Genomic DNA, 92,500 nt, shown 5'->3' on the forward strand with positions numbered 1-92,500 from the left:
CTGAGTTCACTTTGGCGTGAGTAGCTTACCAAGCCAAACAGGGCTAGAAATCTCGGTAAGTGTCCGCATAATGCGGCTCGACTCACGACGAAGAAAGTGTCCGCGTATGTGCAGAAACAGCTGGAGGCGCCGGTTTCCATGGCTTGTAGCGATGCGTACGCCAGTGCTGCAGTGGTCACGAATGTCCAGATAGCGAAGGAATTGGATAAAGCGGTTCAAACCATCGTATCAACGTGCGCCCCAATAAAATCAGTGGATTACGGAAATCGTTTGGCAGCAAAAGTGTCCGTATTTCGTCGGAATGGAGGCGCATGTGAGCAATGCAGAATCGCTGGAAGCCAAGTGAGTAGAGGGCTCTAGGGGTTGATGGGTTAAAAGTGTCCGCAATTCGCGACGGTGACACCGATCATTAGGAAACGCTGACACGCTGCTTGGCAGTCGTGATTATGAGATTTAACATAATATGCATTATGCGCACATTCAGATATTCCACACGGGCCACACCCAGGGTACATTCAACCCCACGCGATCCCTCCAGGATGGCCACTTTCCATTCAAGGACGTCACCGATGCCTGACCACCCATTTGCCGATCAGATCATCGATCTCTATAACCGCAACGCCTCGACCTGGGATCGCCTGCGCGGCAATCGCCTGACTGAACGCAAATGGATCGAACGCTTCCGTTCGCGGCTGCGGTCTTCGGCCACCGTCCTTGATCTGGGCTGCGGATCCGGCCAGCCCGTTGCGCGTCATCTGATCGAAGCCGGTTTGTCAGTCGTTGGTGTGGATGCTTCAGCGCACATGATCGCGCTGTGCACCGCACGTTTCCCGAATCAGCAATGGATCGAGGCTGACATGCGCATACTGGGCCTGGATCAAACGTTCGCCGGGATCCTGGCCTGGAACAGTTTTTTCCATCTCAAGCCTGACGACCAACGCCGCATGTTTGCAATTTTCCAGCGCCATGCGGCACCTGGCGCATGGCTGATGTTTACCAGCGGCACGGCGCTTGGCGAGGCCCTCGGTGAGTTCCAGGGCGAAACGCTTTATCACGCCAGCCTGGACCCGCACGAATATACGGAACAACTACAGGATCATGGCTTCGAAGTGCTGGATCACTGCGTGGAAGACCCGGATTGCGGTGGCCTGAGGGTGTGGATGGCGCGGCGCCTCCCCTGACTTATATATAAGATTAAATTATAGCTATACTAAATATTCATTTAGTTTAGTTATATTATTGGTCCGTGTTAACCAGCTCCCTGCTCCGCCGGCGAACTAATGCTCACCAGTCGAAACGCCTTCAATCCACTGTGACAATGCGCCAACCGGGCGAGTTGGCGGTATCCTGAAACCACTCTCACTCGGGACACAGATCATGCTCAGGTCGATGCTGTTGCTGGCAATCACGGCAGTTGCTGGTTGTCAGGCGCCTATGCCAACCGCCAACACACGAATGGCCTGGGTCGATCTCTCGGTGCCATTCCCCAACGACAGGGTATTGATGGCCGAACGCCTGGATAACGAGCGTTTGCGCGACGGGCGTTTTTTCCAGGTCAGCCCAGGTAGCCATGTGTTGCTCGTGCGCTTCGACTATGAAGTGGGCGGTGGCGGTGGCATGAGTGTGATGGGTGGGACCACTGTTCGGGAGTGCTACCTGACCATTCCATACGCGCATTTCAAAGCGGGCGAGCGTTACTTGCTGGAGGCTCGCTCGATGGCGCTGACGCCGGAGGCACGCTTGTACGATGCCAAACGCGAGGTGGTGGCAGAGGTCAGCGAATTCTATTGCCTGTGATCCTCGCTGCCGACGCGTTTATTGACCCAGATTAACCCTGGCACTGCTCACCTCCCCCAGACTATGCACTCCTCACCCTCCCTGGGGGACCAGGCATGACCATCATCGTGACCGGCGCCGCCGGTTTCATCGGCAGTAATCTGGTAAAAGCGCTCAACCTGCGTAGCGAAACCCGGATCATCGCCGTCGACGACATGACCGACGGCGACAAGTTTCGCAACCTGGCCGACTGCGACATCGCCGACTACCTGGACAAGGACGATTTCCTCGAGCGCTTGCGCCAGGGCCAGTTCGGCAAGGTACGCGCCGTGCTCCATCAAGGCGCCTGCTCCAGCACCGTCGAAGGCGACGGGCGCTTCATGATGGCGAACAACTACCGCTACAGCTGCGATCTGCTCGCGGCCGCTCAGGACCAGCAGATCCCTCTGCTCTACGCCTCCTCGGCGGCCGTATATGGTGCGGGAGAAGTCTTTCGCGAGGACCGCGAACACGAGCAGCCGCTGAACGTATACGGCTACTCCAAGTTTCTCTTCGACCAGTATGTCCGCCGGCTGCTGCCAACTGTGCGCAGTCAGGTCGTCGGGCTGCGCTACTTCAATGTCTACGGGCCTCGCGAGCAGCACAAGGGCGCGATGGCGTCCGTCGCCCTGCACTGCTTCAACCAGTACCAGGCCCATGGCAAGGTGAGCCTGTTCGGCCGTTACGGCGACTACCCCAGCGGCGGTCATCTACGCGACTTCGTCTCGGTGGATGACGTGGTGAAGGTGAACCTGCACTTCCTCGATCACCCGCACCTGAGCGGCATCTTCAATGTCGGCAGCGGCCGCGCCCAGCCGTTCAACGATGTGGCGCTGGCAGTCATCAATCGCTTGCGTGGCCAGCAAGGCCGCACCCCGTTGTCGCTGCAGGCTGCCTTGCGCAAAGGGGTGCTGGAATACACGGCGTTTCCCGAGCACTTGCGTGGCAAGTACCAGTGCTACACCTGCGCCGACCTGCAAGGCCTGCGCAGTGCCGGCTTCACGGATGCTACTTCGACCGTCGAGCAAGGCGTTGCACGGTACTGCGACTGGCTGCTGGCCCGGCAACGCCCGATGCGCATGCCATTTACCCAGGCAGGCGCTGCCTAGACCAGGCCGCCGAAGCGTTTGTAGAAACTCTCGTTCACATCCGGCAGCGGGCCGTCTGCGGTTTCCAGGGCGGCGTTGAGCAGCTCTTCGCTCTTGGCGAAGATCAGCCGATACAGGTTGCGGCACAGCTGCCGCGCGGCCCGGCCTTCCCAGTCCCCTGGCAGCAACTCGTCGGGGAGCTGCGGGTCGCGCAGCAGCAACCGGCGGTACTCGTGGATGAGCAAGGTACGCGCCAGGAAGCAATCCTGGGCATTGAGCTCGGCCTGCTCTTTGAGGCTTTGCCACAAGGGCCGGAACAGCTGGATGAATTCGCTGTATTGCAGCCCCAGCTCGTCGATCCGCCAGCTTTCCCGCACCTGCGCGCGCATGGCCTTGGATGCCAGCACTTCCTGGGTGTGGGTTTCGAAGACGATGCTGTCGTCGCTCGCCTCCAGCTCACGAAGGGTCGCGGCCAGGTCGTTGCGGTCTGCCCGGGGGCAGCCCAGCACGTTCGGTGCCATCACGCCAAAGCCCTGCCATTCCAGCTCTTCACGCACGGCCTTGCGCTTGCTGGCGTCGAGCTGCGACAGCAGCACCAGGGTCCAGGCGCCGTCCCAGGCGGGCTGGCTCGGGCTGTAGACCCGCTTGAAGGCTTTTTCGAAGCGCCGCCGACCGGTGCCGGTCAGGCTGTAGTAACTGCGTCTGCCAACCTTTTCAGCGGTCAGCCAACCTTCCTTGGTCAGGCGGAAGATCGAGGTGCGGATCAGCCGTTCATTGATGCCGATCGGCTCCAGCAGGTTGATCAGGCTGCCAAGCCAGACCGTGCCACCGTGGGGTTCGATGGCATCACCGTAGAGGGTGATGATCAGCGAACTGGCGCGGATCGGGGTCTGCTCCTGGAAGCGGGTGATCAAGGTATTCAGCGGGGCGAGGTTGCTCATGGAGGAACTGTGCGCGGATAAAGCACCGACTATACCTGTGCCGCGGCCTGCCTGGCCATGGCGCGTGGCAGGAAGGTTCATGCGCCCTCCTCGCCCTTGGGCCGGTGGCCGTTGTCACCCATGCGTGGGCGATGCAACTCGGCCTCGGTCAGCGGCGAGCATTCGACCATGCTGGCCATGCAGCGCTCGCTCAGCCGCTGGTACTCGGCGGTGCCGCGCTGCTTCCAGGCCAGTTCCTGCTCGGTCAGCGGACGCTTGACCTGCGCCGGCGAGCCCATCACCAGGCTCTGTTCGCTGCAGGTGAAGCCAGCCTTGACGAAAGCCGTGGCGCCGACGATGCAGCGCGGCGCGATGTGAGCGCCGTCCATCACCACGGCATTCATGCCGATCAACGCGTCCTCGCCCACCCGGCAGCCGTGCAGCACCGCGCCATGGCCGACGTGGCCGTTGCGCTCGATCACCGTGTCGCCACCCGGAAAACCGTGCATCACGCAGGTGTCCTGCAGGTTGGCGCCCTCTTCCAGGACGATGCGGCCGAAATCGCCCCGCAAGGAGGCCAGCGGGCCGACGTAGCAACGCGGGCCGACGATCACATCACCGATCAGTACGGCACTGGGGTGCACATAGGCGGTCGGGTCGACCACCGGGGTCAAGCCATCGAGGCGGTAGCAAGGCATGGGGTTTATCCTTAAATGATTCGCAACGTATGACGATCTTGTATCGTAAACAGGTTTTTCGTCAAACCTTATCAACCCGCTGAAGCCATGGGTTTTCGAGCAATGAGGCAACGACGATCATTTGATCATAAGATACACAAACGACAGCCTGCTATTGCTTTCATGTATCACATGGTGCTTATACTTGCTGCACCTGGGCACGGGTACCCGTGGACCCCGCAAACAATTCCAAGAAACGCCGGCCACTCGATGCGCCGTGCGAGCAGCCTGAGGACCCTCACATGCCGCGTTATCTCCACGTGCAAGCACCGGAACACGGTGTTCGCCTGGTCACCCTGCAACGGCCGGAAGCACTCAATGCCTTGTGCACCGAACTGCTGGCGGAGCTTGCCAGCGAACTGGACAGCGCCGACCGCGACGAGCAGACCCGCGCCGTGGTCATCACAGGCAGCCGCAAGGCGTTCGCCGCCGGCGCCGACATCGGCGAAATGGCAGAGCGCGACCTGGTGGGCATCTTCAACGACCCGCGCGTTGGCCACTGGCAACGTATCGCCGCCTTTTCCAAGCCACTGATCGCGGCCGTCAACGGCTACGCGCTCGGCGGTGGCTGCGAACTGGCGATGTGTGCCGACATCGTCATTGCCGGCTTCGATGCCCGCTTCGGCCAACCTGAAATCAACCTGGGCATCATCCCCGGCGCAGGTGGCACCCAACGCCTGCTGCGCGCCGTCGGCAAGCCGCTGGCGATGCAGATGGTACTGACCGGCGAAACCATTGCCGCCCATCACGCGTTGCAGGCCGGCCTGGTCAGCGAAATCACCCAACCTGAACTGACCGTCGAACGGGCCATGCACATTGCCCGCAGCATTGCCGCCAAGGCCCCGCTGGCCGTACGTCTGGCCAAGGAAGCGCTGCTCAAGGCCGGCGACACCGACCTTGCCAGTGGCCTGCGCTTCGAGCGCCACGCCTTCACCCTGCTGGCCGGCACCGCCGACCGCAACGAGGGCATACGCGCCTTCCAGGAAAAACGCCCGGCCCAGTTCAAAGGCCGTTGACCTGCCCTTTCCACCGCCTGACGGAGCGAGTCCGATGACTTTCGAGCACATCCTGTTTTCCATCGAGGACGGCGTTGCCTTCCTCTCGCTGAACCGGCCCGAGCAGTTGAACAGCTTCAATACGCAGATGCACCAGGAGGTGCGCGAAGCCCTCATGCAAGTACGCCAGAGTGACCAGGCCCGGGTGCTGCTGCTGACCGGCGAAGGCCGTGGCTTCTGCGCAGGCCAGGACCTGTCCGACCGCAATGTCGCGCCGGGGGCCGCCATGCCGGACCTCGGCGAGTCCATCGAGCGTTTCTACAACCCGCTGGTGCGCACCCTGCGCGACCTGCCTATGCCGGTGATCTGCGCCGTCAATGGCGTGGCTGCCGGTGCCGGGGCAAACCTGCCACTGGCCTGCGACCTGGTACTGGCGGCGCGTTCGGCCAGCTTCATCCAGGCCTTCTGCAAGATCGGCCTGGTGCCGGACTCCGGGGGCACCTGGCTGCTGCCGCGTCTGGTCGGCATGGCCCGGGCCAAGGCGCTGGCCATGCTGGGCGATCGCCTGAGCGCAGAGCAAGCCGAACGCTGGGGCCTGATCCACCGCGTGGTCGAGGATGCCGACCTGCGCGACGAAGCCCTGACCCTGGCGCGCCACCTGGCCAGCCAGCCGACCTATGGCCTGGCCCTGATCAAACGCAGCCTCAATGCCAGCTTCGACAACAGCTTCGACCAGCAGCTGGAGATGGAGCGCGACCTGCAACGCCTGGCCGGACGCAGCGAGGACTATCGTGAGGGCGTCAGCGCCTTCATGAACAAGCGCAAACCTGAATTCAAGGGTCGCTGAACATGACTGCACTCGACACGAACGCTCTGGTGGCGGTGATCGGTGCCGGTGCCATGGGCGCCGGCATCGCCCAGGTCGCGGCCCAGGCCGGGCACCCGGTGAAACTCTATGACAACCGCCCAGGTGCCTCGGCCCAGGCGATTGCCGGGATCGACCAGCAACTCGGGCGCCTGGTGGAAAAAGGCAAGTTGCAGGCAGATGCCCGGCAGGCGATCGTCGCCCGCCTGCAACCTGTCGATGCGATCGAGACCCTGGCCGATGCCCGCCTGGTGATCGAGGCCATCGTCGAGAACCTGCAAGTCAAACAAGGCCTGCTGCGGCAGCTCGAAGCCCTGTGCGCGCCCGACTGCATCCTCGCCAGCAACACCTCGTCGCTGTCGATCACCAGCCTGGCCGCCGGCCTTCAGCGGCCGCAGCAAGTGATTGGCATGCACTTCTTCAATCCTGCGCCACTGATGGCCCTGGTCGAGGTCGTCTCGGGCCTGGCCACCGAGCCGGCCATCGCCGCATGCCTTTACCAGACGGCCAAAGCCTGGGGCAAGCAGCCGGTACATGCGCGCTCCACCCCGGGCTTCATCGTCAACCGCGTGGCCCGGCCCTTTTATGCCGAAAGCCTGCGCCTGCTCCAGGAAGGCGCGGCCGATTGCGCCACCCTGGATGCGCTGCTGCGCGACGCCGGCGGTTTCCGCATGGGTGCGTTCGAGCTGACCGACCTGATCGGCCATGACGTCAACTACGCCGTGACCTGCTCGGTGTTCGATGCGTTCTATGGCGACTTCCGTTTCCAGCCCTCGCTGGTGCAGAAGGAACTGGTCGATGCCGGCCGCCTGGGACGCAAGAGCGGCCACGGCTTCTATAGCTACGCCGAAGGCGCGCAACGCCCTCAAGCCGCCGTGCTGGAAAGCCCGCTGACGGTCGAGCGCTGCGTGGTCGAGGGTGACCTGGGCGCACTGCAGCCGTTGGTCGAACGTTTGCGCGACCGCGGGCTGGGCGTTACCCAGCGCGACGGTCGCGGCCTGATTCTGGTCGGCGATGCAACCCTGGCGCTGTCCGATGGCCGTCTGGCCAGCCAGCGTGCCCGTGAAGAGGGCCTGCGCAACCTGGTGCTGGTCGACCTGGCTCTGGATTACCGCAGTGCCTCGCGCATCGCCATCAGCTGGTCCGCCGATACCACCAGCGACGCCCGCGACCAGGCCGTGGCGCTGTTGCAGCGAGCCGGCCTTCAGGTAGCGGCCGTGGCCGACCTGCCCGGCCTGGTGGTGCTGCGCACCGTGGCCATGCTCGCCAACGAGGCTGCCGACGCTGTCTTGCAAGGCGTCGGCAGCGCTGCCGACATCGACCTGGCCATGCGCGCCGGGGTCAATTACCCACGTGGCCCGCTGGCCTGGGCCGAGCAGATCGGCATCGGCTACACCTTGCGCGTGCTGGACAACCTGCAGCGCAGCTATGGCGAAAGCCGCTACCGCCCTTCCCTGCTGCTGCGCCGCATCGATGCCCAAGGAGTTCGCCTGCATGACTGACCTGCAACGCACCCCCGACGAACTGGCCCGGGCCTGCGCCGACGCCATGTACTCCCGCGACCAGGCGACCCAGGCGCTGGGCATCCAGCTGCTCGACGCCGGCGCTGGGCGTGCCTGCCTGCGCATGCCGGTACGCGCCGACATGATCCAGGGCCACGGCACCTGCCATGGCGGCTTCCTCTTTGCCCTGGCCGACTCGGCCTTTGCCTTCGCCTGCAACAGCTATGACGAAGCCACCGTCGCCCTGGGCTGCAGCATCGACTATGTCGCCCCGGCGCTGTGCGGCGACCTGCTTACCGCCAGCGCCAGCGAGCAGAGCCGCAAGGGGCGCACCGGCCTGTATGACGTGCGCATCGAAAACCAGCGCGGCGAGCTGATCGCCCTGTTCCATGGCAAATCCTACAAAGTGCGCGGCACTGTGCTCGCGCAGGAGAAGCAAGATGACTGAACACACCCTTTCCGAGGCGCTGATCATCGACGCCGTGCGCACGCCGATCGGCCGCTACGGCGGTGCCTTGAGCAGCGTGCGTGCGGACGACCTGGCCGCGGTACCGATCAAGGCGCTGGTCGCGCGCCACCCGGAACTGGACTGGCAGGCCATCGACGATGTGATCCTCGGCTGCGCCAACCAGGCCGGCGAAGACAACCGCAACGTTGCCCGCATGGCCACGCTGCTGGCGGGCTTGCCGATCGACGTACCGGGCACCACAATCAACCGCCTGTGCGGCTCGGGCATGGACGCTATCGGCAATGCCGCCCGCGCACTGCGCTGCGGCGAGGCCGGGCTGATGCTGGCTGGCGGGGTCGAGTCGATGTCGCGCGCGCCGTTCGTCATGGGCAAGTCCGAGCAGGCCTTTGGCCGCAGCGCGGAGCTGTTCGACACCACCATCGGCTGGCGTTTCGTCAACAAGCTGATGAAGGCCGAGTACGGCATCGACTCGATGCCGGAAACCGCAGAGAACGTGGCTGAGCAGTTCGGCATTTCCCGTGCCGACCAGGACGCCTTCGCCCTGCGCAGCCAGCACAAGGCGGCTGCCGCCCAGGCGCGTGGCCGACTGGCCCGCGAGATCGTGCCGGTGGAGATTGCCCAGCGCAAAGGCCCGGCCCTGCGCGTCGAGCATGACGAACACCCGCGCGCCGATACCAGCCTCGAACAACTGGCCAAGCTCGGCACGCCGTTCCGCCAGGGCGGCAGCGTCACCGCCGGCAACGCCTCGGGGGTCAACGATGGCGCCTGCGCAGTGCTGCTGGCCAGCAGTGAAGCCGCCCGTCGCCATGGCCTCAAGGCCCGTGGACGAATCGTCGGCATGGCTGTGGCAGGCGTCGGGCCACGCATCATGGGCATCGGCCCGGTGCCGGCGACCCGCAAGGTGCTGGCCCTGACCGGCCTGTCGCTGGACGACATGGATGTGATCGAACTCAACGAGGCGTTCGCCGCCCAGGGCCTGGCCGTGTTGCGCGAGCTTGGCCTGCAGGACGACGACCCGCGGGTCAACCCCAACGGCGGCGCCATTGCCCTCGGCCACCCGCTGGGCATGAGCGGTGCCCGCCTGGTCACCACCGCCCTGCACCAACTGGAAGAAACCGCCGGACGCTACGCCCTGTGCACCATGTGCATCGGCGTCGGCCAAGGCATCGCCATGGTCATCGAGCGCCTCTGACCAATGGCTTGTTACTGAACGCGACGCCGCCGGTTATGCTGCGTCAATGACACTCACGGCCTTGCTGCTCGCACGGCAGGGCCGGTCTACAAGAACAATTCGAGTGATGACATGAATATGTACCATAAAGCCGATCGTGCCCTGCTGGACCCGATGGAAACTGCCTCGATCGACGCCCTGCGTCAGCATCAGCTGGAACGTTTGCGCTGGAGCCTGAAGCACGCCTACGACAACGTGCCGCTGTACCGCAAGCGCTTCGACGAATGCGGCGCTCACCCCGATGACCTGAAATCACTCGACGATCTGGCCAAGTTCCCCTTCACCGGCAAGAACGACCTGCGCGACAACTACCCCTACGGCATGTTCGCCGTCCCCCAAGAGGAAGTGGTGCGTCTGCACGCATCCAGCGGCACCACCGGCAAGCCGACGGTGGTCGGCTACACGCAGAACGACATCGACACCTGGGCCAACGTGGTTGCCCGCTCGATCCGCGCTGCCGGTGGCCGCAAGGGCGACAAGGTGCATGTGTCCTACGGCTACGGCCTGTTCACTGGCGGCCTGGGCGCCCACTACGGCGCCGAACGCCTGGGTTGCACGGTGATCCCGATGTCCGGCGGCCAGACCGAGAAGCAGGTGCAGCTGATCCGTGACTTTCAGCCCGACATCATCATGGTCACGCCGTCCTACATGCTCAACCTGGCCGACGAGATCGAGCGCCAGGGTATCGACCCGAACGACCTCAAGCTGCGCCTGGGCATCTTCGGTGCCGAGCCCTGGACGGATGAGCTGCGCCGCTCCATCGAGCAGCGCCTGGGCATCGATGCCCTGGACATCTACGGTCTGTCGGAAATCATGGGCCCGGGCGTGGCCATGGAGTGCATCGAGACCAAGGATGGCCCGACCATCTGGGAAGATCACTTCTACCCCGAGATCATCGACCCGGTGACCGGCGCGGTGCTGCCTGACGGCCAACTTGGCGAACTGGTGTTCACCTCGCTGAGCAAGGAGGCGCTGCCGATGGTGCGCTACCGCACCCGCGACCTGACCCGTCTGCTGCCGGGCACGGCGCGGCCGATGCGGCGTATCGGCAAGATCACCGGGCGCAGCGATGACATGCTGATCATCCGCGGGGTCAATGTGTTCCCGACCCAGATCGAGGAACAGGTACTGAAAATAAAACAGCTTTCAGAGCTTTATGAGATTCATCTGTATCGAAATGGCAACCTGGACAGTGTCGAAGTGCATGTGGAGCTGCGTGCCGAATGCCAAAACCTTGACGAGGGCCAGCGCAAGCTGATCACGGGTGAATTGACCAAGCAGATCAAGACGTACATCGGCATCAGCACCCTGGTGCGGCTGCAGCCCTGCGGCACGCTCAAGCGCTCCGAAGGCAAGGCGTGCCACGTGTTCGACAAACGGTTGGCCGGCTGATTCATCAGCTGCCTTTTGCGCCCCGGCCTGGTCCGGGGCTTTTTTTGCCCGCCGCTAGGGATTTGCCGCCTGCGAGATCGAGCGCCGCCCGCGCGGCGCATCGCGAGCTCTGCTCGCTCCTACGTTTGTTTCGGGCCAGTGAGGCCTGTGGCAGACGCGCGCGACCGGCTTGCCTGTACGACGCGATATCGCGCATTGCGCCAAGGCGTTCGCGCGCAAATCCCACAGGGAAATTGGCCCGAAACAAACGTAGGAGCGAGCAGAGCTCGCGATGCGCCGCGCGGGCGGCGCTTGTTTTACGCGCCAAAGCAAAACCCGAGCCGACCAATCCGACACATAAATCTTATCTGATACACATAAAACTGTTTGACGTTGTGTTTTGTATCGCTTACAAATGACTCATGCCTTCGCAGGAGTCGGAACATGTACGCACAGCTAGTGGAAACCGGAGTCAAACGCGTCAAGTCGCTGGAAGAGATGTCGCCCGAAGAGCGCAACTTCCAGGAGAAGATCGACGCCGAAATCAAGATCGAAGCCAAGAACTGGATGCCTGAGGCCTACCGCCAGACCCTGATCCGGCAGATCTCCCAGCACGCCCATTCGGAAATCGTCGGCATGCTGCCCGAAGGCAACTGGGTCACCCGTGCCCCGAGCCTCAAGCGCAAGCTGCAACTGATGGCCAAGATCCAGGACGAAGCCGGCCACGGCCTGTACCTGTACAGCGCCATGGAAACCCTCGGTGCCGACCGCGACGAGGAAGTCGCCAAGCTGCACAGCGGCAAGGCCAAGTATTCGAGCATCTTCAACTACCCGACCCTGAGCTGGGCCGACATGGGCGCGGTGGGCTGGCTGGTCGATGGCGCCGCCATCGTCAACCAGGTGGTGCTGCAGCGCACCTCCTACGGCCCCTACTCCCGCGCGATGATCCGTATCTGCAAGGAAGAGAGCTTCCACCAGCGCCAGGGCTACGAGCTGCTGCTGACCATGATGCGCGAGGGTACCCAGGCGCAGAAGGACATGGTCCAGGACGCCATCAACCGCCTGTGGTGGCCGGCTCTGATGATGTTCGGCCCCAGCGACGAACACTCGCCCAACAGCGCCCAGTCGATGGCCTGGAAGATCAAGCGCCAGACCAACGATGAACTGCGCCAGCGCTTCATCGACCAGACCGTGCCGCAGCTCGAGCTGCTCGGCTGCACTGCGCCGGACCCGGACCTGAAGTGGAACGAGGCCCGCGGCCACTACGACTTCGGCGAAATCCAGTGGGAAGAGTTCTACGAAGTGATCAAGGGCAACGGCCCCTGCAACCAGGAGCGCGTCGCCACCCGGCGCAAGGCCATCGAGGATGGCGCCTGGGTTCGCGAAGCGGCCGTGGCCTATGCACGCAAGCAACAGAACAAGAACGCCGCCTGACGGCGATTGATGCGGAGATTGAACATGTCTGTCTGGACCCTCTACGAAGTGTTCGTGCGCAGCAAGCACGGCCTGAACCACAAGCATGTCGGCAGCGTGCATGCTGCCGACGCCGCCATGGCCATCGAGAATGCCCGTGAGCTGTACACCCGTCGCAGCGAAGGCGTGAGCCTGTGGGTAGTGCCTTCGGCGCTGATCACCGCCTCCTCGCCCGACGAGAAAGACCCGCTGTTCGCACCGTCGGACGACAAGGTCTACCGCCACGCCAGCTTCTACGAACTGCCCGACGAAGTCGGGCACATGTGAGGTTGGCCATGCACAAGCAAGCACTCATCCCCTACCTGTTGCTGCTCGGCGACAGCGCCCTGGTCCAGGGCCAGCGCCTGTGCCAATGGTGCGGTCACGCACCGGCACTGGAAGAAGAACTGGCCCTGATGAACGTCGGCCTGGACCTGGTCGGCCAGGCCCGCAACTGGCTGGAATATGCCGCCGAACTGCTGGATGACGGCCGCGACGCCGATGCCCTGGCGTTTCGCCGCGACGAGCGGGCGTACCGCAACCTGCTGCTGGTCGAGCAGCCCAACGGCGATTTCGCCGTGACCATGGCCAAGCAGTTCTTCTATGACGCCTGGCACCACGCCGTACTGCAGCGCCTGGCCGACTCCAGCGACGGACGTGTCGCTGGCATCGCCGCCAAGGCCCTGAAGGAAGTCACCTATCACCTGCGCCGCTCCAGCGAGTGGGTGCAGCGCCTGGGCGGCGGTACCGACGAGAGCCGTCGGCGCATGCTCGGAGCGATTCCTGCCTTGTGGCGCTTCACCGTGGAACTCACGGCGGGTAGCGACAGCGAAGTGGCACTGGCCGAAGCCGGTATCGCTGCCGACCCCGCCCAGGTGGGCGCGGCGTGGCTGCAACAGGTGAGCCACGTGTTCGCCTCGGTCGACCTGCCGCTGCCCAAGGCGGCCAACCACTTCTACCTGAGTGGCCGCCAAGGCCTGCACACCGAGCACCTGGGCCTGTTGCTGGCCGAGATGCAGTTCCTGCCAAGGGCCTACCCCGATGCAACCTGGTGAGCTGATCGTCGGTGACCGTGGCGCCCGTGCGCCACGCGGCGATGACCTGGCCCGCGCCTGGGAGGTGCTGGGCCAGGTCATGGACCCGGAAGTGCCGGTGGTCAGCGTGGTCGACCTCGGCATTGTCCGCGACCTCGACTGGCGCGCCGGGCATCTGCACCTGGTGGTCACCCCGACCTACTCTGGTTGCCCTGCCACCGAAGTGATCGAGGGCGATATTCGTCAGGCGCTGGAGCACGCCGGATTCACCGCGCCGGACCTCGAGCGCCGGCTGACCCCGGCCTGGAGCACCGACTGGATCAGCGACCTGGGCCGCGAACGCCTGCGCGCCTATGGCATCGCCCCGCCCCAGGGCAGCGCCAGCAAGCGCAGCCTGCTTGGCGAGGCGCCGCAGGTGTGCTGCCCGCAGTGCGCCAGCGACAACACCGAACTGCTCAGCCAGTTCGGCTCCACGGCCTGCAAGGCGCTGTATCGCTGCCGCGAGTGCCTGGAGCCGTTCGACTATTTCAAATGCATTTGAGCCGTGGAGAACCCCATGAGCCAGTTTCACAGCCTGACCATCAAGCAAGTGCGTCCTGAAACCCGCGATGCGGTATCGATTGCCTTCGACGTGCCGGCGCACCTGGAGGACGCCTTCCGCTTCACCCAGGGCCAGTACCTGGTGATGCGCACCCAGCTGAACAACGAAGAAGTCCGCCGCTCCTACTCCATCTGCAGCGCGGTCAATGACGGCGAACTGCGCGTGGCGGTGAAGCGCGTGCCCGGTGGGCGTTTCTCGGCCTTTGCCAACGAAGTGCTCAAGGCCGGCCAGCAACTGGAAGTGATGCCACCGTCCGGCAGCTTCTTCGTGCCCCTGGACCCGGCGCGCGAGGGTAACTACCTGGGCGTGGCCGCCGGCAGCGGCATTACCCCGATCCTGTCGATCATCGCCACCACCTTGGCCCGCGAGCCGAACAGCCGCTTCACCTTGTTGTACGGCAACCGCTCGAGTTCCGGCGCGCTGTTTCGCGACAAGCTCGAAGACCTGAAGAACCTCTACCTCGACCGCTTGAACCTGATCTTCGTGTTCAGCCGCGAGCAGCAGGATGTCGACCTGTACAACGGCCGCATCGACGCCGACAAGTGCGGTCAGCTGTTCTCCCGCTGGATGGATGTGGCCAACCTGGACGCTGCGTTCATCTGCGGCCCACAGGCGATGACCGAGACCGTGCGTGACAGCCTGCAGGCCAACGGCATGGCCAAGGAGCGCATCCACTTCGAGCTGTTCGCCGCCGCCGGCAGCGAAGCCCGTCGCGAAGCCCGCGAGGCAGCGCGCCAGGTGGACTCGGCGCTGAGCCACATCACCGTGATCAGCGATGGCCGGGCACTGAGCTTCGACCTGCCGCGCAACACCCAGAACGTGCTGGATGCCGGCAATGCCATCGGCGCCGAGCTGCCCTATTCGTGCAAGGCCGGCGTGTGCTCGACCTGCAAGTGCCGGGTGATCGAAGGCGAGGTGGAAATGGACAGCAACCATGCGCTGGAGGACTACGAGGTGGCGGCTGGCTATGTGCTGTCGTGCCAGACCTACCCGGTGAGCGACAAGGTGGTACTCGATTTCGACCAGCTCTGACTTCATCGCCGGCAAGCCGGCTCCCACAAGGATTTGCGCTGACCCTATGGGAGCCAGCTTGCTGGCGAGGGGGCCCTGTGCAACCCCGCAACACCCGCGTGACCTCAAAAAACAATTACAAGACCCAGAGATCGCTTGCATGACTCCAGAACACATCGAAAGCATCAGCAATCACCCCGACTTCCAGCACCTGGTGCGGCGCAAGCGCCGCCTCAACGGCAGCCTGACCCTGGCCATGCTGGTGATCTACTACGGCTTCGTCCTGCTGGTGGCGTTCTCGCCCAGCACCCTGGGCCAATCCCTGAGCGGCGGCGTGACCACCGTCGGCATGCTGGTCGGGGTGCTCATGGTGCTGCTGTCCTTCGCCCTCACCGGCATCTACGTGCACCGCGCCAACAATGTGCTCGACCCGCTCAACGACAAGGTCAAGCAGGAGTGCGCGCAATGAACTGGACCGCCATCTCGATGTTCATGGTGTTCGTCTGCTTCACCTTGCTGGTGACCCGCTGGGCAGCAATGCGCACCCGTTCGGCCAGCGACTTCTACACCGCTGGGGGCGGCCTGACCGGCATGCAGAACGGCCTGGCGATCGCCGGCGACATGATCAGCGCTGCGTCCTTCCTGGGCATTTCCGCGATGATGTTCATGAACGGCTACGACGGCCTGCTGTATGCCCTGGGCGTGCTGGCCGGCTGGCCGATCATCCTGTTCCTGATCGCCGAGCGCCTGCGCAACCTGGGCAAGTACACCTTCGCCGATGTGGTCTCGTACCGCCTGGCGCAGACCCCGGTGCGCCTGAGCTCGGCGTTCGGCACCCTGGCCGTGGCGCTGATGTACCTGGTGGCGCAGATGGTCGGCGCCGGCAAGCTGATCGAGCTGCTGTTCGGCATCGACTACCTGTACGCGGTGATGCTGGTCGGTGTGCTGATGGTCGCCTACGTCACCTTCGGCGGCATGCTGGCCACCACCTGGGTGCAGATCATCAAGGCGGTGATGCTGCTGTCGGGCACCACTTTCATGGCCTTCATGGTGCTCAAGCACTTCGGTTTCAGCACCGAGACAATGTTCGCCAGCGCCGTGGCGGTGCATGCCAAGGGCCAGGCGATCATGGCGCCTGGGGGGTTGCTGTCGAACCCCGTGGATGCGATCTCGCTGGGCCTGGGCATGATGTTCGGCACCGCGGGCCTGCCGCATATCCTGATGCGCTTCTTCACCGTCAGCGACGCCAAGGAAGCACGCAAGAGCGTGTTCTACGCCACCGGCTTCATCGGTTACTTCTACCTGTTGCTGATCGTCATCGGCTTCGGCGCCATCGTCATGGTCGGCACCGAGCCCGCCTACCGCGATGCCGCCGGCGCGATCATCGGCGGCGGCAACATGGTCGCCGTGCACCTGGCGCAAGCCGTGGGTGGCAACCTGTTCCTCGGTTTCATCTCCGCCGTGGCCTTCGCCACCATCCTCGCCGTGGTCGCGGGCCTGGCGCTTTCCGGTGCGTCTGCGGTGTCCCATGACCTGTACGCCTGCGTCGTGCGCAAGGGCCAGGCCAGCGAGCAGGAAGAAATGCGCGTTTCGCGCATCGCCACCCTGGTGATCGGCATGCTCGCGGTGGTGCTGGGCCTGGTGTTCGAGTCGCAGAACATTGCTTTCCTGTCCGGACTGGTGCTGGCCGTGGCGGCGTCGGTCAACTTCCCGGTGCTGCTGCTCTCGATGTTCTGGAAAGGCCTGACCACCCGCGGTGCGGTGGCCGGCAGCATGACCGGCCTGGTCTCGGCGATCGTCCTGGTGGTGCTGGGCCCGGCGGTGTGGGTCAACGTGCTGCACAACCAGCAGCCGCTGTTCCCCTACAGCAACCCGGCGCTGTTCTCCATGAGCGTGGCGTTCTTCGGCGCCTGGGTGTTCTCGGTCACAGACGGATCCGAGCGCGCGGTGCAAGAGCGTGGCCGCTACCTGGCCCAGTTCATCCGCTCCATGACCGGTATCGGCGCTGCCGGCGCCAGCAAGCACTGACCTTCGAATATGTCGGGTATAACAACAATGAACCGCATGCACCTCAAGTCCGCCGCCTGGCTGGCCACGCTCGCCCTGCCCTTGCCGGCCATGGCCGACTTCATCGGCGACAGCCACGCGCGGCTGGACCTGCGCAACCACTACATCAACCGTGACTTCCGCCAGCACAATGCGCCCCAGGCCAAAGCCGAAGAATGGGGTCAGGGCTTCACCGCGCGGGTCGAGTCCGGTTTCACCGACGGCCCGGTGGGTGTCGGTCTGGATGCCATGGGCCAGCTCGGCATCAAGCTCGATTCCAGCCCGGACCGCCGCAACACCGGCCTGCTGCCGTTCGGCCCGAACAGCCATGAGCCGGTCGACGACTACAGCGAGCTGGGCCTGACCGGCAAGCTGCGGGTGTCCAAGAGCACCCTGCGCATGGGCACCCTGCAGCCCATGCTGCCGGTGGTGATGTACAACGACACCCGCCTGCTGTCCTCGACCTTCCAGGGCGGCCAGCTGACCAGCCAGGACATCGGCAACCTGACGCTCAACGCCGGGCGCCTGGACAAGGTCAACCTGCGCGATTCGTCCGGCCGCGACGACATGGGCCTGGGCGCGGCCACCAGCGACCACCTGGACTTTGCCGGCGGCAGCTACGCCATCACCCCGCAGACCAGCGTCAGCTACTACTACGGCAAGCTCGAAGACATCTACCGCCAGCAGTTCGTCGGCCTGGTCGACACCCGCCCACTGGGCGAAGGCCTGAGCCTGCGCAGCGACCTGCGCTACTTCGACAGCCGCAACGACGGCGCCGAACGCGCCGGCAACATCGACAACCGCAACTTCAACGCCATGTTCACCCTGGGCGTGAAGGCCCACAAGTTCACTGCCACCTGGCAGCAGATGTCCGGTGACAGCGCCTTCCCGTTCGTCAATGGCGGCGACCCGTTCACCGTCAACCTGGTGACCTTCAACACCTTCACCCGCGCCGGGCTCGACTCTTGGCAGGTGCGCTACGACTACGACTTCGTCGGCCTGGGCATTCCCGGCCTGAGCTTCATGACCCGCTACACCGACGGCCGCCACGCCGAAACCGCGACGGTCAGCAATGGCCGCGAGCGCGAGCGTGACAGCGACCTGACCTATGTGATCCAGAGCGGCCCGTTCAAGGACGTGAGCCTGCGCTGGCGCAACGTCACCTTCCGTTCCGGCAATGGCCTGACCAACGCCGTGGATGAAAACCGCCTGATCATCGGCTACACCCTGGCGCTGTGGTAACAGCGCCCCCCTTTTCGAGAAAAGTACGGAGAACAGCATGTCTGACGCCCCAACCCTGCAGAGCTTCATCGCCGGCCGCTGGATCGGCCAGCACGGCGCCCAGGCCCTGCGCAGCGCCCTCGACGGCCACGTCCTGGCCTTCAGCCACGAAGAGCGCCCGGACTTCGCCGAAGCCGTGGACTTCGCCCGCGTGCGCGGCCTGGCCTCGCTCATGGCCATGGACTTCCAGCAGCGCGCCGCGCGCCTGAAGGCCCTGGCCCTGTACCTGGCCGAGCGCAAGGAACAGCTCTACGCGCTGTCCCACCACAGTGGCGCCACTCGCGCCGACAGCTGGATCGACATCGAGGGCGGCAATGCCACGCTGTTCTCCTACGCCGGTATCGGTAGCCGTGAGCTGCCCTCGGGCAACCTGGTGCACGAAGGCCCGGCGATCCCGCTGGGCAAGCAAGGCCATTTCGCCGGCAGCCATATCCTGGTGCCGCGTGCCGGTGTCGCCGTGCACATCAACGCCTTCAACTTCCCGATCTGGGGCATGCTGGAAAAGTTCGCCCCGACCTTCCTGGCCGGCATGCCGTGCATCGTCAAGCCCGCGACCTCGACCAGCTACCTGACCGAAGCCGTGGTGCGCCTGATGAACGCCTCGGGCCTGCTGCCCGAGGGCAGCCTGCAACTGGTGATCGGCAGCACGGGCGATCTGCTCGACCGCCTGCAGGGCCAGGACGTGGTGACCTTCACCGGCTCCGCCGATACCGCGGCCAAACTGCGTGTCACGCCTAACCTGATCCGCAACTCGGTGCCGTTCACCGCCGAGGCCGATTCGCTCAACTGCGCCATCCTTGGCCCGGATGTCACCCCGGACAGCGAAGAGTTCGACCTGTACATCAAGGAAGTGGTCCGCGAAATGACCACCAAGGCTGGGCAGAAGTGCACCGCCATCCGCCGCGCCATCGTCCCGGCCAAGCATCTGGACGCCGTTGCCACGCGCCTGCGCGAGCGCCTGAGCAAAGTGGTGGTGGGCGACCCGTCGGTGGAAGGCGTGCGCATGGGCGCCCTGGCCTCCCATGACCAGCAGCGCGACGTCGGCGAGCGCGTGCAAGCCCTGCTGCAGAGCTGTGACCAGCTGTTCGGCGCCAGCGACGGCTTCGCCCCACGTGGCGAGGGGGTTGCAGAAGGTGCGTTCTTCGCCCCGACCCTGCTCCAGGCCCGCGATCCGCACGCCGACGGCGGTGCCCATGACATCGAGGCGTTCGGTCCGGTCAGCACTCTGATGGCCTACGACGACCTCGACGAGGCCCTGGCCCTGGCCGCGCGCGGCAAAGGCAGCCTGGTCGCTTCGCTGGTGACCGCCGACCGCGCCGTGGCTGCCAAGGCCATCCCGGTCGCCGCCGCCTGGCACGGCCGCCTGCTGGTGCTGGACAGCGAAGCCGCCAAGGAATCCACCGGCCACGGCTCGCCGCTGCCACAGCTCAAGCACGGCGGCCCTGGCCGCGCCGGTGGTGGTGAGGAGCTGGGCGGTCTGCGCGCGGTCAAGCATTACCTGCAGCGTGCTGCGGTACAGGGTTCGCCGAGCATGCTCAGCGCCGTGACCGGGGAATATGTACGCGGTGGCGAGGTGATTGAGACCGAAGTGCACCCATTCCGTCGTTACTTCGAGGAGCTGCAGATCGGCGAATCGCTGCTGACCCACCGCCGTACCGTGACCGAAGCCGACCTGGTCAACTTCGGTTGCCTCTCGGGCGACCATTTCTACATGCACTTCGACGAGATCGCCGCCAAGGAATCGCAATTCGGCAAGCGCATCGCCCACGGCTACTTCGTGCTGTCGGCGGCGGCTGGCCTGTTCGTTTCGCCAGGTGCGGGGCCGGTGCTGGCCAACTACGGGCTGGACACCCTGCGCTTCATCAACCCGGTGGGCATCGGCGACACCATCCAGGCCCGGCTGACCTGCAAGCGCAAGATCGACCAGGGCAAGACCAGTCCGCTGGGGCAACCGCAAGGTGTGGTGGCGTGGGATGTCGAGGTGACCAACCAGCTGGGTGAGCTGGTGGCCAGCTATGACATCCTGACGCTGGTGCTCAAGCGCCCCTGAAGATCACCTGTGCTCGCAGTCCTGTAAGGCGAAGGTCTTGTATCGGCTACATGGGCCCTATCGCCGGCAAGCCGGCTCCTACAGGGGTTCACAACTTCATCCATCGCCGTTGGTCGCACTGCCGCCAGGCAAAATGATCATCCTCCGCGACGCAGCGCTCTCAATAGCAAACGTAGCGGAGGAAATCCTCATGAACCTGACCCTGCAAATGGGCGGCGGCAACGCTCAGGACGATTGGCCCGAACTGGACCCTGAACAACGCAACGATCGGGCCGACGACCCCGATACCGACCCGAATGTTGCCGACGACGATCAGAACCGTCCCGGCGTCCCGGCCAGCGATCCGGAATCGGGTGCCTGATGGGCCGACGCAGCCTTTTCCCCCGACACCCGCCAGCGCACTTCGGTGATCCCGTAGCGCTCGGCCATGGGCCTGCTGACCTTCTTGATCTTTTCCCGTCCGAATTTGGGAATGATACCTATCCCCGCATCGCAGCTTGCCCAATGCCAAGCCTCGGCATTGTCCAGCCGGTCCAGGCGAATGATGAAACTGCGCGGCTCGCCGTGCAGCTGGTAGTCGATGATGTAAAGCTGGGGATTAGGCATCACGCGGCCCTCCTGTTCTCCATGGATGACATTTGATGGAGTGATGCCTGGCGGGAAAGATTCAAAAAAATTGTCGGACAAAATGAAGCGAGGCTCGCAGGCCTCGCTGTATTCGCCATTCAGTGCGGTTGACGGCCGCCGCCGTGGCTGTTCTGGCCGCCTTTGCGACCGGCTTCGGCGGCCCGCTCACGGTCGTTGGCGAAATTCCCGCCAGAGGCCTGCCCGCCCTTGTGGCCTGCCCGCGACGCCCGCTCCCGGTCATTGGCGAAGTTGCCGGGATTGGTTTGCTTGGTGCCGCCACGTTGTCCGCTCCGCTCTTGGTCACGAGCCATGTCGTATCTCCTTGCGCTGGGATGAATAAACGCATGAATCATTGCCATGCCTTGTTTCCGAACCGGCGATGAGCGCCTCTGCTCAATCGGAAAACGCAGGGCCGACCGGTGGCGTGAAACACTGTCGAAGCAAATGCTTGCGCACCTGGTGATCGAACCGAGCGTCGATTGCAATCGCCGAGCATGAAATTTGCGAACTTTGCTGTCACGCGTGGACGCTCCATTGGGGCGCTTCGGCTTCGATTGGCATTTCATCGATGGCATGGATCATCCCACTGTCCAGTGCCTCCTGAGGCCCGAGTATGCGCGGATAGGCCATCAGGTAGCGGGTGGTGTCCAGCACCTCGATGCTTCCTTCGGTACGCTCGGCAACGATCTGCGCGTACAGGCGCAAGTCATAATCCAGGCTCATCGCATATTCGGCCATGCGCGCATGGTCCACCGAGCCGTGCAGCGTCCAGTGGAACGGGTGGAACAGGAACTTGCTGCGGGCACAGGCGGTGCGGTGTTCGCCGGCCAGGAAGAGGATATTGCCCATCGACTCGACGGTGCCCAGGTTATGGGTATGCAAGGGTACCGGCAGGCCCCGCAGGTAGTTGTACAGGGTGAAGCCATAACTGCACTCTCCGCCCATGGTGGCGATGTTCAGTTGCAGGATGTCCGCACCTTGTTGCAGCGCCTTGGAACAGGTGTTGATCAGGTTGCCGCAGGTGGATGAATTGATCGGGCCGGTGAAGTGGATGATATGTCTGGCCATGCTTGCCTCCAGAGTTTGGCGGGTCATTCCAGTGAAACGGACAGACCTTCAGTCGCGAGCTGGTTCGTCGGACACTTGCTTGTCGTCGGCGTGCTCGCCCATCCGTTGATACTGCTTGCGCAAGGCATGCAACTGCGCCGGGTCCATGTCTTCGAGGTCCAGCAGCGCCTTGTGCGCGCGATGGGTGGTGCGCAGCAATTCGTCGATCTTGATGTGCAGTTCGTCGTTGTCGCGGTTCTGGGTGTTCTGGATGAGGAACACCATCAGGAAGGTGATGATGGTGGTCGAGGTGTTGATGACCAATTGCCAGGTGTCGTTGAAATCGAACAGCGGCCCGCTGATGCCCCAGGCCAGGATCAGCAGCAGTGCAATGCCGAATGACATGGGCCGACCTGTCCAGTTGGCCAGCGATTGCGCGAAACGGTCGAATTTCATCCCAGGTTCCTCACCACAGGCGTTGTCCTTCGGTGGAAACGTGGGCCTCGGCAAAGTTCCCGCGCCTCGGACTGCCGGCCACTGATCAACCGCGCTGAACCGTTGCCCCTCCTGCCGGGTCGCAATTCAAAATGCCCGGATATGGAGACCGCCATGAGCGATAGCCGCGCCAGTTTGCCCGAGGTGGCCCTGTGAACGAGATCCTGCCCATGCCCGGCAGCCGCATCGACCCGGTTGCCGCGGTGCATCGGCTGAACGTGCTGACCCTCAACGTGCACAAGGGGTTTACCCCGCTCAACCGGCGTTTCATCTTGCCGGAGCTGCGCGAAGCGGTGCGTGCCAGTGGCGCCGACCTGGTGTTCCTGCAGGAGGTTCACGGCAGCCATGAGCACCATGCCCAGCGCCACCCGGCGTGGCCAAAGACGCCCCAGTACGAGTTTCTCGCTGACAGCATGTGGCCGCAGTTCGCCTATGGGCGCAACGCGGTGTACCCGCACGGCGACCATGGCAATGCCCTGTTGTCCAAGTTTCCCATCGCCAAGCATCACAACCTGGATGTCTCGATCGACGGTAACGAGCAGCGTGGGCTGCTGCACTGTCGCCTGGAAGTACCTGGCCATGACCAGGTGCATGCGGTGTGTGTGCACCTCGGCCTGCGCGAAGCTCACAGGCAGAGCCAGGTGCGGCTTTTGCTCGACCTGCTGGACAGCTTGCCGGCCAGCGCGCCGGTGATCATTGCGGGGGACTTCAACGATTGGCGCCTCAAGGCCGATGCCGTGCTGTCGCAACGCCTGGTGGAAGCCTTCGGCGAACGTTTCGGCAGCCCGGCGCGCAGTTTCCCGGCGCGCCTGCCGCTGTTGCGGTTGGACCGCATCTACCTGCGCAATGCCATGCCCTGCAAGGCCCAGGTGCTGTCCAAGTACCCCTGGTCGCACCTGTCCGATCATGCCCCCCTGGCCGCGGAGATCAACCTGTGAACAATCCTTGGGTGGCGGGTAACAGCGTCGAACTGTTGGTCAATGGCGAGGCGTATTACCCCCGCGTGTTCGAAGCCATGGCCCAGGCGCGGGAGGAAATCCTGCTGGAAACCTTCATCATCTACGACGACAAGGTCGGCCAACAGCTGCAACAGGTCTTGATCGAGGCAGCGCAACGCGGCGTACGGGTGGAGCTGGCGGTCGATGGTTATGGCACGGCCGACTTGCCCGATACCTTTCTTGCGGCGATGACCGACGCGGGTGTGCGCTTCCATGCTTTTGACCCACAGCCGCGCCTGGCCGGTATGCGCACCAACCTGTTCCGTCGCCTGCACCGCAAAATCGTGGTGATCGACGGCGAACGTGCGTTCATTGGCGGGATCAACTACAGCGCAGATCACCTGAACGACTTCGGCGCAATGGCCAAGCAGGACTACGCTGTGGAAGTCTCAGGGCCGGTAGTGGCCCAGGTCCATGCCTCTAGCCGTCGATTGATGGCTGCGGTGCTGGATCCGCCAAGCGACGTGCGCCCTCTCACCGCCAGCGCCGGGTCGGCCAGTACTGTCTTGGTCGAACGCGACAATGCCCGGCGCAGCACTGAGATCGAAAGCTGCTATCTGGACGCCATTCGCAGCGCTCGCCAGCGCATCGTGATCGCCAATGCCTACTTCTTCCCCGGTTACCGCTTGTTGCGGGAAATCCGTAACGCCGCCCGCCGAGGTGTGGAAGTAAGGCTGATCCTGCAAGGCCAACCCGACCTGCGCTGGGTCCGTGCGCTGTCACGGCTGCTGTACAACTACCTGCTGCGCGACGGCGTGCATATCCATGAGTACTGTGAGCGGCCCCTGCACGGCAAGGTGGCACTGGTCGACGATCTGTGGTCAACCGTAGGCTCGAGCAACCTCGACCCGTTGAGCCTGTCATTCAACCTTGAAGCGAACCTGCTGATCCGTGACCGAACCTTCAACCAGCAGCTGTACCAACACCTTGAAGCATTGGCCAAGGAACAGTGCAAGGCCGTGACCCTGGAGCGCATGGTGCGCGGTTACTGGTGGCGGGCACCCTTGATCTTCCTGTGCTTACACGTCATCCGGCACTTTCCGCGCATTGCCGGCTGGTTCCCCGCCCATCGGCAACGGCTGCGCTCCGTGCAGCCCGAGGTGCAGGCCCAGGGCGACCTCCACGAGGGCAATACCTGATGACCCACAAAGCCTGGCATGCCTGGGGCAAGCGTTTGCTGACCGTACTTTTCATCGTGCTGATTCCGGTACTGCTGTTCACCCTGGCGCGCAACCTGGACTGGAACGAAGTGCGCCAATCCCTGGCGGCCTACAGACCAAGTACCCTGGTGGTCGGCCTGGGGCTGGCGTTGTGCAGCTACCTGACGTTCGCCAGCTACGACCTGCTGGCACGCGCCTATACCGGGCACACGCTGCCGGCACGCCAGGTGCTGCCGGTGGCGTTCGTCTGCTACGCGTTCAACCTGAACTTCACCACCTGGGTCGGAGGCGTGGCATTGCGCTACCGGCTATATGGCCGGCTGGGGCTGGACACCGCCACCATCACCCGCATTCTCACCCTGGGCCTGCTGACCAACTGGATGGGCTACATGCTGCTCGCCGGCACGGTATTCGCCATGCGCCTGGTCAAGTTGCCGGAAAGCTGGGCGCTGGGCGTGACCGGATTGCAGGTGGTGGGCTTCATGCTGTTGGCGGTCGCGGCGAGCTACTTGCTGGCCTGTGCCTTTGCCAAACGACGTACCTGGCATGTACGTGATCACGAAATCACCCTGCCCTCGCTGCGCCTGGCGCTGTGCCAGGTGGCGCTGGGGGCTGCGAACTGGGCGTTGATGGCGGCGCTGATCCACTGGTTGTTGCCTGGCGACCTGTTCTACCCGTCGATCCTCGGTATCCTGCTGATCAGTTGCGTGGCCGGCGTGGTCGCGCACATCCCGGCTGGGCTGGGCGTGCTCGAAGCGGTGTTCCTGGCCTTGCTGCAGGGTCAGCTGGGCCAGGGCACCCTGGTAGCAGCGCTGCTGGGTTATCGCACCCTGTACTACCTGATCCCGCTGCTGCTGGCGGTGATTACCTACCTGGTCCTGGAGAAACGTGCCCGGACCCTGCGCCAGCGCAGTCAAGCGACGTTACGCAAGACCTGAACACGGGCCCCACGCCCGGGAGGTGGCAGATGCGTTTATCCCTGTTGATGGTGATGCTGGGCAGCCTGGCGAGCGGCCAGGTGCTGGCCGAGGCGTGCGATGTGGTCACCCGTTCCTCCAGCGAGGCGGTCAAGCCTGTCGAAGGCCATACCTGCTACAGCTTCGGCAATATGCCTGCCGAGGCGATCAACTGGTCGTGCAGCAACGAAAGCAAGGACATGCTCAGTACCGAGAAGCACAAGGTGGCGCGCTGCGCCGACGGCAGCGTCGGCAGCTGCATCGCGCCCCTGACCCAGGAGGGCTTGGCCAACCCGAAAGCGACCGGGCGCGACGAGCCCTCTACCCGCCCTGCGCTGGCCAAGGATGCACGGGTCATCACCTACTACTACGACACGCCCAGCCTCGGCCAGGCCCGCAACGATTGCGAACGCAACAATGGCATCTGGCAGACCCATTGAGCGGTCTTGCTCGATAGCTCAAAACCTGTGGGTGATTGCTTCTGTGAGAGCCGGCTTGCCGGCGATGAGGCCAGCACAGGCACTGGAGGATCTGTGCCTTGTAAAGGCTGTCAGAGCCCTATCGCCGGCAAGCCGGCTCCCACAGTTGGATCACCGAGATCACCTTCTCAGGGTGAAATCGGGTCGCTGGCCGGGAAGGTTTCATCCAGCGCATTGTCCACATTGCGCTCGCTGGGGTTCGACGCTTCGGCGCATTTGCAGTCGTTCATCCTGCAGGGCTCCCCCTTGCGATGCCCGGATGCGCAGGCCTCGCAACAATAGGCCTTGTCGTTCTGCATCACAGCGTTGCCATCGACGGTGCAGGAACAATGGGGGCAAGCACAGCGTTGCTCGTTCATGGTCATTTCCTCGGTTCTTCATCGACGTCATCGTCCGTCCACGGCTCGCCGTCCAGCGGGTCGGAGCGCGCCAGCTCGGCTTCATCGAGGCCGTAGCCGCCCCCGATCTCGCGTTCATCGACCCGGCGCAACGTCTGGTCGGCTGGCCCGCCGGTTCCCAGTTCGTCCGCGTCGCGGGCACCGGTTTCATCCAGCAGCGTGTCGGGGCTGAGGTCATCCCAGGTGACGTTGTCCTCATGCGCGCTGTCGCTCAGCGCCTCGCCGCCGGTCATGCCGCTTTCGGCAACGCGCCGCGGCGGGAACGCCTGTTCGACTTCACGTGCCGGGCGCTCATCGCCCACGCGGCCCTCGCGTTCGTCGTTGCGTTGGTCGAAATCCAGTTCGTGGACGCTGCCCATGCGGTCCTCGGTGTCGTCGAGCTCGCTGGGGGTATAGGGGGTTGGGTCGTCGGGTCGGGACATGTCGGTTCTCCATCACGAAGTGGTTCATGCGGTCGACCCCGTGGCGCAGCCAATGATTCAGAGTTTTTCAGGCGGCGATTTTTTGAACTCGCCTGCGCCCTGCTCCCTCCCATTTCTAGAGAGCCTTTCTAGAGAGCCGCGTCCCGGAGCCCGCCATGGCCAAGCCCCTGCAGGAGTACCAGCGCAAGCGTGATTTCAACGCCACGCCCGAGCCCAGCGGCAAGCGCGTGCGCGGCAAGGCCCATGCCTTGCAGTTCTGCATCCAGAAGCACGACGCCAGCCACCTGCACTACGACTTTCGCCTGGAGCTCGATGGCACGCTGAAAAGCTGGGCCATCCCCAAGGGCCCATCGCTGGACCCCAAGGTGCGGCGCCTGGCCGGCAAGAAGGAGCAGTGGATGCTGGTCAAGTCCAACGATCGCGAAGCCCGCAGCGAGGCGCAGTACAGCATCGTCGACGCCCAGCCCGACAGCGTGCTCAGCGACCGCACGCTGGTGCCACGGCGCCAGGCAAAGGCCGACCAGGCGCCCAGCCGGGGCAAGCGAGTCGGTGCCGGCAAGAAGGCAGCGTTGCCCGACCGCCTGCAGCCACAACTGGCCACCCTGGTCGATTCCCCGCCCACTGGCGACTGGCGTTACGAAGTGAAGTTCGACGGCTACCGGGTGCTGGCCCGCATCGAGGGCGACGATGTGCGCCTGTTCACCCGCAATGGCCACGACTGGAGCAGCAAGATGCCTCGGCAGGTCCAGGCACTGCGCGCGCTGGGCATCGATTCGGCTTGGCTCGATGGCGAGATGGTGGTCAAGGGCGAGCACGGCGTGGCCGACTTCCAGGCCCTGCAGAACGCCTTCGACACCGACAACGACGAGCAGATCGTCTATTACGCGTTCGATCTGCCCTACCTCGGCGGCCATGACCTGCGCCAACTGCCCCTGCAGGACCGCCGCGAAGCCCTGCGCAAGCTGCTGGAGGACGAGCAGTCCGAGGTCCTGGAATATTCCGCCGATTTCGACGAGCCGGTCCAGTCCTTGCTCGACAGCGCCTGCCGGCTGCAGCTCGAAGGCCTGATCGGCAAGCGCCAGGACAGCCCCTACGTGGGCAAACGCAGTGCCGACTGGATCAAGCTCAAGTGCCAACAGCGCCAGGAGTTCGTGATCGTCGGCTACACCGAGCCCAAGGGAAGCCGCACGGCCTTTGGTGCGCTGCTGCTGGCCTTGCATGACAACGACAGCGGCGAGCTGCACTACGCCGGCAAGGTGGGCACCGGCTTCAGCACCACCACCCTGGACAGCATCCACGCCCGGCTCAAGCCACTGGAGGTGGCCAAACCCGCCTTGGCTCACCCGCCGACGGGCGTCGAGGCCCGTGGCGTGCACTGGCTCAAGCCGCAATTGCTGGCGGAAGTCGCCTACGCCCAGATGACCCGCGACGGCTCGGTACGCCACGCGGTGTTCCATGGCTTGCGCGATGACAAGCCGGCCACTGCCATCGACCTGGAGCGCCCGATGCCCGGCAAGAAGATGCCCCGCAAACAGCCGCAGGACGAACCCTTGGGTTCGTTGCGCCTGACCCACCCTGACCGCGTGATCGATGCCACCTGCGGCGTCACCAAGCGCGAAGTTGCCGCGTACTACGCCCAGGTGACCCCGTGGATCCTGCCCCAGCTCAAGGACCGCCCCGTGGCATTGGTGCGTGCGCCAGAGGGCCTGACGGGCGAGCTGTTCTTCCAGAAAAACGCCGGCCAGCTGCACATCCCCAACGTGCTCAGCTACGACAAGGCCGAGGCTGGCCAGGCGGCGATGGTCATCAACCGCCCCGATACCCTGCTCGGGGCAGTGCAGATGAACATGCTCGAACTGCACACCTGGAACGCCACCGACAAGGACTTCGACAAGCCCGACCGCTTCGTGCTCGACCTCGACCCGGACCCGGCGCTGCCCTGGAAAGCCATGCTCGAGGCCACCCAGCTCACCTTGACCCTGCTCGACGAGCTGGGCCTGAAAGTATTCATCAAGACCAGTGGCGGCAAGGGCATGCACCTGGTCGTGCCGCTGACCCGGCGGGCAGGCTGGGACGAGGTCAAAGGCTTCAGCCATGCCATCGTCGATTATCTCGCCAAGCTGTTCCCCGACCGTCTCAGCGCCGTGTCGGGGCCGAAGAACCGGGTCGGGCGGATCTTCATCGACTACCTGCGCAACGGCAAGGGCGCAACCACCGCCAGCGCCTATTCACTGCGTGCCCGCGAAGGGCTGCCGGTGTCGGTACCGATCTGGCGCGAAGAACTGGCGCAACTCAAGGGGGCCAATCAATGGAACATCGGCAACCTGCACGAGCGTTTGGCCGACCTCGACGACCCTTGGGCGGACCTGGCCAAGACCCGCCAGTCGATCACCGCGCGCATGCGCAAGCAGATGGGAATGGCATGAGCATCATCCAGGATTTCGACCTGAACACCCTCGACAGCTTGTTGCGCACCTTCAGCGAGCGCCCGCAGGCCCTGAACCTCGACACCAAGCTGGCCGAATTGATGCAAGCGCTGCTGGCCGAGCACCTGGACCTGCTGCCGCTGCCAGGCCAGGGCCATACCCTGCAGCGCTGGCAGACCCTGGCGCGGATCGCCGGCTGTGACCTGGCGCTGGCAAAACTGTACGAGGGGCATACCGACGCACTGGCGATCCTCGCTGAATGCAGCGCCGCGCACCGGGTAGGCGATGCCATATGGGGAGTGTGGGCTGCAGAGCCACCTGATGCCCGTGCGCGCATCGTCGCCCGCGATGGCGAGCAGGTGCGCCTGGCCGGGCGCAAGGCATGGTGCTCTGGTGCCTTGCAGATCGACCGCGCACTGATCACGGCCTGGACCGAGCATGACCGGCCGCAGTTGGTGGCCATCGAACTGGCCCATGCCCGCCAGCGCCTGCAGGTCGACCACTGGCAAGCCGTGGGCATGGCCACCACCACCAGCGTCGAGGTCGAATTCGACGACGCGCCCGGTATCGCCGTCGGCCAGCCCGGCCAGTACCTGTCGCGGCCCGGTTTCTGGCACGGCGGCGCGGGTATTGCCGCCTGCTGGTACGGTGCCGCCGAGGCGCTGGCCGACTACTTGCGCGAACATTGCCGCAAACCCCGCCCCGATCCCCATGCCCAGGCTCATCTGGGCGCTGTCGACGCTGCGCTCTATGGCGCCCGGGCAGCGTTGCGCGAATGCGCCGCGTGGATCGACCGCTACCCTAGCGCCGACGCCAGCTTCGAGGTGCGCCGCGTGCGTGCCCAGGTCGAGCAGTCGGTCGAACAGGTCATCCACCATGTCGGCCGCGCCCTGGGCGCCACGCCGTTCTGCCGCAGCAGCCATTTCGCCCGCTTGAGCGCCGACTTGCCGGTCTACCTGCGCCAGAGCCATGCCGAGCGTGACCTGGCCGCGCTTGGCCAACAGGTGGCCCAGGTGCCTGCTGGAGCCTGGCAGCTATGAACGAGAATCTGATTCAAGCCAACGAGGGTACGTCCTGGGCCGCCTGGCAGCAGTCCGCGCACCTGGCCCGAGCAAGTTGGATCGACCCCGATCAGCTATGCCCTCCGGGCCGGCGCCTGGTGCTGCTGGCCCCTCACCCGGATGACGAAATTCTGATGGCCGGTGGCCTGCTGGCCGGCCTGCATGGCCGCGAACGTGACCTGTTGCTGGTATCGGCCACCGACGGCGAAGGCAGCCACCCCGATTCACCGACCTGGAGCGAGCACCGCCTGCGTCGCCAGCGGCCGCTGGAAAGCCGGCATGCCCTGCAGCAGTTGGACCTTGACCTCAATCAGCTGGATTGGCGCCGTTTGCACCTGAAAGACGGCGGCCTGCCGCGCGACGAGGCATTTCTGGTCAACCACCTCAACCAGTTGCTCAGGCCCGATGACCTGCTGATGACCACCTGGCGCGGCGATGGCCACTGCGACCATGAAACGCTCGGTCGCGCCGCAGCGCAGGCGGCCCAGGCGCGCAAGGTACAACTGGTGGAAGTGCCGGTCTGGGCCTGGCACTGGGCGCAGCCCGACGACCCACGGCTGCCCTGGCCGCGGGCGCACCGCATTGCCCTTGATGAAAGCCGACTGGCCCGCAAGCGTCAGGCCCTCGCCGCGCACCATAGCCAGCTGGAGCCGGATCAGGACCGGCCTGCGGTCCTGCCGGCCACGCTGCTGGAGTGCATGTTGCAGCCGTTCGAACTGGTTTTTCTCTAGGGGATGCTCATGAGTCTCGATGCCCACTACTTTGCCGATTTGTATGCTCACAACGAAGACCCCTGGGCATTTCGCACCCGCTGGTACGAGCGGCGCAAGCGCGACGTGACGATGGCCAGCCTGCCGCGTCAGTACTACCAACGGGTTTTCGAGCCGGCATGCGCCAACGGCGAGCTCAGCGCAGCGCTTGCCGAGCGGTGTGCCGAATTGCTCTGCCAGGACCTTGACCCGACGGCGGTGAGGCTGGCCCGGGCACGCCTGGCCCTGATGCCCAACGCCACGATCGAGCCAGGCCGCTTGCCCGCCGACTGGCCGGGCGGGCGCTTCGATCTCATCGTGCTCAGTGAAGTTGGCTACTACCTGGATCCGACCGACTGGCTGCAAGTGATCGAGCAAGCGGTCGCCAGCCTGACCCCAGACGGCGCCGTACTGGCCTGTCACTGGCTCCATCCCATCACCGGCTGCCCGCAGGACGGCCGTGAAGTTCATCACTTGCTGGCCAGGCACCTGCCGCTGTATCCGGTGTGTCGCCACGAGGAAGCGGACTTTCTGCTGGAGTACTGGTCCTGCCAGCCCAGCGCGGTGGACCTGCATGAGACTTGCCCATGATCGCCGTGGTGATCCCAGCCCATAACGAGGCTCGGCGCCTGGGCCGTTGCCTGAGGGCCCTGGCCCAGGCGGTCGTCTTGGCCGAGCAGGCAGGTCATCGGGTGGAAGTGCTGGTAGTGCTGGACCGTTGCGCCGATGGCAGCGCCGCCGTGGCGCGTCAGCATGGGGTGCATACCCTGGCGCTGGACGCTGGCTGCGTCGGCATGGCCCGGCGGCTGGGCGCTGCGCTCATGCTCGAGCGCGGTGCCTGCTGGCTGGCCTGCACCGATGCCGACAGTCAGGTGCCACCTCACTGGTTGCTGTCGCAGTTGGCCTGCACCGCCGAGGTGGTCTGTGGCACCGTGCATGTCACGCGGTGGCAACCTTGGCAACACGCCGCGCTGCGCAAGCGCTATCTCAGCGGCTACCAGGCCTGCGAGGGCCACCGGCACATCCATGGCGCCAATCTGGGCGTGTGCGCGCAGGCTTATGAGCGCGCGGGCGGGTTCCAGCCATTGGCAGCCCATGAAGATGTACAGCTGGTGCACGACCTGGAGGCCAGTGGCGCGCAGATCGTGTGGACGGCCAGGCATAGCGTGGCGACCAGCAGCCGCCGCGACAGCCGGGCGCGGGAAGGGTTTGGCGATTATCTGTCAAGCCTGGAAAGCACCTTGCAATGGCGCTGATTGGATCAGGAGGCCTTGCGCGGGCGCTTGGCCGGTTTTTTCTCCGCCGGGGCCTTTTTGCTGGTGCCCTTGCCACCCAGGCTGCGCTTGAGCAGCTCGGTCAGGTCGATGATATCGGCGCCCTTCTCGGCCGCGCCGCCCTCGCCCTTGTCGACCACGGCGATCTTGCCCTTGCTGGCCTTTTCCTCGACCAGGTCCATGATGGTCTGGCGGAACGCGTCATGGTACTCATCCGGCGCCCAGGCCCCACTCATGTCCTCGACCAGGCGCTTGGCCATGTCCAGCTCGCGCTTGTCGACCTTGGTATCGGTCACGCTCTTGTCCAGCTCAAGGGACTCGACCCCGCGCACCTCACCGGGCCAGCGCAGGGTGATCATCACCAGCGCCTCGTCCAGCGGGCGCAGCAGCGCCAGGTGCTGGCGGGTGTGCAGCACCACCGTTGCCAAGGCCACTTTGCCGGTGCTTTCCAAGGTTTCGCGCAGCAGCGCATAGACCTTGCCGCCGCGCCGATCGGGGCTCAGGTAGTAAGGGGTATCGAAGTGCTGCAGGGGGATTTCGCCGGCGTCTACGAAAGAAAAGATGTCGATGCTCTGGGTCGCTTCCGGCCGCGCCTTGCGGACCTCGTCCTCGCTGATCACCACGTAGCGCCCCTTCTCGTATTCGACACCCTTGACGATGTTGTCCTTGTCGATGTCCTTGCCGGTGACCTTGTTGATCCGCTTGTAGCCCACCGGCTCCATGCTGCGCTTGTCGAGCCAGTCGAAGTCGACCCGTTCGGTGCGCACGGCCGTGTTGAGCGAGACCGGGATATGCACGAGGCCGAAACTGATAGCGCCTTTCCAGATTGCCCTGGCCATGGCGAGCCTCCTAGGGATGCACGGGTTGGCGGCTGCGCATGGCGCCGCAGCGCGCGCATTGCTGGCAGTGCAGGCCATCGGCCTCGGGGCTGGCCAGGGTACGCCAGGAGCAGCCACGCAACAGGCAGACAAAGGTCATCAGCCACCTCCTCGGGCCCGAAAAGGTCGGGCGCTTACTTGAAGTGACTGCGTGGCGCCGTGAAGGTTTAGTCCAACTGTGGCTGGCTTCAGCCTGCGCTGCTGAACAGCACGCGCTTGAACGCCTCCGCGGCCAGGTGCACCTGCACCGACCAGTCTTGCGCTGCATCGCTGCCCGCGTCATCGGAGATGTATTTCAGGCAAACGAAGGGAATGCCTTCGCTGCGGGCGATCAGCGCCAGCACATAGGCTTCCATGTCGACGATGTCATAGGGGGCCTCACCATGACTGATCTCGAAGCTGTCGCCGCTGCCGCAGGTGCCCAGGGGCAGGCCGGGAATCGCCTCGCCATGCTCCAGCAGCACAGGAATGTCCGACAGCGGCGTCTGGTAGCGGGCAAAACCCAGCGGTGTCACGTCCATGTCCCGCTGCACGAAACGCGTGCAGCACACCACATCGCCTTTACCATACTGCTGGCTGCCGGCGGAACCGAGGTTGACGATCAGCTTGGGGCGCTGCTGCTGCACGGCCTTGGTCAGGGCGATGGCGGCATTGACCTTGCCGATGCCGGTGAACACCGTGGTGAACACCGTGTTGACGTCGGCGAAGACACTGCCGGCTTCGGCTTCGAGGGCGAAGACGAACAGGGTGTCATCGAGGGAGATGTGCGGGAATTGCTTGATCAGCAGCATGGTGCGGCGGGTTCCGAATGGTTTGCGTAGGCGCTGACATTGTCGGCGAACCCTGCCCGATTGCAAGTGTTCGGCAAAGCGAGGGCCATGCAGTACCGGGTTGCCCCGGTACTGCGCAGGCTTCAATTACGAGCGGCCGCCCTTGTGGCCCGACTCGCGGTCCTTGTTCATGTCGGCGTCCTTGCGGCCCGACTCGCGGTCCTGGGCCATGCCGCCCCCCGAAGACTGCCCGCCTTTGCGGCCAGCATCGGACGCTTTCTGCCGGTCATTGGCGAAGTTGCCTGGGTTCTTGGTGCCACCCTGGCCGCCCTGGCTGCCGGTACGGCTGTTCTCTTTGTTAGCCATGGTCTGAAACCTCATGTGACTTCGAAAGTGCACGGCAAATCGCCGTACATAGGTTCGGAGTTCGGCGATGGTGAGGGATTCGTTTTATCGCCAGGCGTTCGGACCGGTGGCGTTAAATAAACGGCAAGGGATTATTTGGCGTGCAGGATTGTCAGCCGCCGTTGTCCAGTTGCCGCTGGTGCCTGCCCAGCCAGCCACCGGTCAGGCCCCAGGCCACGGCGATCAGTGCGCCGATCAGCATCGCCAGCTGCGGGTGCTCGGCCAGCACGTCCAGGCCGCGCTTGACCCAGCCACTCAAGGCATCGCCACCCCGGTAGACCACGGGGTCGATGAAGTTCTTGGCCTTGTACTTGTCCTCGGCGGGCAACACCGTGAAGAGCATTTCCCGCCCGGGCCTCACCAGCGCGTACTCGCCGGCCCGACGAACTACCATCACCACCACGAACACCGCGAACACTGGCGCCAGGGCCAGCCACAGGAACCCCGCCGCCATCACCAGCGGCACGGCGACCAGCAGCACGCCGACACCCATGCGCCTGGCCAGGCGCCCGGTGATGAATACCTGAGTGAGAATGGCCAGTGCCTGCACCACGCTGTCGATCAGGCCGAAGACCTGGGTCTGGCGGGTGCGGTCGGTGAAGGTCTCGCTGACGATGCGTGCCTGCTCGAAATAAAGCCAGGCTCGATGTTCAGCCCCTGGACCAGCCGCTCGCGCCAGCGGGCCATGGCTTAGCCGAACTGCTGGATCAGCGCCTGTTGCTGCGCCTGGCTGAGCAAGGGCTCATGCCCGGCCTTGAGCTGGTCGAGCTGGCGCTCGGGACGGCCGGTTGCGGGGATCACCGTAGTGACCGCCGGGTGGCTGATGGCGAACTTGAGAAACAACTGTGCCCAGCTGCCGATGCCGGCTTCTGCTGCCCAGGCTGGCAGCGCCTGGTCCTTGACCCGGGCGAACAGGCGGCCATCATCGAAGGCCCGGTTGACCAGCACCGCCACGCCCTTGTCCTGGCACAAGGGCAACAGATCCCGCGCAGCGTGCGGGGCGTTGACCGAATAGTTGGTCGGCGCCGCCGTAGTTCGGCGAGGTGTCGATGACCTTGCCGCCGCCGTCGAAAAACGCCTTGAGCACTGCCTTGAGCTGCTGATATTGGGCAGAATCGGGTGCCACTTCGAAACTGCCGGAGGTACCCGCGCCAATCACCGGCAAGGACTCACCGGTGGACGGGACCTTGCGCGACAGCAACTCGTTGGCAGTGGCGGCGTGCAGCCAGGGGCTGACGGCCAGCAAGCCCAAAGCCGCACTGGCACGTAGGACATCGCGACGACCATACATGGCAAAGCTCCCGTCATAAGTCGGAAACTTTCAAGCCTAGCCGCGCCAGCCTGAGCGGGTCGCTGATTTCGTATCTGAATGTTTAGGGCTTAGCCCTGCAGCAGCAGGCTCAGGTCAAGACCGTCCGCGGTCATCGGCGGGCACCAGTAGTAGCCACCGGTCAGCGGGCGGCTGAAGCGGTAGAGGCCGTCGATGATGCCGTCTTCCAGGCCACTCATGCGCCGCAGTTGAACTTCGAAGGCTTCCAGGCTGTGCCCAAGGGCGACGAATGCCAGGCCTGCGCCACGACTGTCGGCCCAGGCCACCGAGCGGCGCACCATGAATGCCTCGGGCTCGAAGCTCTCCTGGGCGGTGCGCTTGACGTGGGCCGAGGCCGGGGCGTCGTCGAGTTCTTCGTTGTCACTCAAGCGGCGACCGATGATGTTGTCCTGCTCAGGCTGGGGCAGCGACTTGAAGTACTCCAGGTCGTGCTTCCACAACTGGAAGGCGGCAAAGCTGGAGCCTGCCAGGCCTGGCTGCTCGCCGGCGACGATGGCGGCTGCCACGGCGTCTTCGTCGAGCGGGTTTTCGGTGCCGTCCTCGTAGCCAGTCAGGTCATGGCCGCCACGGTGCAGGAAGCCGTCGACGCTGTCTGCCAGGCGCAGGGCCGGCGCCAGCAGGTGTTCGAGCACCTGGGCCTGCAGCAACAGGTCGCCACGTTCCTCACCCCGTAGCCACAGCCACAGGCCGTGCTGGGTGCTCGGGTTCTCCACCACCGCATCCAGTTGCGGAAACGCGCGCAGGCCAGGCACTTCGCGGCCCAACGCTTTCACCAGCGGTGCACCGACGGCGAGGATCAGGCGCTGGCCATCCACGTGTGGCTGCAGCGCATCCAGCACCGCCGGCAATGCTTCGGGTGTGTGCAAGGTGAAGAACAAGTGGCGGGCCTGGGTCGGCACCGGGGTGGCAAGCAGACCTTGCTGGAACGGCATGACGGGCTAATCCTTTCGGTAAAAGCGCGAATGCTACTGCGCCAGCATCGCCACCGCAACGCAACCCAGTGCCGCAGGGGCCCCCTGTGCACCCGGCTTGCGGCAGCTCCGGCTTGCGGATAGGATGGTTAGCATCGAAAAGCGGTAATCATGATTGCCGCGAGGAGGAGCGATGGCCCAAGCAGCAGACATCTTCAGTATCAGCCACCCCGCTGTCGGCAACGTCCGGGAGTTGCTTGCACGCCTGGAGAAAGCCAAGGGACGCGCGCAGTCGAAGACCGGGATCGTCATCGAAGTGAACGCCGACAGCGCCAAGCAGCTGGATGTGTACGTGAGTGCGCTGGAAATGCTGGGTCAGTACTTTTCCGCTCGGGTGGCCGGCGCGCCCGAGGAAGCCGTGAAGCTCATCGTGCAGGCCCTGGTGCCGGCCAAACCGGTGACCTCCACGCAGCTCAAGCAAGCGCAAATGCTGGCCAAGGCCAAAACCGCCGTGCTGCAGAGCGGTGATTGGGTGAGCGCGGGCGAAATCGCCAGCCTGGCCAACTTCAGCAGTGCCAACCCCAGCTCGCAATCGAGCAAGTGGAAGCGCGACAAGCGTCTGTTCGCCATCCGCCATGAAGGGGTCGATTATTTCCCGCTCTACGGCCTGGATGAAACGGCCAGTTATCGCCCCCTGCCCGCCCTCAAGGAAATCGTCAGCGCGCTTGAGGCGGTCAAGGATGGCTGGGAAATGGCCTACTGGTTCATGTCGGTCAACAGCTGGCTTGGCGGCAAGCGCCCGCAGGACCTGCTGCGCAGTGCCCCGCAGCAAGTTCTGGTTGCTGCACAGGAAGAGGTTGCCGGTATCACCCATGGCTAGGCCACGCAAGGCACCGGTACCCGGTGAGGCGTTGAACCTTACGTTCATCACCCTCCCCGCCGGCACCCTGCTCCATCGCATTCACAGCAGCCGCTTCGGCGCCACGCAATACAACCCGACAGGTGGGGGCAATGCCCGGTTCAGCCCGATCAGGAATGCCGCCGGCCAGGTCGTGCCTACGCTGTATGCAGGCTCCACGTTCCACTGCGCAGCCATGGAAACGGTCTTTCACGACGTACCGTACGCTCCGGGTTTCAAGACCGTGCAGCAGCGCCGATTCGCTGGCAACCTGCATTCGTACGTCTTGCTGGGCAGCGACCTGCAACTGGTCGACCTCTCCAGCAAGGCCCTGCGCCTGCTGGGTGTGCCGCGTTCGCAACTGATCGACACCGAGGCCGACCACTACCCCTGCACGCGCCAGTGGGCTGAGGCCATTCATGCGTTTGCCCCTCACGCTCAGGGGCTGCGCTGGGTATCGCGGCAGGACGATGAGGCCGTGGCGATTGTCCTGTTCGGCGACCGAGTGGCCGGCAACGACCTCAAGGCCCAGGCGCCCAGCCGTGATCTGCTGAACGACCCGGGGACGTTTTCCGACCTGCTCGACCTGGCCGAGCGGATCGGGGTTCTGCTGCTGCCTGACGCCGACTGAAGTGCAGTCGCGTCTTCGGTAACAAAAGGTTACCAAGAGCTGGTGCCTTGCAATTAGCTATCGCCAAGGCGCGGCCTAGACTCTTCGGATCCTTCATCCGAGTGCTTGCCCATGACCGCCTCGCCGCTGCTCACCGCCTTCCTGCCACTGGCCCTGGGCTTCATCATGCTCGGCCTTGGGCTATCGCTGACGCTGGCCGATTTCGCCCGGGTGGTGAAATACCCCAAACCGGTGGTGATCGGCCTGGTGTGCCAGATCTTGCTGCTGCCTCTGCTGTGCTTCCTGATCGCCAACGGTTTTGGCCTGGAGTCGGCACTCGCGGTGGGCCTGATGTTGCTGGCGGCGTCACCGGGCGGCACCACCGCCAACCTGTTCAGCCACCTGGCCCACGGCGATGTGGCGCTGAACATCACCCTGACGGCCGTCAACTCGCTGATCGCGATCCTCACCATGCCCTTGCTGGTGAACCTGTCGCTGGCCTGGTTCATGGCTTCGGACCAGGCCATCCCGCTGCAGTTCGCCAAGGTCATGCAAGTGTTCGCCATCGTCCTGCTGCCGGTGGCGCTGGGGATGCTGATCCGTAACTGGACGCCCGTTTTCGCTGGCCGCATGGAACGGCCGATGAAGGTGGTAGCCGCATTGTTCCTGGCATTCACCATCGCCCTGGCGCTGGCCAAGGACTGGCAGACGGTGGTCGCGTACGCGCCTCTGGTGGGCATGGCCGCCTTACTGTTCAACCTGGTCAGCCTGGCGGTGGGTTACTGGGTGCCACGCTTGCTCGACATCCCCAAGCGCCAGGCCATCGCCATCGGCATGGAGATCGGCATCCACAATGGCACCCTGGCGATCGCCCTGGCCCTGAGCCCATCACTGTTGAACAATGCCACCATGGCGGTGCCGGCAGCGCTGTACAGCCTGATCATGTTCTTCACCGCCGCTGCATTCGGCTGGTGGGTGAGCCGCGGGCGGGCCGCTGCGCTGCCTCAGTCCAAGGGTGAAACACTGAACTGAGCGGTTCAGGTGCGATCGCGCCGGGCCTGCAATTGGCGCTTGAGCACCTTCAGCGGCGGCGCATAGAAAAAGCCGAACGACACACTGCCGGTCCGCCCTTTGACCGCATGGTGCAGGCGGTGGGCACGGTGCAGCCGCTGCAGGTAGCGGTTCACCGGGCGCGGCTGGCGCGGCCAGTGGCGGTGGAAGAAGCCATCATGGGCCAGCACGTACAACACCCCGTAACCCGCCACGCCGGCGCCTACCCACTGCAGCGGCGCGTGGCCGGCCTTGCCAATGGCCACCAGCACGGCAGCGATCAGCCCCAGGGCCAGCAGGTAGACGTCGTTGGTCTCGAGCATGCCCAGCTGCGGTTCATGATGCGAACGGTGCAGCCACCAGCCCCAGCCATGCATGATGTACTTGTGCGCCAGCGTGCCGACACCTTCCATGGCCACCAGGGTGCCGAGCAGCACGAGGAAATTGAACAGCATGAAACGGTCCGGATGAAGGTCAAGAGTGCCGCAAGGGTACCGATTGCCCACTGCTTTTGCCATGCAACAGTGACCGGTTGTAGCGCATTTCCCGATTAATCGATTGTCATGTTTCTACCCTTGACCCCTGTGGCTGCCGGGCGTAAGGTCCGCCGCGCAATTTCGCATCCCTGAACAGGAGTCCTGCATTGGACAGTAGCCCCAGTCGCTTGCGACAGGCCCACTCGGCGAGCTAGTCCGGCAGCGTTCTGCCACTGTCTCGCCTTCGGCCAGACGGTGGAATTCTCCCAGCCTCTTGCGGTTGTTCTCACCTCTTCCCTTCGTGGTCCTGCGCATTTCTGGTTTTTCGACCACGCCATCCTGATGGCGTCAGAGCGGGCGCTTGCCCGTGCAAGAGGTTTGCTATGGATTGGAAAGTCTTTCTGCTGCGCGTCAGCATAGCCCTGGTGCTCGGCGCTCTGATCGGTGCAGAGCGGCAACTGCGCCAGCGCCTCACGGGCCTTCGCACCAATGCACTGGTCAGCACCGGTGCCTGTCTGTTCGTGCTGATGACCCAGGCGGCGCCGGGCATGGCGCCCACCGACGCGTCACGCATTGCCGCCTATGTGGTGTCGGGCATCGGTTTTTTGGGTGGCGGCGTGATCATGCGCGACGGCTTCAACGTACGCGGCCTGAACACCGCTGCCACCCTGTGGTGCACCGCAGCGGTCGGCGTGCTGTGCAGCCTGGGCCTGCTGCTCGAGGCAACGTTGGGCAGCCTGGTGGTGTTGTGCGCCAACATCCTGCTGCGCGACATCGCCCAGCGCCTGGACCGCCAGGAAGTGCTGCCGGCCACTGAAGTCGAGCAACGTTACGAGGTACGTATCGTTTGCCGCGCCGAAGATGAAATCCAGGTGCGCAGCCTGATGCTGCACAGCCTGGGCGACCCCGACCTGCGCTTGCAGTCGCTGCACAGCGAAGACCTGCCCAACCCGGCACGCCTGGAAGTGCGCGCCGAGTTGCTGGGCACCGCGCAGGCGCCCGCCCAACTGGAGCGCCTGGTCAGCCGGGTGAGCCTGGAAAAAGGGGTCAGCGCGGTGCGCTGGCAGCTACAGCCGCTGGCCACGGATTGAGCCCCCTGCCCGTTCAGGTATCGGGGTCATCCACATGAGCCTGTACGGCTTCCTGCAGGGCCCGGACATGGGCCTCGTCGGCCAGGGCCTTGAGCGCCAGCCAGTCGTCCCAGTCGATGGCGCCGTCGTCGCGCAAGGCCTCGGCGGTTCTCACCAGTTCGTGGTGGTAAGCGTCCGGGGATTCTTGCCGGTAGCTGGCGTCATCGTACTGGGCATACCAGGCTTCAAGTTCGGGAATGCTGCGTTCGATGCTCATGGCTGTGCCCTTTTGCCAGACCTTTGAAGGTCTGAGCGCTGTGGGGGCGCAGGGTTCAACGGCAATGCGCAGCCTTCACCGGCCTTTTTCGAGCGTCTGGCCTGCAGTCAGCTGACTTCGGCAGGCCTTGAGCGCTTCGTCGCGGTCGAGCAATTGCTCTTTCAGGTAATCCAGTTGCCGCCCTTGCTCCGCACAGAGTCCACGCTTGTCTTCCAGAGACTGCTCCTGCGCCTGCAACTGCCGGCGCATTTCGTCGCTGGCGCCCTGGGCCTGGGCCAGGATCGTGCGCAGACCCTGGATCTGTGCGTCGCGTTGCTCCAGCAACTGGTCCAGCGCCTGGCGTTCGCTGCTGGCCTGGCGGTGCTCGCCCAGCAGTCGCTCGTTGTCGCGGTGCAGGCGGGTCAGTTCGTCCTGCTTGACGATCATGCCCTGCTGCAACTGGCGCAGTTCGACTTGCAGCTGTTGCATCTGGGCCTCGTGCCGACGTTGCTCCTGCTCACGCTGTTCGCGGCTCGCCGTGCGGTAATGCTCCAGGGCGTCGCGGGCATGCCGGTGCTTGTCCTCCAGCGAGCGTACTTGTTCATCCTTGTCGGTCAGGCGCACCTGAAGCTCGCCCAGTGCCTGGTTGAGGCTGGCGCTGCGCAGCTGCTCGGTCTGCAACGTGCTGAGCGTGGCGGTCAGGCGTTCGGATTCGGTTGCCAGCGCAGCAGCCTGGATCTGTTGTTGCTGGTGCGCTGCCGCCAGGGCCTGCTGGGCCAGATCCAGTTTCGCTTCGAGCTGCTCTCGTTGTTCATGGAAGGCCGCTTCGGTTTGCTCGATGCGAGCGTCCGCTTCTTCCTGCAATTGCGCAGCCAGTTGCGCCACCAGCTTCGACAAGGGCTCGCTGAGTGCGGCCTCGCCCTGCAGGGCGGCCGGCTTGAGTGCTTCCAGTTCTTTGAGATAGCGATGAATGGTGGTCTTGGAGCCTGTATTACCCAGCTGGATGCGTACTGCATCGATGCTGGGGTGCTCGCCCCGGGCTATCAGCACTTGCCGCGCCTGTTGCACTACCGCCTTGTTGATTCCGCCCCGGGCCATGCTCGCTCCTACGATTTCGTACCATGTTACGTATTATGTAATTACGTGCGTATTGTCCTGTTTGCTCGCTGGTTTTTCAACGCCTTTATCACATTGAATAATCACGGCTTATCGCATGTGAGGCCTTGGATTGGCGAAATTTCGAGCCCTTTGCTGTACGCATAAAAAAACCCGGCCCTGAAACCACGGGGCCGGGTTTGTCGGCAAAACGCCGACCAGCGTCGATGATCAGTTGTGGCGAGGTTCCTCAGGCTTCACCAGCCACGCGGCGAGCGCCGGCAGCAGCAGAAGCACTGTCACCAACGCCAGCGGGACGACGACGCACAGCGTGATGCGCCAGCTGCGGAACATGAACAGGCACAGCAGCGTGCCGAGGCGAACAGCGCGCCATTGACAACCGGGCGATGAAGTTCAACAAGGACGGGACCGTCACTGTGCGCTTCGGGCCCAAGGCGCAGTGTGGCGAGGTCGCGAACTGGTTGCCGACCCCAGGGGACAACTGGTACCTGGGCATGCGCATCTACCGCCCCGGCGAAACCGTGCTCAGCGGCGCTTACACCATCCCTCAGCCGACAGATATCAAGTGACAGCCATCCGCGCCGGGTTGTGGGTGATTGCCCGCAACCCGGCGTGGTTCCAGCCCTAGGCCTTCAGGACATCGAGCCCCATCTGCCAGAAGTCTGCCTCCAGCCGCGAGGCCTGGCCGAAGATGCCTGCCAACTCGACGAAACGCTGCTCGGTCATGCTTCGCGCTGCCAGTTCATCAAGGTGCTTGCGCGCCGCAGCCGCCACGCCCTGATAGGCCTCACCGGCGTACTCGCCAATCCATTCACGGTACGGATGGTCGCTCAAGTCGCCGATACGCTCGGCCAGGGTGCGGCCGATTTCCGCGTAGCCGATCACGCAGGGTGCCAGCGCCACATGCAGCTCGAGCAGATCGCCCGCGGCGCCGCAATCCAGGACATAGCGGGTATAGGCCACCGTGGCCTGGTGCTCGGGCGCTGCCTCGATATCGGCCTGCGACAACCCCCAGCGGGCACACAGGCGCAGGTGCAGTTCGGTTTCATCGAGGATCGCCGCAAGTCCGGCCTGGGCCGCGCGGATATCGGCAGGCAGGCGGCTCTTGTAGGCGGCCAGTGCCCAGGCGCGGGCGAACTGGATGAGGAACAGGTAGTCCTGCACCAGGTACTCACGGAACGCCGCCTCAGGCAAGGTGCCCTCGCCCATCTGCCGCACGAAGTCGTGGTCGACGTAGCGGGCCCATTGCGGCGCGGCTGCCGATTTCAGGCGCGCGAAGATATCCATGCTCATGCTTGCTCCTCATAGATGGCGTCGAAGAATGCCAGTTCCAGTGCCACGGCACGCGCGTAGAAATCGCTGCTCCGAGCAGCCTCCTGGGGCCCGACCCGGTCCAGTTCGGCTTGCAGGAACGCGACGAAATCAGCGAACGCAGGGTTGTCGTGCAAGGTGATCCACTCGGCATGCACGAAGTTGCCCGGCAGCGGTTTGCGCGCCTGGGTCGCCCAATCCAGGTACAGCCCTTCGGCGACGTTGAGCACCGACAGCGCGGCGGCATAGGAGCGCGTGGCGGCCGCCTCGCGCATGAGCGCCTTGAAGCCGGCGGTAGGTGGGCTGTCCGCAGGTTCGGTGCGTTGCGCCGGGCTGACGTCCAGTGCCTCGAAGGCACGCAGGAAGTAGGTGTTCTCGTCGCTGCAGATCATGCCGACAAAGCGACCGATCCGCAGTCGCGCTTCGAAGGTGTCGGCGGTGGCGATGGCCGCGCCGAGCAAGGTCACGAAGCTGTCGATGAAGCGATGATCCTGCACCAGGTAGCGGACCATGATCGGGTCCGCCACGCTGCCATCGCAGAGTTCACGGACGAATCGGTGGCCGACGGCGGCCGACCAGGTTGCCCGGTTCTGCCGGCGCAGGGTCTCGCTGAAACGTTCGGTCAAGGTGCTGTCCTCCATAGGGTGACAGCGAGGCCCTTTATGGCTGGGCACGGAGCGGCCTCGCAGTGAGGCCGGCAAAAAGGCAGGTCGTAAGTCCCATCCCTTCGCCGGCATGATCCGGATCAGGTTCGAAGGGTCACCGCGCTGCAGGTGCCAGCGGTTTCTCAGCCTGTCGCCGGGCTCCCCTTGGTGGCAGGAGGTATACAGGAGCAGGGGCAGGATGCCAAGGCGCTGGTGTGATCGTGCCCCGCTCGAGCCCACCGGAAATGGGCCCGAAGAGCCCCATTTCCGGGCTCCAATCCCCAGCCCTTGACGTCCAAGTGTTTTGCGCGCTTTACATTCCCCCTGGTTTTGTATGTCAAACCATTACGAAGTTATGTGTTGGCACAGCCATTGCTCTGCCCCTAAAAACGGGCAAAAAGCCATTGATGGCCCCAGGCCATTTCTAGCTAAGAGCGAGGCATAGGCAAAAATGAAAACACCTGCCGTAATCCACCCCACCCGCCACGCCTTCAAACTGACTGCGGTGACCGCCATGATGGTCGGCCTCGGTCTCATCTGCGCGAGGGCCTCCTCGCTGGATGACGTGAGCCAGCCACCGCCAACGGACCCCTCGCACTACGACGACCAACCGGCCGACCCCAACCCGGCCCTGCTCGAACTCTTCAACGAGCCGGAAGCGAACGAAGGTTCGCTGGAACTCAAGGACGGGGTCTTCGGTGACCGTTCGACCAACCGCGTCGACAACGTACTGCCACCGTTGCTGCAGACCTCGCGCAACTACCCCACCAATGGCAAGCCAAGCCCGTTGTTCGGTGCGCAGCCGTTCACCCAGCAACTGCTGCTGTTCGAAGAGTTCGGCCCGGAGAAACTCGACCCCAGCCTGCCACCGCCCAGCCTGACCTTCCCGGTCCCGACGGTGGGCCCCGCCCCCGCGCAAGACCCGGACGTGGTCGCGCGCAGCAGCCCGAACGGCAACGCCCTGGAAGCCTTCCTCAAGCAACCGGGCCTGTACCCGTTCCCGACTCAGTTCGCCAACGTGCTCGACCGCAACCCCTGGAAAGCGCAGATCGAGATGTTCCTCAACCGCAACTCGGTGGGCTCGCCCGCCGAAGGCCGGCCACCAGGAAAAGGCTGGTCGCACCAGCGCTGGAACGAGTTCTACCCCCAGGCTGCGTTCAAGACCGCACAGGCCGGTGCGCGGATCAACCAGGGGCTGCGTGACCGCAAGCAGTTGCACAACTACGCCGTCGGCGAGTTCGGGCCAGGTGGCCTTTACTACCAGACCTCGGATATTCCGACCACCATCGGTACCACCAAGGGCATCGACACGCGCTTCCACCCGAATTTCCCGTTGCAGAACCACAAGTCGCTGTGGACCTTCGACGGCACCTTCCCACCGAAGCTGCTGATGGTGCGCTATGGCCAGCCGATCCTCATGCGCCACTACAACGCGCTGCCGATCGACCCTGCGGCAAACGCAGGCTTCGGCCTGCACACCATCTCCACCCACGAGCACAACGGCCACTCCCCGGCCGAAAGCGATGGCTTCGCCAACGCCTACTTCTTCCCCGGCCAGTACTACGACTACCGCTGGCCGGTGCAGCTGGCCGGCTATGACACCATCAACACCCGTGCCGAGGACCCTCGCGCAGCGTTCCCCTGCTCGCCAGGGGAAACCTTGTACGTCAACGACGCGTCACCTGGCCTGAAGACCTGTCAGAACGGCAGCATCAAGATTCGTGGCGACTGGCGCGAAACCATGAGCACCCATTGGTTCCACGACCACATGATGGATTTCACCGCGCAGAACGTCTACAAGGGCAACGCCGTGATGATGAACTACTACAGCGCCCTGGACCGAGGCAACGAGGCGCTGCAGGACGGTGTCAACCTGCGCTTGCCCAGCGGCAGCGCGATGCCGTGGGGTAACCGCGACTACGACGTCAACCTGGTGATCGCCGACAAGGCCTGGGATCAGAACGGCCAGCTGTGGTTCAACCCGTTCAACACCGATGGCTTCCTGGGCGACCAGATCCTGGTCAACTGGCAGTACCAGCCCAAGCTCAAGGTCCGTGCGCGCAGCTACCGCTTCCGTATCCTCAACGGTTCGGTGTCGCGCTACTTCAAGTTTGCCGTGGTGCGTGAAATCGCGGGCAACAGCGGCGAATTCAAAGGGCCTTCGGGCTCCAACCTGTCCTATGCACGCGTGCCGTTCCACATGATCGGCAACGACGGCAACATCATGGAACACGCCGTGCCGTTCGACGGCACCCTGGACCTCAACGGCGACGGCGACCGCCAGGACAACAACGGCATCCTGCCGCTGCAGGGCATCGCCGAACGCTATGACATCATCATCAACTTCGCCAAGAACGGCATCAAGCCGGGTGACAAGCTGTACTTCGTCAACCTGGAAGAGCACGACACCGGCAAAGGGCCGGCCGGTGCGATTTCGCTGGCCGATGTGCTCTCGGAGAAATACAAGGCAGAGATCAAGCAGACCAGCAAGGGCCCCGAATGGGACAAAGGCGACCCGGTGGTCGGCAAGTTCCTGCAACTGCTGGTGCAGCCTTACACCGGCCAGGACCTGAGCATGGACCCGACCGCCTACGAGCCGGCCAAGCCGGGCAAGGCCGAAGGCCTGAAGATGATCCCGCTGACCTTGGACCGCACGGCGGCAACCGATCAGGCCAAGATCAAGGCAGCCCGCCACCGCGAGTTCATCTTCGGCCGCTCCGACGGCACCGACACCGCGCCCTGGACCATCAAGACCGACGGCGGCTTCGGCTACAGCATGGACCCACGGCGGATCACCGCCGCTGCGCAACTGTCGAGCGAAGCGACCGATGGCGGCTTCAGCGGTGACGGCACCCTGGAAGTGTGGAAGATCAAGAACGGCGGCAATGGCTGGAGCCACCCGGTGCATGTGCACTTCGAGGAAGGCGTGGTCCTCAGCCGCGACGGCAAGGCGCCACCGGAATGGGAAAAATGGGCGCGCAAGGACGTCTACCGCATCGGCCCGGATGCCGACTCTTCCGAAGAGGTGGAAATGGCCATTCGCTTCCGCGAGTTCGCCGGGACCTACATGGAACACTGCCACAACACCCAGCATGAGGACTCTTCGATGCTGCTGCGCTGGGACATCGAGCACCCCGGCCAGTTCCAGGTCATGCCAACGCCACTGCCTGGCTGGGATGGCGTGCAATACGCGCCATCGGTGGGCCTGCCCACCTTCCGCAATGCCAGCAGCGGCGGCGGCGACGGCGACGACGACACCAACAAGCCACCGGTGGCAGTCAACGACACGGCCGCGACCATGGCCGGCAAGCCGATCGCGATCTCCGTACTGGCCAACGACACCGACCCTGACCGCAACCTGCCGCTGACTGTCAGTGGCCTGTCCCAGCCGGATTCGGGCCAGGGCACGGTCAGCACCGACGGCACGCTGGTGACCTTCACCCCGCCAGGCACGGTGGCCACGCCGTACACCGCCAGCTTCACCTACTCGGCGCGTGATGCCAAAGGGGCTGAATCGCTGGTACCGGCCACGGTGAGCGTGGCGGTCAGCCCGGCGGTAGTGGCGGACGAGATCCAGGTCAGCAGCGCGACGGTGCAAGTGCGCAGCAACAACCGCTACACCTGGGAACTGGCGGGTACCACGTCGGTGGCCGCTGGCAATAGCATCACGGTCACTGCCAACACCAGCAGCGGGCCGCTGAGCCTGGGCACGGCGACACTCACTGCGTCTACCGGTGGTGCGCGCTGGCGGTTGTCGACCACCACCACCGGCAATGCGCCGGCCACCACGGTGACCGTGAAGTCGGCGCTGGGCCAGAGTGTGACTGCTCCGATCAGCGTGAAATAAAGGCAGGGCCGCTTAGCGGCCCAGCGCCGGCAAGCCGGCTCCCACATGGATAGCAGTGGTACCCCTGTGGGAGCCGGCTTGCCGGCGATGAGGCCGACCAAACCCTACAAGCCCCAATGAGGACTGCATCATGACCGGCTCATGGCGTGTTCTGCTCGCACTCTCCCTGTTCGCCGCCGGCGTCCACTACTGGCCCCACATGCCTGGCCTGCAGGCCCAGCCGCAGGTTCAAGTCGAGGCCGCAACGCCCTGGGGTGCCAACTACTTCCCCAACACCCCACTACTGACCCAGGACGGCGAGAAAGTGCATTTCTTCGACGACCTGATCAAGGACAAGGTCGTCGCCATCAACTTCATCTTCACCGGCTGTTCCGACTCCTGCCCGGTGGAAACCGCGCGCCTGCGCCAGGTGCAGAAGATTCTCGGCGACCGGGTGGGCAAGGACATCTTCCTCTACTCCATCAGCATCGACCCCTACAACGACACCCCCGCCACCCTCAAGCGCTATGCCGAAAAGTTCGGTATCGGCCCCGGCTGGACCCTGCTCACGGGCGAGCCCGATGACATCGAACAACTGCGCCGGCGCCTGGGCCTGTACATCGATGGCCTGGAAAACGGCCGCTCGAAAGACCACAACCTGAGCCTGATCATCGGCAACCAGGCCACCGGCCGCTGGATGAAAGCCTCGCCCTTCGAGAGCCCTTACATCCTCGCCGACCGCCTGGGCAACAGCCTGCACAACTGGAAGCAGGCCACCGCAACCGCCAACGACTACGCCAGCGCGCCGGAAATTCGCCCGCCCAGCAGTGGCGAACAGATCTTCCGCACCCGCTGCTCGTCCTGCCATACCGTCGGCAACATCGAACCAGGTCAACCCGGCATCGGCCCCGATCTGCTGGGCGTGGTCGCCCAGCGTGATCCGCGCTGGCTGTCCCGCTGGCTCAAGGAACCGGACCAGATGCTGGCAGAAAAGGACCCCCTGGCCACCCTGCTCTACGACCAGTACAACCGCTTGGCCATGCCCAACATGCGCCTGGGCGATGCCGAGGTCACCGCGCTGATCAGTTACCTGGCAGAGGAAACCACACGGCTGCAGGCGCCCTTGGCAGATCGGGGTACGCCTTGAAGGCAATTCGCCACCAGTCATGAGCCTGTCATCTGGCTGTCGTATTTTTTCGGCCACTACCCAGGGTCGGGAATACCAGCAGTGATACGCCGTTCGCTCTCCTCCACCGGCCTCTTGCGCCTGTTGATCCTGATGCTCTGCGCGGCCACCCTGACCTTTCTCTGGGGGCTGCACTTCAGCCAGAAGGCTGCTGCGCGCCAGGACGCGCTATCGGCCAAGGCAGCCGAACACCTCAACCTGGCAAGCCTGGTTGCCGAAAGCCTGCGCCAGTTGGTCGACCGTGCCCAGGCGGTGGGCCGTGTGACCCAGGACGACATGAAGGGACTGCGCCAGGACAACCTCAGCCTGGCCCGCCTGCTCGCCGAAGACCCCGTGTTCAAGCGCATGAGCCTGTATGACCGCCAGGGGCGGCTGCTCTCGGCGAGCCACAACGACGAAACCACCGAGCTGCCGGCAGACTGGTTGCAGCAACTGAGCCTGCACGTTGCCCACTATGGCTTCAAACCGTTCCTGCCGCGCATCGTGCCAGACAGCGACCCCGCTGCCATGCCGAACTGGCGCCTGCCCTTCCTGTTGCCCTTGACCGACCTGCCAGGTCGCGAGATCGACCATATCCTCGTGGTGCAGCTGGACATCGGTTATCTGGCCGTGCTGTTCCAGCACATCGACCTGGGCAGCAGCGGGCTGATGCGCCTACTGCAGGATGACGGCGAGGAGCGTCTGCGCATCGACAGCAGTGGCGTGGTGGTGGCCGGCGACAGCTTCGAACCCGACCTGCAAAGCCTCGGCCAGGCATCGGGGCAGCTTACCCAGTATGCCGCTGGCAGCCCCTACCAGAGCCTCTACCGCCGTATTGCCGATCGCGGTTTCAGCGTGGTCGTCAGCCAACGTTTCGACGAGATCCTGGTCCCGTCCGCACTGGCCTACACACGCCAGTTCTGGTTGAACCTGAGCATGACCCTGATGATCCTCGCCAGCCTGGCCTGGACCTTGCGCCTGCTGCGCAAGCGCCAGGAGGCCTTCAGTGCCCTGGAACACGCGCAACAGGTCAACCAGCAACTGATCGGGCGCCTGGAAGACGAACACCGGCGCAGCAGTCACGCCGCCGCCACCGACCACCTCAGTGGCCTGCACAACCGCCGCCAGTTCGTCGAAGTCGCCGGACACGCCCTGACCCGGCAGCGGGGCAAGCGCCAGTTGATGGCGATCCTGTTCATCGACATGGACCGTTTCAAGTCGATCAACGACTCGCTCGGGCACAAGGTCGGCGACCTGCTGCTGCAAGCCGTGGCAGGGCGCATCCAGCGCCTGCTGGAACCCGGAGACGAAGCCTCGCGCTTTGGCGGCGACGAGTTCGTCGTGCTGCTGGCGGGCGAGCGCAGCGAGGAACAGATCAATGCCTGGGTGCGCGATCTGGTGCAGAAACTCTCGGCCACCTATGCCCTCGATGGCCAGGAGGTCAACACCAGCCCCAGTGTCGGCGTCAGTATCTGCCCCCGCGACGGACAGGAGATCGACAGCCTGATCCGCTTCGCCGACGCCGCCATGTACTCCGCCAAGCAGGCCGGGCGTGCCCAGTACCGCTTCTTCGACCCTTCGCTGAACCTCTCCGATATCCAGGCTTTCACCCTGGAGCAGGCCTTTGGCAGTGCCTTGACCGCTCGCCAGTTCGTACTCCACTACCAGCCGCAGATCCGCCTCGACACCCAGCGGGTACTGGGCTATGAAGCGTTGGTGCGATGGGACCACCCCGAATTCGGGTTGCTCTACCCCGACCGCTTCATCGACCAGGTACTGCGTGGCATCCGCACCCTGCACCCGACCCCACCAAGACAGGCCGCCCCCTTGCTGCTGCAACACCTGCAGACCGCCGTGGAGCGCTTCGAGGAAGAGGCCCGCCAGGCGCGCGAATGCCACGACCTGCCCGCCCTGCGCCGCGCCCGCCGCGACACGGCCTTGCTGTTGCTGGGCTTCTGGCGAGGCTTTCGCGGTGACGAACTGGCGCGCTTGCGCATCGAGCATATCCAGGCCGAAGCTGGTGTCGGCATCACCCTGTTCCTGCCGCGCAGCAAGGGCGACCGCGAAGCACTGGGCGTTCAACACCGTACACCGGCGCTCAAGGCGCTGTGCCCGGTCACCGCCTACCTGCAATGGATCGAAGTCGCCGGCATCGCCCAGGGCCCGGTGTTCCGCAAGCTCGACCGCTGGGGCAACCTCGGCGACACCGCGCTCAACAGTAACAGCCTGGTCGGCCTGCTGCGGCGCATGCTCGAACGCGCCGGGGTGCCTGCTGCACTTTACACCGGCCACTCCCTGCGCCGCGGCTTCGCCACCTGGGCCACTGCCAACGGCTGGGAGTTGAAATCGCTGATGAGCTACGTGGGTTGGAAAGACGCCAAATCCGCGCTGCGCTACATCGACTCGGCACAGCGCTTTGGTGAGCTGGCCGTGCTACCGGCCAGCCAGGACCAACGCCTCATTCCTTGAACGGAAAACGGGTGATTCCCGCCACTTCCGGGCGAATGGCGTAGAGGTCGCCGGCATCCGGATAGTGGCGCAGTTGCGCAGGTGACATGCCGACGCGCGCGGTGGTGATGTACAGCGTATCCATGGCCACCCCACCGAAGCAGCAACTGGTCGGGCGTGGCACCGGCAGCACCACCTGGTCGGTCAGGTGCCCGTGGCGGTCATAACGCAGCAGGCAGCTGCCATTGAACTGGCAGACCCACAGCCCGCCTTCGCAGTCCAACGCGATGCCATCGGGGCGGCCCAGTTCTGCAGGCGTCTCGGCGAACAGCTCGACGTGCTCCAGGCGGCCCTCTTCCAGGTACTCGGCGCTGTAGATCGAACGGCTCGCCGAATCGACGAAGAACAGCGTCTTGCCGTCCTGCGACCAGGCCATACCATTTGGCAACGCCAAGCCGTCGTGGATCACCTCGTCATTGAGCTCGCCATCGAAACGGAACAACGCGCCTGTCTTGCCGCTGGGCGCTTCGTCCATCAGACCGGTGACGAAGCGCCCCTGCGGGTCGCAGGCACCGTCGTTGAAACGGTAGCCGGAACGGTGGTGCACCGATGCGGAATACTGCCGTACCCTGCCCGACGCGACGTCGAGAATGGCCACGCTGGCGTCTTCGGTGAAGATCAGGTTGCCCTCATCGGTCAATGCCAGTGCACCGATCCGCGCAGCGGACTCGTACAGCACCTCCACCTCGCCATCGGGCAGCAGCCGATGAATTCGCCCACCGGTGATGTCGACGAAGTACAGGACGCCGTTGCGGGCATCCCAGACCGGGCTTTCGCCGAGGTCGGCGCGGGTGTTGGCGACCTTGAACGGCAGGTAGTGGCATTCCTTGATGCGGCTCCAGCGCTCGGCGACTTCGGCCAGGCTGGAGGCCTCGACCCGTGCCAGGTCGCGTGGGTAGCTGACGCCGCTGTTCTCGCTGAAGCGGGTGGCGGTGAACTGGCCATTGCTGGCGCGCAGGATGTAACCGGTGTCGCGGCACAACGCACTGGCCAGGTAGAGCACGCCCGGCGTGACCCATCCGGGCTTGAGTTCTTCAGGCGGCAGCGTCACGCCCCACATGCGTGTCTTGGCCACCGGCGAGATCGCGTTGACCAGGATACCGTTCGCCAGCCCCTCCATGCTCAGGGCATTCATGATGCCGACCTGGGCCATCTTGCCCGCCGAATAGGCCACCAGCCCAGGCTGCGAATAGCGCTGGTACATGGCCCGGTCGGAGGTCGTCAGGACGATGCGCGGGGCCGCCGAGGCCTTCAGGTGCTTCCAGGCATGCTTGGCGAGCCAAACCGGCGCGTGCACGCTGATGCCCAGGGCGCGATCGAGGAATGCCTGTTCCTGGGTTTCGATGCCTTGGTAGTCGACCCAGCCGGCGTTGTGGATGAGGATGTCCAGCGCGCCGAAATGTTCGATGGCCAGCTCGACCAGTTGCCGGCACGCGTCTTCGTTTTCCAGCTGGCCCACATGGGCAACCACGTCAAAGCCCTTGTCCTTCAGGGTTTGCAGGGCAACGCTGACCGCCGCCGGGTCCTGCCCTTCGCCCGACCGATCGGTACCCAGGTCGCTGATGACCACGCGGGCGCCACGCGCGGCCAGGGCCGCCGCATAGTCCAGCCCCAGGCCCTGGGCTGCGCCGGTGACGATGGCCACTTTGTTCTTGAACGGGTCTGTACTTGGCATCGTGAAGCTCTTCGAATTCTCCTTTTTACGATAACAACAAAAAAATCAATGACTTAATATTAAAAGCATGCAACTTTGATATCTGCCAGATATCACCAGAGCCGTCGTCGCTATATCATGGCCGTGTTTCACGGCCGCGCGTCGGAGAGCGCTTTTCTGGCCCCGCTCGACTCGATGAAGGAACATGGAATGATCGAGACACGTTTGCTCAGGCAGTTCATCGCCGTGGCCGAGGAACTGCACTTTCACAAGGCAGCCATTCGGCTGCACATGGCGCAGCCACCCCTGAGCCAGGCGATCAACCGACTCGAAGAGAAGCTCGGCTTCAGCCTGTTTCTGCGCAACAAGCGCGGGGTCAAGCTCACCGCAGCAGGCGCGGCGTTCCTGGAAACCGCCTACCGCACGCTCAAGGAACTGGAACAAGGCATCGAGTACGCACGCAACGTCTCTGAAGGCATCTGCGGCAAGCTGACCATCACCGCCATTTCCATCGCCTACTACGAGTCGCTGCTCACGACCCTTAAGCGCTTTCGCGAAATCTACCCGAATGTGCGCCTGACCATCCGCGAGATGCCGTCGGCCTCCCAGGCCAAGGCCTTGATGGCCGGCGAGGCGGACATCGGTTTCATGCGCAAGCTGCCCATGCCGCCCGACACCATCGAATCGCGCCTGCTGCTCAACGAGCAGATCGTCATGGCCCTGCCCACCAGCCACCCCAAGGCGCAGCATGCGCTGGTCGACCTGCGCGAATTCGCCGAAGAAGACTTCGTGTTCACCCCGCAGGCACTGGGCAGCGGCTACCACAGCCAACTGATAGCCCTGTGCGAGTCGGCAGGCTTCTACCCCCGGATCGTCCAGGAGGCGGCGCAGATCCACACCCTCATCGGCCTGGTGGCCTGCGGCTTCGGTGTTGCCCTGGTGCCGGAGTCGATCGCCTACTCCACGTTGCGTGACCGCGTGCACTTGCGCCCGATTCGCCCGATCAAGGACCAGCCCACGCCGACCATGGGCCTGTACATGAACTGGAACCTGCAGAACGCTTCCCCGGCCCTGGGCAGCTTCATCTCCATGCTCGACCTGGGTGCGCCACGGCGCTTTATCGACACCATCCAGAACCCGGTGATCCTGGATGGCGTCGAGCTGCCCGAGTTACACCGCTAAGCGGTACTCGCGCAACCAGGCGGCCAATGCCAGCGCCGTTTCCAGGTTGTTGCGCCGCAACTGCGAATTGAAGTGCCCTGCGGCCTGCTGCAGCTCAGCCGCCAGGCGAGCCCGGTCGATGAACTCGAACACCGGGTTGCCTGGCTCGCCCAACAATTGCCCGACCCGCCCACGCAAGAACTGCTCGTACGCCTGGTTCGCCGAGGTCGGATACGGGCTCTTGCGCCGCTTGAGCACCGCTGGTGGCAGCAGGTCGGCACAGGCGTGCTTGAGCAGCCACTTCTCCTCCCCGTCCTTGCCCTTGATCGCCCACGGTACGTTGTACACATACTCGACCAGTTCATGGTCGGTGAACGGCACCCGCACTTCGAGGCTGGCGGCCATGCTCAGGCGGTCCTTGCGCGCGAGCAGGATCGGCAACCAACGCTGCAGGTGCATGTGGCACAGCGCGCGCATGCGCCGCTCCTGCGGGCTGTCGCCCGGCAGATGCTCGACGCTGTCCAGCGCCTGGTGGTAGCAGCTGTCCTGGTATTGGACGAAGTCGCAGTGGCGGTTGAGGTCAGGCGCAACCAGCGCCGGCTGCAGCAACTGCATGCGCGACAGCCACGGGAAACGCGGCGCCCCCAGTGCCTGGGGATCGCGGAACCAGGCGTAACCGCCGAACACTTCGTCCGCCGCCTCGCCCGAGAGGGCGACCGTGGAATGCACCCGGATGGCCTTGAACAGCAAGTACAGCGAGGTGTCGACGTCGCCGAACGTGGCGGGCGAGTCGTTGGCGCAGTACACCGCCCGACGTGCGGCATCGCCCACCAGCTCGCTGTTGTCGATCAGGATGGTCTGGTGCCGACTGCCGATATGCGCGGCCGCGGCCAAGGCATAGGGCTGGTCGCGCTCGGGGCGAAATGCATCGCTCTGGAACTGCTCGGCCTGGCCGACGAAGTCCACCGAGAACGAGCTGACCTTGCCGCTCTGCGCCGCGCCCAGGCGCTGCTGCGCCATGGCGGTCAGGGCAGTGGAATCCAGCCCGCCGGAGAGCAGCGAGCACAACGGTACATCGGCATGCAGCTGCTCGCCCAGGGCCCTGTCCAGCAGCTCGCGGGTACGCGCCACGGTAGTGGCCAGGGTATCTGCGTGCTCACGCCGCTGCAGGTGCCAGTAGCGGCTGATCTTCGCCCGGCCATTGGGGCGCCAGGACAATCGATGCCCCGGCGGCAGCTCGTCGATGCCGCGCAGGGCCGTGCGCACGCTGCCACGCGACAGGCTCAGGGCATCCACCAGGCCCACCCTGTCCAGCGCGCGGGTGAAATCCGGGTGGGCCAGGATCGCCTTGATTTCCGAACCGAACAGCAGACCTTGCTGGTGCCAGGCAACGTACAGCGGCTTGACCCCGAGTCGATCACGCACCAGCAGCAAGTGGCCGTCACGCCCGTCGAACACGGCGAAGGCGAACATGCCGGTCAACTGCTCGCAGCACTGCTCACCCCATTCCAGGTACGCGTGCAGCACCACTTCGGTGTCGCTGCGGGTATGGAACACGTGGCCCTTGCTGCGCAAGCGCTCGCGCAGTGGGTCGTGGTTGTAGACCTCGCCGGTGTAGACCAGGGCGATCTCCTCGCCGCTGGCACAGCGGTAGGTCATCGGCTGCACGCCGCCGTCGAGGTCGATGATCGCCAAGCGCCGATGCCCCAGCAGGGCATGGCGGTGTCGCCAGCTGCCGCTGGCGTCCGGCCCGCGCAGGGCCAGCGTATCGGTCATGGCGTCAAGCACCTGGCCGGCCTGGGTCAGGTCGCGGGTGTAGTCCACCCAGCCTGTGATTCCACACATGCTGCGCTCCTCAAACCTGAAGTCGACGGCTTGGCAGCAGGCCGGTCACGGCCTGCAGGCGCTTGGCGATGTCCAGCAACTGCCGTTCGCTGTCGCGCCGCCCCATGATCTGCACGGCCAGCGGCGCCTTGCCGTCATGACTCAGGCAGATCGGCACGGTGATCGCCGGCAGGCCGCTGAAGCTGGCAAGCGGGGTGAAGCTGAGCTTTTGCGCGTAGCCTTCATCGGCCGGTGATGGGATGGTCGAGTCACCGGGTTGCGGGTCGCGCCGATCGAACGGCCGGTTGGGGTCCATCGGGAACACCACGAAGTCCACCTGGGCAGCGTCGAACCACGCATCGATTGCGCCGCGAATGCCGTCCATGCGCTGCTGAATACGCTGGTAGTCACGATCAGCGACGCCCTCGCCCACCTTGAGCGCGCTGAGCGTGGACCAGTGCAGTTCGCAATCGAATCGACGCATCCAGGCCGCCGAGGCCAACCAGGCATCGCGCGCGCACAACTGCCAGGCGTCGCCCCGGCAGGCCCACAACTCAGGCATGGCGACTTCACCGGGCGCCATGCCCAGCTCGGCCAGCGCGTTGCCTGCCTGGCCGAGCATGTCGAGCATCGCCGGGCTGGTCAGCGAAGGGTCCAGGGCGTGTTCGAGCAGGGCAACCCGGTAAGTGTCCTTGAGTGGCTGTTGCTGGCCAAGCAGCGGCTCAAGGCCCAGCAACGGGAACAGCAGGTCGAGGTCATCGGCGCTGCGGGTCACCCACCCCAGGGCATCCATGCGCGGCGACAGCGGGAATACCCCACCCAGGCTCGCCGCCTTCTGCGTCATGCGCAGGCCGACCATGCCGCAGTGCGACGCTGGCCAGCGCACCGAGCCCAGCACATCGGTGCCCAGCGAGATGTCGCACAGGCCGGCGGCCACCGACACTGCGGAGCCTGTACTGGAGCCCGAGGGGTCGATGGTCGGGAAATGCGGGTTGTGACACCCTGCGCCAAAGGCGATGTTCAGTTCGGTGGTGGCGACCTTGCAGGTCAACGCGACCCGCGGATCAAGGAAGGTCAACGCCTCGGCACTGCGCTGCGGGTAGTGCCGGTAGCTGCGCAGGCCCAGGCGGGTCGGCAGGCCTGCGACATCCACCGTGTCCTTGACCCCCAGCCGGTACCAGGGCGCCTCCACTGCACGGCTACTCGTCAGGCAACGATAGTGGCTGTCGGCGTGCACGGACCATTGGTCATGTTGTGCTGCCCATTCGGCTGCAAGGCCGGGCGTGCGCTGCAGCAGCGCGTGACGTTTGCGCAGGCTCAGCCCGAGGTACGCCGGCTGTTCGCGGCCCATGTCGTTGGCCGGGCCGCAGCTGGCCAGGTAGTGGGCGATGGTGGCTTGGGTATCAGCGTGGGTCATCGGTGTATTCCTTGACAGAGAGTGAGGCCGCCCACGGCTGAGGTTTGCCGGTGGCGGATAAAGGCAGGCGGTCGACGCGGCGTATCGCGACCGGGCGCGGATGACCGGGCGGCCATTGCGCGAAGGCGTCCAGCACCGCCGTTTCGCTGAGCGAGGCGCTGCTGAACAGCACCTCGAAGGCTTCGCCGCGCAAGCCATCGCGCACGGCCACGCATGTCAGCGTCGGGCAATCGAGGAGCCGGCCGAGTTCGCAGGCCAGGCGCGCCAGGTCCAGGCGCAGGCCGTTGACCTTGATCAGGCTGCTGGCCCTGCCCAGCCACTGGAAGCGGCGCGCGTCCAGGGCCAGCACCTGGTCATCGCAGCGGTGCGTGGCCTGCGCGGCCACTTGGCCGTGCTCCCGTGCAATACGTGGACTGGCGATTTCGAGTGCGCAGGCTTGCCCTGGCTCACTGAGCAAGCGCACATCGTCCAGCAGCGTCCAGGGCTGTTCGGCGCTGCTGCGGGCGTCCAGCTCGCGAAAGGCGATGGCGCCGGCTTCCGTGGAGCCGAGCAGCTCGAGGAAGCGAACGTTCGGCCCCGCATGACGCTGCACCGTGGCCAATGCCCCGGGTGGCAAAAGTGAAGCGCTGTGCACCACCAGCACCGCACGCTGAGGGACCAGGCGGGACAGCAACGCCGGCAACAGTCGCCAGGTGCTGGCGATGGCAAGGATCACGCAAGGCCCTTCGCCGTCCAGCGCCGGCAGCCGCTGCTGCTCCAGCGAGCAGCTTTGCAGATGCGCACCCAGCACCCGCGCACCGACTTCGCCCAGGATCATGCCGTAGCTGTGGCTGACTGGCGCGAACGCGAAGATCTCCCGCGCATCCGGGGCCCAGCGGCCCAGAATCAGCGCTGCTTCGCGCTCCATCTGCGCAAGGCTGCGCAGCCATTGGCGCGGCGCCCCCGTCGAGCCGGAGGTGGTGAACAGATGCTCGCCGTTCACGGAGCACCTCGCAGGGTCAGTTGGTCTTCCTGTTTCTGCTCGACGAACCGCGCCATCTTTTCCAGGGTTTCGAACCAGAAGCGCACGTCATCGCTGAGGTAGTCCACCTCGATGTCGAAGGCCCCCTCGATGGCGGTGATCACTTCGACGGCCATGAGGCTGTCGAAGCGTTCGCCGAGAAAGTCACGGAAGCTGTCGGCCGGCCCGATGGCGTCGATCTGTTCGCCGAGCAGTTGGCCGAGGGCCTGGCGGATACGCTGTGCAATGCTGAGGTCGTTCACGAGCCGGTGTTTCCTTGTTGGGCAGCGTTGGTCAATTGCGCCCCGGCGCTGAAGTACACGTGCGCGGGCAGAATCGGATCGAAATGCAGGTAGATGAAGGCATTCGGGTAATACGTGCGCAGGCAGCCGTGCAAGCCTTCGGCAAGCGCCTGGTGAGCCAGCCGGTCACGCGTCGCCGACAGGGTGATGCGCACATGGAACTGCGCCGGTGCACCCTGGCGGTCGACGATGGGCATCGGCATGCCGGCGCTGAAGACGCAGCCTTCGGGCAAAGGGTTGAAGAACACCATGCAGTGGGCGGTATCAGCGCCCAGCTGCTTGAGCTGGCGGGTAAAGGCCAGGGCCAGGTGCTTGCGCGCCAGCGGTTGCAGGGGCGCGCAGGAAACACTGAGGGTCGGCATGGCGGCTCCTTACGAAAGCTGCAGGCTGGGCAGATGTTGACGCTGGCCTGCGGCGTAGGCTTCGAGCAGGCGGCCCAGGCAGCTGGACAGGGGGTCGACGCCTTGCAGGAACAGCGGTGACCAGGCGTGGCCAGCGGCGCTGCGTACCTTGTCGAGGAAGAACTGCAGGTGCGGCAGATCGACCGGCAGGCCGAGGTCGGCGGCCAGGGCAATGGCCTGATAAGTGCTGAGCAGGTCGGGAATCCGCTGCCCCTGGTTGGCGAAACCGCCTTGGCGGACCTTGTGCGCCGCGAGCAATTGGCTAGCGCGCTGCGTCACATCGTGGCCGATGCAGGCAAGGCAACCCAACGCCTGCACGCCCGCGCGCAGCGTCGTTTCGCCACGCGGGAACGAGGCATGGCCTTCGCCCTGCTGGCAGCTTGCGATGTAATGCTCGATGGCAACCAGGTTCACGGCACAATCGCCGCCAAGTTGCCGCACGATCGACACTGCCGACGCGGTGGACACCATGTCAGAACCGCGCCCTTCCCAGAAGCCGAAGCCTCCATCCGGGTTCTGCAGCGTCGCCAGCCACTGGCCGATCGCCTTGCGAGGCCCAGGCTGGCCGGCGAATGTACCTGCTGCCAGGGCCCAGTTGGTGCAACGGACCTCGGCGCCGCGACCCGGCATGTACATCACGCCCGGTTCGTTGGGCATCTGGCAGCCTTCGATCCAGCGCAGCGCCGCCTCGTCCTGCGCTGGCGTCAATCCGCCTCCGAGCACGGCCGCCGCCGTGGTCAGTACATCCGCAGCCGTGTCGGCCTGGCGATAGGTGAAGCCCCCTTGGGGCATGGCCAAGGTGGCAATGAACGCCGCCACCTCGTCGGCCAGGTGCGCAACTGGCTCACCCAGGGCCTTGAGCGAGCCCACTGCGCAGAATGCGGCCCAGACGTCTTCCCCGTCGTAGCCGGACCAACGCACGAAGGCACCGCTCGCTCCACGCAAGCCATCGATCCAGGCGCTGCACTGCTGGCGGCCCAACGGCTGCGCCTGCAAGGCCTCCAGGCTGGCGGTGGCGCGATAGGTCGCCCAGAGGCACGGCATGTCAGCGGCCTCACTGAAGCGGAAGCCGCCACAGTCCATCTGCTGCGCCTGCAGCCAGCCGATCAGGCCAGGCAGGTTCCAGCGTGGCGCGGGCAGCCCCTGGCGTTCGAGGGCCCGCGCCGCCATCACACCGTAGAAGCAGGCACGGGTATCGGCCAGGTTGCGCCGGGCGAAATCGGCGGACCAGCTCAGGCCGCCACTGGCGCATTGCAGGCCTTCCAGCCAGGCATACAAAGGTGCGCTGTCCTTCACCTGGCCCTGGCACACCTCGATCAGGGTGCGCAGCGCATAGTGGCTGGCCCACACATCGGCCGTCTGGCCAGGGCACATGGCGTAGGCATCGCCATCGAACAGCGTATGGAGCCAGGCTGCCGTCTCGTCGGCCCGTTCGAACGCAACCCCCAGGTCCTTGAGCGTTTCGGTGCAGTAGAAGGTTGCCCAGGCATCGGACGGCATGCCCTTGCTCCAGGCAAAACCGCCATCACGGTTGCGCCGGGACAGGATGTAGCCGCGCAGCGCCGGGGCGTCGACCTGCCCCAGTCGCCCGACCCAGGCAAGGCTGCGTATTGCTGCGTAGGTGCACCACAGATCCGGCTGGCCATTGCCCAGGCCCTGCCCTGCGGGGAAGCGCGGCGCGGTCACGGCTGGCCACCGACAAAACGCAGGTTGGTCTTTTTCCAGCTCTTTTGCGAGGCCCCGCTCTTGTTCAGTGCCGAGAGGTTGTTGACGAACATTACACGGCTCCAGCGCAGGCCAATGTGCTGTTCGGCGCGCTCGATCAGTTGCGCTTGCAGGTACACTTCCTGGCTGCTGTCCCAGGTCACGTCACGTTCGAGAATCAACGCGGCGCTGTCGCTTTGCCGGTCTACCTCGATGATGTAGCCGGTGGCATCGCAGGTGCCATAGACCACCTCCTCGACCGCACGGATCTCAAGGCCCACGCCGCCCACCACGATGCTATCGCTGTCGCGGCCATTGATCAGCAGCGTCGGGCTGAGCCTGCCGGGCTCCCAGGGCCCGGTGATGGTCACGCTGTCACCGGTGTCCAGGCGCAGCAGCGGGCGCGCATAGAGATTCAGCGGTGTGACCACCAGGCGCCCGGTCAGGCCTTGTGCCGGGGTGACCAGCCGGCCATCGGGCAACTGCAGTTCGAAATGGTTGGTCGCGGTGGCCAGGCGCAGCTGCTGGTCGTCACCCACCGCTGCCAGGGTGCCGGTTTCGGTGCTGCCGTAGCTGGCGTCGAACACCTCGCACTGCCACCAGCGGGCCAGGCGCTCACGAAATGGCTGGGTATTGACCTCGCCGAGCAGCATGATCGAGCGCACCGACTGGGCGAAGGTCTGCAACAGCTCGCGTTGTTTCAGGTAGCGGGTCAGCTGCACCAACACACCGGGGGCGATGAACATCACGCTGGGCCGGTAGGTCGCGAAAGTGCTGCACACCCGCTCCCAGTCGGTGATACCGGTGGTGAACGGGTACAGCCGCACGTGCGACACATCGAGGTATTCGCAGACATTGGCGATCAGGTCCCCCACCGGGACCACGTCGGACGGCATCAGGCTGGCCACCCGTGCGCCCGGCTGCAGCACCGAGCGCCAGTGGCTGGCGACGCTGACCGCGTTCCAGATGATGTCTGCCTTGAGCCGCGGCGTGGGCGTCGGCTCGCCGGTGGTGCCGGTGGTGGCGTAGTACTTGGCCGCCTCGCCCAGTTGCACCGTGCAGAAGCTCAGTGGCTGTGCCTTGAGCAGCGCCTTGGGGGTTGGCGGCAATTGCCGGAACGCGGTGAAACTGTAATCGCCGATAGCGGCGTAATGGGCGCTCTGCCGTGCTCGCGCCCAGACGGCCTGCAACTTGCGTTGGTAAAACCCGGCGTCCGGAACATGGCCCGCGTGCAATTGAAGTTCGCGTTGCGCGGCCTCCAGTACGCCGTAATCCTGGTCGGAGTGAACTAGCATCGACTCGCCCTCTGCGAAAAAGAGGCGCTGAGAATTGGCGAGCCGAGGGGCCAAGTAAAATACTAATTAGCGAGGGGCGGTGATAGTTCGAACGTATCAATCGGCTGTTTCGACAGGGTGGCCGGCAGAATTTCCAGACCGATTCCGTCAGTATTCATTGCGCAACGCCGCTGTTTCCCGGCGAATATCAGACAAAGATATTCTTTGTATTTTTCAAGCCCTGTGCGTGGCGTGCACCATTATCACCGGCTGGCAATGCGCCAGAGACGGGCGATGTCGCTGGCCCGCGCTTGCAGCAGGCTCGGCGCATCGGCGCATGCCTGCTCCAGGCTCATCGGGCCGCTGGCCAGGGCGAAGGCGGCGTCGATACCGTGGGCGTAAAGCTGCTGGTAGCCCTCACCCAACGTCCCTGCCAGCACCACCACCGGCACGCCATGGCGCTTGGCAACCCGTGCTACGCCCATGGGCGTCTTGCCGCGCAAGGTCTGGGCATCGAAGCGGCCTTCGCCGGTAATCACCAGGTCCGCGCCTTGCACCAGGGCATCGAGCCCGGCCAGTTCGGCGACCACCTCGACACCCGGGCGGAATCGCGCCCCCATGAAGGCCTTGGCCGCAAAGCCCATGCCACCTGCGGCGCCGCAACCGGGAAATGCGCGCACATCCTCACCCAGCAATTGCGCGCAGTGGTCGGCAAAATGGCCCAGCGCTTGGTCCAGCGCCTGCACCTGCTCGGGGTTTGCGCCCTTTTGCGGGCCAAAGATCGCCGAGGCGCCGTTGGGCCCACACAGGGGGTTGTCGACATCGGCCGCCACTTCCACCTGCACCTCGGCCAAGCGAGGGTCCAGGTCGCTGGCATCGATACGCGCCAGGTTGGCCAGGGCCAGACCGCCTTCTTCCAGGGGTTGCCCGTCGGCATCCAGCAAGCGCAGGCCCAAGGCTCGCAGCATGCCGCTGCCACCATCGTTGGTAGCACTGCCGCCTATCGCCAGCACGATGCGCCGGGCCCCGGCAGCCAGCGCAGCCGCCATCAGCTCACCGGTGCCCCAGGTGCTGCTGCGGCAGGCATCGCGCTGCCCGCTGGGCACCAGCTGGATGCCGCTGGCCTGGGCCATCTCGATGATCGCCGTGCGGCTGTCCGCCAGCCAGCCCCAGCCAGCTTCTACGCTCTGCCCCAACGGCCCGCGCACGGTCTGACGGCGCAGTTCGCCGTGGCTGGCCGCAAGAATCGCTTCCATGGTGCCTTCACCGCCATCGGCCATGGGGCATTCGACCAGTTCGGCACCCGGCAACGCTTCGGCCAGCCCCGTGGCAATGGCGCGGGCGACACCGGCAGCGTCGAGGCTGTCCTTGAACGAGTCGGGGGCGATGACGATTTTCATGGAGCTTCTCCTGAGCAGATAGCGGCATGCTGACAGCTAGCTGATGCGACGGCCTCGGTCGGATGCACAAAATGCCCCTCGGGTTGATTGGGCAAATGCCATTGAGCGCGCTCAATCGGCTGGCAGCAACTGCAACCCAAGGTACAGGCTCAACATCCCTTCCAGCCTCAGCGGGTCGACTTCGCTCAGCTCGGCAATGCGCTCCAGACGGTAGCGCAGGCTGTTGCGGTGGATGCCCAAGGCGTCCGCACAGGACTGGCTCTGGCCATCGTGCGCGCACCAGGCGCGCAGCGTCGCAAGCAACTGCCCGCTGGCGTCCTTGGCGCGGACGCGCTGCAGCGGTTCCAGCAACTCGTCCAGCGCATCTTCGTTGCGGTGGCGCCAGAGCAGCGCTGGCAGGCGGTAGCGGGCGAGGCTCAACAACTGCTGGCCGGGCAGCACTTCGCGGCCATAGGCAAGCAGATCGCGCAACCGCCGGTAACCGCGGCGCAGCTGTTCCAGGCTTTGTGCCGGATTACCCAATGCCAGACGCTCGACTTCCCAGCCGCCTCGCAGCAGGCGTTCGACCAGGCGCTCTTCGTCGAGCACGGGCCCGGCCGGCCGACACCACAGCAGCGAATCCCGGGCCGGGCTGACGCACCAGCTGTCCGGGTAGCGGTTCATCAACCAGGCCGCCAAGGTTTCGCTGGGCGGCCCGGCACGCAGTTCGAACAGGCACGGGGCGGGCCGTTCTCCGGCTGGATCCTGCAGCACTTCGCCGCCGGCCAGCATGGCCTGGCCGGCTGGCAGTGGATGTTCCTGATCCAGGGCCTGCCGACCGTGGCGCTGGGCGTCCTGGCCATCGGCCTGCTCAGCGACGGCTACCAGAAAGCTGCCTGGCTGAGCCCTGCCGAACGTCAGTTGATCGCTACCGACCTGGCGGCCGACGCCGCGAGCAAACCCAACACCACCGGCGACAGCGTGCTCGGAGTGCTGACCAACCCACTGATCTGGACCTTTGGCTTCGTCTACTTCTGCATTCAGAGCGGTGTCTACGCGATCAACTTCTGGCTGCCGTCGATCATCAAGAACATGGGCTTCGACAACCCGCTGCTGATCGGCTGGCTGAGTGCCATTCCGTACCTGCTGGCCGGTGTCTTCATGATCCTCTGCGGCCGCTCGGCGGACCTGCGCAACGAACGCCGCTGGCATCTCGTGGTACCGATGCTGATGGGCGCGCTCGGCCTGCTGATCGCCGTCAACTTCGCCGGCAACCCGACCATCGCCATCCTCGGCCTGTCGATCGCCACCATGGGCGCCCTCACCGGCCTGCCGATGTTCTGGCCGATGCCGACCGCGCTGCTCAGTGCCAGCGCGCCGTGGCGGGCCTGGCGATCATCAACTCGGTGGGCCAGATGGCAGGATTCCTCAGCCCTTACCTGGTCGGCTTCATCAAGGACCAGACCGGTTCGACCGATGCCGCGCTGTATTCGCTGGCCGCCTTGATCGTGCTGGGTAGCCTGGTGGCCCTGCGGGTTACCCGCGCCGGTGCGATGCAGGCTGTTCGGGGCAATTGAACCTCGGCATGCCGGCTCCCACCCAGGCCTGTGGTTTACCTGTGGGAGCCGGCTTGCCGGCGATAAGCCCTCCGCCGATCGTCAGATCAACGCATCCCTTCCAGAGCGCGGGCGTCCAATGGTTCCAAAGCCCCCTTTGGAGACTCCCCATGACCCAGCACGCCGTGGCCCGCCTCGACCAGCTCGACCCCAAGCGCCCCTTGCGCGTCCAGGCTGGCAGCGAAGAACTGATCCTGATCCGCCAGGGCGACCAGGTGCATGCCTACCAGGCCAACTGCCCGCATGCCGGCGCCCCGCTGGAAGAAGGTGTGCTCTGCAACGGCCTGTTGGTGTGCCCTTGGCACAAGGCCGCCTTTGCCGTCGACGAAGGCGCCGTGTGCGAGCCGCCAGCGCTCGTCGACCTGCGCCGTTACAAGGCGTGGGTCAAGGAGGGCCAGGTCTGGGTCGACGATCAACCCCTGGCACGCGCCGACGCACCCCGCCACAGCGATGCCCGCTGCTTCGTCGTGGTCGGTGCCGGTGCCGCAGGTTCCGCGGCGGTGGCCACGTTGTTGGCCAACGGCTTCGCCGGCAAGCTGGTCTGGATCGACCAGGAGCGGCAACCTGCCTACGACCGCACTGCCTTGAGCAAATTCGTGATTGCCGGGCAGATGCTCGCAGACGAAGTGCCCGCACTGCTAGAAGCCGAGCAGCTGCGCCAGGGCCATCTTGAGCGGCGCGTCGGCAAGGTGCGCACGCTGGATGCGGGCAAGCGCCAGATCACCCTCGCTGACGGCCAGCGCATCGACTATGACGCTGCACTGCTGGCTACCGGGGGCAAGCCGCAACGCCCCGACATTCCCGGTGCCGACCTGGCAGGTGTGATGACGCTGCGCTCGCGCGAAGACGCGGCGCGCCTGCTCGATGCTGCCGAGCCCGGCCAGCCGGTAGTGATCGTCGGCGATGGTTTCATTGGCCTGGAGGCCGCCTCGGCCCTGCGCAAGTATGGCGCCCAGGTGCATGTGGTGACGCGCCACGCGGTGCCTCTGGCCAAACAGCTGGGCGAGCGTATCGGCCGTTGCATCCGCGAACTGCATGAACGCAAGGGCGTGGTATTCCATGGCCCTACCGAAATCGTGCGCTTCGCCGGCGAGGGGCAGGTCGACGCCGTGCTGCTGGCCAATGGCGAAACGCTGCCTGCTGCTCTGGTGCTGCTGGGCACTGGGGTCAAGCCCGCGACCGCCTTCGTCCAGGGCGTGCCGCTGCACAGCGATGGCGCCTTGCAGGTGGACGCCGAGTTGCGCGCCGCCGACGGTTTGTGGGCCGCCGGCGATATCGCGCGCTTTCCCCTCGCCGGCCAGCCGGTGCGCATCGAGCACTGGCGCCTGGCACAACAGCACGGGGTGATCGCCGCGGCCAACATGCTTGGACAGCAGCGCCGCTACGACGACGTACCCTTCTTCTGGACCTACCAGCACGGGCGCACGTATGAAGTGCTCGGGCATGCGCAGCACTGGGACCAGATAACGTTCGTCGGCGAACCGGAGCACGGCGACTTCATTGCCTTGCAGTGCATCGGCGAGCAGGTCGAGGCGATCATCGCCAAGGGCTACTCGGATGCCATGGCGCTGTTGTCGCAACGGATGAAGCGGCCATTGAGCCGGGAGCAGGCGCTCGAGCTGATCGGGTGATCGACTGAAGCGCCCTTTCAAAGGGCGGCCCTTGTGTGTAAAACAGTCGTTTCCCCCTCAGTGCACAGGATGCCCCAGCATGATCTATCGCCCTCTCGGCCGCAGTGGCCTGCAAGTCTCCGCGCTCACGCTGGGCAGCATGATGTTCGGCGAGCAGACCAGCACCGAGGACGCCTGGCACATCATCGACAAGGCCTGGGACCAGGGCATCAACTTCATCGACACCGCCGACGTGTACAACGCCGGCCGCGCCGAGGAGATCGTCGGTGAAGCGGTGGCCCGCCATCGCCAGGACTGGATCGTCGCCTCCAAGGTCGGCATGGGTCCGACCGATGGCCTGCCCAACCGCAGCGGGCTGTCGCGCAAGCACATCTTCAATGGCATCGATGCCACGCTGACGCGCATGGACCTGGACTACCTGGACATCTACTACCTGCACCGCGAGGACCACAAGGTGCCGCTGGAGGAGACCGTGCGCGCCATCGGTGACCTCTTGCAGCAAGGCAAGATCCGCTACTGGGGCGTGTCCAACTTCCGTGGCTGGCGCATCGCCGAGATCTGCAACGTCGCCGAACGCCTGGGCGTGGCCAAGCCGGTGGTGAGCCAACCGTTGTACAACATCGTCAACCGCCAGGCCGAGCCCGAGCAACTGACCGCCGCGGCTTGCCACGGCCTGGGTGTGGTGCCGTTCAGCCCGCTGGCCCGGGGTGTGCTCAGCGGCAAATATGCGCCGGGCGCGGAGCCCGAAGCCGGCAGCCGCGCTGCGCGTCAGGACAAACGCATCATGGAAGTGGAGTGGCGGCAGGAGTCGCTGGCTATCGCCCGGCAGATCCAGGCTTATGTGCAGGCCAAGGGTGTGGGCATGGTCGAGTTCGCCATCGCCTGGGTGCTCAACAGCCAGCTGGTCAGCTCGGCCATCGTCGGGCCGCGTACCGAGGCCCAGTGGGATACTTATGCCGGGGCACTTGAGGCGAAGATCACGGCCGAGGATGAAGCCTTCATCGACTCGCTGGTGACGCCGGGGCATGCCTCGACGCCGGGGTTCAACGATGTGGCGCATTTTGTCAGTGGGCGGTTGGCTCGTAGCTGACCGGTTGACTGAACTGGCCTCATCGCCGGCAAGCCGGCTCCCACAGGATCACCCTTGGCTTCGAGCCTGGGAACACCTGTGAGAGCCGGCTTGCTAATTCAAGGGCGGCTCGTCTTCAAGACGATGTTGACGGCGTACCAGAGGCCATCCTGCCCTTGCACCAGCTCATAGCTGACACGCAGACCTTCTCGGATGACGGGCGTACCGTCACCTACCGCACCCTCCAAGAAAACCAGCTACCCTGCCTCTGGCGCCACAAAATCAGGATCGATCAGTGCAAGCGAAGGTGGGGCGGGTAGCCGCACTCGTCTGGACATGAATAGCCTCCCGTAATGTGTGCGTATTCACGCAGCAGTGATAATCAGGCACTCACTCCTCTACGATCACTTCGTCGGCCTGCATGCCCCTCTGCCCCTGAATGGCAATGAATGTAACCTTCTGCCCTTCTTTAAGTGATTTGAAACCAGCTCCTTGAATGGCTCTGAAATGCACAAAGAGGTCCGGCCCAGACTCTGGCGTAATAAAACCAATACCCTTTTCATCGTTGAACCACTTCACCGTCCCGCATTGTCTCGCTGACATGATCTTCACCCTTGATAGTTGCAGCACGCCCGTGTGGTTTGCGACAAACCCACTTGTGGGCTGTCAGTGCTGATCATGTAGTATTCCGATTCAAATGGTTACTGGCAGTTTTATCAGGTCCAAGCGCAGTAACTGGCTGACTTTGAGCAAAGAAAAAGGGGCCGCAAGGTGCCCCTTTTAATCAACGCCCCAGTTTACGCAGTGCGTACTTGGGCGGCCTGCATACCCTTTTGCCCCTTTTCAGCAACAAAAGTGACCTTCTGGCCTTCTTTCAGGGACTTGAAACCATCCGACTCGATGGCCTTGAAATGAACGAACAGATCATCCCCCCCACCGTCGGGGGTAATGAAGCCAAAGCCTTTTTCATCGTTGAACCATTTGACGGTTCCGTTCTGTCTGTCGGCCATGCGCTGAATCCTCGTTTTCTAGCTGGCTGTTGCCTTGGGTGGACTCTCATCGTAAGACAAGTCCTGGCTCCTCCAGAATCGGCCATTCACACAAATGTTGCCACTGGGATTTTCAACAGTGCCGCTAATTCGCTCTTGCACCGGCCTCCATACCCAGTGAACTCGGTACGCCACGACCTGGCACTAGGTTTCACAGCAGTATTTTGATCACCAGCAAATGCACAGGGTAAAACAGGTAGCCCCAGCGCCGCACGGCAGGGACAGGCCAGTGATCATGGCGCAGCAGCAGGCAGCCGATAGGTATGGCCAGTATCGCGGCAGCCATCGTCAGCAACGTGATGGGCGTCAGCAGGTGGCCGAGCAGCCAGCTGTTGGTCAAGTTGCCGGCCACTGCCAGCAGGCAGGGTAAAAGCCAGGTGAGCCCACCGAGACGGCGTGCCATCAGCCAGCCTGCCGGCAGTAGCACCCCCGGCAGGCCGTACATCAATTGCTGGCTGTACAGCGCCCCCAGCAGCACGGCACCCAGACCGGCCAACCGGGCCCGGGCCAAACCATGCTGTACGCCCCGGGCCACCAGCAGGCCCAGGGCCAGCGTCGGTATCACGCTGAAGGTTTGCGTGTCGGTGTCCAGCCAGCGATAAGGCCCTTCGGACAATACGGCGAAGGCGAACATCCAACCGAGATAACGCACCTGGATGCCCCGCGCGCGCGCCACGTTCTCGGCAATGGCCAGGCAGAACAAGGGAAACGCCAGCCGCCCGACGATGAACAGGCCGTCGGCCGCCGGCCAAAGGAAACGCAGGTGGTCGGCGACCATGCACAGGATCGCCACCCACTTGACCAGGTCCAAGCCCGCCGAGCGCATGCGTCAGCGCCCGGACTCGGCGGTCTGGCCCATGTAGCGGGTGGTCCAGGTCGCCAGGGGCAATGGCGGTTGCTGATCGATGATGCGTCGCCAGATCAGCACCAGGTCGTGGCTGTCGAACATGGGGCCCACCCCTGCCCCCACCCAGCGGCTCGGGGTAACGGCAACCCAATGCCCCTCTCTGTCGCGGTGGGCCATGTTGAAGCGGAAGGTGTAGTTGCCGGGGAGGCCCATGCGCAGGTCGGTGACCACCAGCGCATCGCCGATCTGGTCATAGCGCAACCAGTTGTCGGTGAACCAGCGCAGGCGCTGGAGCAAGGGGGCGCCACGGATTTCATCGGCGGCTTCCAGGTTCAACGGCAGGCGCTGCATTTCAGGTGGCCCCCGGTCGAACCCGCTGCTGACCCCTTCGTAGTAATAGCCATCCGGCGTCTTGGCCAGCACCCGCCATACCAGGCTGTTGAACGCTAGCGGTACGGCTCGCACATCGCTTACGGCAACCCCCTGCTGATCGAGGGCCGCCTGGAAGCGCTGTTCGGCGGCCATGCGCCCGGCCAGGCCGAAGCCCAGGTAGGCAGTGCTGAACAGCAATGCCAGGCCCATGAATCGCAGTGCTCTGCCGTTCACCCCTCTGCATGCCGTGTAGAGCACGGCGGCCAGCAGCGGTACGGTGTAGAGGGGATCGATGATGAACACCGCCGCCCAACTGAGCGGCGTGGACTGCAGCGGCCAGAACAACTGGGTGCCGTAGACCGTGAACGCGTCCAGGATCGGGTGGGTGACGAGCACCAGCCAGAAGGCCAGGAACAGGCGCGCTAGCGTGTAGCCCTTGCCGGGCCAGCGGGTTCGACCGAGCCAGGCGACCAGCAGGGCCAATAGCAGGGCCAGGCCGGTCAGCACGAAGATGGAGTGGGAAAAACCTCGGTGATAGGTCATCTGCGACACCGGGTCGGCATAACGGATGACCACGTCAAGGTCTGGCACGGTGCCCAGGGCGGCGCCGTAGATCAGCGAACGACGGCCCTGGATGCGGCCGAGCACCGTGCCTTGGAGAGCGGCGCCTAGAACGGCTTGGGTGATCGAGTCCAAAGGAAGGCTTCCTGGATTGGCAATACACGAAACCTAACCCCCTGAAGCCGGCTGGTGCAAATGCAGGTGTGTGACAACAGATAGCCGACACCTCTGCCGGCGATAGGGTCAGCGAAAGTCAGAACAGCTGCCAGGTGTACATCAGGATCAACCGGTTCTCATCGATGTCACTGCGGTAGTTGGACCGCGCCATGGCATTGCGCACGCGAATCCCCAGCCCCTTGAGCACCCCGCCCTGCACCGCATAGCCGATATCCAGGTCGCGCTCACGGTCCTTGCCTTCATAACCCAGCCCGGTATCGACATTGTTGCCCGTGATATAGCGCACCGTCGCCGTCAGGCCCGGCACGCCCATGGCCGCGAAGTTGTAGTCGTAGCGCACTTGATACGAACGTTCATCGGTATAGGCGAATTCATAGGTTGGCACCTCGTTGCCCAATGGCGAAATGTTGGCGAATACCCGTGGAAACGGGCGCTCGCCATAGATGCCCTGATAGCCGACATGAACGCTGTGGCCACCGTGCTTGGCGGTCAGCAGCGAGAAGAACGTCTGGTTGTCGATGTTGCCCAACAACGCGTCGCCATCTTCCCGCGCCGTGAAGTAGCCGAGGTTGGCGCGGTCCGGGCTGCTGTCGAGCTTGATCCCGAGCAAGCCCAGGGTGTCCACGCCAAAGCCGACCGGGCCAGGCGTGTAGCCGGACTTGAAATCGAGGATGAAGCCCTGGGCCCACTCCTCGGCCTTGGATTGCTGGTTGGCGCCGACGATGTCGGAGTAGTCACGGCTGAAGTAGTAGTTGCGGGCGCTGAGGCTCGCCTTGGCATCTTCGAAGAAGCCGCCTTCGGCAGCCAGCAACGGTTGGCTGAGCAGGCTCAGCCCGATCGCGACGCAGGGGGTGTGGTTCATTCCGAAGCTCTCTTGATCTTGTTGTTATGGGTAAAGCGTTTGGAATACGGCGTTTCAGGGGCTACGGCGCAGGGCCTCAAGGGTGCGTGGCCGGCATCGCGCTCGCTCGGCTCGGCCAGGCTGCGGACCAGCGCCTCGCTGATCGCGCCGTACAGGGCAAGGCCCGCCAGTGCAGCGATCAGCGCGGCGGGAAAGGCGGCGAACAGCGACATCAGCGTCGCCCCGCCGATGCCCAGCAGCAGGTACAGCGCGCTGCCTGCGACCGCCGCGACATAGCGCCGGCGCGGGTTTTCATGGGCCTCGTGGCCGGTACAGAGACTGGCAGTGACCGCCGCGAGGTTCAGGCCATGGCAGCCGAACGGCGCCAGCAACGCGCCGCCCAACGCGCTCGCGCTGATCAAAGGGCTGGCCGGCGTTGTGTAGCCGGCGTTGCGCAGCACGGCCATGCCCGGCATGAACTGCCCGGTCAATGCCACCAGCACCATGGGCAGGGCCAGGCTGAACACCGCGGCCAGGCTGAACTGCGGGGTGATCCAGTGCGGTGAAGCCAGTTCCAGCACCAGTGCCTCGCTGCGCAACGCGCCACTGGCAACGGTCACGAGTGCACCCACACCCAGTACTGCAGCCACGGCATAGCGTGGCTGCAACCTGCGCATCAGCACGTAGGTGATGAACATCGCCAGCCACAGGGCCAGGGTGCGGGTGGCCAGGCCATTGCGAAACAGTTCCAGCACCGAGCCGCCTTTGCCTTTGGGGTCGCTGGCCTGCAGTTGATCGCCAGGTCGTACATCACAGTCCGGGGCCAGCCGCTTGAGCAGCTGGCGCGCTTCATCGGTACGACCTTGGCGCACCAGGAAGCCGATCGATTCAGGCAGGTAGTAGAGAATCACCAGCAACAGCAGCAACGGCACGGCAGCGGCGAAGAACATCGATTCCCAGCCGAAACGCGGCAACATGAAGATGCCGACACCTGCCGAGAGCATGCCGCCCAGCGAGTAGCCGCTGAACATGACCGCCACCAACGTGCTGCTCAGGCGTTTGGGCGCGTATTCGTTCATCAGTGCCACGGCGTTGGGCATCAACCCGCCGCAGCCTAACCCTGCGATGAAGCGGTAGATGCCGAACTCGCTCGGGCTGCTGGCAAAGCCATTGAGGATGGTGGCGCCAGAGAACAAGGCGAAACAGATGGCGATGCCTTTCTTGCGCCCGATGCAGTCGGCCAGGCTGCCGAACGCCAGCGCGCCGAACATCATGCCGAACAGCGCGTAGCTGCCCAAGGCGCCGGCCTGCAACGGGGTCAGCCCCCACTCTTTCATGATCACCGGCAAGACCACGCCGTAGATGAACAGGTCATAACCGTCGAAGATCAGCAGCAGGCCGCACCAGGCCATGACCATCCAGTGGAAGGCGCTGAAGCGGGCATTGTGGATGATCGGGTGCACGTCGAGTGTTCGCATGGCATCTGTCTCTGTTGTTGTTTTTGTGGAGAAAAAGCGTGCTGGGGAAGCTCAGCCGAGGTCACCGCCCCCTACCGGCAGCGTCACGCCGGTGATGTAGGAGGCTTCGTCGGAGGCCAGGAAGAGAATCGCGCCGACCTGTTCGTCGATGCTGCCGTAGCGGTGCATCAGGCTGCTGCCGAGCGTCTGGTCGACGATCTGCTGGTACCAGGCCTTGTCCTGCTCGCTCTGCTCGGCAGCGTTGCGCGGCACCCGTCGTGGTGGTGCCTCGGTGCCGCCCGGTGCGGTGGCGTTCACGCGAATGCCACGGCCAGCGGTTTCGAAGGCCAGGCAGGCTGTGAGCGCATTGACCCCGCCCTTGGCTGCGCCGTAGGGCACGCGATTCACGCCTCGGGTGGCGATGGACGAGACATTGACGATCGCCCCGCTGCCGCGTTCGAGCATGTACGGCAGCGCCGCGTGGCAGCACCACAGGGTGGGGAACAGCGAGCGGCGAACTTCGGCCTCGATCTGCTCCACTTCGTAGTGTTCGAACGGCTTGGCCCAGATAGTGCCGCCGACGTTGTTGACCAGGATGTCGAGGCGGCCGAAGGTTTCGACCGCAGCGGCCATGACCCGGGCGCAATCGGTGTGTTGCTCGAGATCGGCGGACAGGGTCAGCATGCCCTCGCCTGCCAGTTCGTGGACCAGGTCGGAGCGGTCCACCGCCACCACTTGCGCGCCTTCGGCCTTGAGCCGCCAGCAGACGCCGCGGCCGATGCCTTGGGCGGCGCCGGTGACCAGGGCGACCTTGCCTTGGAATCTGTTGTTCATCTGTCACTTCCTTACTGTTATCAGGCTTCGTCTGTACTGGCCTCATCGCCGGCAAGCCGGCGCCCACAGGTACAGCGAGCGATCCGATGTGGGAGCCGGCTTGCCGGCGATCGAGGGCGCAGCCCTCGCCTTCTCAGGCCGCTGCCGCGAACTTCTCGTAGTAGAAGTTCACCGGGGTGATCCCCTGCTCGCGGATGTACTGGCTGACCGCCTCGACCATCGGCGGTGGCCCGCACAAGTACACGTCCACGTCGCCTTCATTGAGGTGGCGCGGCTCGATGTGCTGGGTCACGTAACCCTTTTGCGGATACTGGCTGTCAGGGTTGGCCACGCAGGCGCTGTACGTGAAGTTGGGAATACGCGCAGCCAAAGCCTGCAAGCGGTCCAGTTCGACCAGGTCGAAGTCGTTGGTGACGCCATAGATCAAGTGCAACGGATGCTCGCTGCCCTGCTCGGCGATCCTCTCCAGCATCGCCGTGAACGGCGCCAGGCCCGTGCCACCGGCCAGCAGCAGCAACGGCCGCTGGATCGGTCGCAGGTAGAAGCTGCCCAACGGCCCGGCCAGGCTCATGCTGTCGCCGGCCTTGGCGAGGCTGGTGAGGAAGCTGCTCATCAGGCCGCCCGGCACGTTGCGGATCAGGAAGCTGACCTCGCCATCCTTCTGCAGCGAGCTGAAGGAGTAGGCGCGGCTCTGGTCGCTGCCAGGCACCTTGAGGTTGACGTATTGCCCAGGCAGGAACGCCAGGCGGCTCAAGGCTTCGCCCTTGATCGACAAGGCAATGGTGCTGGCCGACAGCTGGCGCACATCGCTGATGGCCGCTTCGAAACTGGCCTGTTCGGTCTTGCACAGCTGCGAGGACGCCGGAATGCGTACCACGCAGTCGCTTTCGGCGCGCATTTGGCAGGTCAACACGTAACCTTCGGCGATCTCGTCCTCGCTCAAGGCGTCTTCGATGAAGTTGTCGCCCAGGTCGTAACGTCCGGACTCGGCCTTGCACTTGCACGTGCCGCAGGCGCCGTCGCGGCAGTCCAGGGGGATGTTGATGCCTTGCCGGTAGGCGGCGTCAGCCACGGTTTCATGGCCGCTGGCCTCGATGAAGCGGATGACCCCGTCTTCGAAATTAAGCGCGATCTGGAAGCTCATGTTGCACCTCGCGGGCGAGGCTGGCCGCGGCGCGCCAAAGGGCACACCGGGCAGCTCGCATTGCCTCGATTCAGATGTGGTAGATGTCGATGACCTGACGCACGTAGTCGTTCTTGAGCACCACCTTCTTGGCCGTGATCAGCGGCTGCTCGCCGCGCAGGTCAAGGGTGTAGTAGCTGGTGCCGAAGTAGCTGTCGGTGGTCTTGTAGCGAAAACTCAAGGTGTGCCAGTTGAAACGCACCTGGCAGCTGCCTTCGCCGTGTTCGACGATCTCGATGTTGCTGATGTTGTGCGAGGTGCGGGTGTCCGGCACGGTCGCACTGGAGCGTTCGGTCTTGATGCGGAACACACGGTCCTCCAGACCACCCCGGTTGCCGTACCAGATCAGCGAGATCTCGCTTTGCGGGTCTTGCGTCAGGCTGTCGTCGTCATCCCAGGACGGCATCCAGAAGCTCGCGTCGCTGGCGTACAGCTCCAGCCACTGGTCCCACTGGGCGTCGTCCAGGTAGCGCGCCTCGCGGTAGAGAAAGTCGCGCACGGTCTCGAAAAGGCTCATTGCACGGCCTCCACGGGGATCAGCTGCTGTTCGCTTTGCAGCGCCTGGATCATGGTTTCCTGCCAGTACTTATGCTGCAGCACGAACAGGCCCTCGTCCTCGGTGCGTACACCCGACAGCAGCGGCGCGAGCTCGATCTCGCGGGCCGCCTCGTCGGCGCCCTCGACCCAGTGCACGGCACCGCGCGACATGTCGTTCCAGCCAGTGCCGCCGCCGTAGCCGGTCTGGCAGGAGCGAAACTCCTCCAGATCGTCCGGGGTGGCCATGCCGCTGACATTGAAGAAGTCTTCGTACTGGCGGATACGCTTGGCGCGGGCGTCGGCGCTCTCGCCCTTGGGTGCGATGCAGTAGATGGTGATCTCGGTCTTGTTCACCGAAATCGGTCGGGCGATGCGGATCTGCGAGCTGAACTGGTCCATCAGGTAGACGTTCGGGTACAGGCACAGATTGCGCGAGTTCTCGATCATCCAGTCGGCCCGGGCCTGGCCGAAGTCGGCGGCGAGCTGGTCGCGGCGCTCGTAGGCCGGGCGATCCTCGGGGTTGGCCCAGCGGGTCCAGAGCAGCAGGTGGCCGTGGTCGAAGGAATAGAAACCACCACCCTGCTTGGCCCAGGCGCCTGCGCTCATGGTCTTGATCTCGTCGCCCGCTTCGCGCTGCTTGCGCTGGTTCTGGGTGGCGGCATAGTTCCAGTGAACGGAACTGACGTGGTAACCGTCGGCACCGTTCTCGGCAGTGAGCTTCCAGTTGCCTTCGTAGATGTACGAGCTGGCGCCACGCAGCACTTCCAGGCCTTCGGGCGACTGGTCGACGATCATGTCGATGATCTTGGCCGACTCGCCCAGGTGCTCGACCAGGGGTTTGACGTCGGCGTTCAGGCTGCCGAACAGGAAGCCGCGGTAGGACCCGAAGCGCGCCACCTTGGTCAGGTCGTGGGAGCCATCGCAGTTGAAGCTGTCCGGGTAGCCGGCATTGCTCGGGTCCTTGACCTTGAGCAGCTTGCCGCTGTTGTTGAAGGTCCAGCCATGGAACGGGCAGGTGTAGCTGGAACGGTTGCCGCGCTTGTGACGGCAAAGCATGGCGCCGCGGTGGCTGCAGGCGTTGAGGAAGGCATTGAGCTCACCGTCCTTGTTGCGCGCGATGAAGATCGGCTGGCGCCCCATGGTCAGGGTGAGGAAGTCGTTTTTCTCGGGGATCTGGCTTTCGTGGGCCAGGTAGATCCAGTTGCCCTCGAAGATGTGCTTCATCTCCAGGTCGAACAGGCGTGGATCGGTGAACATCTCGCGCTTGCAGCGGTAGATGCCCTGTTCACGGTCGTCCTCGAGCATGGCATTGAGGTAGTCGAATCCCAGGGACATGGCCAGGGTCTCCATTGTTATTGTTCAGACCGGGTCAGGTTAGGGCTCGAGGGCTGGCGGCAATATCCGCTGGTTGCAAAGCGCTATCCGTTTTCTGCAAGGCGAAGCACGAATGATCGATGCCATAGCAATAATCCATTGAACGCTGCATGCGACCTGAAGTAAGCTCGGGCTCATTCACTGGAGAGCAACATGCCGAAACACACCCGCAACCACGCCAACCACACCGGTCGCACCCTGCGCCCTGTGCTGGCCGTTGCCGGCTGCAAGGCGGCTGCTGGCTCTTATTTTGGGTATTGGTTTAGCCACTAGGCGCCGATACCCACACGGCGCCCACCTTCGAGGGGCCGCCGAACATGAGAATACTCAAACCCCCGGTCGGCTCCCCGACCGGGGGTTTTGCTTTTCAGGCCTTTGACATTTACCGATTCATCTTGAGGACAGATTCATGAACTACGCCACTTATTACTACGCAAGCACCTACGCCTGGCGATTTAGCCAATCCCGTTCGGGCCAGCCTGCCGCCTCCGATCGGTCCATCTCCGGTGGCAACGCTGCAGACAATCAATCAACGACTAGTCGAACACCTCGATAGGGCCGACACCGCGGGACAGAACCCGCCGTCCGCCCAGGGAACCTACGCCATGCACGCTTCGAACCTCGCCCTGCCCCTGACCCAATCGCAAGCTGCCAACACCACTGTCAGCCAGCGCCTGCCCAGCCCGCACCTGCTCAAGCAGCAGATGCCGCTGCCGACCGAACTCGCCCAGCAAGTCCACGGCCACCGCCAGGCTATCCGTGACATTCTCGAAGGCCGTGATGAGCGCCTGCTGGTGATCGTCGGCCCGTGCTCGATCCACGACCCACGCTCGGCCCTGGAATACGCCGACCGCCTGGCCGCCCTCAGCCGCGAAGTCGATGACAAGCTGCTGCTGGTGATGCGCGCCTACGTGGAAAAACCGCGTACCACGGTGGGCTGGAAAGGCCTGGCCTATGACCCGCACCTCGATGGCAGCGACGACATGCATGCCGGCATCGCCCTGTCCCGTGGCTTGATGCTGAACATGATCGAACGTGGCCTGCCGATTGCCACCGAGTTGCTGCAGCCGATGGTTGCCGGGTACTTCGATGACCTGCTGGGCTGGGCCGCGATTGGCGCGCGCACCACCGAATCGCAGATCCACCGGGAAATGGTCAGCGGCCTGCAGCTGCCGGTCGGCTTCAAGAACGGCACCGACGGTGGCGTGGCCATCGCCTGCGATGCCATGCGCAGCGCTGAAGCGCCGCACCGCCACTTCGGCATGGATGCGCAGGGCTACCCGGCGATCATCGAGACCCTGGGCAACCCGGACACCCACCTGGTGCTGCGCGGCGGCCACAAAGGCCCGAACCACGATGCCAACAGCATTGCCCAGGCTCGCCAGGGGCTGGCCAAGGCGGGCTTGCAGGCGCGGATCATGGTCGACTGCAGCCACGCCAACAGCGGCAAGGACCCGGCGCGGCAACCGGCGGTGTTCGAGGAGGTACTGGCGCAACGCCTGGCCGGTGACGCCTCGCTCGTCGGGGTGATGCTCGAAGGGCACCTGTTCGATGGTTGCCAGGCACTGGGCAAGGGCCCGCTGAAGTACGGCGTGTCGATCACCGACGGCTGCCTGGGCTGGGCGGCGACCGAAACCCTGTTGCGCGACGCTGCAGCCCGCTTGTAGAAAACACCCGGCAAGCCTTGCAAGACATTTCCCAAGCAAGTGCGCTAGGCTTGCCCTTTTCACCCCAAGGAGTAGTACCCATGGCACGCGCAACCGCCCGCCACATCCTCGTCAGCTCGGAAGAGAAATGCAACGAACTCAAGGCACAGATCGAAGCCGGTGCCGACTTCGCTGAAATCGCCAAGGCCAACTCCACCTGCCCGTCCAGCCGCCAGGGCGGTGATCTGGGTTCGTTCGGCCCGGGCCAGATGGTCAAGGAATTCGACACCGTGGTCTTCAGCGCACCGCTGAACACCGTGCAGGGCCCGGTCAAGACCCAGTTCGGCTACCACCTGCTGGAAGTGACCAGCCGTCAGGACTGATCGGCTGACATTGCCGATGACCCCATCGCCGGCAAGCCGGCTCCCACACACACCGCTCGGCGTTCAAGGCCTGCAGCTGGCCTGTGGGAGCCGGCTTGCCGGCGACAGGGCCCTGGCGTGGCTTGTCCTGGCGTGTGCAAGTATCACTGCAAACGCCGCCCCCACCCACGCCCTCACCGTCTATGGTGAATCCCCCCGCTACAGCGAAACCTTCCGCCACTTCGACTACGTCAACCCTGATGCCCCCAAGGGCGGGCTGATGCGCCGTTCGGCCATCGAAATCGGCCAGTTCGACCACATCCTGCCCTTCATCGACAAAGGCACCGGTGTCAGCGAGGTCGAAGGCTGGCTGTATGCGCCGCTGGCCGTGCGCGCGTTCGATGAGCCCTACACCGTCTATGGCCTGGTAGCCCGGCGCATGGAACGGGGCCCGGATGATGCCTGGCTGCGCTTCGAGATCGACCCCCGGGCCACCTTTGCCGATGGCAAGCCGGTGCGCGCCGAGGACGTACGCTTCACCTTCGACAAGCTGATGGCCCAGGGCAGCCTCAAGTACCGCACCCAGTTTGCCGATGTCGCCGGCGTAACGGTGGAAAGCGCACAGCGCATACGCTTCGATTTCAAGCAACCCCACGGCCGTACCCTGCCCCTGGACCTGGCAAGCCTGCCGGTCCTGCCCGAACATGACTGGGCCGACCGCGACTTCGCCAACGGCGCCGGTTTCGCCAAGCCGGTCGGCAGTGGCCCTTACCGCATCGGGCGCATCGACAACGGTCGCAGCATCACCTTCGAACGCAACCCGCACTGGTGGGCCCAGGACCTGCCGGTCAGCCGTGGCCTGTACAACTTCGAACGCATCCGCATCGAATTCTTCGGTGACACCGAGGTTGCCCGCCAGGTGCTCAAGGGCGGCGGCTACGACTACAACCGCGAGTTCTCCGCCACCGCCTACACGCTCGGCTACAACGGCGCGCAACTGGACGACGGCCGTCTGCAGCGTGCCCACCTGGGCCCGGCCAAGCCGCAGACCGCCCAGGGCTTCGTGTTCAACCTCGACCGGCCGCAGTTCAAGGACCGCCGCGTGCGCCAGGCGCTGGCCATGCTCTGGGACTTCGAATGGAGCAACCGGCAGATGATGCGCAACCTGTACATCCGCCAGCAGAGCGTGTTCTCCAATACCCCGCTGGCAGCCCGCGCGCTACCGGACGCCGACGAACTGAAGCTGCTCGAACCGCTGCGCGGCACAGTGCCCGACGAAGTGTTCAACCAGGTGTTCAGCGCCCCTGTCACCGACGGTTCCGGCATCATCCGACCACAACAGCTGCAAGCCCTGGCCCTGCTGGAGCAAGCAGGCTGGCACCCGGACGGTGACAGCCTGGTCAATGACCAGGGCCAGCCGCTGGCCTTCACCTTTCTCAACGGCCAGGCCGGCATGGAACGCCTGCTGCTGCCGTGGAAGCGCAACCTGGCGCAGATCGGCATTACCCTGGATATCCGCAATATCGACTCGGCCCAGTACATCAACCGGGTGATGTCGCGGGACTACGACATGATCGTCACTGGTTACCCGGTCACCCTTTCACCGGGCGCCGAGATGTACAACTACTTCGGCTCCGCCGCGGCCCACGACCCGGGTTCGAACAACCTGATGGTGCTGCAGGACCCGGCCGTGGATCGACTCCTCGACGGCCTGGTGCGCGCCGCTACCCAGGCCGACATGCTGCGCCATGCCCATGCCCTGGACCGCGTGCTGCAGTGGAACTACTACTGGGTGCCCAACTACTACCCGCCCGGCAGCTCGACCGTGTGGTGGAACCGCTTCGGCCTGCCCAAGGTCCAGCCTGCCTACGACGAGGGCCTGGACACCTGGTGGCAAGTCAGCCCCGAGGCGCTGACCAACAGGCAGATGGCCGAACGCCAGAAGGCCAGGCCATGACGACCTACATCCTGCGGCGCCTGCTGCTGATCATCCCGACCCTGCTGGCGATCCTGCTGGTCAATTTCGCCATCGTCCAGGCCGCGCCTGGCGGCCCGGTGGAGCAGGCGGTCGCTCGCCTGCAAGGCCTGGGCGGCAGCGCACCGGGAGCCCGGGCAGAAGTGGTACACGGTGAATCCCGCGCCACCCGGGGGCTGGACCCCAAGCTGATCGAAGAGATCAAGCGCCAGTACGGCTTCGACAAGTCCGCCAGCGAGCGCCTGTGGCTGATGCTCGGCCAGTATGCGCGGCTGGATTTCGGCCAGAGTTTCTTTCGCGGCGCCAAGGTCACCGAACTGATTCTCGACAAGCTGCCAGTGACCTTGTCGCTGGGCTTCTGGGCCACGCTGATCACCTACCTGGTGTCGATCCCGCTGGGCATTCGCAAGGCGGTTCGCCATGGCAGCCGCTTCGATGCCTGGAGTAGCGCGCTGATCGTGATCGGCTATGCCCTGCCCTCGTTCCTGTTCGCCCTGCTGCTGATCGTGCTGTTCGCCGGGGGAACCTCGCTGAACTGGTTCCCGGTACGCGGGCTGGTGTCGGAGGATTTCGACCAGCTGAGCCTGCTGGGCAAGGTCGCCGACTATTTCTGGCACCTGGTGCTGCCGGTGGGTGCGCTGGTAATCGGCGGTTTCGCCACCCTCACCCTGCTGACCAAGAACGCCTTCCTCGACGAGATTTCCCGCCAGTACGTGGTCACCGCCAAGGCCAAGGGCCTGAGCGAGCGGCGCGTGCTCTATGGTCATGTGCTGCGCAATGCCATGCTGCTGGTGCTGGCCGGGCTGCCCCAGGCACTGATCACCGTGTTCTTTGCAGGATCGCTGCTGATCGAGGTGATCTTCTCCCTCGATGGCCTGGGGCGCCTGAGTTATGAAGCCGCGGTATCGCGTGATTACCCGGTGGTGTTCGGGACCCTGTTCATCTTTACCCTGGCGGGCCTGCTGATCCGCTTGATCGGTGACCTGTCCTATACCCTGCTCGACCCACGCATCGACTTCGACGCGAGGAGCCACTGATGCTCTCGCCGGTGTCACGTCGCCGCCTGCAACGCTTTCGTCGCAATCGCCGTGGCTGGATATCGCTGTGGCTGTTCGCCGGCCTGTTGCTGCTCAGCCTTGGCGCGGAGCTGGTGGCCAATGACAAGCCGCTGTTGCTGGGCTACAAAGGCGAACTGTATGTCCCTGCGCTGAAGCGTTATACCGAACAACAGTTCGGCGGCCAGTTGCCGTTCCAGCCGGATTATCGGAGTGCCTATGTACGGCAATTGATCGAGGGCCAGGGCGGCTGGATGCTGTTCGCCCCGATCCCCTTCGGCGCCGACACGCCCAATTACGACCTGCAAGTCCCCACACCCAGCCCGCCGAGCTCCAGCAACTGGCTGGGTACCGACGACCAGGGCCGCGACGTGCTGGTACGGGTGCTGTATGGCACGCGGATATCGCTGCTGTTCGCCTTTGCCCTGACCGTGGTCAGCGTGCTGATCGGCATCGTCGCCGGCGCCCTGCAGGGTTACCACGGCGGGTGGGTCGACCTGCTGGGGCAGCGCCTGCTGGAAGTGTGGTCGGGACTTCCGGTCCTGTACCTGCTGATCATACTCAGCGGCTTCGTCGAGCCCGACTTCTGGTGGCTGCTGGGGATCATGGCGCTGTTCTCCTGGTTGACCCTGGTCGATGTGGTGCGCGCCGAATTCCTCCGTGGGCGCAACCTCGAATACGTGAAGGCCGCGCGCGCCCTGGGGCTGCCGGACAGCCAGGTGATGCTGCGGCACATCCTGCCCAATGCGATGAACGCCACCCTGACCTACGTGCCGTTCATGCTCACCGGCGCGATCACCACGCTGACGGCGCTGGACTTCCTGGGGTTCGGCATGCCGGCCGGGAGTGCGTCGCTGGGCGAACTGGTGACCCAGGGCAAGCAGCACCTGGAGGCGCCGTGGCTGGGCTTCACCGCGTTCTTTGCACTGGCAGTGATCCTGTCGCTGCTGGTATTCATCGGCGACGCCCTGCGCGAGGCGTTCGACCCAAGACGCTAGGTTCCAGATCGTTATGTCCAAGGAGATGTTCGCATGACACTCGAAGGCAAGACTGCATTGGTTACCGGATCCACCAGCGGCATCGGCCTGGGTATCGCCCAGGCGCTGGCCCGCGCCGGCGCGAATATCCTGCTCAACGGCTTCGGCGACCCGTCACCGGCCTTGGCCGAGATTGCCAGGCACGGGGTCAAGGTCGCCCACCACCCGGCCGACCTGTCCGACGTGACGCAGATCGAAGCGCTGTTCGCCTTGGCCGAGCGCGAATTCGGCGGCGTCGACATCCTTGTCAACAACGCCGGCATCCAGCACGTGGCGCCGGTCGAGCAGTTCCCGGTGGAAAGCTGGGACAAGATCATCGCCCTGAACCTGTCGGCCGTGTTCCATGGCACACGCCTGGCCTTGCCCGGCATGCGCACGCGCAACTGGGGGCGGATCATCAACATCGCCTCGGTGCACGGGCTGGTCGGTTCCACTGGCAAGGCGGCTTATGTGGCCGCCAAGCATGGCGTGGTCGGCCTGACCAAGGTCGTGGGTCTGGAAACCGCCACGAGCAACGTGACCTGCAACGCCATCTGCCCAGGTTGGGTACTTACGCCACTGGTACAGAAGCAGATCGACGACCGTGCTGCCAAGGGCGTCGACACGCAGCAAGCACAAACGCAGCTGCTGACAGAGAAGCAACCTTCGTTGGCCTTCGTCACCCCCGAGCACCTGGGCGAGCTGGTACTATTCCTGTGCAGCGAGGCCGGTAGCCAGGTCCGCGGCGCCGCCTGGAACGTCGATGGTGGCTGGTTGGCCCAATGACGGGCAGCCTGGGCCTGGCGGCGGTCTTGCACTCGTTCAATTGCAAGGAGGCCCTATGCGCCCAACCCGAATGTCCGCGATGTTTGCCCTGGCCCTGGCGGCCGCCGCCCCGGCGATGGCTGCCAGCCTGAAAGACGTCGCGCCCTACGCTGAGGCCGAAAAAGGCTTTACCCGGCAGGTCATCCACTTGCCGGCCCAGGCCGATGAGTCGGCCCACAAACTGGAAATCCTCGCCGGCAAGACCTTGCAGGTCGACTGCAACCGCCAGCGCCTGGCAGGCAGCCTGGAGGAACGCACCCTGCAAGGCTGGGGCTACAGCTACTACCACCTGGACAAGGTCGGTGGCCCGGCCAGTACCCTGATGGCCTGCCCGGATGGCAAGAAGACCGAGGCATTCGTGCCAGTGGTCGGCGAAGGCTTCATGCTGCGCTACAGCAGTAAGCTGCCGGTGGTGGTCTACGTGCCAGAAGGCGTAGAGGTACGCTATCGCGTGTGGTCGGCCTCCGAGGAAGTACAAAAGGCCAAGGTCGAATAAGCTTCGGCGCTATCCTGAAGGTACGGGCTTTCGCAAGGCCATGGCCCGTACCTGCAGGGCGTTGTCCCTGAGTGGGAGGTTCGGCATGAACGACGTGCTCTGGCGCCCCTCCACGGCGCAGATCCAGGCCAGCCGGATGGACGCGTTCCGCCGCCGGGTCAATCTGCGCTACAACCTGCAGCTCGAGGACTACGCCGCCCTGCACCGCTGGAGCATCGAACAGCGTGCAGCGTTCTGGCAGACCCTTGCCGATTTCTTCCAGGTCCTTTGGCATGCACCCCCTACCCAGGTGCTCGCCGAAGGCACGCAAATGCCCGAAGCCCGCTGGTTTCGCGGTGCCACGCTCAATTTCGCCGAACATCTGCTGCGCCGTCGCGACGATCGCCCGGCCGTGATCGCCGTGGGCGAGGATGGCCGGCGCCGCGCTTTGAGCCACGCGCAACTGGCCGCCGATGTCGCCGGGTTGCAAAACGCCTTCAAGGCCATGGGCATCGAGCCGGGGGACCGCATTGGCGCGATCATGCCCAATACCTGGGAAACCCTGGTGGCGATGCTGGCGTGCACCAGCCTTGGTGTGGTCTGGTCAAGCTGCTCGCCGGAGTTCGGCGTGCACGGCATCATCGACCGTTTCGGTCAGATCGCGCCGAAAGTGCTGATCGCCTGCGCGGGCTACCAGTACGCCGGAAAGGTGATCGATCAGGTCGAGAAGATCAACCAGGTCTGCGCACAGCTGCCGGAGCTCGCGCAGCTGATCGTGGTCCCCCATACCCGCGCAGGCACCTGTGCCGAAGATTTCAGTGCAGGCAGCGTCAGCCTGTGGGATGACGTCTACCAGCCAGGGGGCCAGCCTGACTTCGTTGCGCTGCCGTTCGACCATCCGCTGTACATCCTGTACTCCAGCGGCACCACCGGTGTACCCAAGTGCATCGTGCACCGCGCCGGTGGCGTGCTGTTGCAGCACCTCAAGGAACACGGCCTGCACAACGACCTCAAGGCCGACGAGGTGCTGTTCTACTACACCACCTGCGGCTGGATGATGTGGAACTGGCTGGCCAGTGGCCTGGCCGTCGGGGCCACGCTGGTGCTGTACGACGGTTCGCCGATGCACCCGGGCCCAGAGCGTCTGCTGGACCTGATCGACGCCGAAGGCATCCACGCCTTCGGCACCAGCGCCAAGTACCTCGCCACCCTGGAACAGCAAGGCCTGCAACCGATGCACAGCCATCGTCTGGAGCGCCTGCGGCTGCTGCTCTCCACCGGCTCGCCACTGTCGCCGCACAGCTACGACTATGTGTACGCCAAGATCAAGACAGACCTGTGCCTGGCGTCGATGTCCGGCGGCACCGATATCGTGTCCTGTTTCGTCCTGGGCAACCCCACCCTGCCCGTTCGTCGAGGCGAAATCGCCTGCAAGGGCCTGGGCATGGCCGTGGAGGTGTGGGACGAGAACGGCCAGTCGGTGACAGGTGAAAAAGGCGAATTGGTGTGTACTCGCAACTTCCCGTCCATGCCCCTTGGCTTCTGGCAGGACCAGGATGGCAGCCGCTACCTGCAGGCCTACTTCAGTCAGTTCCCCGGCGTGTGGGCACAAGGCGACTATGCCGAACAACGTGCCAGCGGCGGCATGGTGATCCATGGCCGTTCCGACGCGGTGCTCAACCCCGGTGGCGTACGCATCGGCACGGCGGAGATCTACCGCCAGGTGGAAAAGATCGAGCAGGTGCTGGAAAGCATCGCCATCGGCCAGGATTGGCACGGCGATGTGCGCGTGGTGCTGTTCGTTCGCCTGCGTGACGGCCTGCAGCTCGACGAACCGTTGCGCCAGCGCATCCGCCAGGTGATCCGCCAGTACACCACCCCGCGCCACGTGCCGGCAGTGATCCTGCAGGTCAATGACATGCCGCGCACCCTCAGTGGCAAGCTGGTGGAGCTGGCCGTGCGCAACGTGGTGCACGGGCTGGCGGTGAAGAACACCGACGCGCTGGCCAATCCCGAAGCCCTGGAGCAGTTCCGCGACCGCACGGAACTGCGCGATCAGGCATAATGGCGGCCTTTTTTTGCCCCGAAGCACAGGTGTCCCATGAAAGCTCAAGCCCGCCACATCCTGGTCAAGACCGCTGATGAAGCCGAGAAGCTCAAGCAGCGCATCGCCAACGGCGAGGCCTTCGACGTGCTGGCCAGGAAGTTTTCCACCTGCCCGTCAGGCAAGCGCGGTGGCGACCTGGGTGAAGTGCGCCCTGGTCAGTTGGTGGGTGCCATCGACCAGGTGATCTTCAAGAAACCCCTGCGTGTGGTACACGGGCCGATCAAGAGCAAGTTCGGTTATCACCTGGTTCAAACGTTCTATCGCGATTGATGGACACAGGCCGCGCAGGCACTTTCTGCCAATAGCTGCATACGCCTTTCTAGTGACGCGCGGCCAGCAGCCCGAGGCCTGCGCATCCGAGCAGCAAAGCACTAACGCGGTTGAACAGCCGACGTGGCCCGGGCTGGCTGCACCAGAGCTGTGCAAAGCTTAATACGACTTGAACTCAATTTACGATCAAATTGAAATCAGGCTCTCATCCAAGCTATCCTCGTCTCAAATCCGGCGGTATTTGAGATTATGTTCAAGCGTCCTCCAGCGGTTCACCCCGAGCCATTCGAAGCCATCATTCAGGCGCATCCTGATTACGTCACTGATTACGTCGACCTCCATCAGGTGATCGACAAGGAAGGTAAGTACCTCCATTTTGATCAAATTCGCCACAAGATCCCCAGAAGGCTCGATAAATCTTTGGCTTGGTCCGTGGTCAAGATGGCGCGTCGGGGGCAGCTCGCACCTGTAATCACGCTTGGGGAACCTGCTGAGCCATGCTGGTTCTTATCGACACCAGCTATTCAGAAAGCTGTTTCCCATTGCGACCAGAAAACGACAACTGCCGTCCTCAGGTACATGACGAATCAGATCGGCGAGGGGAAACAAATTGAATACCTGCTGAACGATCTGCTTGATGACGAAGCGATCAGTAGCAGCCAGCTGGAGGGTTCAGCGACCACTACCAAGGTTGCAAAGCTCCTGCTGTCGACCCAGCAGGGCGGCAGAACGCCTGATGAGAAGATGATTATCGGGAACTATAAAATGATGCTGTGCGCATGGGAGCGGAGGAAAGAACCTCTCTCCCTACAGCTCATCCAGGAACTGCACCGCGAAGGCGTCGAAGGGATCGATGATGACGAATATCGCCCAGGTGCATTCAAGGATACAGATGATGTCGTTGTATCGGATGGCCACGGAGGCATCGCGCACCAACCACCGCCAGCGGCGACGCTTGTCCAACGGTTGGAATCGCTGATTGAGTGGGTAAATTCCGACCACACCACGACGAATACAGCCAGCTACATTCATCCGATCATCAAAGCGATCATCCTCCATTTCGCGATAGGTTACGAACATCCCTTCCATGATGGAAACGGCCGGGTAGCTAGGTCGCTGTTCTACTGGTACGTCTTCAAGGAAGGATTCCCAGCCTTTAGGTACATTGCGATCAGCTCGCTACTTAAACGGGCCCCAGTTAAATACGGCATGAGCTATATGTACACGGAAACCGACGAAATGGATCTGACCTATTTCATCGACTACCAGTGCCGCATGATCACCGAGGCCATCGATCTCTTCCAGGAAAACTATGATGTTGCTTTGAAATCGATTAAGGATTTTGAAAAATTCCTATTCGACTCAGGGCTTTATGGGAAGCTCTCAGACAAGCAACGGATGGTGTTCAATGTCGCGAGCAGTAACAGAGCGCGTCACTTCACCGTGAATAACGTCAAGATGAATCTCGGTTGCTCCTACAACACTGCGGCCAGCATCCTCAACGGACTGGTTGAACTCAAGCTGTTCAAAAAAAGGAAAGAAGGCAAGGTATGGGTTTACTCGATGTTAGATCCTAAAAGCATTCAGGAGGCTTGGGTATAGAGCCCACAAGCGCGGCCGGCTCTTCGGACTACCCGCTTATTGTTGAGCGGGCTCTCAATTGAAGGACTCCAGGCCCCTATCCCTTCGTGAGTAGAAAACCAGTGCGAACGCTGGCAGTTCTAGCGACGCGCAGCCAGCAGCCCGAGGCCTGCGCATCCGAGCAGCGAAGCACTGACGCGGTTGAACAGCCGACGTGGCCCGGGCTGGCTGAACCAGCGCTGCAGGTAGGCACCCAACCCCGCGTAGATGGCGATCGCCGCCCATTCCAGCAGCAGGAACAGCACGCCCAGCCAGAGGAACTGCTCGCTCACCGGCGTGGCGCTGCCAACCGAGACGAACTGCGGCAGGAATGCGGTGAAGATCAGGATGGCCTTCGGATTGCCAGCAGCGACCCAGAACTCCTGGCGCGCCAGACGCCAGGTGCCGCGAGGATGATCGCTGGCCACCATCACCTCGCCCACCGGTGCACGCCACAGCTGCCAGGCGATGTAGAACAGGTAGGCCGCGCCCACCACCTTGATCGCCAGGAACAGGTATTCGCTGGTGTGCAGCACCACGGCGAGGCCCATGGCCGCCAGGGCGATCATGCCGCTGAAGGCGACGAGGCGCCCGCCACCGGCCACACAGGCAGTGCGCAATCCGTAACGGCTGGCGTTATGCAGGGACAGCAGGTTGTTCGGCCCCGGCGCCATGTTCAGGGCGAAGCAGGCCGGAATGAAAAGCAACAGGCTCGAGAGGTCCATTGGGTATTCCTGGTGGTCGACCTCGTATTCAGCAGGCTGCCGCCTGCGCGGTCAAGATACAGCCGCAGGCAAAAACTGTACGGGGCTACCTTCGCGGTCCCATGCACGGCTCAAGGGGTGACCACTGTCAGGCTTGCCAGGTCCAGCAAGGTGAAGTGGCCACTGGCCCAGCCGCCGGTATCCAGGTGCCAGACATTCCCCAGGCGCTTGGCCTGCAACACAGGCGTATGCCCGACAAGCAAAGCCTGAAGCCCTGCGACCGGCTCGGTATCGCCATCCTTCAGACGCTGCCGCGACCATTGGCACACCTCCCGTACGCGCGGGTCGTCGTCGAACAACAGGCTTTCGCGCAATGCCGCCCAGTCATTGAACGGACTGTCGGCATGCAGCACACCGACCAGCCCGGCCGGAGTCTGAACCTCCAGGGCAATGGGCAGCTGCAGGAACCGTTCGACGAACACTTCCTGCCTGTGCCCGGGCAGATCGAGGAACCAGCCACCGCCGGCGGCACGGTACATCTCCAGGTCAAGGCGCCCGCCATGCAGGCAAGTGATCGCCAATGACTCGTGATTGCCCTGCACGGCGTGGAACCAGGGTCTGGCCAGCCACATCAGCGCCTCTTCGCTGTCCGGGCCTCGGTCGACCAGGTCGCCGACGCTGAACAGGCGGTCGACTTCAGGATCGAACCCCACCTGGTCCAGGCACTGCTGCAATCGCAGGAAATGCCCGTGAATATCCCCCACGGCCAGGTCGCGACCCTTGCTGTTGGCGGCTATCCGCCGAAACCGGCTCATTACAAATCTTCCTCATCTGCCGCACCTGGGCAGGCGTAAAATGAGGCGAAACGCAGTACGCCCGGAGGTGCATCATGCGTTACACCCTTGTGTGTGCCGTGCTCATGGCGCTCTCTGTCAACAGCATGGCACAAGGCACCGCGCCTGCGCAGGTCGAGGTGCGTTTCGACCATCCGGAAAAATTCCGCGATGCCAGCCTGGACAGTGCCGGATATGAGCGCGGCGCCGACGACTATGTGATGAAAACCCTCACCCAATACCTGCAGAAGCTAGGCCAGCGCTACCTGCAGCCGGGCCAGCAACTGGTGATCGACATCCGCGACATCGACCTGGCCGGGCGATTCGAACCTTGGCACAGCCGCGCCTACGATGTGCGCTTCATGCGCGATATCACCTGGCCAACCATCGACCTCAGCTACACGCTCAGCCAGCCCGGCAAACCGGACCAGCAAGCCCAGGAGCGGGTAAGCGACAAGATGTACCTGAGCCGTCCAGGCCGCATGGCCAGCAGCAATGACCGCCTGTACGCCGAAAAGGCCATGCTGAACGACTGGTTCCGCCAGCGCTTCGCGCCGCACCCTGCCGCATGAGCGGCCCGTGGCTGACATCGGCGTGCACGGCAGTAGTATGCTCGCCCCTTCGACCTGCCTATGGGAACGAATGCACATGGAACGTTTTGCCCGGCTGGACGCCGCTGCTGCATGAACTATCTGCTTTTGACCTTGAGCAGTCTTGCCATCACCTACTATCTGGTCGGCCTGCTGATTCAAGGCAAACTGGCCGACATCGCCGAAGGCCTGCGCCATCGACCGGACGCCCCGACGCCAGGCGAATATTTGCGCGAAATGCGGCCACATGCGCGTCGGGCGCGGCGACAGTATGCGCTGATGGCGGGTTCGGCGCTGGTGGTTTGCCTGGTTGCCTACTGGTTCGGCTGAGCGCAGGTCACAGGTCCAGGGCCAGGCTCTGGCGCCCTTCCAGCGCCAGCAAGTACTGCTTGGCTGGCAAACCACCGGCAAACCCGGTCAGGCTGCCTGAGGCACCGATCACCCGGTGGCACGGGGCGATGATCGAGATCGGGTTACGCCCGTTGGCCGCGCCCACTGCACGCAGCGCGCTGGGGTTGCCGATCTGCCGGGCGATATCGCCGTAACTGCGGGTCTGACCAAAGGGAATCGTCAACAACGCGGCCCACACCTGGCGCTGGAACTCGGTGCCGGCAAAGTCCAGTGGCAGATCAAACTGCTGCCGGGTGCCGGCGAAGTACTCGCCCAGCTGGCGCGCAGTTTCGCGCAGGGTGGGTTGCTGGTCGTCGCGGTGCATTTCACCGAGGCGCACGCGGTTTTCGCGGTCTTGCTCCCAAAGTACGGCAGCCAGCCGCTCACCGCGAGCGACCAGCGTCAAGGTACCGACCGGGGATGCCAGGAAAGTGAAGGCGCAGGGCATGATGAAGTTTCCGTGACAATCAAGTTCAGCGCACTCTAACGCCGCAGGCGGGCAGGCGCATCCCGTTTCTTGCGCGAAAAATCCTCAGGCCGCGATGCGTCGTGCTTCAGCCAGGTCGATCTTGGGGATCACCGCGGGGGGAATGCGCGAGGTAGCGGACAAGTTGTAGACGCGGAAATGCTCATTCACCACGTGCTGCGCCATCAACGTCAGCGACGGCAGAATTCGGCTGCCCCAGTGCTGATCGAGCCCGCACGGCGAGCACTGCGTCGAGCCGTCCTCATAGAAGCGCCAGCGGATTGATCGAGGTCGACCCCCACCAGCAAAACCTGCTCGAAGCCCAGGTGATGAGCCAGTTGCAAGGCGACGTAAGCGACTGTGCGGGCATCAAAATAGCCATTGGACATGTCGGTGCTGAAGGCAATCGAGCGTGCCCGTTTGCTCCAGAACGACCGGTTGCAGACAAGCGTGTCACCATGGCCGCGCAAAGCATCCAGCAAACCGGGTGTCTCGGCCTTGTGCAATGGGTAGCACTGGGTACTCGTGGGGACATCGGCATCGGCGAACTGCTCCGGCCACAGGGCCAGGCGCTGGCTGTCGCGCAAGGCTTGGGCGAACAGTGCCGGTTGTTGCGTGCGAAAGCTCTTGTCGGTGCAGACATAGAAAAACGGCTTCACCCCACACGCCGCAGTGAGCGAGATTGAACCGTTCATCGCAATCACCGGCAAGTGAGCAG

At 64.3% G+C, this 92,500-nt stretch carries 89 protein-coding genes, 10 pseudogenes and 1 riboswitch; of the genes and pseudogenes, 52 read left to right on the forward strand and 47 right to left on the reverse strand.

Going from position 1 to position 92,500, the window contains the following annotated elements; genetic code table 11:
* Nucleotides 1-569: 569 nt before the first annotated feature.
* The 3 genes from PPL01S_RS14380 to rfaD all read left to right on the forward strand — a co-directional run bounded on the left by PPL01S_RS14380 (nt 570) and on the right by rfaD (nt 2,924).
* Nucleotides 570-1,181, forward strand: coding sequence for a class I SAM-dependent DNA methyltransferase (locus PPL01S_RS14380; RefSeq protein WP_028625887.1), 612 nt, complete (start codon nt 570-572; stop codon nt 1,179-1,181).
* A gap of 196 nt (nt 1,182-1,377) precedes the next feature.
* A complete protein-coding gene (locus PPL01S_RS14385) occupies nt 1,378-1,797 on the forward strand; it encodes a PA0061/PA0062 family lipoprotein (protein ID WP_028625888.1) in 420 nt (139 codons plus the stop codon).
* Nucleotides 1,798-1,892: 95 nt separating this feature from the next.
* A complete protein-coding gene (gene rfaD / locus PPL01S_RS14390; protein WP_028625889.1) occupies nt 1,893-2,924 on the forward strand; it encodes an ADP-glyceromanno-heptose 6-epimerase in 1,032 nt (343 codons plus the stop codon).
* On the opposite strand, the gene paaX is transcribed toward rfaD, so the two are convergent.
* On the reverse strand, nt 2,921-3,844 hold the full coding sequence (gene paaX / locus PPL01S_RS14395; protein WP_016391692.1) for a phenylacetic acid degradation operon negative regulatory protein PaaX: 924 nt from the start codon (nt 3,842-3,844) through the stop codon (nt 2,921-2,923). The genes rfaD and paaX overlap by 4 nt on opposite strands.
* A 77-nt stretch (nt 3,845-3,921) precedes the next feature.
* On the reverse strand, nt 3,922-4,521 hold the full coding sequence (gene paaY / locus PPL01S_RS14400; protein ID WP_016391693.1) for a phenylacetic acid degradation protein PaaY: 600 nt from the start codon (nt 4,519-4,521) through the stop codon (nt 3,922-3,924).
* Between the two features lie 281 nt (nt 4,522-4,802).
* Here paaY and paaF point away from each other — a divergent pair, with 281 nt between their 5' ends.
* From paaF to PPL01S_RS25130, 16 genes and pseudogenes are all read left to right on the forward strand, one after another.
* The gene (gene paaF / locus PPL01S_RS14405; RefSeq protein WP_028625891.1) at nt 4,803-5,576 is read left to right on the forward strand and encodes a 2,3-dehydroadipyl-CoA hydratase PaaF; all 774 of its coding nucleotides are present in this window, start codon (nt 4,803-4,805) and stop codon (nt 5,574-5,576) included.
* A 34-nt stretch (nt 5,577-5,610) separates the two neighbouring features.
* Nucleotides 5,611-6,402 carry a 2-(1,2-epoxy-1,2-dihydrophenyl)acetyl-CoA isomerase PaaG gene (paaG, locus tag PPL01S_RS14410; protein ID WP_028625892.1) on the forward strand — a complete coding sequence of 264 codons (792 nt, stop codon included), beginning with the start codon at nt 5,611-5,613 and terminating at the stop codon, nt 6,400-6,402.
* Nucleotides 6,403-6,404: 2 nt separating this feature from the next.
* On the forward strand, nt 6,405-7,922 hold the full coding sequence (paaH, locus tag PPL01S_RS14415; RefSeq protein ID WP_016391696.1) for a 3-hydroxyacyl-CoA dehydrogenase PaaH: 1,518 nt from the start codon (nt 6,405-6,407) through the stop codon (nt 7,920-7,922).
* Nucleotides 7,915-8,370 (forward strand): hydroxyphenylacetyl-CoA thioesterase PaaI, encoded by a 456-nt coding sequence (gene paaI, locus PPL01S_RS14420; protein WP_016391697.1) that lies wholly within the window; start codon nt 7,915-7,917, stop codon nt 8,368-8,370. The genes paaH and paaI overlap by 8 nt, the downstream gene beginning before the upstream one ends.
* Nucleotides 8,363-9,583: a 3-oxoadipyl-CoA thiolase gene (pcaF, locus tag PPL01S_RS14425; protein WP_028625893.1), complete on the forward strand. Its 1,221-nt coding sequence runs from the start codon at nt 8,363-8,365 to the stop codon at nt 9,581-9,583. Before paaI ends, pcaF begins: the two co-directional genes overlap by 8 nt.
* Before the next feature lie 111 nt (nt 9,584-9,694).
* Complete coding sequence (gene paaK / locus PPL01S_RS14430; RefSeq protein ID WP_016391699.1) at nt 9,695-11,014, forward strand: phenylacetate--CoA ligase PaaK; 1,320 nt, start codon at nt 9,695-9,697, stop codon at nt 11,012-11,014.
* 423 nt (nt 11,015-11,437) lie between these two features.
* Complete coding sequence (paaA, locus tag PPL01S_RS14435; RefSeq protein ID WP_016391700.1) at nt 11,438-12,427, forward strand: 1,2-phenylacetyl-CoA epoxidase subunit PaaA; 990 nt, start codon at nt 11,438-11,440, stop codon at nt 12,425-12,427.
* A gap of 24 nt (nt 12,428-12,451) precedes the next feature.
* Nucleotides 12,452-12,733, forward strand: a complete 282-nt coding sequence (gene paaB, locus PPL01S_RS14440) for a 1,2-phenylacetyl-CoA epoxidase subunit PaaB (protein ID WP_004374528.1) — start codon at nt 12,452-12,454, stop codon at nt 12,731-12,733.
* A gap of 8 nt (nt 12,734-12,741) precedes the next feature.
* Nucleotides 12,742-13,500 carry a 1,2-phenylacetyl-CoA epoxidase subunit PaaC gene (gene paaC, locus PPL01S_RS14445; RefSeq protein WP_016391701.1) on the forward strand — a complete coding sequence of 253 codons (759 nt, stop codon included), beginning with the start codon at nt 12,742-12,744 and terminating at the stop codon, nt 13,498-13,500.
* Nucleotides 13,487-14,020 carry a 1,2-phenylacetyl-CoA epoxidase subunit PaaD gene (paaD, locus tag PPL01S_RS14450; protein WP_016391702.1) on the forward strand — a complete coding sequence of 178 codons (534 nt, stop codon included), beginning with the start codon at nt 13,487-13,489 and terminating at the stop codon, nt 14,018-14,020. The genes paaC and paaD overlap by 14 nt, the downstream gene beginning before the upstream one ends.
* A 15-nt stretch (nt 14,021-14,035) precedes the next feature.
* Nucleotides 14,036-15,112, forward strand: coding sequence for a 1,2-phenylacetyl-CoA epoxidase subunit PaaE (paaE, locus tag PPL01S_RS14455; protein ID WP_016391703.1), 1,077 nt, complete (start codon nt 14,036-14,038; stop codon nt 15,110-15,112).
* Nucleotides 15,113-15,251: 139 nt separating this feature from the next.
* On the forward strand, nt 15,252-15,560 hold the full coding sequence (locus tag PPL01S_RS14460; RefSeq protein WP_016391704.1) for a DUF485 domain-containing protein: 309 nt from the start codon (nt 15,252-15,254) through the stop codon (nt 15,558-15,560).
* Nucleotides 15,551-17,119: pseudogene (locus PPL01S_RS14465) on the forward strand (cation acetate symporter); the annotation flags it as partial. The gene PPL01S_RS14460 and the pseudogene PPL01S_RS14465, both read left to right, overlap by 10 nt.
* Nucleotides 17,120-17,146: 27 nt before the next feature.
* Nucleotides 17,147-18,379: an OprD family porin gene (locus tag PPL01S_RS14470; protein WP_028625895.1), complete on the forward strand. Its 1,233-nt coding sequence runs from the start codon at nt 17,147-17,149 to the stop codon at nt 18,377-18,379.
* 37 nt (nt 18,380-18,416) lie between these two features.
* Nucleotides 18,417-20,468 carry a phenylacetic acid degradation bifunctional protein PaaZ gene (gene paaZ, locus PPL01S_RS14475; protein WP_028625896.1) on the forward strand — a complete coding sequence of 684 codons (2,052 nt, stop codon included), beginning with the start codon at nt 18,417-18,419 and terminating at the stop codon, nt 20,466-20,468.
* 190 nt (nt 20,469-20,658) lie between these two features.
* Nucleotides 20,659-20,829, forward strand: a complete 171-nt coding sequence (locus PPL01S_RS25130) for a hypothetical protein (RefSeq protein ID WP_156042671.1) — start codon at nt 20,659-20,661, stop codon at nt 20,827-20,829.
* On the opposite strand, the gene PPL01S_RS24695 is transcribed toward PPL01S_RS25130, so the two are convergent.
* From PPL01S_RS24695 to PPL01S_RS14490, 4 genes and pseudogenes are all read right to left on the reverse strand, one after another.
* Entirely contained in the window at nt 20,781-21,074 is a 294-nt protein-coding gene (locus PPL01S_RS24695; RefSeq protein ID WP_028625897.1) for a DUF6555 family protein, read from the reverse strand. The genes PPL01S_RS25130 and PPL01S_RS24695 overlap by 49 nt on opposite strands.
* 119 nt (nt 21,075-21,193) lie before the next feature.
* Nucleotides 21,194-21,355, reverse strand: a pseudogene (locus PPL01S_RS14480) (con-10 family general stress protein); the annotation flags it as partial.
* A 256-nt stretch (nt 21,356-21,611) separates the two neighbouring features.
* Nucleotides 21,612-22,163, reverse strand: coding sequence for an ATP-dependent Clp protease proteolytic subunit (locus PPL01S_RS14485; RefSeq protein WP_028625898.1), 552 nt, complete (start codon nt 22,161-22,163; stop codon nt 21,612-21,614).
* 48 nt (nt 22,164-22,211) lie between these two features.
* Complete coding sequence (locus PPL01S_RS14490) at nt 22,212-22,598, reverse strand: low affinity iron permease family protein (protein ID WP_028625899.1); 387 nt, start codon at nt 22,596-22,598, stop codon at nt 22,212-22,214.
* Nucleotides 22,599-22,789: 191 nt separating this feature from the next.
* Here PPL01S_RS14490 and PPL01S_RS14495 point away from each other — a divergent pair, with 191 nt between their 5' ends.
* Genes PPL01S_RS14495 through PPL01S_RS14510 form a run of 4 tightly spaced genes read left to right on the forward strand, consistent with a single transcriptional unit; the run spans nt 22,790 to nt 26,191 of the window.
* A complete protein-coding gene (locus tag PPL01S_RS14495) occupies nt 22,790-23,575 on the forward strand; it encodes an endonuclease/exonuclease/phosphatase family protein (protein ID WP_028625900.1) in 786 nt (261 codons plus the stop codon).
* Nucleotides 23,572-24,774 carry a cardiolipin synthase ClsB gene (gene clsB / locus PPL01S_RS14500; RefSeq protein ID WP_028625901.1) on the forward strand — a complete coding sequence of 401 codons (1,203 nt, stop codon included), beginning with the start codon at nt 23,572-23,574 and terminating at the stop codon, nt 24,772-24,774. The genes PPL01S_RS14495 and clsB overlap by 4 nt, the downstream gene beginning before the upstream one ends.
* On the forward strand, nt 24,774-25,733 hold the full coding sequence (locus PPL01S_RS14505) for a lysylphosphatidylglycerol synthase domain-containing protein (RefSeq protein ID WP_016391715.1): 960 nt from the start codon (nt 24,774-24,776) through the stop codon (nt 25,731-25,733). Before clsB ends, PPL01S_RS14505 begins: the two co-directional genes overlap by 1 nt.
* A gap of 29 nt (nt 25,734-25,762) precedes the next feature.
* Nucleotides 25,763-26,191 (forward strand): hypothetical protein, encoded by a 429-nt coding sequence (locus PPL01S_RS14510; protein WP_016391716.1) that lies wholly within the window; start codon nt 25,763-25,765, stop codon nt 26,189-26,191.
* Between the two features lie 167 nt (nt 26,192-26,358).
* On the opposite strand, the gene PPL01S_RS14515 is transcribed toward PPL01S_RS14510, so the two are convergent.
* Complete coding sequence (locus tag PPL01S_RS14515) at nt 26,359-26,589, reverse strand: metallothionein (RefSeq protein ID WP_016391717.1); 231 nt, start codon at nt 26,587-26,589, stop codon at nt 26,359-26,361.
* A 2-nt stretch (nt 26,590-26,591) separates the two neighbouring features.
* Complete coding sequence (locus tag PPL01S_RS14520) at nt 26,592-27,050, reverse strand: hypothetical protein (RefSeq protein ID WP_016391718.1); 459 nt, start codon at nt 27,048-27,050, stop codon at nt 26,592-26,594.
* 155 nt (nt 27,051-27,205) lie between these two features.
* Between PPL01S_RS14520 and ligD the strand changes: the two genes are divergently transcribed.
* From ligD to PPL01S_RS14545, 5 genes are read left to right on the forward strand one after another with little or no spacing between them, the layout of a single operon-like run.
* Nucleotides 27,206-29,476 (forward strand): DNA ligase D, encoded by a 2,271-nt coding sequence (ligD, locus tag PPL01S_RS14525; protein WP_016391719.1) that lies wholly within the window; start codon nt 27,206-27,208, stop codon nt 29,474-29,476.
* Nucleotides 29,473-30,516, forward strand: coding sequence for an acyl-CoA dehydrogenase family protein (locus PPL01S_RS14530; RefSeq protein ID WP_016391720.1), 1,044 nt, complete (start codon nt 29,473-29,475; stop codon nt 30,514-30,516). Before ligD ends, PPL01S_RS14530 begins: the two co-directional genes overlap by 4 nt.
* Nucleotides 30,513-31,268, forward strand: a complete 756-nt coding sequence (locus PPL01S_RS14535; RefSeq protein ID WP_016391721.1) for a PIG-L deacetylase family protein — start codon at nt 30,513-30,515, stop codon at nt 31,266-31,268. Before PPL01S_RS14530 ends, PPL01S_RS14535 begins: the two co-directional genes overlap by 4 nt.
* Before the next feature lie 9 nt (nt 31,269-31,277).
* Nucleotides 31,278-31,877 (forward strand): class I SAM-dependent methyltransferase, encoded by a 600-nt coding sequence (locus tag PPL01S_RS14540; protein WP_016391722.1) that lies wholly within the window; start codon nt 31,278-31,280, stop codon nt 31,875-31,877.
* Nucleotides 31,874-32,542: a glycosyltransferase family 2 protein gene (locus tag PPL01S_RS14545; protein WP_016391723.1), complete on the forward strand. Its 669-nt coding sequence runs from the start codon at nt 31,874-31,876 to the stop codon at nt 32,540-32,542. Before PPL01S_RS14540 ends, PPL01S_RS14545 begins: the two co-directional genes overlap by 4 nt.
* Nucleotides 32,543-32,547: 5 nt before the next feature.
* Here PPL01S_RS14545 and ku read toward each other — a convergent pair whose 3' ends face one another.
* The 7 genes and pseudogenes from ku to PPL01S_RS14575 form a co-directional block, all read right to left on the reverse strand.
* Nucleotides 32,548-33,399, reverse strand: a complete 852-nt coding sequence (gene ku, locus PPL01S_RS14550; RefSeq protein WP_016391724.1) for a non-homologous end joining protein Ku — start codon at nt 33,397-33,399, stop codon at nt 32,548-32,550.
* A gap of 10 nt (nt 33,400-33,409) precedes the next feature.
* Entirely contained in the window at nt 33,410-33,538 is a 129-nt protein-coding gene (locus tag PPL01S_RS25700; protein ID WP_255212391.1) for a PSPA7_2676 family Cys-rich small protein, read from the reverse strand.
* A gap of 88 nt (nt 33,539-33,626) precedes the next feature.
* Nucleotides 33,627-34,229: a 5'-methylthioadenosine/S-adenosylhomocysteine nucleosidase family protein gene (locus tag PPL01S_RS14555; RefSeq protein ID WP_028625902.1), complete on the reverse strand. Its 603-nt coding sequence runs from the start codon at nt 34,227-34,229 to the stop codon at nt 33,627-33,629.
* A gap of 126 nt (nt 34,230-34,355) precedes the next feature.
* A complete protein-coding gene (locus tag PPL01S_RS14560) occupies nt 34,356-34,574 on the reverse strand; it encodes a con-10 family general stress protein (RefSeq protein WP_028625903.1) in 219 nt (72 codons plus the stop codon).
* A 151-nt stretch (nt 34,575-34,725) separates the two neighbouring features.
* Nucleotides 34,726-35,253: pseudogene (locus PPL01S_RS14565) on the reverse strand (MFS transporter); the annotation flags it as partial.
* A gap of 50 nt (nt 35,254-35,303) precedes the next feature.
* A pseudogene (locus PPL01S_RS14570) lies at nt 35,304-35,904 on the reverse strand (aldo/keto reductase).
* A gap of 89 nt (nt 35,905-35,993) precedes the next feature.
* On the reverse strand, nt 35,994-36,875 hold the full coding sequence (locus PPL01S_RS14575; RefSeq protein WP_016391728.1) for a Dyp-type peroxidase: 882 nt from the start codon (nt 36,873-36,875) through the stop codon (nt 35,994-35,996).
* A 172-nt stretch (nt 36,876-37,047) separates the two neighbouring features.
* Here PPL01S_RS14575 and PPL01S_RS14580 point away from each other — a divergent pair, with 172 nt between their 5' ends.
* From PPL01S_RS14580 to PPL01S_RS14590, 3 genes are all read left to right on the forward strand, one after another.
* The gene (locus PPL01S_RS14580) at nt 37,048-37,734 is read left to right on the forward strand and encodes a hypothetical protein (protein ID WP_016391729.1); all 687 of its coding nucleotides are present in this window, start codon (nt 37,048-37,050) and stop codon (nt 37,732-37,734) included.
* The gene (locus tag PPL01S_RS14585; RefSeq protein WP_016391730.1) at nt 37,727-38,383 is read left to right on the forward strand and encodes an RES family NAD+ phosphorylase; all 657 of its coding nucleotides are present in this window, start codon (nt 37,727-37,729) and stop codon (nt 38,381-38,383) included. The genes PPL01S_RS14580 and PPL01S_RS14585 overlap by 8 nt, the downstream gene beginning before the upstream one ends.
* A gap of 111 nt (nt 38,384-38,494) precedes the next feature.
* Nucleotides 38,495-39,394 carry a bile acid:sodium symporter family protein gene (locus PPL01S_RS14590; RefSeq protein ID WP_028625905.1) on the forward strand — a complete coding sequence of 300 codons (900 nt, stop codon included), beginning with the start codon at nt 38,495-38,497 and terminating at the stop codon, nt 39,392-39,394.
* 5 nt (nt 39,395-39,399) lie between these two features.
* On the opposite strand, the gene PPL01S_RS14595 is transcribed toward PPL01S_RS14590, so the two are convergent.
* A complete protein-coding gene (locus PPL01S_RS14595) occupies nt 39,400-39,867 on the reverse strand; it encodes a sterol desaturase family protein (RefSeq protein ID WP_016391732.1) in 468 nt (155 codons plus the stop codon).
* A gap of 404 nt (nt 39,868-40,271) precedes the next feature.
* On the opposite strand from PPL01S_RS14595, the gene PPL01S_RS14600 reads away from it, so the two are divergent.
* Nucleotides 40,272-40,979: an MgtC/SapB family protein gene (locus PPL01S_RS14600; RefSeq protein WP_016391733.1), complete on the forward strand. Its 708-nt coding sequence runs from the start codon at nt 40,272-40,274 to the stop codon at nt 40,977-40,979.
* Nucleotides 40,980-40,992: 13 nt separating this feature from the next.
* On the opposite strand, the gene PPL01S_RS14605 is transcribed toward PPL01S_RS14600, so the two are convergent.
* The 3 genes from PPL01S_RS14605 to PPL01S_RS25705 all read right to left on the reverse strand — a co-directional run bounded on the left by PPL01S_RS14605 (nt 40,993) and on the right by PPL01S_RS25705 (nt 42,663).
* Nucleotides 40,993-41,235: a hypothetical protein gene (locus PPL01S_RS14605; protein WP_016391734.1), complete on the reverse strand. Its 243-nt coding sequence runs from the start codon at nt 41,233-41,235 to the stop codon at nt 40,993-40,995.
* Nucleotides 41,236-41,310: 75 nt separating this feature from the next.
* Nucleotides 41,311-42,312 carry a DNA-binding protein gene (locus PPL01S_RS14610; RefSeq protein ID WP_028625906.1) on the reverse strand — a complete coding sequence of 334 codons (1,002 nt, stop codon included), beginning with the start codon at nt 42,310-42,312 and terminating at the stop codon, nt 41,311-41,313.
* A gap of 228 nt (nt 42,313-42,540) precedes the next feature.
* A complete protein-coding gene (locus PPL01S_RS25705) occupies nt 42,541-42,663 on the reverse strand; it encodes a hypothetical protein (protein WP_016391736.1) in 123 nt (40 codons plus the stop codon).
* A 53-nt stretch (nt 42,664-42,716) separates the two neighbouring features.
* Here PPL01S_RS25705 and PPL01S_RS14615 point away from each other — a divergent pair, with 53 nt between their 5' ends.
* Entirely contained in the window at nt 42,717-42,899 is a 183-nt protein-coding gene (locus PPL01S_RS14615; protein ID WP_016391737.1) for a DUF1214 domain-containing protein, read from the forward strand.
* A gap of 55 nt (nt 42,900-42,954) precedes the next feature.
* Here the strand turns inward: PPL01S_RS14615 and tenA are convergent, their stop codons facing one another.
* Nucleotides 42,955-43,623, reverse strand: coding sequence for a thiaminase II (gene tenA / locus PPL01S_RS14620; RefSeq protein WP_033743676.1), 669 nt, complete (start codon nt 43,621-43,623; stop codon nt 42,955-42,957).
* Nucleotides 43,620-44,267, reverse strand: a complete 648-nt coding sequence (locus PPL01S_RS14625) for a TenA family protein (RefSeq protein WP_028625907.1) — start codon at nt 44,265-44,267, stop codon at nt 43,620-43,622. Before PPL01S_RS14625 ends, tenA begins: the two co-directional genes overlap by 4 nt.
* A 79-nt stretch (nt 44,268-44,346) precedes the next feature.
* Nucleotides 44,347-44,461, reverse strand: a riboswitch (TPP riboswitch).
* A 275-nt stretch (nt 44,462-44,736) separates the two neighbouring features.
* On the opposite strand from PPL01S_RS14625, the gene PPL01S_RS14630 reads away from it, so the two are divergent.
* From PPL01S_RS14630 to PPL01S_RS14640, 3 genes are all read left to right on the forward strand, one after another.
* Nucleotides 44,737-48,132, forward strand: a complete 3,396-nt coding sequence (locus tag PPL01S_RS14630) for an Ig-like domain-containing protein (RefSeq protein WP_028625908.1) — start codon at nt 44,737-44,739, stop codon at nt 48,130-48,132.
* Nucleotides 48,133-48,262: 130 nt separating this feature from the next.
* Nucleotides 48,263-49,258, forward strand: coding sequence for an SCO family protein (locus PPL01S_RS14635; protein ID WP_028625909.1), 996 nt, complete (start codon nt 48,263-48,265; stop codon nt 49,256-49,258).
* A gap of 81 nt (nt 49,259-49,339) precedes the next feature.
* Nucleotides 49,340-51,745 (forward strand): diguanylate cyclase domain-containing protein, encoded by a 2,406-nt coding sequence (locus PPL01S_RS14640; protein ID WP_156042672.1) that lies wholly within the window; start codon nt 49,340-49,342, stop codon nt 51,743-51,745.
* Here the strand turns inward: PPL01S_RS14640 and PPL01S_RS25710 are convergent.
* Complete coding sequence (locus PPL01S_RS25710; RefSeq protein ID WP_248694083.1) at nt 51,735-52,844, reverse strand: SMP-30/gluconolactonase/LRE family protein; 1,110 nt, start codon at nt 52,842-52,844, stop codon at nt 51,735-51,737. The genes PPL01S_RS14640 and PPL01S_RS25710 overlap by 11 nt on opposite strands.
* Nucleotides 52,845-52,856: 12 nt before the next feature.
* Nucleotides 52,857-53,459, reverse strand: a pseudogene (locus PPL01S_RS25715) (SDR family NAD(P)-dependent oxidoreductase); the annotation flags it as partial.
* Between the two features lie 189 nt (nt 53,460-53,648).
* Between PPL01S_RS25715 and PPL01S_RS14650 the strand changes: the two are divergent.
* Nucleotides 53,649-54,620 (forward strand): LysR substrate-binding domain-containing protein, encoded by a 972-nt coding sequence (locus tag PPL01S_RS14650; RefSeq protein WP_016391744.1) that lies wholly within the window; start codon nt 53,649-53,651, stop codon nt 54,618-54,620.
* Here PPL01S_RS14650 and asnB read toward each other — a convergent pair.
* From asnB to PPL01S_RS14695, 9 genes and pseudogenes are all read right to left on the reverse strand, one after another.
* Complete coding sequence (gene asnB, locus PPL01S_RS14655) at nt 54,609-56,444, reverse strand: asparagine synthase (glutamine-hydrolyzing) (protein WP_028625911.1); 1,836 nt, start codon at nt 56,442-56,444, stop codon at nt 54,609-54,611. The two genes, PPL01S_RS14650 and asnB, sit on opposite strands and share 12 nt — an antisense overlap.
* A 10-nt stretch (nt 56,445-56,454) precedes the next feature.
* Nucleotides 56,455-57,840 carry an amidase gene (locus PPL01S_RS14660; RefSeq protein ID WP_016391746.1) on the reverse strand — a complete coding sequence of 462 codons (1,386 nt, stop codon included), beginning with the start codon at nt 57,838-57,840 and terminating at the stop codon, nt 56,455-56,457.
* Nucleotides 57,827-58,822, reverse strand: coding sequence for an AMP-binding protein (locus PPL01S_RS14665; protein ID WP_016391747.1), 996 nt, complete (start codon nt 58,820-58,822; stop codon nt 57,827-57,829). Before PPL01S_RS14665 ends, PPL01S_RS14660 begins: the two co-directional genes overlap by 14 nt.
* The gene (locus PPL01S_RS14670) at nt 58,819-59,103 is read right to left on the reverse strand and encodes an acyl carrier protein (RefSeq protein ID WP_016391748.1); all 285 of its coding nucleotides are present in this window, start codon (nt 59,101-59,103) and stop codon (nt 58,819-58,821) included. Before PPL01S_RS14670 ends, PPL01S_RS14665 begins: the two co-directional genes overlap by 4 nt.
* Nucleotides 59,100-59,504, reverse strand: a complete 405-nt coding sequence (locus PPL01S_RS14675) for a hypothetical protein (protein ID WP_016391749.1) — start codon at nt 59,502-59,504, stop codon at nt 59,100-59,102. The genes PPL01S_RS14670 and PPL01S_RS14675 overlap by 4 nt, the downstream gene beginning before the upstream one ends.
* A 9-nt stretch (nt 59,505-59,513) precedes the next feature.
* Nucleotides 59,514-61,229: a prenyltransferase/squalene oxidase repeat-containing protein gene (locus PPL01S_RS14680; RefSeq protein ID WP_016391750.1), complete on the reverse strand. Its 1,716-nt coding sequence runs from the start codon at nt 61,227-61,229 to the stop codon at nt 59,514-59,516.
* On the reverse strand, nt 61,226-62,542 hold the full coding sequence (locus PPL01S_RS14685; RefSeq protein ID WP_016391751.1) for an AMP-binding protein: 1,317 nt from the start codon (nt 62,540-62,542) through the stop codon (nt 61,226-61,228). Before PPL01S_RS14685 ends, PPL01S_RS14680 begins: the two co-directional genes overlap by 4 nt.
* Before the next feature lie 242 nt (nt 62,543-62,784).
* Nucleotides 62,785-63,921, reverse strand: coding sequence for a glycerate kinase (locus PPL01S_RS14690; RefSeq protein ID WP_016391752.1), 1,137 nt, complete (start codon nt 63,919-63,921; stop codon nt 62,785-62,787).
* Between the two features lie 111 nt (nt 63,922-64,032).
* Nucleotides 64,033-64,641: pseudogene (locus PPL01S_RS14695) on the reverse strand (PucR family transcriptional regulator); the annotation flags it as partial.
* Here PPL01S_RS14695 and PPL01S_RS14700 point away from each other — a divergent pair.
* The 3 genes and pseudogenes from PPL01S_RS14700 to PPL01S_RS14710 form a co-directional block, all read left to right on the forward strand.
* Nucleotides 64,642-65,477 (forward strand): annotated as a pseudogene (locus tag PPL01S_RS14700) (MFS transporter); the annotation flags it as partial. It lies immediately after the preceding pseudogene.
* Between the two features lie 149 nt (nt 65,478-65,626).
* Nucleotides 65,627-67,147 (forward strand): FAD-dependent oxidoreductase, encoded by a 1,521-nt coding sequence (locus tag PPL01S_RS14705; RefSeq protein ID WP_016391065.1) that lies wholly within the window; start codon nt 65,627-65,629, stop codon nt 67,145-67,147.
* Nucleotides 67,148-67,226: 79 nt separating this feature from the next.
* A complete protein-coding gene (locus PPL01S_RS14710; protein ID WP_016391066.1) occupies nt 67,227-68,237 on the forward strand; it encodes an aldo/keto reductase in 1,011 nt (336 codons plus the stop codon).
* A gap of 369 nt (nt 68,238-68,606) precedes the next feature.
* Here the strand turns inward: PPL01S_RS14710 and PPL01S_RS14715 are convergent, their stop codons facing one another.
* From PPL01S_RS14715 to benA, 10 genes and pseudogenes are all read right to left on the reverse strand, one after another.
* Nucleotides 68,607-68,819, reverse strand: a complete 213-nt coding sequence (locus PPL01S_RS14715) for a cold-shock protein (RefSeq protein ID WP_028625912.1) — start codon at nt 68,817-68,819, stop codon at nt 68,607-68,609.
* A gap of 194 nt (nt 68,820-69,013) precedes the next feature.
* The gene (locus PPL01S_RS14720) at nt 69,014-69,226 is read right to left on the reverse strand and encodes a cold-shock protein (RefSeq protein ID WP_016392649.1); all 213 of its coding nucleotides are present in this window, start codon (nt 69,224-69,226) and stop codon (nt 69,014-69,016) included.
* Between the two features lie 190 nt (nt 69,227-69,416).
* On the reverse strand, nt 69,417-70,091 hold the full coding sequence (locus PPL01S_RS14725; RefSeq protein ID WP_028625913.1) for a TraX family protein: 675 nt from the start codon (nt 70,089-70,091) through the stop codon (nt 69,417-69,419).
* A 3-nt stretch (nt 70,092-70,094) separates the two neighbouring features.
* Entirely contained in the window at nt 70,095-71,180 is a 1,086-nt protein-coding gene (locus PPL01S_RS14730; RefSeq protein ID WP_016392647.1) for a metal-dependent hydrolase, read from the reverse strand.
* 118 nt (nt 71,181-71,298) lie between these two features.
* Nucleotides 71,299-72,084, reverse strand: a complete 786-nt coding sequence (locus tag PPL01S_RS14735) for an OprD family outer membrane porin (protein WP_016392646.1) — start codon at nt 72,082-72,084, stop codon at nt 71,299-71,301.
* Nucleotides 72,085-72,173: 89 nt separating this feature from the next.
* A pseudogene (locus tag PPL01S_RS25485) lies at nt 72,174-73,541 on the reverse strand (MFS transporter); the annotation flags it as partial.
* A 51-nt stretch (nt 73,542-73,592) separates the two neighbouring features.
* Nucleotides 73,593-74,354, reverse strand: a complete 762-nt coding sequence (locus PPL01S_RS14745; protein ID WP_016392644.1) for a 1,6-dihydroxycyclohexa-2,4-diene-1-carboxylate dehydrogenase — start codon at nt 74,352-74,354, stop codon at nt 73,593-73,595.
* A 133-nt stretch (nt 74,355-74,487) separates the two neighbouring features.
* Complete coding sequence (gene benC / locus PPL01S_RS14750; protein ID WP_016392643.1) at nt 74,488-75,498, reverse strand: benzoate 1,2-dioxygenase electron transfer component BenC; 1,011 nt, start codon at nt 75,496-75,498, stop codon at nt 74,488-74,490.
* Between the two features lie 70 nt (nt 75,499-75,568).
* Complete coding sequence (gene benB / locus PPL01S_RS14755; RefSeq protein ID WP_028625914.1) at nt 75,569-76,054, reverse strand: benzoate 1,2-dioxygenase small subunit; 486 nt, start codon at nt 76,052-76,054, stop codon at nt 75,569-75,571.
* Nucleotides 76,051-77,409, reverse strand: a complete 1,359-nt coding sequence (gene benA, locus PPL01S_RS14760) for a benzoate 1,2-dioxygenase large subunit (RefSeq protein ID WP_016392641.1) — start codon at nt 77,407-77,409, stop codon at nt 76,051-76,053. The genes benB and benA overlap by 4 nt, the downstream gene beginning before the upstream one ends.
* A gap of 644 nt (nt 77,410-78,053) precedes the next feature.
* Between benA and PPL01S_RS14765 the strand changes: the two genes are divergently transcribed.
* From PPL01S_RS14765 to PPL01S_RS14805, 9 genes are all read left to right on the forward strand, one after another.
* Nucleotides 78,054-79,115 (forward strand): 3-deoxy-7-phosphoheptulonate synthase, encoded by a 1,062-nt coding sequence (locus tag PPL01S_RS14765; protein ID WP_028625915.1) that lies wholly within the window; start codon nt 78,054-78,056, stop codon nt 79,113-79,115.
* 80 nt (nt 79,116-79,195) lie between these two features.
* Complete coding sequence (locus tag PPL01S_RS14770; RefSeq protein WP_008095626.1) at nt 79,196-79,477, forward strand: peptidylprolyl isomerase; 282 nt, start codon at nt 79,196-79,198, stop codon at nt 79,475-79,477.
* Nucleotides 79,478-79,493: 16 nt separating this feature from the next.
* Nucleotides 79,494-81,413, forward strand: a complete 1,920-nt coding sequence (locus PPL01S_RS14775; RefSeq protein WP_248694082.1) for an extracellular solute-binding protein — start codon at nt 79,494-79,496, stop codon at nt 81,411-81,413.
* Nucleotides 81,410-82,468 (forward strand): microcin C ABC transporter permease YejB, encoded by a 1,059-nt coding sequence (locus PPL01S_RS14780; protein WP_016392638.1) that lies wholly within the window; start codon nt 81,410-81,412, stop codon nt 82,466-82,468. The genes PPL01S_RS14775 and PPL01S_RS14780 overlap by 4 nt, the downstream gene beginning before the upstream one ends.
* Complete coding sequence (locus PPL01S_RS14785) at nt 82,468-83,484, forward strand: ABC transporter permease (RefSeq protein WP_028625917.1); 1,017 nt, start codon at nt 82,468-82,470, stop codon at nt 83,482-83,484. The genes PPL01S_RS14780 and PPL01S_RS14785 overlap by 1 nt, the downstream gene beginning before the upstream one ends.
* A 33-nt stretch (nt 83,485-83,517) precedes the next feature.
* Nucleotides 83,518-84,288 carry a 3-hydroxybutyrate dehydrogenase gene (gene hbdH / locus PPL01S_RS14790; protein ID WP_016392636.1) on the forward strand — a complete coding sequence of 257 codons (771 nt, stop codon included), beginning with the start codon at nt 83,518-83,520 and terminating at the stop codon, nt 84,286-84,288.
* A 55-nt stretch (nt 84,289-84,343) separates the two neighbouring features.
* Nucleotides 84,344-84,823, forward strand: coding sequence for a serine protease inhibitor ecotin (eco, locus tag PPL01S_RS14795; RefSeq protein WP_028625918.1), 480 nt, complete (start codon nt 84,344-84,346; stop codon nt 84,821-84,823).
* Between the two features lie 85 nt (nt 84,824-84,908).
* Nucleotides 84,909-86,867: an acetoacetate--CoA ligase gene (locus PPL01S_RS14800; RefSeq protein WP_016392634.1), complete on the forward strand. Its 1,959-nt coding sequence runs from the start codon at nt 84,909-84,911 to the stop codon at nt 86,865-86,867.
* 36 nt (nt 86,868-86,903) lie between these two features.
* Nucleotides 86,904-87,179, forward strand: coding sequence for a peptidylprolyl isomerase (locus tag PPL01S_RS14805; RefSeq protein WP_016392633.1), 276 nt, complete (start codon nt 86,904-86,906; stop codon nt 87,177-87,179).
* A gap of 49 nt (nt 87,180-87,228) precedes the next feature.
* On the opposite strand, the pseudogene PPL01S_RS25910 reads toward PPL01S_RS14805, so the two are convergent.
* Nucleotides 87,229-87,324, reverse strand: a pseudogene (locus PPL01S_RS25910) (LysE family translocator); the annotation flags it as partial.
* Nucleotides 87,325-87,428: 104 nt separating this feature from the next.
* Here PPL01S_RS25910 and PPL01S_RS14810 point away from each other — a divergent pair.
* Entirely contained in the window at nt 87,429-88,781 is a 1,353-nt protein-coding gene (locus PPL01S_RS14810; protein WP_016392632.1) for a Fic family protein, read from the forward strand.
* 119 nt (nt 88,782-88,900) lie between these two features.
* On the opposite strand, the gene PPL01S_RS14815 is transcribed toward PPL01S_RS14810, so the two are convergent.
* Together PPL01S_RS14815 and PPL01S_RS14820 are read right to left on the reverse strand one after the other, a co-directional pair.
* Nucleotides 88,901-89,524: a LysE family translocator gene (locus PPL01S_RS14815; RefSeq protein ID WP_028625919.1), complete on the reverse strand. Its 624-nt coding sequence runs from the start codon at nt 89,522-89,524 to the stop codon at nt 88,901-88,903.
* 110 nt (nt 89,525-89,634) lie between these two features.
* A complete protein-coding gene (locus PPL01S_RS14820; RefSeq protein ID WP_016392630.1) occupies nt 89,635-90,318 on the reverse strand; it encodes a metallophosphoesterase in 684 nt (227 codons plus the stop codon).
* Nucleotides 90,319-90,392: 74 nt separating this feature from the next.
* Between PPL01S_RS14820 and PPL01S_RS14825 the strand changes: the two genes are divergently transcribed.
* Both PPL01S_RS14825 and PPL01S_RS14830 read left to right on the forward strand, forming a co-directional pair.
* Nucleotides 90,393-90,908 (forward strand): DUF3016 domain-containing protein, encoded by a 516-nt coding sequence (locus tag PPL01S_RS14825; protein ID WP_016392629.1) that lies wholly within the window; start codon nt 90,393-90,395, stop codon nt 90,906-90,908.
* 111 nt (nt 90,909-91,019) lie between these two features.
* Entirely contained in the window at nt 91,020-91,256 is a 237-nt protein-coding gene (locus PPL01S_RS14830) for a hypothetical protein (protein WP_016392628.1), read from the forward strand.
* Nucleotides 91,257-91,263: 7 nt separating this feature from the next.
* On the opposite strand, the gene PPL01S_RS14835 is transcribed toward PPL01S_RS14830, so the two are convergent.
* Both PPL01S_RS14835 and PPL01S_RS14840 read right to left on the reverse strand, forming a co-directional pair.
* Nucleotides 91,264-91,764 (reverse strand): methylated-DNA--[protein]-cysteine S-methyltransferase, encoded by a 501-nt coding sequence (locus tag PPL01S_RS14835; RefSeq protein ID WP_028625920.1) that lies wholly within the window; start codon nt 91,762-91,764, stop codon nt 91,264-91,266.
* Nucleotides 91,765-91,848: 84 nt separating this feature from the next.
* A pseudogene (locus PPL01S_RS14840) lies at nt 91,849-92,500 on the reverse strand (WaaZ-like lipopolysaccharide core biosynthesis protein); the annotation flags it as partial.

The sequence above is a fragment of the Pseudomonas plecoglossicida NBRC 103162 = DSM 15088 genome (genome assembly GCF_000730665.1).
Classification (GTDB): Bacteria; Pseudomonadota; Gammaproteobacteria; order Pseudomonadales; family Pseudomonadaceae; genus Aquipseudomonas; species Aquipseudomonas plecoglossicida.

Excerpts from the sequence above, each read along its gene's own strand:
- PPL01S_RS14380 (WP_028625887.1), top strand. The coding sequence starts at position 570 with ATGCCTGACCACCCATTTGCCGATCAGATCATCGATCTCTATAACCGC.
- PPL01S_RS14385 (WP_028625888.1), top strand. The coding sequence starts at position 1,378 with ATGCTCAGGTCGATGCTGTTGCTGGCAATCACGGCAGTTGCTGGTTGT.
- rfaD (WP_028625889.1), top strand. The coding sequence starts at position 1,893 with ATGACCATCATCGTGACCGGCGCCGCCGGTTTCATCGGCAGTAATCTG.
- paaX (WP_016391692.1), bottom strand. The coding sequence starts at position 3,844 with ATGAGCAACCTCGCCCCGCTGAATACCTTGATCACCCGCTTCCAGGAG.
- paaY (WP_016391693.1), bottom strand. The coding sequence starts at position 4,521 with ATGCCTTGCTACCGCCTCGATGGCTTGACCCCGGTGGTCGACCCGACC.
- paaF (WP_028625891.1), top strand. The coding sequence starts at position 4,803 with ATGCCGCGTTATCTCCACGTGCAAGCACCGGAACACGGTGTTCGCCTG.
- paaG (WP_028625892.1), top strand. The coding sequence starts at position 5,611 with ATGACTTTCGAGCACATCCTGTTTTCCATCGAGGACGGCGTTGCCTTC.
- paaH (WP_016391696.1), top strand. The coding sequence starts at position 6,405 with ATGACTGCACTCGACACGAACGCTCTGGTGGCGGTGATCGGTGCCGGT.
- paaI (WP_016391697.1), top strand. The coding sequence starts at position 7,915 with ATGACTGACCTGCAACGCACCCCCGACGAACTGGCCCGGGCCTGCGCC.
- pcaF (WP_028625893.1), top strand. The coding sequence starts at position 8,363 with ATGACTGAACACACCCTTTCCGAGGCGCTGATCATCGACGCCGTGCGC.
- paaK (WP_016391699.1), top strand. The coding sequence starts at position 9,695 with ATGAATATGTACCATAAAGCCGATCGTGCCCTGCTGGACCCGATGGAA.
- paaA (WP_016391700.1), top strand. The coding sequence starts at position 11,438 with ATGTACGCACAGCTAGTGGAAACCGGAGTCAAACGCGTCAAGTCGCTG.
- paaB (WP_004374528.1), top strand. The coding sequence starts at position 12,452 with ATGTCTGTCTGGACCCTCTACGAAGTGTTCGTGCGCAGCAAGCACGGC.
- paaC (WP_016391701.1), top strand. The coding sequence starts at position 12,742 with ATGCACAAGCAAGCACTCATCCCCTACCTGTTGCTGCTCGGCGACAGC.
- paaD (WP_016391702.1), top strand. The coding sequence starts at position 13,487 with ATGCAACCTGGTGAGCTGATCGTCGGTGACCGTGGCGCCCGTGCGCCA.
- paaE (WP_016391703.1), top strand. The coding sequence starts at position 14,036 with ATGAGCCAGTTTCACAGCCTGACCATCAAGCAAGTGCGTCCTGAAACC.
- PPL01S_RS14460 (WP_016391704.1), top strand. The coding sequence starts at position 15,252 with ATGACTCCAGAACACATCGAAAGCATCAGCAATCACCCCGACTTCCAG.
- PPL01S_RS14470 (WP_028625895.1), top strand. The coding sequence starts at position 17,147 with ATGAACCGCATGCACCTCAAGTCCGCCGCCTGGCTGGCCACGCTCGCC.
- paaZ (WP_028625896.1), top strand. The coding sequence starts at position 18,417 with ATGTCTGACGCCCCAACCCTGCAGAGCTTCATCGCCGGCCGCTGGATC.
- PPL01S_RS25130 (WP_156042671.1), top strand. The coding sequence starts at position 20,659 with ATGAACCTGACCCTGCAAATGGGCGGCGGCAACGCTCAGGACGATTGG.
- PPL01S_RS24695 (WP_028625897.1), bottom strand. The coding sequence starts at position 21,074 with ATGCCTAATCCCCAGCTTTACATCATCGACTACCAGCTGCACGGCGAG.
- PPL01S_RS14485 (WP_028625898.1), bottom strand. The coding sequence starts at position 22,163 with ATGGCCAGACATATCATCCACTTCACCGGCCCGATCAATTCATCCACC.
- PPL01S_RS14490 (WP_028625899.1), bottom strand. The coding sequence starts at position 22,598 with ATGAAATTCGACCGTTTCGCGCAATCGCTGGCCAACTGGACAGGTCGG.
- PPL01S_RS14505 (WP_016391715.1), top strand. The coding sequence starts at position 24,774 with ATGACCCACAAAGCCTGGCATGCCTGGGGCAAGCGTTTGCTGACCGTA.
- PPL01S_RS14510 (WP_016391716.1), top strand. The coding sequence starts at position 25,763 with ATGCGTTTATCCCTGTTGATGGTGATGCTGGGCAGCCTGGCGAGCGGC.
- PPL01S_RS14515 (WP_016391717.1), bottom strand. The coding sequence starts at position 26,589 with ATGAACGAGCAACGCTGTGCTTGCCCCCATTGTTCCTGCACCGTCGAT.
- PPL01S_RS14520 (WP_016391718.1), bottom strand. The coding sequence starts at position 27,050 with ATGTCCCGACCCGACGACCCAACCCCCTATACCCCCAGCGAGCTCGAC.
- ligD (WP_016391719.1), top strand. The coding sequence starts at position 27,206 with ATGGCCAAGCCCCTGCAGGAGTACCAGCGCAAGCGTGATTTCAACGCC.
- PPL01S_RS14530 (WP_016391720.1), top strand. The coding sequence starts at position 29,473 with ATGAGCATCATCCAGGATTTCGACCTGAACACCCTCGACAGCTTGTTG.
- PPL01S_RS14535 (WP_016391721.1), top strand. The coding sequence starts at position 30,513 with ATGAACGAGAATCTGATTCAAGCCAACGAGGGTACGTCCTGGGCCGCC.
- PPL01S_RS14540 (WP_016391722.1), top strand. The coding sequence starts at position 31,278 with ATGAGTCTCGATGCCCACTACTTTGCCGATTTGTATGCTCACAACGAA.
- PPL01S_RS14545 (WP_016391723.1), top strand. The coding sequence starts at position 31,874 with ATGATCGCCGTGGTGATCCCAGCCCATAACGAGGCTCGGCGCCTGGGC.
- ku (WP_016391724.1), bottom strand. The coding sequence starts at position 33,399 with ATGGCCAGGGCAATCTGGAAAGGCGCTATCAGTTTCGGCCTCGTGCAT.
- PPL01S_RS25700 (WP_255212391.1), bottom strand. The coding sequence starts at position 33,538 with ATGACCTTTGTCTGCCTGTTGCGTGGCTGCTCCTGGCGTACCCTGGCC.
- PPL01S_RS14555 (WP_028625902.1), bottom strand. The coding sequence starts at position 34,229 with ATGCTGCTGATCAAGCAATTCCCGCACATCTCCCTCGATGACACCCTG.
- PPL01S_RS14560 (WP_028625903.1), bottom strand. The coding sequence starts at position 34,574 with ATGGCTAACAAAGAGAACAGCCGTACCGGCAGCCAGGGCGGCCAGGGT.
- PPL01S_RS14575 (WP_016391728.1), bottom strand. The coding sequence starts at position 36,875 with ATGCCGTTCCAGCAAGGTCTGCTTGCCACCCCGGTGCCGACCCAGGCC.
- PPL01S_RS14580 (WP_016391729.1), top strand. The coding sequence starts at position 37,048 with ATGGCCCAAGCAGCAGACATCTTCAGTATCAGCCACCCCGCTGTCGGC.
- PPL01S_RS14585 (WP_016391730.1), top strand. The coding sequence starts at position 37,727 with ATGGCTAGGCCACGCAAGGCACCGGTACCCGGTGAGGCGTTGAACCTT.
- PPL01S_RS14590 (WP_028625905.1), top strand. The coding sequence starts at position 38,495 with ATGACCGCCTCGCCGCTGCTCACCGCCTTCCTGCCACTGGCCCTGGGC.
- PPL01S_RS14595 (WP_016391732.1), bottom strand. The coding sequence starts at position 39,867 with ATGCTGTTCAATTTCCTCGTGCTGCTCGGCACCCTGGTGGCCATGGAA.
- PPL01S_RS14600 (WP_016391733.1), top strand. The coding sequence starts at position 40,272 with ATGGATTGGAAAGTCTTTCTGCTGCGCGTCAGCATAGCCCTGGTGCTC.
- PPL01S_RS14605 (WP_016391734.1), bottom strand. The coding sequence starts at position 41,235 with ATGAGCATCGAACGCAGCATTCCCGAACTTGAAGCCTGGTATGCCCAG.
- PPL01S_RS14610 (WP_028625906.1), bottom strand. The coding sequence starts at position 42,312 with ATGGCCCGGGGCGGAATCAACAAGGCGGTAGTGCAACAGGCGCGGCAA.
- PPL01S_RS25705 (WP_016391736.1), bottom strand. The coding sequence starts at position 42,663 with ATGTTCCGCAGCTGGCGCATCACGCTGTGCGTCGTCGTCCCGCTGGCG.
- PPL01S_RS14615 (WP_016391737.1), top strand. The coding sequence starts at position 42,717 with ATGAAGTTCAACAAGGACGGGACCGTCACTGTGCGCTTCGGGCCCAAG.
- tenA (WP_033743676.1), bottom strand. The coding sequence starts at position 43,623 with ATGAGCATGGATATCTTCGCGCGCCTGAAATCGGCAGCCGCGCCGCAA.
- PPL01S_RS14630 (WP_028625908.1), top strand. The coding sequence starts at position 44,737 with ATGAAAACACCTGCCGTAATCCACCCCACCCGCCACGCCTTCAAACTG.
- PPL01S_RS14635 (WP_028625909.1), top strand. The coding sequence starts at position 48,263 with ATGACCGGCTCATGGCGTGTTCTGCTCGCACTCTCCCTGTTCGCCGCC.
- PPL01S_RS25710 (WP_248694083.1), bottom strand. The coding sequence starts at position 52,844 with ATGTGGGGCGTGACGCTGCCGCCTGAAGAACTCAAGCCCGGATGGGTC.
- PPL01S_RS14650 (WP_016391744.1), top strand. The coding sequence starts at position 53,649 with ATGATCGAGACACGTTTGCTCAGGCAGTTCATCGCCGTGGCCGAGGAA.
- asnB (WP_028625911.1), bottom strand. The coding sequence starts at position 56,444 with ATGTGTGGAATCACAGGCTGGGTGGACTACACCCGCGACCTGACCCAG.
- PPL01S_RS14660 (WP_016391746.1), bottom strand. The coding sequence starts at position 57,840 with ATGACCCACGCTGATACCCAAGCCACCATCGCCCACTACCTGGCCAGC.
- PPL01S_RS14675 (WP_016391749.1), bottom strand. The coding sequence starts at position 59,504 with ATGCCGACCCTCAGTGTTTCCTGCGCGCCCCTGCAACCGCTGGCGCGC.
- PPL01S_RS14685 (WP_016391751.1), bottom strand. The coding sequence starts at position 62,542 with ATGCTAGTTCACTCCGACCAGGATTACGGCGTACTGGAGGCCGCGCAA.
- PPL01S_RS14690 (WP_016391752.1), bottom strand. The coding sequence starts at position 63,921 with ATGAAAATCGTCATCGCCCCCGACTCGTTCAAGGACAGCCTCGACGCT.
- PPL01S_RS14705 (WP_016391065.1), top strand. The coding sequence starts at position 65,627 with ATGACCCAGCACGCCGTGGCCCGCCTCGACCAGCTCGACCCCAAGCGC.
- PPL01S_RS14710 (WP_016391066.1), top strand. The coding sequence starts at position 67,227 with ATGATCTATCGCCCTCTCGGCCGCAGTGGCCTGCAAGTCTCCGCGCTC.
- PPL01S_RS14715 (WP_028625912.1), bottom strand. The coding sequence starts at position 68,819 with ATGTCAGCGAGACAATGCGGGACGGTGAAGTGGTTCAACGATGAAAAG.
- PPL01S_RS14720 (WP_016392649.1), bottom strand. The coding sequence starts at position 69,226 with ATGGCCGACAGACAGAACGGAACCGTCAAATGGTTCAACGATGAAAAA.
- PPL01S_RS14725 (WP_028625913.1), bottom strand. The coding sequence starts at position 70,091 with ATGCGCTCGGCGGGCTTGGACCTGGTCAAGTGGGTGGCGATCCTGTGC.
- PPL01S_RS14735 (WP_016392646.1), bottom strand. The coding sequence starts at position 72,084 with ATGAACCACACCCCCTGCGTCGCGATCGGGCTGAGCCTGCTCAGCCAA.
- PPL01S_RS14745 (WP_016392644.1), bottom strand. The coding sequence starts at position 74,354 with ATGAACAACAGATTCCAAGGCAAGGTCGCCCTGGTCACCGGCGCCGCC.
- benC (WP_016392643.1), bottom strand. The coding sequence starts at position 75,498 with ATGAGCTTCCAGATCGCGCTTAATTTCGAAGACGGGGTCATCCGCTTC.
- benB (WP_028625914.1), bottom strand. The coding sequence starts at position 76,054 with ATGAGCCTTTTCGAGACCGTGCGCGACTTTCTCTACCGCGAGGCGCGC.
- benA (WP_016392641.1), bottom strand. The coding sequence starts at position 77,409 with ATGTCCCTGGGATTCGACTACCTCAATGCCATGCTCGAGGACGACCGT.
- PPL01S_RS14765 (WP_028625915.1), top strand. The coding sequence starts at position 78,054 with ATGCACGCTTCGAACCTCGCCCTGCCCCTGACCCAATCGCAAGCTGCC.
- PPL01S_RS14770 (WP_008095626.1), top strand. The coding sequence starts at position 79,196 with ATGGCACGCGCAACCGCCCGCCACATCCTCGTCAGCTCGGAAGAGAAA.
- PPL01S_RS14775 (WP_248694082.1), top strand. The coding sequence starts at position 79,494 with ATGACCCCATCGCCGGCAAGCCGGCTCCCACACACACCGCTCGGCGTT.
- PPL01S_RS14780 (WP_016392638.1), top strand. The coding sequence starts at position 81,410 with ATGACGACCTACATCCTGCGGCGCCTGCTGCTGATCATCCCGACCCTG.
- PPL01S_RS14785 (WP_028625917.1), top strand. The coding sequence starts at position 82,468 with ATGCTCTCGCCGGTGTCACGTCGCCGCCTGCAACGCTTTCGTCGCAAT.
- hbdH (WP_016392636.1), top strand. The coding sequence starts at position 83,518 with ATGACACTCGAAGGCAAGACTGCATTGGTTACCGGATCCACCAGCGGC.
- eco (WP_028625918.1), top strand. The coding sequence starts at position 84,344 with ATGCGCCCAACCCGAATGTCCGCGATGTTTGCCCTGGCCCTGGCGGCC.
- PPL01S_RS14800 (WP_016392634.1), top strand. The coding sequence starts at position 84,909 with ATGAACGACGTGCTCTGGCGCCCCTCCACGGCGCAGATCCAGGCCAGC.
- PPL01S_RS14805 (WP_016392633.1), top strand. The coding sequence starts at position 86,904 with ATGAAAGCTCAAGCCCGCCACATCCTGGTCAAGACCGCTGATGAAGCC.
- PPL01S_RS14810 (WP_016392632.1), top strand. The coding sequence starts at position 87,429 with ATGTTCAAGCGTCCTCCAGCGGTTCACCCCGAGCCATTCGAAGCCATC.
- PPL01S_RS14815 (WP_028625919.1), bottom strand. The coding sequence starts at position 89,524 with ATGGACCTCTCGAGCCTGTTGCTTTTCATTCCGGCCTGCTTCGCCCTG.
- PPL01S_RS14820 (WP_016392630.1), bottom strand. The coding sequence starts at position 90,318 with ATGAGCCGGTTTCGGCGGATAGCCGCCAACAGCAAGGGTCGCGACCTG.
- PPL01S_RS14825 (WP_016392629.1), top strand. The coding sequence starts at position 90,393 with ATGCGTTACACCCTTGTGTGTGCCGTGCTCATGGCGCTCTCTGTCAAC.
- PPL01S_RS14830 (WP_016392628.1), top strand. The coding sequence starts at position 91,020 with ATGAACTATCTGCTTTTGACCTTGAGCAGTCTTGCCATCACCTACTAT.
- PPL01S_RS14835 (WP_028625920.1), bottom strand. The coding sequence starts at position 91,764 with ATGCCCTGCGCCTTCACTTTCCTGGCATCCCCGGTCGGTACCTTGACG.